Genomic DNA, 115,343 nt, shown 5'->3' with positions numbered 1-115,343 from the left:
CTCAAATTACATTAGAGAAAAGTGCTTTAGATTCACCTGATTTAATGAAAGAAGGGGAAGTGGTAACTATCATAATTAATTCTGAAGATGATATGCCTTTATCTGTAGATATGCCTGCAAGTGTAATTTTAGAAGTTACACATACAGAACCAGGTGTAAAGGGAAACACAGCAACAAATGCTACAAAACCTGCAACGATGGAGTCTGGAGCAATTGTAAATGTGCCATTGTTTATTAACGAAGGAGATAAAATTAAGGTAGAAACTACCAAAGGAACTTATCAGGAAAGAGTTAAAGAATAAAACAATTCCCGCTTTTGCGGGAATTTCTTTTTATAATGAAATTTAAACAAACACAAACCTTAGCACAAATAGCAACCTTATTAAAGGTTGAGTTTGTAGGTGATAAAAATTTTCCTGTAAAAGGAATTAATGAAATTCATGTAGTAGAACATGGTGATATTGTTTTTGTAGATCATCCAAAATATTATGATAAAGCATTAAACTCGGCTGCAACCACTATTTTAATCAACAAAGAAGTAGCTTGCCCTGAAGGAAAATCTTTATTAATATCTGATGATCCTTTTCGTGATTTTAATAAAATCACCAAACATTTTAATCCGTTTATAGCATCAAAAGAAAGTATTTCTGATAGTGCAATTATAGGTGAAGGAACAATTATTCAGCCAAATGTTTTTATTGGAGATGCCGTTTCTATAGGTAATGACTGTGTAATTCATCCTAATGTTACTATTTATAGCAATACAGTTATAGGTAATAATGTAACAATTCATGCAAATACTGTTTTAGGAGCTGATGCTTTTTATTATAAAAACAGACCAGAAGGATTTGATAAATTAATTTCAGGAGGAAGAGTTGTTTTAGAGGATAATGTAGATTTAGGAGCTTCTTGCACGATAGATAAAGGTGTAACAGGTGATACTACAATTGGTGCAGGAACAAAAATTGATAATCAAGTACATGTTGGTCATGACACGGTTATCGGTAAAAAATGTTTAATCGCATCTCAAACAGGTATTGCGGGTTGTGTTATTATTGAAGATGAAGTTACTATTTGGGGGCAAGTAGGAACCAATAGCGGAATTACCATTGGTAAAGGCGCTGTTATTCTAGGTCAAACAGGGGTTACGAAATCTGTAGCAGGAGGAAAATCGTATTTTGGTACACCAATTTCAGAATCAAGAGAAAAGTTAAAAGAGTTAGCAGGAATTAAACATCTGCTTAGAGAACAAAAAAAGAAATAAAAGCTTTACAAATCGATTACAAAAAACTATTTTTGTGAAGCTTAAAATTAAATAAAAATATACCAATGAGTGTTTTAGTAAATAAAGATTCAAAAATTATAGTTCAAGGATTTACAGGTAGTGAAGGTACTTTTCACGCTGGTCAAATGATCGATTACGGTACAAATGTCGTAGGAGGTGTAACACCAGGTAAAGGAGGTCAAGAGCATATCGGTAAACCAGTTTTTAATACAGTTGATGAAGCAGTGCAAAAAGTAGGAGCAGATACTTCTATTATTTTTGTACCACCAGCATTTGCTGCTGATGCTATTATGGAGTCTGCTGAAGCAGGAATTAAAGTAATTATTTGTATTACTGAAGGAATTCCTACTGCTGATATGGTAAAAGTTAAAGCTTATATCGATCAGTTAGACTGTACTTTAGTTGGACCTAACTGTCCAGGAGTTATTACTCCAGATGAAGCTAAAGTTGGTATTATGCCAGGTTTTATCTTCAAAAAAGGTAAAGTAGGTATCGTTTCTAAATCAGGAACTTTAACATATGAAGCTGCTGACCAAGTTGTAAAACAAGGATTTGGTATTACTACAGCAATTGGTATTGGTGGAGATCCAATTATTGGAACTACAACGAAAGAAGCTGTTGAGTTATTAATGAACGATGATGAAACTGAAGCAATTGTTATGATTGGTGAAATCGGTGGAAACTTAGAAGCAGAAGCTGCTCGTTGGATTAAAGCTGATGGTAACCGTAAGCCAGTTATTGGATTTATCGCAGGGCAAACTGCACCAGCTGGTAGAACAATGGGGCATGCAGGTGCAATTGTAGGTGGTGATGATGATACTGCTCAAGCAAAAATGAAAATTTTAGCAGAAAACGGAGTTCATGTTGTTGAATCTCCAGCTAAGATTGGTGAAATGGTAGCAAAAGTGTTATCAAAATAATTTATCAGTAAAAAAACTGTTAAAGTTTTAAAATATATTTCTTAAGAATCCGTTGAATTTGTAAATTCAACGGATTTTTACATTTAATCAAACTTTAAAAAATATGAAAACAATTAAATTGCTATTTATTAGCATGTTACTTACTACTGCAATAGCATGTAAGGAAACTAAACCTTCAGAAAAAGAAGTTAAAACCGAGCAACAAGCCGATGCAAGCGGTTACAATTACGAAACGGTAACAAACGATCCAACAGGCTTACGTTTATATACTTTAAACAATGGTTTAAAAGTATATTTAAGTAAAAATACGGATGAACCAAAAATTCAAACCTATATTGCTGTTCGTGCAGGTTCTAATTACGATCCTAAAGAATCAACAGGATTAGCACATTATTTGGAGCACATGGTTTTTAAAGGAACTCATAAAATAGGTACTGCAGAATGGGAGAAAGAAAAAGATTATTTAGATACTATTTCTAACTTATATGAAAAGCATAGAGCAGAAAAAGATGCTGATAAAAAATTAGCATTGTATAAAGAGATAGATAAAATATCTTTAGAGGCATCTAATTATTCAATTGCTAACGAATATGATAAAATGGTATCATCTTTAGGAGCTACAGGTACAAATGCACATACTTGGTTTGAAGAAACGGTATATAAAAATAAAATACCTGCAAACGAATTAAACAAGTGGTTAAACTTAGAATCTGAGCGTTTTAGCACGTTAGTATTACGTTTATTTCATACAGAATTAGAAGCTGTTTTTGAAGAGTTTAATAGAGGACAGGATAACGACGGAAGAAAGCGTTATGCTGCCATGTTAAAAGATTTGTTTCCAAAGCATCCTTACGGACAGCAGTCTACTATTGGTACAGCGGCTCACTTGAAGAACCCTTCAATGGTTGATATTCATAACTATTTTAATAAATACTATGTGCCAAATAATATGGCAATTGTTTTAGTAGGTGATTTAGATTTTGATACTACCATAAAACAAATCGATGCTACTTTTGGTAAATTCGAAAAGAAAGAATTAACACATCCAACATTACCAAAAGAAGAAGCGATTACAACTCCTATTATGAGCGAAGTTTTCGGACCAACATCAGAAAGTATTTCTATAGCATACCGTTCTGGAGGTGTAAATACAGAAGATGAGAAGTTTGTAACACTTTGTGATATGATTATGGCAAACGGTAATGCTGGTTTAATCGATTTAAATTTAAATCAAAAGCAAGCTGTGCAATATGCTGGTTGTTCTCCAACTTTTTTAAATGATTACGGATATCATTCTTTTTCAGGTGCACCTAAATCGGGTCAAACTTTAGATGAAGTTAAAGACTTATTATTAGCACAAATTGAAAAATTAAAGAAGGGAGAATTTGATGAATGGATGATTGATGCTGTTGTAAATGATTTAAAATTAAGTCAAACACGTCAGTATGAAAACAACACTGCTTTAGCTTCTGCTTATTTTAATGCTTTTATTCACCACGAAAATTGGGATGATAAAGTAAAATTTTTAGATGATTTAAAAAAGATAACCAAACAAGAGTTAGTTGATTTTGCAAATAAATTTTATCAAAATAATTACGTGGTAACTTATAAACGTAAAGGTGAAGATAAGAATATAGTAAAAGTTTCTAATCCTGGTATTACACCAGTAAATTTAAATAGAGGTAAAAGTTCTGAATTTATTACCGAATTTAATAAAACGAAATCTGCGCCATTACAACCTAAATTTGTAGATTATAAAACAGCTATTAAAGAAACTAAAACTGAAAACGGAATTAAAGTTTCTTATGTAGAAAATAAAAATAATGATTTATTTGATATGAATATTATTTTTGATATGGGTAGCGATAATGATAAAAAATTATCTTTAGCTGCAGGATATTTAGAATATGTTGGTACAGATAAATACACGAATGAAGAAATTAAAAAAGAGTTTTATAAATTAGGTATTTCTTATTATGTAAGTGCAGGTAACGATAAAACATATGTAGGTTTAAATGGATTAAAAGAAAACTTATCTAAAGGATTAGAGTTATTAGAACATTTATGGGACAATGCAAAAGCAGATCCTGAAGCGTATGATAAATATGTAGCTCAAATTCAGAAAGGTCGTGAAGATGGAAAAACTCAAAAAGGAAATATTTTATTTACAGGTTTAATGAACTATGGTAAGTATGGTGAAAACTCAAGATTAAGAGATATCATGCAAATAGATGAGTTAAAAGCTGTAAATCCTGAAGAGTTAGTTGCAATAGTTAAAGACATGAAAAACTATAAGCAACGTATTTTTTATTACGGTAAAGATGTAAATGCTGCGGTAACTTCTTTAAATGAAAACCATAAATTATATGGTGAATTAAAAGAGTACCCAGTAGCAAAAGAATACAAAGAAACTGAAACTGGTGGTAATGTTTTCTTTACAGATTATGATATGGTACAAACTGAATTAATGTTTTTAGCAAAAGGAGAACCTTTTAAAGCAGAAAACTTAGCAGCTTCAACATTGTTTAATACCTATTTTGGAAGCGGATTATCATCAATCGTTTTTCAAGAAATTAGAGAATCTAAATCATTAGCATACTCTGCATTCGCATCATATAGTAATGCATCTAAAAAAGGGGATTCTAATTATGTTATGGCATATGTTGGTACGCAAGCTAATAAATTAGAGCAAGCTGTAGATGCTATGATGGATTTAATGAACAATATGCCAGAGGCTGAAAAGCAATTTAATGCAGCAAAAGAATCAACTTTAAAAAAGCTAGCGGCACAACGTATTACGAAATCAAACATTTTTTGGACTTACGAAGGTTTAAAGAAAAGAGGTATCGAAAACGATCATAGAGAAGCAATGTACAATACCATTAAGAACATGAAAATAGAAGATTTAAAAGCATTTTTTGATAAAAATGTAAAAGGTGAATCTTACAATGTTATGGTAATTGGTAATAAAAAAGACTTAAATGTAGAGTCTTTACAAAAGTTAGGTAAGATAAAAGAGTTAGATGTAGACTACTTATTTAATTATGTAAATGAAAAAAAGATTAAATCTTAATTATTTAAATACTGAATAAATATAAAATCCTGTTAAAGAGTATTCTTTAGCAGGATTTTTCTTTTTATATTTGACTTATTAAAAACAACTAATAAATGAAACTTTTAGAAAATAAAACAGCAATAATTACTGGAGCAACAAGAGGAATCGGAAGAGGAATTGCTTTAGAATTTGCAAATAAAGGGTGTAACATTGCATTTACTTATAGTTCATCTGTTGAAGCAGCAAATGCTTTAGAAAATGAATTAACAAGTTTAGGTGTAAAAGCAAAAGGATACCAATCGAATGCTGCAGATTTTGATGCGGCGCAAGAATTAGCAAAAAATGTTTTAGAAGAATTTAAAACGATTGATGTATTAGTAAATAACGCTGGTATTACTAAAGATAATTTGTTGATGCGTATTTCTGAAACAGATTTTGATAAAGTAATTGAAGTAAATTTAAAATCGGTTTTTAATTTAACTAAAGCAGTTATTCGTCCGATGATGAAACAACGTTCAGGTTCTATTATAAACATGAGTTCTGTAGTTGGATTAAAAGGTAATGCAGGTCAGGCAAATTATGCAGCATCAAAAGCTGGTATTTTAGGGTTTTCTAAATCTGTAGCATTAGAGTTAGGTTCAAGAAATATTAGAAGTAACGTAGTTGCTCCTGGATTTATTGAAACTGAAATGACGGCTAAATTAGATGAAAAAGTAGTTGAAGGATGGCGTAATGAAATCCCTTTAAAAAGAGGTGGATCGCCAAAAGATATTGCAAACGCCTGCGTATTTTTAGCTTCTGATATGAGTTCTTATATTACAGGACAAACTTTATCTGTAGATGGAGGAATGTTAACATAGTAATATAGATTATTATAATATTGAAAAAAGCAGCAATTTTAAATTGCTGCTTTTTTTTATTGGTTAAACTCTTCAAAACTTCCGTCAGTATATAAAAGAACAACTTTTCGTAGTTTTTTAGTGCTTGCTGAGAATTGCGTATTTGAATTAATTACAGGTTCTTCTTCGGATACCGCTTTTTTAGAAAATAGAGAAGGTGCTTCTTTTTCGTCTTTAATATGTACTGTTGATTTTTCAATAGCGATTTCTTTTTCTTTCTTAGGAAAAGATCCTTCATTATATAACAACCAGTACAAATCTACTTCTGGAAATTTATCAACCATTTTCATAACAAAATCTAAACTAGGTTTGTTTCTGCCCGACAAAAGGTGAGATATGCTAGAGCGTGGCACTTCTATAGTATCCGCAAAAGTTGACGATGTTAAATCGTAATGAGCAATTATTTCTTTTAATCGAGTAAGTAAATCCATAAATAGGTTACAATTGTAAATTACATGTATGAATTGTAAAGATACACAAATGTAAATTGATGTAAAAATTTAATAGAACAAGTTAATACACTCTATTATGCTTCATTAAAACTCTAGGTAAAACACGTTAAATTACTAAAAAACAACTACTTAATCTTGTTGCATAGAAGTTTTCAATAGTTTCCGTGGATTAGGTAGCTGTTACTGAAGAATCCATTAAGCACATTTGTAAACACCTAACTTTACATAAGTACTTGTTTACATATGTAAATAATTAAATTATTCATGTAAAAGATAGATATGTAATAACCTATAAATAGAATTATAGCTCTTATAGATCAATAAGTGTGCAGATTTTAAGGGGTATAAAGAAGAGTTATGCTATATATACAAGTGTTATACGTCAATTAAGAGATAAACCACCGCATTTAAGATATATATACCTAAAATAGCATGATAATAAGGTTGTCTCTCTTAATTACAATTGTAAACATCACTAATGTATTTTAGTTTATAAATAAATACAAATTGGATTATCTAAAATTAAATATCAATAAATAGTTAGTTTACAATTGTAAATTACTTGTTATTTAAAAAAGTTAATTTAAAACAAGTCTCATTTGTATGTGATACAAACCGAATTGTTCCGTTATGAGCTTCCATAATACTTTTACTTAAAGTTAACCCAATTCCAGAACCGTCTTTTCGGGTTGTAAAATATGGAATAAAGATGTTGTCTTTAATATCATTAGAAATACCAATACCGTTATCTATAACAGATAAGTTTATTCGGTTATTTTCTTGATGTAATTTAATTGTGATTTTTGGATTTTCAATAGCCACTAAAGCATACAAACAATTAGATAGTAAATTTATAAGTACTTGTTCTATTTGTTGCTTATCAGCATTTATAATTATCTTTTTAGAAACATCGAACTCTATATGTATTTTTTGAGATAAAAATTCTTGTTGAAAAAGCGCTAAAGTATTTTTAATAATTTTAGTAAGATCTACTTCTGCTTTTTGCGGCAAAGGCAATTCAGCTAACTTTCTATAAGTATCTACAAAAGATGTTAAATGGTATGAACGACGTTTAATTATTTGCAATCCTTGCGATAACTCTTGTATTGTTTCTTCATCAGTTTGATCTTCTTGTAAAAGTGAATCTAAATTTTCGGCTAAACTACTAATAGGAGTAATGGTATTAATTATTTCGTGAGACATTACATTCATTAATTTATACCAAGCTTCTTTTTCTTTTTTATCAATTAATTGCTGAATAGTTTCTAATGAAATAATTAAATACTCATATTGATTGGTTTGTGTAACCGAGGTTTTTAAGAAAAAACTTTCTTTTATATCGTTTACATCAATACTAATAGTATGTTTAACTTCTTCCCATTTAGCTATAAAGTTAACGAGGTTTCCAATTTTATTTTTTAATAAATTCCAATTATAAAACTTAGGTATTTTTAAAAATTCGGTAAACGCTTTATTAATTTGAAATACTTCAATTTGTAGATTCGTGTCTTTTCTTAAAATAAGAACACCTGTACTTAAACTTTCTATAATATTGGTAAGAATTAACGCTTCAGAAGTTTTTAAAAGACTTTTCTTTCGGTTTTTTTCTAATAATAAAGCAGTTTTGTTATGTAACGGATTTTCTCTTTTTTTAGATGAAAAAGTATTCGAATAATCATCATGTAATAAACAGTCTATCGATTTTTCGATATCAGCAAACAGTTGTTTTAAATAATCAAAAAATAAAAATAGTTGAAAAATAAACAAAAAAGAAAACCCAATAGCGTTAATTGAGTATCCGTTTAAATAGGTGAAAAAAACTAGAATTCCGTTTGCTATCAATAGTAAAACTCTAATAAGAATTTGAATAAATTGAGGTTTTCCCATTTTATAATTGATGTTTTTCTAGGCGTCTATACAATGCAGCACGGGTTAAACCTAAATCTTTTGCTGCACGAGAAATATTACCTTGGTGTTTTTGTAAAGCTTGTTCTATTAACAACTTTTCAGTTTCTTCTAAGTTTAAACTATTAGCCAATGTAGCTTCTAGTTTTTTAGTTGAAAAATGTAAATCTTCTAATTGAATTTCAGTGTTATCTGTTATAATTACTGCACGTTCTACAATATGTTCTATTTCTCTAATATTTCCAGGCCAATGGTATTTTTTTAATCCACCGATGGCTTGTGTAGTAAATCCGTTTATTTTTTTTCGGTATTTCTGGTTTAGTTTCTTCAAAAAATGATTCGCAAGTAACTCAACATCACCAACACGATCTCGAAGTGGCGGTAAGTTTAATTCGATGGTATTTATTCTAAACAACAAATCTTGACGAAACAGTTGCTCTTCTACCATTTTATGAACATTAGCATTTGTAGCACAAATAATGCGTACATCAATGGCGCGTTCTTTACCTTCGCCTAAACGTGTTATCTTTCTGTTCTGAACAACCGTTAATAATTTAGATTGTAAGTGGAGTGGAAGGTTGCCTATTTCATCTAAAAAAATAGTACCTCCTTTTGCTAATTCAAATCTACCAATAGTATCTTTATGAGCGTCCGTAAAAGCTCCTTTTGTATAACCAAATAGTTCACTTTCAAATAAATTTTCATTTAAAGAACCTAAATCGACATGAATAAAGGGATGGTTTTTTCTTTCGGATTTTAAATGTATTTCTTTTGCAAATACGTATTTACCAGTTCCGTTTTCCCCTAAAATTAAAATAGTAGCATCTGTAGGAGCTACTTTTTGCGCCAAGCCAACAGCCGATTTCATTGCTGGCGAAGTACCAATAATGTGTTCAGTTTGTTGATGAAAATCTTTATCGTTTAATTTTTGTACGGTTTCTAATTGTGTTGTTTTTCGTTTAGAACGTGATAATTCTATTCCCGAATTTACAATTCCGTATAACTTTTCGGTGTTCCAAGGTTTTAATATAAAATCGGTAGCTCCTTTTTTAATCGCATCAACAGCTAAATTAACACTACCAAAAGCTGTCATTAAAAGCACCGTAGTTTCCGGGCTAACTTCTTTTATATGCTTTAACCAATACAAACCCTCTTTACCATCTTCATAACCAATACGGTAATTCATATCTAACAAAACAACATCTATATGGGTTGAAAAAGTTAAATGATTACTTATTTTCTTCGGATTATTAGCTGTTATAATTTCGGTAAAATATTTCTTTAAACTTATTCTGGCAGAAAATAAAATGTCATCATCATCATCTACTATCAATATGGTTGCTTCTTTTTTTCTCATATTACATAGTTAGTCAATTGTTTGAATATGAACAAAAAAATGTTCGATTTTGAACACCTGTAAAATCAATAAAAAACATAAATACCTAGCAATGAGTGTTTTATTTGTATGTTCTCTAATGGCATATTTATGGAATTAACTATGCCAAACGAAGACAAATTATAATGGATAAGCAGATACAAACTAAAAACAAAACAACTAAAAAGATGCTAATATGGGGAATTCCAATCGTCTTATTAATGAGTGTTATTTTAATGAATTTAACACGTAAAAAACAAGTTAACATTAAAAAAGATAGTTTAAGTATTAGAGAAGTTACTCGAGGAGATTTTGAAGATGTTATTTTATTTAATAGTACGGTTAAACCAAAAACTTCTGTTTTAGTGAATGTTATTCAGGGTGGTTCTGTTTCTGAAATTTTTGTAGAAAGCGGACAAATGATTAAAAAAGGAACGCCTTTATTAAAAGTCTACAATCCGAATGCTGAATTAAATTATTTAACGCAAGAAACAGCAATGATCGAGCAGATTAATAATTTAAGAAATTTACGAGTAAGTATTAAAAATCAACAATTAAGTTTAGATCAACAATTATTGAGTATTAATAATGATTTTAGAAATGCAAAACGTCAATACGATTTAGATAAAAAATTATTCGAGAAAGGCGTTGTAGCAAAAAATGATTATGAAAAATCTGCTCAAGAACACTCGTATCAAAAAGATAGGAATGGCGTAATTAAGAAAAGCGTTTCAGAAGAAAAAAGAAGCAGAGATTTACAATTAATAAGTATAAATTCATCGTTAGATAATATGGAGAAAAGCTTAGAATTATTACGTAAAAACAAGGAGAATTTTACTGTAAAAGCGCCGGTAGATGGTTTGTTATCTTCTTTTAATCCAATATTAGGCGAAAACTACAATCAAGGACAAGCAATCGGAAAGATGGATGTTTTAAACGGTTATAAATTAGTAGCAAATGTTGATGAATACTATATTTCTAAACTTAAAAGAGGAATTAAAGGAAGTGTTTCTGTAAATGCTGAAAACTATCAAATAGAGCTATCAAAAATTTACCCAGAAGTAAAAAATGGACAATTTAAAGTAGAATTATTATTTGAGAAGGATACTTTATCAAACAATATAAAAAGAGGTATGTCTTTAAAAAGTAAAGTGTTTTTATCGGGCAGAACAAAAGCTTTATTAATACCTAAAGGATTGTTTTATCAAAGTACAAATGGTAAATGGATTTTTGTTTTAGATTCTGATAATAAAGCAGTAAAAAGAAACATTAAGATTGGTAGAGAAAATCCTTTTTATTATGAAGTTATAGAAGGTTTAAAGGCAGGGGATAAAGTAATTACTTCTAGTTATGATGATTTTAAAAAGATGGAAGAGGTAAACATACTTTAGGGTTTAAAAGTTGTAAAGCAATAAAGTTAATGTCAGTTCGAGTGCAGTCGAGAACTATTAAATAAAAATTTAAAAACATATTAAAATGATAAAAATAACAGATTTAGTAAAGGTTTATAGAACAGAAGAAGTAGAAACAACAGCTTTAAATAAGTTGAGTTTAGAAGTGAAAAAAGGGGAATTTGTTTCAATTATGGGAGCATCGGGTTGTGGTAAATCAACTTTATTAAACATTATTGGTTTGTTAGATGCGCCAAACGAAGGAAGTTATTTATTTGATGAAACAGAAGTGGCTAACTTTAATGAAAAAGAAAGATCAAGCTTGCGTAAAGCTAATATTGGTTTTGTTTTTCAGAATTTTAATCTAATTGATGAGTTAACGGTATACGAAAATGTAGAACTTCCTTTAATTTATAATAAGGTAAAAGCATCCGAAAGAAAAATTAGAGTTACAGAAATTTTAGAACGAATTGGTATTGCACATAGAGCAAAACACTTTCCATTACAATTGTCTGGAGGTCAGCAGCAAAGAGTAGCAGTATCTAGAGCATTAGTTACGAATCCTAAATTAATTTTAGCCGATGAACCAACGGGTAATTTGGATAGTAAAAGTGGTAATGATGTGATGGAATTATTAACAGAACTACATGCTTCGGGAGCTACAATTGTTATGGTTACACACTCATCTTACGATGCACAATTTTCATCTAGAGTAATTACGTTAAAAGATGGAGAGGTAGTTTCTGTGAAAAAGAATGAGCATAAAGTAGATGTTTTAATAAACTAATAAAAAAAGAAAATTTATGTATCAAATATGGTTAAAAATATTCTTTAGGAATAGTAAAAAGAATTGGTTAAACACAATTATTAATATTAGTGGTTTAACATTAGGGTTGGCTGGTTTATTAACTGTTTTATTGTACTTAAACGAAGAGAAAAGTTATAATCAGTGGAATCCTAATAAGGATGATGTTTACAGAGTAAATTTAAAACAAGCTAAAAATGATGAAGTTTGGTATACTGTAAATGCAGGAATGTATTTAACATTTCCAAAAGAATTACCAGAAGTAACAGCATCTGTAATGGTAAAACCATTTTACAGAAGTAAAGTGATTCAGTACAAAGATGGGTTTGAATTTAATGATAAAACAATATTTACAGAACCTCAGTTTTTTGACTTTTTCCCTTTTGAAATTATTGCAGGATCTTCTCAGAAATTTACTGAAACAAGAAAGAATATAGCATTATCAAAAGCATATGCGGAAAGAATTTTTAAAGGAGATAAAGCGGTAGGTAATACGGTAAAAATTGATGGAGAAAATTATGTTGTAAGTTGTGTATATGTAATTCCAAAGAATTCACATCACGAACCGGAAGTTTTAATTCAGTTTGATGAAGCGTTTGAAGTTAATTGGGGAAATCATAATAATGAAGTTTTTTGTAGAATTACTAAAGGAACAGATTTAGAAGATTTACAAAAAAAAATGAATCAAGTTATTATTGAAAAAGCCTATAGGCCTGAGGTTGAAAGTCATGGAATGACAATACCAGAGTTTGATAAAAAATACGGAATTCCAACAGTGCTTTTAGACAAATTAGATACGTTATATTTGCATAATACCGCAAAAAGAGCAGGACCAAGTGGAACAGGGAATTATCAACTATTGATGGTTTTATTAGGTTTATCTATTCTTTTAATTGTTATTTCTTGTGTAAATTTCATCAATTTATCTGTAGCTACAGCTAGTCAAAGAGCTAAAGAAGTAGGAGTAAAGAAAACACTTGGTTTATCTAAAAAGCATTTGCTTTTTCAATATATATTAGAAATTGTTTTACAAGGATTTATATCGTTCCTTTTTGCTTTGGTAATAGTAGAGTTATCATTACCATTTTTTAATGAATTTATTGAAACTGAAATTTCAATTTTACATTCAAATTCATTAATAACGTTATTTTTTACAGCAATATTTGTATCTCTTTTTGTGGGTAGTATTCCTGCAATATACCTTTCTAATTTTAAGGCTGTTGAAGTTTTAAAAGGAAGTATTTCTAAAAGTAAAAAAGGAAACTTAGCAAGAAATATGATGCTAGGTTTACAGTTTTTAATTTCTGGTTTTTTTATTATTAGCATGTTAATCGTAGGTAATCAAATTAACTATATGATGGAGAAAGAGTTAGGTTTTGATAAAGAACAAGTACTTTCTGTAGATGTTTATAGTATGCCTAATAAATATAAAAAATATAAATTGGCAAAAGAAGTTTTATCTAAAAAAGAAAACATTATTGCTGTAACAGCAAGTATGTTCGTTCCTGGAGAAGGCTATGTAAACGGTACGGGATTGAGCCATAAAATAAACGACAAAAGTTTAAATACAGCATCAAACGTTGTAGATTATAATTACATAGATTTTGCTAAAATTAAATTGGTAAAAGGTAGAAACTTTTCTGATGAGAAAGCGACAGATAAAACCAACAAAATTATAATAAATGAAACAGCAGCTAAGGCATTAGATATTTATAACAATCCTTTAGGAGAGAAATTAGCTTTAGGTTGGCTTGAAGATGATGATAAATCAAATTCCTTTGAAGTAATAGGTATGATTAAGGATTATCATTTTGATGGTTTTGATTCTAAAATAGCACCTATGTTTTTAGTTCCTTGGCACGGTTTAGAGTTTACGCATAGCTGGATTCCTGCAATTCAATTTAAAATTAAACCTAATAATATTGATGAATCTATTAGCGAAATAGAAACATATTGGAAACAAAATATAGATGCAAAGTATCCTTTTTCATATGAGTTTTTAGATAAGAAATTCGCGAAAACATATAAAAAATATCAGAAACAACAAACACTCTTTTTAGTACTTTCTTTATTCGTAATTTTAATTTCTTTGTTAGGATTATTTGCTTTGGCAACCTTAACAATTCAGCAACGATTAAAAGAAGTGGCGATTCGTAAAACATTAGGCGCATCAGTACATGAAATTATGATTCAGTTATTACAAAATTTTTTAAAAATTGTAATAACCTCTTCAGTAATACTAGTTCCTATTGCTTATTACTTTATGCAAAACTGGTTACAGAATTTTGTTTATAGAATAGATATGCCAATACTACCATACATAATAACGCCAATTATTTTGATTGTATTAGTGTTCTCTGTCGTAGGTTTTAAGGCTTATAAAGCAACGAAAATTGATTTAATTAAATATTTAAAATTCGAATAATATGATGTTTGTAAATTATAAACTTAAAATATTACTTCTATTAATCACTTCATTAATAGTAAGTATAACTTTTGGACAAGATAAATTTATACCGTTAAATGACAACTTTAATAAAATAATTGTTAGTCCTCATATAGAAACTGTTTTTATAAAAGGTGATGTTCCTAGTATTACTATTAAAAATATTAACGTACCTATAGAGAAATTTCAATATGAAATTAACTCAAAAACACTTCAAGTGTATTTAAAAGGAGCTAAAACTGTTACTAAAAACAAAAAAGTTAAGTACAAAAATTATAAGATAAAGAAACCTATTTATAAAAACACAGTAGTTAAAATAGTTATAATCTATGAAGATGTTGAAATATTTTCATTAAGAGGAGAAGAAAAAATAAATTTTAAAAACTCTTTGAGTCAATCAAAATGTAATTTAAGAATATATGGTAAATCAGAAGTTACAGTTGATAAGATTAAAGTAGATGATTTAAAAATTACTATTTACGGAGAAAGTTACCTTAACATTAAAAAAGGTATTATTGATAAACAGAAAATAACAGCTTATGGATCTAGTAAAATCATAGCAAGTAATATAAAATCTAAAGAAATTAAACTAACAGCTTATGGTGAGGGGAGTTATCAGCTTAATGTGTCTGATAGAATTAAAGTAAGTTCTTATGGTGAATCAATTATAACATATAGAGGAAAAGCTGACTTAAAAAAAGGAATTATTATAGGAAATACGCAAATAATAACTGCAGATTAAATAAAGAAGACACATTAAAAAATGTGTCTTCTACCTTTTACATAAAAACTATTAATCTAACCCTTCAAAATTTGACTAATAACAAGTACAATATACAATTTATCAAACAAGTTCTTTGTAACATATGTTACAAAGAACTTGTTTGATATAAAAAAAAGGCGAAATTTTATTTCGCCTTTTGCCCCTAATTTTTTAATATACTTTCCCCAAAATATATTAAACTTGTATGTATTACGAATTTATATAGATAATGAAAAAAACAACTGTAAATAATCGTAAGTTTTTAAATAAAACACTTTTTTTTAGTGATATTTTTAAAATAAAAGTTAATATACTTTAGGTTTTATCAAAATATATCAGTTTTTATATTAGAAATAAAATATTATTTAATTTTTTTAGAGTAAGCTTTAATTAAAGGATATTCTTTTTTAAAATACTCCTTAGGTGATTCTGACATGAATAATTTAAAGTCTTTTATAAAGTGTGAATGATCGTAGTAATTATACATATATATGAGATCATTAATATCAATTTCTTTACTTTCATATTTACGCATTAATTTTAAAAATCGAATTAAGCGCATATATTTACCAGGTGTTAAGCCTATAATTTTTTTAAATTTAGTTTCTAATGATTTTTGAGATAATGAAATTTTTTTTTAACAAATCAATAACTTGAAGCATTCCCTCTTTTTCTAAAATATAATTAACAGCCGTGTCTATTAATTCAACATCTTTATCAATAAAAATATCTAAACTCTCTATGAAATTAGATATTTCAATTATAAAAGTTTGAATATCATTTTTATTTTTAATAAAAATAATATCTAATTTTTCTGTTAATTCTTTATTTATATCCTTAAGATGAAGATGTTTATTTTTTAATAAAGAAATATCACTACCTAAAATTTTATAAAGTGTAGATGGATGTAGGTTTACACCAATATTATAACCTTCAACGTTTACGAGATAACTATATGAAGAATCAAATTGACCTGAAACAATTAATTTATCAAACTTAAACTCTTTGTCTTTATGAATCAAAGTTTGTTGTTCTTCACTAAATATATACGTTATAGATGGCGCCCCTGTAGGAACAATTAAAGAATTAAAAGGGAGGGATGAAATTGATATGGTAAAAACACTATTAATTAGGTTTCTAGTATCACTAATTTCATGAAAATCATATACCATTCTATATTTTTTTTCAAAAATAATAGAATTTTCTCATAACTTAAAACATCAATACCTAAATCTTTCAAAGTTAAATTTAATTTTACTTTGAAAACTGTAAATAATCGTAATTCTTTAAATTTAATATAATTCCCTCTTTTTAATAAAATTAAAAAGAGGGAATTATATTAAAAAACACCAAGTTTATTTAGAATTTAAAATCCAATTCCTCGCATTAACAAAAGCTTCTAACCAAGGTGAAACTTCATCTTTTCTGTCTTCTGGATAGTTAGCCCAGTTCCACTGAAAAGTAGAGCGTTCAATATGAGGCATTGTTACTAAATGTCTTCCTGATTTATCAGATAACATAGCTGTGTTAAAATCAGAACCATTAGGGTTGTTAGGATAGCCTTCATAACCGTATTTGGCAACAATATTGTAATTTTCTTCAGGTTCTGGTAAGTTAAATTTTCCTTCTCCATGAGAAATCCAAACACCTAATTCTGTTCCTGTTAAAGATGATAGCATTACCGAATTATTTTCTTGAATTTTAACAGATGTAAAAGAACTTTCGTGTTTTTTAGAATCGTTATGCACTAATTTACCGTGTACTTTATGATCTGGATTTATTAAATCTAATTCCATCCATAATTGTGCTCCATTACAAATTCCAACAGATAAAGTATCTTCACGTTTAAAGAAATTCTTTAAAGCAGTATTTGCTTTCTCGTTGTACTTAAAAGCACCGGCCCAACCTTTAGCAGAACCTAAAACATCTGAATTAGAAAAACCACCAACGGCTCCAATAAACTGAATATCTTCTAAGGTTTCACGACCTGAAATTAAATCGGTCATATGTACATCTTTTACATCAAAACCAGCTAAATACATAGCATTTGCCATTTCGCGCTCAGAATTAGATCCTTTTTCACGGATGATGGCTGCTTTTGGTTTCGCAATTTCGCTCGAAGTGACAGGTAGTTTACCTGTAAAATGAGTAGGGAAGGTGTATTGTAAAGGTTGCTTTTTGTAGTTGTCAAAACGGTTTTTCGCTAAACCATTTGCAGTTTGTCTTTTATCTAATAAATAAGAAGTCTTATACCAAACATCTCTCATTTCAGTAACATCAAAAGAGAAATTGTCTTCGTTGTTTTTAATAGTTACTTTTCCTGAGTCATTAGCTGTTCCGATTGTAAAAAACTCAATATTATTTTCTGATAAAATAGGTTCTACTGAAGCATCAGCTTGAAAAACGATTCCGCTATTTTCAGAGAATAATACTTTAATAGAATCTTCTTCATTTAAAGCAGAAATATCAAAATCGGCACCTAAATTAACATCCGCAAAACACATTTCTAATAAAGTTGTAATCAATCCACCAGAAGCAACATCGTGTCCTGCTGAAATTTTATCAGCTTTAATTAAATTTTGAATCGTATTAAACGTATTTTTTACAAAAGCTGAATTTTTTACATCCGGAGCTTCATTACCAATGGTATTTAATACTTGGTTAAAAGAACTTCCTCCTAATTTAAATTCATCTTGAGAAATATTGATATAATAAACATTTCCGCCATCAACTTTTAAAAGAGGCTCAACAACTTTAGTTATTTCACTACAGTTACCGGCAGCAGAAATAATAACAGTTCCGGGAGAAATTACTTCTCCGTCTTTATACTTCTGTTTCATTGATAAAGAATCTTTTCCTGTCGGAACATTGATTCCTAAATCAATAGAAAACTCTGAAATTGCTTTAACCGCTTTATATAAACGTGCATCTTCACCTTCATTTTTACAAGGCCACATCCAATTTGCAGATAAAGAAACCGAAGCTAAATTATTTTTTAAAGGTGCCCAAATAAGGTTGGTTAAAGATTCGGTAATAGAATTTCTACTTCCTGCTTCTGGGTGAATTAATCCCGAAATAGGCGAGTGGCCAATAGAAGTAGCAACGCCTTCTTTCCCTTTATAATCTAGGGCCATAACACCTACATTATTTAACGGAATTTGCAACGGACCAACACATTGTTGTTTGGCAACTTTACCACCAACACAACGATCTACTTTGTTGGTTAACCAATCTTTACAAGCTACAGCCTCAAGTTGTAAAACTTGTTCTAAATAGATTTGTAAGTTTTTAGTTTTATATCTTGAATTCTTGTAATTTCTTACAATTGTTTTATCGGTTAGAATTGTTTTTGGAGAAGAACCAAACATATCTTCTAAAGCTAAATCCATTGGTTTTTCGCCAGTAGTTTCAGATTCAAAAGTAAAACGATCGTTTCCTGTAACTTCTCCAACAGTATATATTGGAGAACGCTCACGTTCTGCAATTTTCTGTAAAGTATCTATATGTTTTTCGGCAATTACTAATCCCATACGTTCTTGAGATTCGTTTCCGATAATTTCTTTTGCTGATAAAGTAGGATCTCCAACAGGTAATTTATCTAGATTGATTTTACCACCAGTATCTTCTACTAATTCTGATAAACAATTTAAATGTCCACCAGCACCATGATCATGAATAGAAACAATAAAATTCTCTTCACTTTCTACCATTCCTCGAACAGCATTTGCTGCACGTTTTTGCATTTCTGGATTAGAACGCTGTACTGCGTTTAATTCGATTCCACTAGCAAACTCTCCTGTATCTGCAGATGAAACTGCAGCGCCTCCCATACCAATTCGATAATTTTCACCACCAAGAATAACTATTTGATCACCTTCATTTGGTGTGTCTTTTAATGCTTGCTCAGCTTTTCCATAACCAATTCCACCAGCTTGCATAATCACTTTATCAAAACCTAGTTTTCTAGGTTTAGCATCGCTAGAAGCAGCATTTTCTTCATGCTCGAAAGTTAAAACAGAACCCGTAATTAATGGTTGTCCGAATTTATTTCCAAAATCAGATGCTCCATTAGAAGCTTTTATTAAAATATCCATCGGAGTTTGGTACAACCAATCTCTAGCTTCAAATTTATTTTCCCAATATCTATTTTCTTCTAATCTAGAGTAAGAAGTCATATAAACTGCAGTACCAGCTAAAGGTAAAGAACCTTTTCCTCCTGCCAATCTATCTCTAATTTCTCCTCCAGAACCTGTTGCAGCGCCATTAAAAGGCTCAACCGTTGTAGGAAAATTGTGTGTTTCTGCTTTTATTGAAATTACAGAATCAAATTCTTTTGTTTCGTAAAAATCTGGTTTGTCTGCTGTTTTTGGTGCAAATTGCTCAACTTTAGGACCTTTTACAAAAGCAACATTATCTTTATATGCCGAAACAATATCGTTAGGAAATTTTTTTGATGTTTCTTTTATTAATTTGAATAGGGAAGTAGGCATTTCTTCACCATCTATAACAAAAGTTCCGTTAAATATTTTATGACGACAGTGTTCTGAATTTACTTGAGAGAATCCAAAAACTTCAGAATCGGTTAATTTTCTTCCTATTTTAGTAGCAACACTTTCTAAATATTCAACCTCTTCAGTGCTTAAAGCTAAGCCTTCTTGTTTATTATAAGTAGCAATGTCTTCAATATTTAAAATAGGTTCTGGTTGAATATCAATCGTAAAAATATCTTGATTTAAACCGTTATATTTTTGAGAAATCATTGGGTCGAAATCAGAAAAATCTTCTAAAACCACTTCAAATTCTTCTATTCTGATGATATCAGAAATACCCATGTTTTGTGTTATTTCTACAGCATTGGTGCTCCAAGGTGTAATCATAGCGGCACGTGGACCAACAAAAAAGACGTCGAGAGACGTCGTATTTATTTTAGATTGGTTGCCAAATAACCAGGTAAGTTTTGAAATAGTTTCTGTAGATAATTCTTTTGTTGTTTGAACAGCAAATATTTTGCTGCTAACGTTTCCAAAGAAATGAATCATTGTGTTGTCGTATTTGTGTGTGTTGTTAAGCTGTAAATTTACTTATTTTGATTGAAATAAAAGCATAAAAAAAGCAGCAATTTCTTGCTGCTTTTTTTTTATTAATTCCTGTTTTCAGGTATTCTATCTATTTCTATTTTACCTTTCTTTTGTGTTTTGTAGTTTTCATAGCAGTTTAACACAGCTTCAATCATTTGAAGATCACTTGCTTTTTTTATAAAATATTCTGAATAATCACAATCTGTAAGTAATTTATTTAATTCTTGTCTATCCATTTCTAGATATTCCATCATTACTTCTCTATCAAACTTACCAGCAAGCATTTTACGTAAATCGTCTTCTTTTTTTAACTTTTTAAGCTTTTTAAGTTGCTTTGGTTTTTTTCCGAAGAGGTTATAAACCAAATCAACAGGATTTAACAATTTAGCTATCGGAGATGATATTTTTTGTGGTTTTCCTATTTCATAAGTTTGTGGCAATCCATTTATGTGAATTCTAGAAAAACGATCTTTAGGAACCTGTTTAACATCCACTTCTAAAACCCCTATAAGTTCTGTCGATTTAATTACAACCTCTTTAACTTCTTCAGGTTTCTCTCTTAATGAAATAATGACTTCGTTACCTTTTAAAAGGTCATTTGTTACTTTTAATTTTATAGAAGAAAACCCAATAAACGAAACTAAAACAGTGTCGTTTGCTTTTGATGTTAATTCGAAAATTCCTTTTTCGTTTGTAATTGTACCAGTAACGGTGTTTAAATTTAAAATATGTGCTGCACTTAATGGTTTTTGAGTATCAGCGTCAATAACCTGACCTTTTAGTTTTTGACTTTGTGAGTAACCAATACTTGATATAAGTATTAGTACTATAAGAGATAAGTATTTTTTTTGCATGTGGTAAAAATAAGAATAATTGAACTTAAACTAGTTAATAAATTGTGAAATGAACATCACAAACATCAGCTAAAAATAAAAACTATAAATATTTTTTAAAATATTTATAGTTTTATGTGTGCACGTAACAAGAGTCGAACTTGCACGTTCTTACGAACACAAGCCCCTCAAGCCTGCGCGTCTACCAATTCCGCCATACGTGCGTAAACTAAAAAAGTTAAGCAGATGCTTAACTTTTTTGTGACCGGGCTGGGGCTCGAACCCAGGACCCTCTCCTTAAAAGGGAGATGCTCTACCAACTGAGCTACCAGGTCATTGCTTCCTTCCGAAAGCGGTTGCAAATATACAACTGTTCTTTAAATCTAAAAAACTTTTTTATGATATTTTTTACGGATATTTGTAACAGCTTAATTATTAGTTTATGAAAATAGTATTAGTAGGGTATATGACGAGTGGTAAATCTACAATTGGTAGATTATTGGCAGAAAAAAAGAACTTTTCTTTTATTGATTTAGACAATTATATAGAAGAAAAGGAGGAAATGTCTGTTTCAGAAATTTTTGAAACAAAAGGTGAAATCTATTTCAGAAAACAAGAGCATCTATATTTAAAAGAGATTCTAACCTTAAAAAATGATATTATTTTAGCATTAGGTGGTGGTACGCCTTGTTATGCAAGTAATATGGATGTTATAAAAGACTCTATAAATACTGTTGCGGTTTATTTAAAAGCTAGTATCACTACAATTGCAACAAGGTTAACAACTGAGAAAAGTAAAAGACCTTTAGTTGCTAGACTAAAAAACGATGAGTTAGCAGAATTTGTAGCAAAACACTTATTTGAAAGAAGTTATTTTTATAATCAATCAAATTATAAAATAACTGTAGATGATAAAAAAACAGATATAATTGTTACAGAATTAAATGCTTTATTACGTTAAATAAACAAGCGTTTTGTTTTTATTAAATTCTACCACTACATGCTCTTTAATAGAGGTAGAGAGTGAAATACCTTTAAAATCTGATTTTACAGGATATTTTTTATGATTTCTATTTACCAACACAGCTGTTTTAAAGCGCTTTAAAGGAACCTCTAAAAAATGTTTTACAGCATATATTAATGTGGTGCCTGAGTTTAAAACATCGTCAACCAAAACCAAAGACTTGTTTTTATACTCATCTTTAGTTAAAGAAGTTGTTATTGCCTTAATAGGATTTTTCTTATCAATAAAAACCTTACACAACTGAATTTTTAAAGGTGAAATTTCTGATAAAATTGTATATATTTTTTCAGCAAATAAATAGCCGTTATCAACGATTCCAGCAATTATAATTTCTTTTTCGTTACTATTGCTTTCATAAATTTGAAAAGCAATACGACGAATTTTTTGTTCAACTTCTAAATTATCTAGTATAATATTATCAGATACTGTCATGCTATTTATTTTAAAGGTTAAATATATTACAAATTAATATCATTTTCTTCAGAATCTGTACTATAATCATCGATATCTCTACGATCTTTTTTAGTAGGTCTTCCAGCTCCTTTTTTACGATAATAATCTTTAGAATATTTTAACAAGGCTGTTTTTTCAAATTCTTCCTTTGGAGTTAAATCTTTTCTATATAAATCAACCAATTTTGCACCAACTCGACTTGTCGGTATATCTAAAACCTTTATTTTGTAATTAATTTGATTTTTACGAATGGTTATTTCTTCATTTCCGAATATCTCTTTAGACGGTTTTAAGTTGGTTCCATTAATTTTAATATGTCCTTTTTTACAAGTATCTGTAGCGATACTACGTGTTTTAAAAAAGCGAATACACCATAAATATTTATCTATTCTCATATAAAAAGTTAAATTTTATCTTTTTGTTTTTTACAAAGGTATAAAAATGGTAAATTGCAAGTTAAAATTTCAGAATTAAATGATAAAATTTAAGCACTTATTTTACACTGTAGCTGTTGCCGCAGTTTTATATTCTTGTGGAAGCGATAATAACAACTCTTTTGTTGATAATTTTGACCACGAAGCACAAGCTATTATTGATAATGATTCATTGGTTAAGTTTTTAAAAAACAATTATTATGATAGTGATTTAGATTTAGTTAAGGTTATAGATGATAACCAAGTTTCTTTATTTGACGATACTAAACTAGAAACTAAAGAGGTTACAGAAAGCGATGTTGATTATACACTTTATTATTATATAAAAAATGTAGGAGAACCAAATATTGATAAAGGTTTCCCGACAGTAATGGATTCTGTGTACGCAAAGTATAGCGGTCAAAGAATTTTAAATGCAAATAGTATAAGCTCTAATTTCGATGCAAATACTACATGGTTATCTTTAAGTCAGGTAATAAGAGGTTGGACATATAGTTTTGTTCATTTTAAAGGTGGTAATAATATCACTCAAGATGGAGAGCAGATAAACTTTGATAAAGGAGGTAGAGGTATATTATTTATACCTTCAGGTTTAGGATATAGAAATGTAACAAGACCTAGTATTTCAGCTAACTCAAATTTAATGTTTACTATTGAATTGTGGGATTTTGTAGAAGGTACAGATGATGATCAAGACAATGTTTCTTCTATAAATGAAGATATTGATGGTGATGGAGACCCTAGAAATGATGATACGGATGGTAACGGAAGACCAAACTACTTAGATGAAGATGATGATGGAGATGGTAAATTAACAAAAGATGAAGATGCTAACGGTGATGGAGACCCTAGAAATGATTTTAGTGACCCGAATAAACCAACTGTTCCAGATTATTTAAATAGAGATATTAGATAATAATTTTAATTATATAGTATAAAAAAACCGAAGCTTAGAAGCTTCGGTTTTTTTATACTTATTCTACATTTTAAAATCTGTAAGAAAGACCTACAATTATTTGATTTACACGAGTATCAAAATTTACATCTCCAACACTAGAATCAACAAAATTAGCTTCAGTATCAGATAGAGATCTTTCCCAACGAACGTCTAAACCTAATTTACCTAATTCAATACCAGCACCAAACTGAACACCAACAGAAAAACCATCAGAATCTACCTGCTTTAAATCAGCAATATCAAAATCAGAATCTAAAATATATTGAAAAGAAGGTCCTGCAAATACATGTGCTACTTTTAAAAACTTCATTCCAACTAAAACAGGTATGTCTATTTTTTGAAATTCATAGGTAGTAGTTCTATTCTGAATACTTCCTGTATTTTGTTTATAAATTACCTTGTTGCTTAATTGAGTATATACAATTTCTGGTCTTAAATATAAACCTGTTAGCGGTAGATTAAAACGCAACCATGCACCTGCATGAAAACCTGTTTTACTCTCTGCACCTTCAAAAACATCATCTTTTACGTCAGAGAAAGAATCTGAATTGTAATTAATACCTCCTTTGACACCTCCTTGTATTTGAGCTTGAGTTAATTGTGTTCCTATTAAAAGGAATACTACTAGAATTACTTTTTTCATATTTATTGATTTTTAGTATAGTATATAAAACTTATTAATTTTAAAATTATTGAGTTTGGCAAAAGAAAAAAGCATCATTTTTATAAATGATGCTTTAGTGTTATTGAATAATAAAAATTATTTTCTAGAAATAACCTTTTTTACAGCTTCAATTATGGCTTTATCATTTAAACCATACTTCTCCATTAATTGATCTGGAGTTGCAGATTCACCAAAACTATCGTTTACAGCTACAAATTCTTGTGGAGTAGGAGTATTGGTAGCTAAACAACGTGCTACACTTTCACCTAAACCTCCATATTTATTATGCTCTTCTGCGGTTACAATACAACCTGTTTTTGCGATAGATTTTAATATAATATCTTCATCTAAAGGTTTAATTGTATGAATATTTATTACTTCCGCAGAAATACCTTTCTCTTCTAATTGCTCAGCTGCTTGTAAAGCTTCCCAAACTAAATGACCTGTAGCAATGATTGTTACATCACTACCTTCAGTTAATTTTATACCTTTTCCTATTTCAAAAGGCTCATCAGTCATAAAAACGGGTACTTTTGGTCTTCCAAAACGTAAATACACAGGCCCTTCATAATCAGCAATAGCAAGTGTTGCAGCTTTAGTTTGACTATAATCACAAGTGTTTATAACAGTCATACCTGGCAGCATTTTCATCAAACCAATATCTTCTAATATTTGATGTGTTGCACCATCTTCACCTAATGTTAATCCTGCATGTGATGCACAAATTTTTACATTTTTATCTGAATAAGCTACAGATTGACGAATTTGATCGTAAACACGACCTGTAGAGAAGTTTGCAAAAGTTCCTGTAAACGGAATTTTACCTCCTATAGTTAAGCCTGCAGCAATACCAATCATATTAGCTTCAGCAATTCCTATCTGAAAGAAACGTTCTGGGTGATTATCTTTAAAGTCTCCCATTTTTAAAGACCCTGTTAAATCTGCACATAGTGCAACTACATTAGGGTTTGTTTTTCCTAATTCAGTTAAACCATCACCAAATCCAGATCGGGTATCTTTTTTCTCGGTATATGTATATTTTTTCATTAGTGTATATTGTGTGTTGTATATGTCAAAAATAATCTTTTAAAAAAAAATAATCTTACAAATTTGATAATTCTTTATAAAGTTTATGAACAGGAAACCCCATTACATTAAAATAACTTCCTTCGATTTTAGTAATTGCTATTTTACCAATCCATTCTTGAATTCCATATGCTCCTGCCTTGTCAAATGGTTTATAAGTATTAATATAGTAAGCTATTTCATCATCCGTCAGGTGCTTAAAGGTAACCGTTGTAGTATCGTTTATTACTTTTTTAAACTTTTTATTGGTAATACATATAGAAGTAATAACTTTATGTGTGTTGTTAGATAATTCTTTTAGCATTTTAAAAGCATCTGCGTAATCTTTAGGTTTGCCAAGTGCTTTGTCGTTAGACCACACAATAGTATCAGAAGTTATTAAAAGATCTTTTTCAGATAACTCACTTTTAAAAGGTGTCGATTTTAAGTCAGAAAGAAAATCTGTAATCTCGTGTTCTTTTAAATGAGCAGGATAAACTTCTTCAATCTCCTTTGTTTTTATTGTAAAAGGAACATCTAAGTCTTTTATTAACTCTTGTCTTCTGGGTGAATTTGAAGCCAAAATTATATTGTAATTTGATATTTTTTTAGATAACATATTTAAAATAATAAGCAATTGAAACTATACCTAACAAACCAAAAAAGTGCAAATACCTCATTTTTTTTAATAAAAGCTTATAGTCTTTATTTGTTGATGATTTTATTAAAGAATAGATTAAGTATACTCTAGGAAGCCAATTAAATAAAATCACAGCAAAGAATAAGAATTTTATTTTTATAAAATATAAAGCTAAATAAGTTATTAAAAGAGCAGAAGTAAACATCATGGCTAATGCAATCCGTTTAGCTCTTTTTCTGCCTAAAAGGATCGGTAATGTTTTAAGTTTTTTTAAGTTATCCTTATTTATATTTTTTATGCCTTTTATAATTTCTTCTGTTAAAGTATTTAAAAAAGATAGTAGTATATAAACAACAATTATCAGTTGAAGTTTAAAAAATAAATTCCATTGTGTGTTATTAAGATTAACAGGTTCATCTAACCACAAAACAAAAATAATAGTTATGGGAATGGCAAAAGATTTTACTAAATAACGAGTAAAAGAGTTTTCTTTTGAGTATTTAGAATACGTAAATACCAACAATGAAATTATAAAAAAAACAATAGAAAAATATAAATTATCGATTTTAAATGAAAAATAAACACCTAATATTATAGCTGTAAAAACAAACAAAAATGAGGTTAATTCTATTTTTTTAAAATCTTTTCTTTTAGTTTTGTTATTGTAATAAAAAGATAATAAATAGGTTGAGGCATATAAAAGTGTACATGAAACTGTAAAAAGAAGTAGATCAAAAAATGACAAAATAGTTTCAAAACCGAAACCAAATAAAAAACAAAATTTAGCTAAAAAAATAATAAAAGAAAAGTATAATAATCTTTTCCATTGTATAATATTTAATATGGTGTTAAGAATAGTCATTAATTAAAATCTTTTTTAATTCTAGCTAAATCTCTTTTACTATCTCTATCTTTCATTGTTTGGCGCTTGTCATGCGTCTTTTTACCTCTAGCCAAAGCAATATCTAATTTAGCCCAGCCTTTATCATTTATAAAAAGTTTTAAAGGCACAATCGTGTTTCCTTTAGCTTCAACTTCTCTTTCTAACTTTTTTAACTCGTTTTTGTTTAATAACAAACGACGTTCACTCGTTGTTTTGTGATTGAAATGATTACCAAAAGAATATTCTTCAATATACATGTTGATAATAAAAAGTTCTCCTTGCTCATTAAATTCACAAAAACTTTCAGTTATTCGAGCTTTACTATGTCGTATCGATTTTATCTCTGTACCTGTAAGTTGAATTCCGGCAGTATATTTATCTATGATCTCGTATTCAAAACGAGCTTTTTTATTTTGTATGTTTATCTTTTTCTGCATCAGCTGTTATTCATGTATTTTAATAACAAATATAAAGTATTAGTTTGTTTTTTACCGACTAATCAACCGTTATCTTCTTGATAGATGTAGTTTTGTTTCTGAATGATTTTTTTAATGAAATTATAAATAAACTAGCATTATCATTGTCGTCCATCGATTCGTAAACTTCTGATTTTATAATCTTATTTGCAAACTGCGGAGTAGTATTACTATGACCAACAATTAAAACTGTTTTTCCTGTCGTTTCTTTTTCAAAATCTTTAGAAAACATATTGCTAGGATCGTAATTTATAATATCTAGTTTCTTGCTATCTGCTGTAGGTTTTGCAGTTTGCATGGTTCTGTTGTAATTTGTAGAATAGACTGCATTTAAATTGATATCTTTAAAGTATTCGCTCCATTTTTTAGCACGTTCTTTTCCTTTTTTATTTAAATTAGGATTCTTATTCGACTTATCTGTTCTGTCTTTTTCTGCGTGACGAATTAAGTAATAAGTTGTATTGGTTTCTTCTAGTGCGCAAGATGATAATAAACCAAGAGTAGCAGTAAAAATTAAAAGATATTTTTTCATGATAAGTTATTTATGATGCGAATATAATTAAAAATAAAAAGCGGTGTTTTTTCAAACACCGCTTTCAATCAACTATAAAAAACCAACTTCTAATTTTCTATCAAATCAGATTGATTTCTAAAAACTAGTTTATTATCAAAAGCATCTAATAAAATAATGCTATCTGTAGTTACATTTCCTGCTAAAATCTCTTTAGATAATTGATTTAACACTTCTTTTTGAATTACACGTTTTACAGGTCTTGCTCCGAATTCGGGCTGATATCCTTTAACAGCTAAATAAGCAATAGCTTCGTTTGTTGCATCAAAAGTGATGTTTTGTAACGCTATCATTTTTTTAACATTGTTTAATTGTATTTCTACAATTTGTATAATATCTTCTTTTGATAACGGTGTAAACAAGGTTATATCATCAATTCTATTAATAAATTCAGGACGCACAGTTTGTTTTAGTAAACCTAAAACTTCTGTTTTTGCTAAATCCATTGTGGTGTGAATATCACCTTTAAAATTCTCAAATTTTTCTTGAATAATTTCACTTCCCATATTAGACGTCATGATAATAATGGTGTTTTTAAAATCCGCAACTCGTCCTTTATTATCTGTTAATCTACCTTCATCTAAAACTTGTAACAAAGTATTAAACGTATCAGGGTGTGCTTTTTCAATTTCATCTAACAGTACAACAGAATACGGTTTTCTACGAACAGCTTCAGTTAACTGACCACCTTCGTCATAACCAACATAACCAGGAGGAGCACCAACTAAACGGCTTACAGAATGACGCTCTTGATATTCGCTCATATCTATCCTTGTCATAGCGTTTTCATCATCAAATAAATATGTTGCTAATGCTTTTGCAAGTTCAGTTTTACCAACTCCGGTAGTTCCTAAAAACAAGAAACTTCCTAAAGGTTTATTCGGGTTCTGCAATCCTGTTCTAGAGCGACGAACGGCATCTGCAACAGCTTCAATAGCTTCTTCTTGTCCAACAACTCGTTTGTGTAGCTCATCTTCTAATTTTAATAATTTTTCACGCTCAGATTGTAACATTTTAGTAACCGGAACACCTGTCCACTTTGCTACAACCTCTGCAATATCAGCATAAGTAACTTCTTCTTTAATTAAAGCATTTTCACTTTGGTTTTCTAATATTTCTTGCTGTGTTTCAAGCAACACTTGTGCTTCTTTAATTTTACCATAACGTAATTCTGCAACCTTACCATAATCTCCATTGCGCTCTGCTTTATCAGCCTCTAATTTGTAATTTTCAATATCAGTTTTTAATTGCTGAACAGCATCTACAACAGCTTTTTCTGATTGCCATTTAGCATTAATTTCGTTGCGTTCTTCTTTAAAATTAGCTATATCTGCATTTAAAGATTTTAATTTAACTTCATCATTTTCACGTTTAATAGCTTCTATTTCAATTTCTAACTGCATTATTTTACGATCTAAAACATCTAAATTTTCTGGTTTAGAGTTTATTTCCATTCGTAATTTCGCAGCCGCTTCATCCATCAAGTCAATAGCTTTGTCTGGTAAGAATCGATTAGTGATATAACGTTGCGATAATTCTACCGCACCAATAATAGCATCATCTTTAATACGTACTTTATGGTGTGTTTCGTATTTATCTTTAATTCCTCTCAAAATAGAAATAGCGCTTTCTGTATCTGGTTCATCAACCATAACTTTTTGAAAACGACGTTCTAATGCTTTATCTTTTTCAAAATACTTTTGATATTCATCTAGGGTAGTGGCACCAATTGCACGTAATTCACCACGAGCCAAAGCAGGTTTTAAAATATTGGCAGCATCCATAGCGCCTTGTCCACCACCAGCACCAACTAAGGTGTGAATTTCATCTATAAAAAGAACAATATCTCCTTCGGATGTTGTTACTTCCTTTACAACAGATTTTAAGCGCTCTTCAAACTCTCCTTTAAATTTTGCTCCGGCAATTAAAGCCCCCATATCTAAAGAGTAAATAATTTTATTCTTTAAATTTTCAGGAACATCACCACGAATAATTCGATGTGCTAAACCTTCGGCAATTGCTGTTTTACCAGTTCCCGGTTCACCTACTAAAATGGGATTATTTTTTGTTCTACGTGATAATATCTGTAATAAACGGCGAATTTCTTCGTCACGACCAATTACAGGATCTAATTTACCGTCTTGTGCTAATTTATTTAAATTGTTAGCATATTTATTTAAAGAATTATAGGTTTCTTCTGCGCTTTGAGAAGTAACTCTTTCTCCGTTTCTTAATTCATCAATAGCTGCTTTTAAACTTTTTTCGGTAACTCCCTGATCTTTTAAGACTTGAGAAATTTGACTTTTAGATTTAAAAATAGCTAAAATTAAATGTTCTATAGAAACATACTCATCTTCCATTCTTTGTGCAATGATAGCTGCTTCATTTAGTGTTTTATTTGCTTCACGAGAAAGCATTAAATCACCTCCCGAAACTTTAGAAAAACTCTCTAACTGTTTCTCTAAAATTTGTAACACAACATTAATATTAATATTGAGTTTCTTTAGTATAAATGGTAACACGTTTTCATCAACCGTAAATAAGGCTTTAAAAATATGCTCATTTTCTATTTGCTGATTACCATTACTTTGCGCTAATTGTTGTGCTTTTTGTATGGTTTCTTGTGATTTTATTGTATAATTGTTTATATTCATATCATTTATTTTTTCATTTGTAAATCAAAAGTAATACCATTTGATTTCGGTTAGAAAAGAAAGACAAAAAGTCACTTAAGTTCTTTTTTTTACTGACTTTTTGGCAACTTGAAAGTTTTAATATAAGATATCGACTACGTTAAAAAAATAATTATGGGAATATTAAATTCAATTTTTGGAAATAAAGAAGAAAAAGAACAAAAGCAAGAATCTTTTATAAAATGGGTTCCTTTAACATCAATAGAACAACTTAAAGAAATTAAGGCTCAATCTAAAAAAGAAGCCGTTGCTATTTTTAAACATTCAACAAGATGTGGTATAAGTAGTATGGTAATTAAAAGGTTTGTAAGTAGTTTTGATGAGAGTTTAAAAGATTTTAAAATCTATTATTTAGATTTGTTATCGTACCGAGAAATATCTAGCGAAATAGGGTATGAGTTTCAAGTTTTACATGAATCTCCTCAGCTGTTAGTTATTAAAAACGAAGAGGTAGTTGCACATGCTTCTCACTACGAAATTGCCCAAATCGATTTAAGAAAGTTCTAAAATAGTTCCTGTTTTTAACAAAACTTCTTTAAATACGTCGTATTTTTGCTTTTTACAAAAAAGCACAAAATTGAGCAACGATATTACAACTACACAAGAAACCAAAGGAAAAAATTTATACGATTATCAAAAAGAAGCATTGTTTAAAATTTTTAAAAGTTTTGAAAATGCCCCTGAAAATTATCACCTATTATATCAATTACCAACAGGAGGAGGTAAGACTGTAATTTTCTCAGAAATTACCCGTCAGTTTATAAAGCATTACAATAAAAAGGTGTTAATAATGACACACCGTATTGAATTATGCAAGCAAACGGCAAAAATGCTTGGAGAGTTTGGTGTTGATAACAAAATTATTGATAGTAAGGCAGATTTAGATGATCAAGATAATTATGGTTGTTTTGTAGCAATGGTTGAAACATTAAACAATCGTTTAAATGACGATATGTTGGATATTTCGGATGTTGGTTTGGTTATTATTGATGAAGCGCATTATAACTCATTCACCAAGTTATTTAAGTTTTTTGACAAGTCATTCGTGCTAGGTGTTACAGCAACGCCTTTAAGTTCGAATATTAAGCTACCAATGAAAGACAATTATGATGATTTAATTGCTGGTGAAAGTATTGGTACTTTAATACAAAACGAATATTTAGCAAGAGCGAATGTATTTTCTTACAATGTAGGTTTAACATCTTTAGAGATAGGAGCAAATGGAGATTATACTGTAAAGTCTTCTGAAGATTTATACACCAATACAGATATGTTATCGAAGCTTTTACAAGCTTACGAAGAACGTGCAAAAGGTACTAAAACGTTAATCTTTAATAACGGAATTAACACATCGCTTCACGTATATGATACGTTTAAAAAAGCAGGATATCCTATTGCACATTTAGATAACACGAACACTAAAAAGGAGCGTGATTTTATATTAAAATGGTTTCATAAAACTCCAAATGCAATAATCACGTCTGTAAGTATTTTAACTACAGGTTTTGATGAGCCTACTGTAAAATCTATTATTTTAAACAGAGCTACTAAATCATTAACACTTTATTACCAGATGATTGGTAGGGGTTCTCGTATCTTAAAAGGTAAAAATGATTTTAATGTTATTGATTTAGGTAACAATTTTCATCGTTTTGGACCTTGGGGAGCAGATTTAGATTGGCATAAAATGTTTAGGGCTCCAAATTTTTATCTAGATAATTTATTGTCTGATGAAGATATAGAAAGTGAGTTTAGATATGAATTACCTGCTGATGTTAGGGAAGAGTTTTCTAAATCAGAAGATATATATTTTGATGTGAAAAAAGTATATATCGATACTATTCAAGCAGGTCAATCATCTAAGAAAGTATTAGAAAAATCGATTGAACACCATGGTAAAATTTGTGTAGAAAATAGTGAAGATGTTTTTGATGCTTTAATTTTAGCAAAAAAACTAGGTGGAGAGATAGATGATAGAATTCACAGATACTCTAAATGTATATGTAAAAGCACTCACAATTTTATTGACTGGTTACAAGATGATTATAGAAAGAAATTAAACTCTCATTTACGTTCTAATTTCGATGAAATATATGAAGATATTTTTGGGCATCCACCACCGGAAGAAGAATAAAAAACAGATATAAAAAAAGCCATTTCAAACGAAATGGCTTTTTTATACTTAATATTTATGTCTTATTTATTATTCGATTGCAGGTAAAATTTTACCAGTACATTCACCAAAACCGATACGAACATCATCATTTTGAGAATAACCTCTCATAATAACTGTATCATGATCGTTTATGAATTTACGTTCAGAACCATCATTCATTTTTATTGGATTTTGACCTCTCCAAGTTAATTCTAACATAGAACCAAAACTGTCTTTTGTCGGTCCAGAAATTGTACCTGAACCCATCATATCACCAGCATTTACCGGACATCCGTTTACGGTATGGTGTGCTAATTGCTGCGCCATTGTCCAGTACATATATTTAAAGTTTGAATTACAAACTACTGTTTCTTCTTTACCTTCTGGCTTAATAGCCATTTGTAAATTAATATCTAAACTATCTTTACCTTCTTTCTTTAAATACGGTAAAGGTTCGTGTACTTGTTTCGGGTTATCAACTCTAAAAGGCTCTAAAGCATCTAAAGTAACAATCCAAGGAGAAATCGTTGACGCAAAACTCTTACCTAAGAATGGCCCTAAAGGCACATATTCCCAAGCCTGAATATCACGAGCAGACCAGTCATTAAATAAAACCAATCCAAAAATATATTCATCAGCATCTTCAATAGGAATTCTATCTCCTAAATCGTTGGCTACAGTTGTAATAAACGCCATTTCTAATTCAAAATCTAATAATTTTGAAGGTCCAAAATTTGGAGTATCGCTTCCTTCACTAGGACGTTGTTGTCCGATAGGACGACGTACAGGTGTTCCAGAAGGAATAATAGAAGAACTTCTACCGTGGTAACCAATAGGTATATGAAGCCAGTTAGGTAATAATGCATTTTCAGGATCACGGAATAAAGAACCAACATTGGTAGCATGTTCTTTACTTGCATAAAAATCGGTATAATCACCAACAGCTACAGGAAGTTGCATTTCAACTTCTTCTATTCTAAAAATTATCTTGTCTTTATGATCTGCCTTGTCACGTAATTTGCCGTTAGTAACATCAAAAATATCAGCAATTCTATTACGAACTAAACGCCATGTTTTACGTCCGTCAGCAATAAAGTCATTTAATGTGTCTTGTAAAAAAATATCATCTGTTAAAGGAATCCCTTCAAAATATCCCAATTGATGCAAAGCTCCTAAATCAATAGCAAAATCACCAATTCTTGTACCAATTGTTATAATATCATCTTTCGTAATAAATACTCCGAAAGGAATATTTTGAATAGGAAAATCAGAGTTTTTTTCAACATTTAACCAAGATTTTCTATTAGGATTATTTGCAGTTATTTTCATCGAAGTAGTTGTGTTTAATTTTAGAATCAAACCTACATATTTTTTTCAATTAAAACCAATATCAGCATAAGAATTTATAAATTTTATAGAAATAATTAAGAAGTTAATTTCTGTTTAAAATAAGATAAGAATTGCATAAAAATTAATTAATAAAATTAGTACTTTTGGTTACTTATTTAACAACACACAAGATGCAAAAAGATCATCAAATATTCGATTTAATTCAAGAAGAGAAAGAACGTCAGCTAAATGGTTTAGAGTTGATTGCTTCTGAAAACTTTGTGAGCGAACAAGTAATGCAAGCGCAAGGTTCTATTTTAACTAATAAATATGCCGAAGGATATCCTGGTAAACGTTATTACGGTGGATGTGAAGTGGTAGATATTGTAGAGCAAATTGCAATTGATAGAGCTAAAGAATTATTTGGCGCTGAATATGTAAATGTGCAACCACATTCTGGTTCACAAGCAAATACAGCTGTTTTTGCTGCATGTTTAAATCCTGGAGATACTATTTTAGGTTTCGATTTATCGCATGGAGGACATTTAACTCACGGTTCTCCTGTAAATTTTTCAGGTAAATTATACAATCCTGTTTTTTATGGTGTAGATAAAGCTACAGGAAAAATTGATTATAATCATTTAGAGCAGCAAGCAAAAGAACATAAACCAAAATTAATCATTGCAGGGGCTTCGGCATATTCTCGTGATATGGATTTTGAAAAATTTAGGGAAATTGCTGATAGTGTTGGTGCTATTTTAATGGCAGACATCTCTCATCCGGCAGGTTTAATCGCTAAAGGTATTTTATCTGATCCTTTACCACATTGTCATATTGTTACAACAACAACGCACAAAACGTTACGTGGGCCGCGTGGTGGAATGATTATGATTGGTAAAGATTTTGAAAATCCGTTTGGATTAAAATTGAAATCAGGAAAATTAAAGAAAATGTCTACATTGATAAACTCTGCAGTTTTTCCAGGAAATCAAGGTGGACCATTAGAGCATGTTATCGCAGCAAAAGCAATTGCTTTTGGTGAAGCATTAACTGACGAGTTTTTAGAATATCAATTACAAGTAAAAGAAAATGCTAGTGCAATGGCGAAAGCTTTTGTTGCTAAAGGATACGACATTATTTCTGGAGGAACAGACAACCATTGTATGTTAATTGATTTACGTAATAAGAACCTTACAGGTAAAGAAGGTGAAGATACATTAGGTAAAGCAGATATTACAGTAAATAAAAACATGGTTCCTTTCGATACTCAAAGTCCGTTTGTAACTTCTGGTATTCGTGTTGGTACAGCAGCTATAACTACGCGTGGTTTGGTTGAAGAAGACATGCAAACTGTTGTAGATTTAATCGACGAGGCGTTAACAAATGTAGGAAACGAAGACGTTTTAAAGCAAGTAGGAGAGAAGGTATACGATTTAATGCACGATAAAAGGTTATTCGTAATGTAAACCACTAAGTGGTGTTAAGCATAAAAAAAAGTCCATCTAAATTTAGATGGACTTTTTTTACGAATTATTTTTTCAAAACAATTATGAGTAATTTTTTATTCGTTTTCCTGAGCTCTTGCAATAATTTTTTCGGGTAATGCTTTTTTAGCTTTTGCACCCATTTTTTTCAATTTTTCGACACTAGTTATAAGATTACCACGACCATCTACCAACTTGTTCATAGCAGCGTTGTAATCATCTTTAGAGGCATCTATTTTTTTTCCTATTCCGATTAAATCCTGTAATAATCCATGAAATTTATCATATAAACCGCCTGCTTGTCTGGCTATTTCTAGTGCATTTCGCTGTTGTTTTTCGTTGTTCCACATGGTATCAATAGTACGTAAAGTAGCTAATAACGTAGTTGGCGTAACAATAACAATATTTTTTTCAAATGCTTTATTATACAATGAATTGTCCTGATTTAAGGCAATAGCAAATGCCGGTTCGATAGGTATAAAAAGTAATACAAAATCTGGAGATTCAATTTTATAAATATCTTCATATTTTTTTTCGGATAACTGTGTTACATGTCTTTTTAAAGAATTAATATGTGCTGTTAAAAAACGTTCTTTCTCTAAATCATCATCTGTATTTACATATTGTTCGTAAGCAGTTAATGAAACTTTAGAGTCGACAATCATTTTTTTATTATCAGGTAAATGAATCACAACATCGGGTAAAACACGTTTGCCTTCATCATTTGTAAAAGACTGTTGTACAAAATATTCTCTGTCTTTTTCTAAACCAGATTTTTCTAAAACACGCTCTAAAACTAATTCTCCCCAGTTTCCTTGAATTTTATTACCCCCTTTTAAAGCTTTTGTTAAATTGATAGTTTCTTTACTCATTTGTAAATTCATCTCTTTTAAACCAACAATTTGCTGACGTAAAGCTGAATGATAGTCTATACTTTCCTTATGTGTTTTATCAACTTTATCTTCAAAAGTTTTTATTTTTTCTTGAAGCGGATGTAAGATGTTTTTAATATTTTCTTTATTTTGCTCTGTGAATTTAGTTGACTTCTCATCTAAAATTTTATTAGCTAAGTTTTCAAACTCTTTGGTAAATTTATCTTGTAGTTTTTCTACTTCAATTTTGTTTTCGTTAAGCTTTATTTGAAGGTTTTTTAATTCCTCATTTTTTCTAGCTAATTCAATATTTAAGAATTCTTTTTCTCTACGGATTTCTTCAGTTTCTTTTTCTTTATCAGTGAAACGACCTTGAATCTCAGTTTTTTGAATTTCTAAATTAGAAGAATTTATTTGTTGAGTTGTTATTTTTTTTTCTAAATCTGCTAACTGTTGTTTAACTTTTAATTTTGATAAAAGATAACCGATAACAAAACCAAAAATTAAGGTACACAAGGCAACAATGCCAATTAAAAGAGAAGTATCCATTAGAATTTCGTAAGTTTATATGCTAACAAATATAACGTAAGATTGGTTAATTTTGTTTGAATTTCATACAGAAAAGCGTAATTTTGAACTTTATAATTAATAGATGATATCTAAATTTATATTTACAAAAATTTTAGGATGGAAGTTTAACGGAGAGTTTCCGAAAGAACTTAAAAAATACGTACTAATAGGAGCACCACATACTAGTTGGGAAGACTTTTATGTAGGTTTATTCTCTAGAAACATCACAAAAACCAAACTTAATTTTGTAGGCAAAAAATCATTATTCAAACCTCCTTTTGGCTTTTTCTTTAGAGCTTTAGGTGGAGCACCGATAGACAGAACTAAAAGCTCAAACGTTGTAGATGCAATTATTGACGTTTTTAACTCAAAAGAAGAATTCAGACTCGCAATTTCTCCTGAAGGTACAAGGCAATATGTAGATAAATGGAAAACAGGATTTTATTACATCGCTAAAGGTGCTAATATACCAATTGTAATGCTTGGTTTCGATTTTGAAAACAAACAAGTAAAGTTATCTAAACCGTTTTATGTAACGGATGATATAAAAGCTGATTTTGCTCATTTTTATGCCTTTTATAAAGACATTAAAGGTGCAAAACCAGAACTTTTTAATAATAAAAACCTGCTTTAAAAGCAGGTTTTTATTTTTAGAAATAAGACTATTTATAAGTAGTTACCTGAAAAAAAGGAATAAGAATATTAATTGATAGTATTTCTTATAAGTGTGATTATCTTTGCATAAAAAATATTTTATGCCAAAACAGTTTTCAGATTTAGGAATTAATGCAGAATTACAACAAAGTTTAGCCCAATTACAAATTTCTGTACCAACAGATGTACAGGAAAAGGCGATTCCTGTGATACTAAATCAAAAAGAAGATGTAGTTGTATTGGCAAAAACCGGAACAGGTAAAACTGCTGCTTTTGGTTTACCTTTATTACAATTAATAGATGTAACTTCATCTAAAGTACAAGCAATTGTGCTTGCTCCTACGAGAGAATTAGGGCAACAGATATATAATAATCTTACCTCATTTTCTGCTAATAGTCCAAAAATATCAATCGCAGCAGTTTGTGGAGGAATACCTATCAAACCACAAATAGAACGTTTACAATCTGATACACATATTGTTGTAGCAACACCTGGTCGTTTGGCTGATTTAATAAAAAGAAATGCGATAGATGTTAAGCACATTACGCATTTTATTTTAGATGAAGCAGATGAAATGGTAAGTGCTTTAAAAGAAGGATTGGATAGTATTATTAAGGAAATTCCGAAATCGAGAAGAACATTATTGTTTACCGCAACAATGCCTGGTACAATAAAACAATTGGTGCAAAATTATATGTCAAAACATGTAATTAAAGTCGAAGCAGACATGACAACAGTTGGTCACCAAGGTATCGATCATCAATATGTTGTAGTAGAACCTATAGAAAAATTGGAAGTACTACTTCACTTTTTAAATTCAAAAATTGGTCAGCGAGGTATTATTTTCTGTAAAACTAAAGCAGCAGTTAATAAATTAGCTAAGAATTTAGCTATAAATAAATTTTCTTCAGGAGCCATTCACGGTAGTTTAACCCAAGGAATTCGTGATCGAATTATGGGGCAATTTAGAGAAGGACATATAGATATATTAGTTGCTACCGATTTAGCAGCTCGTGGTATTGATGTAAAAGAAGTTTCGTATGTAGTAAACTACCATCTACCAGACACTTATGATGCCTATGTACATAGAAGTGGTAGAACAGCTAGGGCAGGAGCAACCGGACTTTCTTTAACTATATTACAACAAGAAGAAGTAAAAGATATTGCTGATTTTGAAAAGGAACTAGGCATTAGTTTTAAACCATTTAAAAAGGCGGATGCTAAAAGTATTGAAGAAAATAATGGCTTAATATGGGCTAATAAAATATTTAAAACCAAGCCTAACCGTAACGTTTCAGAAGATTTTAAAGCCAAAATAAAAACTATCTTTCATCATTTAACTAAAGAAGAGTTAGTTGATAAAATATTAGCTAATTATTTATCACAATCTAATACTACAAAAGTGGAAAAAGATAAAAAAAGAAAGTGATTTTAGAAAAGTAATTACTGGTTTAAAATACAATATTTATTTTTTTAAAAAAATAAATCAAATAATATCTATTTTATCAAAAATATGGTACCATCTTTGCAGACAGATAAGTATTATAAATTTAATTACATTACAATGAGTAAAGGAATAGTAAAATTTTTCAATGACACTAAAGGATTTGGTTTCATCACTGAAGAAGGAGTAACAAAAGATCATTTCGTACACGTTTCAGGTTTAATCGATGAAATTCGCGAAGGAGACGAAGTAGAATTTGATTTAGAAGAAGGAAACAAAGGACCAAATGCGGTTAACGTAAAAGTTATCTAAAAAATATACTTTAAGTTTTAAAAGTCCATCATTCTTTGATGGACTTTTTCTTTTCTTATAAAGTGATTTGATATATTAAAATTTCTCTTAAATTAAGGTATAAAAGAAAATTTAATTAAAAAAATCAAAAAATTCAAAAAAAATACGTAATTTAGGGTTATATTGGGGCGATTATGATAACACCCTAAAAAGTACTTATCAATACTCCAAATCACAAATAGTAATAAAATTATATATTAATTAATCTTATGGCAAAATCTCAGCAATCATTTAATAAGAATGAAAAAGAGAAAAAGCGTTTAAAAAAACGTGAAGATAAAAGAAAAAAAATGGAAGCTCGTAAAGCTGACATAAGGGAAAATGGACCAACTGGAATTGAATTTGCATATACAGATGCTTATGGGAATTTAAGCGCTACGCCTCCTGATCCTGATCAGGTAATAGAAGAAATCAGTTTAGAGGACATTCAAGTAAGTGTTCCTAAAACTTTAGAAGGCGATAGAGAAGCTTTTGATCCCGTTAGAAAAGGAACAGTTTCTTTTTTCGATTCATCTAAAGGGTTTGGATTTATTATCGATTCTGCAGATCAAGAAAAATATTTTACACACGTAAGTGGTATTATTGATGAAATTTCTGAAAACGATAAAGTAAGCTTCGAACTTGAAAAAGGTATGAAAGGTATGAATGCAGTCAAAGTAACATTGGTTAAATAATCAATACTTAGTTTTATACCATACTTTAATGATAATAGCTTTTCTTAAGAGTTATTATAAATATAAAATGAGATTTACCTATATGGTAAATCTCATTTTTTGCTTTTAGTATTATTAAATGATTGTTTAGAAGTGTTTTTATTCTCTAATAGATAAAAAAAATTCATTTAAAAGAGGTAATTTCGCGCCCTGAGATAAATATATAGCAAAGATTTTAATTTTTAATCTGTAACTATAAGAGATAAAAGAATTATTCTGAAGCTGTTTCAGAATAATTTTATAGTAAAAGGAACCAAAACTTCTAAAATAAAAATAAATAATTCGTTTATGAGTGAAGAAAAACCGAATATAGACATCGCTTCTTGTATTTCGACTTTACAGCAATTATTGGAAGATACAAACCAACTTTTTGAATTACCAGAAGAGCAAAGAGTAGCATTATTTAAAGCTGCCGGTGAATTATCTAGGCCAAATCGTGCCGAATTTGAACGCCGAAGAAAAGATGCTAAAAAGGCAGCGAAACGTAAAATGATTGCGAAAGATACACACGCTAGAAAAACTACAGGGATTCGTTCTGCTCGTGAAGCAGCATTATTTGTTGCGCCTAAATTATTAGGAGCTGCAGCTATAAATGAAGATACTTTAGAGCTAGAATCTCCTAGGAACTGTTACGTTTGTAAAACTATGTATACAAAACTGCATCATTTTTACGATACAATGTGTAAAGATTGTGGTGATTTAAATTATGCCAAACGTTTTCAAACTACAAACTTAAAAGACCAGGTAGCTGTAATTACAGGTTCGCGTTTAAAAATCGGTTATCATATTACTTTAATGTTATTGCGTTCGGGCGCAACAGTTGTAGCTACTACACGTTTTCCGGCAGATTCTGCTATCCGATTTTCTAAAGAAGAAGATTATAAGGATTGGAGTGATCGTTTGCATATTCATGGTCTTGATTTAAGACATATTCCAAGTGTAGAAATTTTTTGTAATTATATAGAACAGAAATATGATCGATTAGATATTTTAATAAACAATGCAGCTCAAACAGTAAGGAGACCGTCAGGTTTTTATTTCCATTTAATGGAAAATGAAAAATTACCAGTAGATAAGCTTCCGAAGTTAGCACAAAGGTTATTAAAAGATCATGAAAGCTGCTTAGAAGAATTATCGAGTTTAAGTATTGGTCCTTCTAAGACTGATAAAAATAATGTTTTACCTGTTACTTGGCACGGACCAGAGCCTGGAATAGGACTCCGCAATTCTGCTGAATTATCTCAAATACCGTATAGTTTTGATAATTCTTTGCAAACATCAGAAGTTTTTCCTGAAGGTGAATTAGATGCCGATTTACAACAAGTAGATTTAAGAAAAACTAATAGTTGGCGTTTAAAGTTGGGTGAAATTGAAACAACCGAAATGGTAGAGGTACAGCTGGTAAATGCTGTTGCACCATTTGTTTTATGCAATCGTTTGTCTAACTTAATGATGAAAGAAAATACAGGTAAAAAGCATATAATAAATGTTTCTGCTATGGAGGGTAAATTTCATCGCTTTAAAAAGGAAGAAAGGCACCCACATACCAATATGGCAAAAGCCGCTTTAAATATGCTAACACATACTTCGGCATCTACGTTTGCAAAATCAGGTATTTATATGAATGCCGTAGATACAGGTTGGGTTACAGATGAAGATCCGGCTGAATTATCTAAAAAGAAAGTTGAAGTTCATGATTTTCAACCACCATTAGATATTGTTGATGGTGCCGCAAGAGTTATGGATCCGTTAATTGACGGAATTAATACAGGTAAACATTGGTCTGGAAAATTCTTAAAAGATTATTTCCCTATTGATTGGTAAAAAAAATATTTTCATAAAAAAAGGCTGTCATTTTAATGACAGCCTTTTTTTATACACTTAATTTAAATTATTTTAAGCTTTGTAATAATTTTTCTGCAACCAATTCGGAAGATGCCGGGTTTTGCCCTGTAATTAAATTACCATCTTGAATTACATAAGCAGCCCAATCATCTTTTTTAGAGTATATTCCTCCGTTTTCACTTAACATGTCTTCTACTAAGAAAGGAACAACATCTGTTAATCCAACAGCAGCTTCTTCAGTATTTGTAAAACCTGTTACTTTTTTACCATTTACTAAAAAAGTACCATCTGCATTTTTAACATTTTTTAAAGCAGCAGGAGCGTGACATACAAATGCTACTGGCTTATCTTGACTATTAAACTTTTCTATTAAAGCAATTGAAGTTGCATCAGTAGCTAAATCCCATAATGGTCCGTGTCCACCTGGATAAAATACAGCATCAAAATCGTCTGCATTAATGTCAGATAACTTGTTTGTATTTGCAATTCTAGCTTTAGCCTCATCATCTTTGTTAAAACGATCTGTAGCTTCTGTAGCTGCATCAGGTGAATCACTACTTGGATCTATTGGAGCAGCTCCTCCTTTTGGAGTTGCTATAGTAATTTCTGCACCTTTATCTAATAATGAGTAATATGGGCTTGCAAATTCTTCAACCCAAAATCCTGTTTTTTTCCCTGTTTCTCCTAATTTATCGTGAGATGTTAATACAAATAATACTTTCATTTTTTTATCTTTTTTTAGTGACGTTATTTCTTTTGATACTTCTTTAGAAGTCGTATCTTTTTTAGCTTCTTTACAACTCGACGCTGTAATAATAGTAAGCGTTAACGCTAGTGTTTGTAATATTTTCATTTTATAATAATTAATAAGCCATTTTAACTATTTTTTCAGCATCTTCTGGTAGTAAGGCTTGTCTTTCTCCTAATTTCCATCCACGCTCTGCAAAACGTTTCGCAACTTCTTCTGCAGTACCTTCATAATCTTTCGTGTAATCAGTTAATTTTGTATCAATACCTAATTCATGGAAAAAAGCAGTTGTTTTTTCTATAGCAGCATACGCTTTATCATCTGTAGTTCCTTCAGTGATATTCCAAATTCGCTCACCATATTGCGCTAATTTTTCTTTTTTAGCTTCAAAATTATACTTGTAATGACTTGGTGTAATTATAGCTAAAGTACGAGCGTGATCAATACCAAATAAAGCAGTTAATTCATGGCCCATCATATGTATTGCCCAATCTCCAGGAACTCCTTTTTGTATTAATCCGTTTAATGCCATTGTACAGCTCCACATAAAATTAGATGCTGCTTGGTAATTTGTAGGATCTTTTAAAACTGTTGGTGCTACTTCTACTAATGTTTGTAAAATACTTTCAGCAAAACGATCTTGTAATAAAGCGCCAATAGGATATGTCATATATTGCTCTAAAACGTGTGTAAAGGCATCTGTTAATCCGTTTGCTAATTGACGTTCTGGAATTGAAGTGATAACCTGTGGATCTAATATTGAAAACACTGGAAATAAACCAGGTCCGCCCATTGCTAACTTCTCTTTAGTTTCTGCTCTTGTAATAACGGCTCCAGAATTCATTTCTGATCCTGTTGCTGGTAAGGTTAAAACGGTACCAAATGGCATTCCGTTTTCTGTTCTAATATTTTTAGTTAAAATATCCCAAGGAGTTTCGCCTTCATATACTGCTGCTGCAGATAAAAATTTAGTTCCATCAATAACAGAACCACCACCAACAGCTAATAAATAGGTGATTTTTTCTTCTTTAATAACCTTTAAAGCATCCATTAATGTTGCATACTCTGGATTTGCAGGTATACCTCCAAACTCAGTAACATCTACATTTGCTAAAGCAGTTTTTACTTGGTCGTAAATTCCGTTTTTCTTAATACTACCACCTCCATAAAGCAATAATACTTTTGCGTTACTTGGTATTTCTTGTGCGATTTCTTTTATAGTGTCCCTTCCAAAAATAATTTTGGTAGGATTTTTAAATTCAAAATTGTTCATTTTTTTCTTTTTTTTAATTAATAATTCATTTAGAGTAGTAATAACTATTATTCTATTACAGTAACTAAATCTGTCATAGGTTTTCTAACTTTTACTAAGTTAACCAACCAATCTTCATTTTCTTTTCTATATCCTAATGGTAATAAAACAGCACTACGTAAACCTTTTTCACGTAAACCTAAAATTTTATCTACGGCATCTGGCTCAAAACCTTCTAAAGGTGTTGCATCTACACCTTCATAAGCTGCAGCTATAATAGCATGAGAAAAGGCAATATATGCTTGTTTAGCAGCGTGATTAAAGTTTTCTTCTTCATCTTTTTGTGGATACATACCTAATAACATTTGACGGTAGTTTTCCCAACCTTCATTCTTAAAACCACGAATTTCATTTGTTAAGTCGAACATATAATTAATTCTATCTACGGTATAAGTATCCCAAGCAGCAAAAACTAGTAAATGAGAACAGTCTGTAATTACAGATTGATTCCATGCAATTGGTTTTATTTGTTCTTTGATTTCTTGATTTTTAACTACAAAAATTTCAAAAGGCTGTAATCCGCTTGATGTTGCAGCCAAACGAGCAGCTTCTAAAATGCGTTCTATTTTATCTTCTGCTACTTTTTCGCCATTCATTGCTTTAGCAGCATATCTCCAATTTAATTTGTCTAATAATTCCATATTTTATTTTTTTGAAAGTTTTATTATTTGGTTTGAAGTAATAATTACTTCGGTATGATTTTTATTATTTGCTAACTGTACCATTGCTTGGGCAATATTATCAGCATCAATTATTTTATAATTCTTTAATTTACCTACAAATAATGGTTGTATAATTTTAAAAACACTTAAGCCTATTTGCTCTAATATTCTGCGTTCTTTTCGTTCGCCACCAATTAAAGAAGGTCTTAAAATGATAGTTTTTTCGATATTTTGAAGTAAAACATCATTTTCCATTTCTCCTTTTGTCTTATTATAAAACACACTACTTTTTTTATTTGCTCCCATTGCCGAAACAACTAAAAAGGTGGTAATTTTATTTTCTTTTGCCAATTTAGCAGCAGCTACAGGAATACCATGGTCTATCTTTTTATATAAATTTTTATCAGGTGTTTTTTTTGCAGTTGTACCAATACAACAAAACACTTCATCCGCAGTAAAATCTGCTTTAAAATCTTCTAGTTTTAAAAGATCACCTATATACTGAGTTACTTTTGTTGGTAATCCATCAATTTTAGATCTTGAAAACAATTTGATGTTCTCATAACGATTATCGTTGATTAATTTCGTCAATAAATTAGAACCAGTTAACCCAGTTGCACCTAATATAATGGCTGTTTTTTTCATATTACTTACATACTTTTATACTATTCCAAGCCGATTGATAAGCTTCTTCAATATGTGTTTTATCTAGTGTAAATACACCTCGTTTCTGAGAAATCACTAAAAATGATAAAGGGTTTATGGCATATGCATATAATATATAATCTGACATTGGTTTTATAATACCTTCACTTTTTCCGCGATTCCATAAGTCGAGTAGGGGTTGTAGGTGTTTTATACCTTCTTGTCTACTTGGTTCATCAATCATTGGTGTATTATCACATTGTGCTAAAAACATTGAGTTTTCAGGATCTTTTAATTTAAAATCAGCAATACGTTTCCAAATAACTTCAAATCCAAGTTCTACAGATGTATTTTCATCATAAGTTTCAAAAGCATAATCTGTATATTTAGCTTTAACCTCTATATATGTTTGATTTACTAAATCTTGTTTGTTTTCGAAATATAAATAGATTGTTGCCGGAGAAACTTTAGCCATTTTAGCTATTTTGCTCATTGGTGTAGCATGAAATCCATTGTTATTTACCAATTCAATTGTGGCTTTAACAAGTGCGTTTCTTTTATCTATACTTTTTTGGAGTTTAGCCATTGTTGTTTGTTTTTCTAAATTTATAAGCTAGTGCTATCAAAACAAATTGCATTGGTAATCTTATTACAGCTGCTTCATGACTACCAATTGCAGGAGTATCTGTAATAACATCCCAAATATGTATTGGTAAAAAAAGCAACATTAAAATTAATATTCCGCTTGCTGCAACACGTGTATATTTAGGAATTAATAACAGTACACCAAGAACGATTTCTATAATACCTGATACGTATATAATTGTTGATTTGTATATTAAAAAATCAGGCACAAATGCGTTAAAAAAATCAGGTTTAATAAAATGTTGTATACCAGCATACACTATAAATATAGCTAATAATATGCGTAAAAAATTCCAGATATGTTTCATTGTTTTATTTTGATGGTACAAAGATATAAAAAAAGAATGAACATTCATTTTTTACATATAGTATTTATTTATACTACTATAAACAAGATCTAATCATTCATAAATAATACTAAACTTAAAAGAAGTTTGATTATTAAAATATGCATCTTTGCAGTATGTATCAATCTATTCTAAAACACATTCAAGATCATATAACTCCTACAAAATTAGATTTAGAGAGGTTTAATGAAGCTTTAAATAAAGTATCAATATCTAAAGGTCAATTCTTATTAAAACCAGGTACAACTGTTAAACATGAGTATTTTGTTATTAAAGGTTGTTTAAAAGCTTATTATTTAGATGATAAAGGGAGTAGCCATATAATTCAGTTTGCTATAGAAAACTGGTGGGTTGGCGATTTTGATGCTTTTTATAATAAAATATCTTCAAAATTATATATAGAAGCTATTGAAGATTCTGAATTGTTGGCTATTAATTATGATAGTCTTCAAAATATTTATGATAAAGCTCCTATTTTTGAGCGTTATTTCAGAATCTTAACAACCCAAGCTTTTATATCTCAACGCAAACGAATATTATCAACTTTAGAAAAGAACACGCAAGAGCGATATCTTGAATTCTGTACTTCGTACCCCAAAATAGAAGATAGGGTACCTAATTATGATATTGCCAATTATTTAGGTGTTTCTCCAGAAAATTTAAGTCGTGTAAGGCAACAAATAAAAAGTTAATTATATCTCAATTGATCTATGTCAATGAGATTAGTAATTATGTGCCGTAGCTTTGTTTTTTATTATTAAAACAAGCAAAATACATGAACAAACAACACCTATTAACGGCATATAATAAAAATATTAACCTAGCAAACCGAGTTGTCATGGCACCCATGACGCGTAGTAGAGCAGACAATAGTGGTAATATACCAACGGATGATTTACATGGTTTATATTATGAGCAACGTGCTTCTGCTGGATTAATTATTACAGAAGGTTCTCAAGTATCTACCAAAGCGGTGGGATATATTCATACAGCAGGAATCCATTCTGATGAACAAGTTGAAGGTTGGAAGAAAGTAACTAAACGTGTACATGATAAAGGAGGAAAAATATTCATTCAATTATGGCATGTTGGTAGAATGTCGCATCCTGATTTTCATAATGATAAATTACCTTTATCAGCATCAGCAATAAACCCTAACTCAAAATCATATACTCCAGAAGGTTTTAAAGATACTGTTACGCCTAAGGAAATGACTGTTGAAGATATTAAAGAAACAATTCAAGATTTTAAAAATGCAGCGGCTAATGCTGTTAAAGCTGGTTTTGATGGTGTAGAAATACACTCATCTAACGGTTATTTATTTCATCAATTTTTTAACGGAACCTCTAATAAAAGAACAGATAATTATGGTGGAACTATAGAGAATAGAGCTCGTTTCTTTTTTGAAGTACTTGATGCTGTAAAAGAAGTGATTCCCCAAGAAAAAATAGGAGCACGCTTTAATCCTTCATTAAATGGTTTATTCGGAATGACTATGGATGAAGATACAATTCCAACTTTTGAATATATTATTAAGAAATTAAATGATTACAACTTAGCATACATTCATCTTTCAGAACCTTTTACAGATGTATCTGAAGTTAAACATGCTGTTACTGAAATAGCAAAACACTTTAGACCTTTGTATAACGGTACCTTAATGATTAATTCAGCTTTTGATCAAGAAAAAGGAAATAAAATCATTGAGGAAGGTCTTGCGGATTTAGTAGCTTACGGAAAACCATTTATCTCTAATCCTGATTTAGTAGAACGTTTTGAAAACAATCTGGAATTAGCAACATGGAATGAAGATACATTTTATACTACCGGAGCAAAAGGGTATACAGATTATCCTAAAGCTTCAAAATAAATAATTTAACCTAAAACACATATATTATGAAATTTACAAGAAAAGCAAACGCAGAATGGAAAGGAAGTGGAAAAGAGGGGAAAGGAAGTATTACAACAGCAAGTAATGTTTTAGATAAAACACAATATTCATTTCAAACTCGTTTTGAAAATGGAGAAAAAGGAACAAACCCTGAAGAATTGATAGGAGCAGCCCACGCTGGTTGTTTTGCTATGCAATTGAGTTTTTTATTAAACGAAGCTAACTTTACAGCAACAAGTTTAAATGTTGATGCTACCGTTAGTTTTGAAGATGGAGCAATCACGAAAATCACTTTAAACTTAGAAGGAGATGTACCAAATATAGATGCAGAACAGTTTCAGCAAATAGCGCATAAAGCAAAAGAAGTGTGTCCTATTTCTAAATTATTAAATACAAACATCGAATTAAAAATCACTTTAAAAAACGCACAATAATGGCAACAACAATAGTAAAAGCATATGGTGCAACAGCACCAACAGAAGATTTAAAACCTTTAGATATAAATAGGCGAGCAGTAGGAGTAGGAGATGTGAAGATAGACATTACCTATTGTGGTGTTTGCCATAGTGATATACATACTGCAAGAAATGATTGGAAAGGATCTAACTATCCTGTAGTACCTGGCCATGAAATTATTGGTCGTGTAACAGAAATTGGTGGCGATGTAAGTAATTATAAAGTAGGTGATTTAGTAGGTGTAGGTTGTTTGGTAGATTCTTGTCAAACATGTGCGTCTTGTGAGCAAGATTTAGAGCAGTTTTGTGAAAAAGGAAGTACTTGGACATATAACAGTCCTGATAAACATATAGAAGGTGCTCAAACATATGGAGGTTATTCAACATCTGTAGTTGTAGATGAGAAATTTGTACTTCGTATACCAGAAAACTTAGATGAAGCAGCGACAGCGCCTTTATTGTGTGCAGGAGTTACTACGTGGTCGCCATTAGCGCATTGGAAAGTGAAAGAAGGCGATAAAGTAGGTGTAATCGGTTTAGGTGGCTTAGGCCATATGGGAGTTAAGTTTGCGAATGCATTAGAAGCTCACGTTGTTATGATTACCACATCGCCAGAAAAAGGTAAAGATGCTAAAAGGCTAGGAGCTCATGAAGTTTTAGTATCTAAAGATGCAGATGACATGAAAAAACATCAGGGAAGTTTTGATTTTATATTAAACACCATTCCTGTTGGTCATGAAATGGACCCTTATTTAGGTTTACTTAAAATTGATGCAACAATGGTGTTAGTTGGTGCAGTAGAACCTTTAAAACCATTTAATGGAGGAAGTATTATTATGGGGCGTAAACGTATTGCAGGCTCTTTAATTGGTGGTATAAAAGAAACACAAGAAATGTTAGATTTTTGTGGTAAACATAATATTACTAGTGATATTGAACTTATAAACATGCAAGAAATCAATACAGCTTATGATCGTGTTACTAAAAACGACGTTAAATATAGGTTTGTAATTGATATGAAATCACTTAAATAAAACTGTGATATATAAAAACAACATTTAAAATTATTTTAAATGTTGTTTTTTCTTAAAGAAAAGGTACAAACAGCTGTTTTGTACCTTTTTTTATGCGTTTAGCATTAGATAACAACAAGATATATTTAACTACTATTTTATTAGTTATCTTGATGATATACATATTATAAGAAAACGAAAACAGTGCCAATTAAACTCTAAAACATAGAGTAAATTAACACTGTTTAAAAAAAGGGGACTTGCGGGGATTATTAATTTATGCTATTTTTTCTTAGCGAAAGGATCTATTGAGATACCTACGTTAAAATAACCTGTAGCATCTTGTGTATTCTTATAAATATAGTCTTTAGAAGATGCTCCTTTTTCAGTTAATTGATTGCTTATAAAGTTTTGTAAACCTCCTTGAAAAGTACCTATAAGAAAATTATTAAATCGGTGTTCGTACATAACTCCAGATTTTATTTCTAACTGGCTGTATTCAAAAGTTTCAGTATAAGCAGGGTTATTTTCTATATTTACATAAAAACCATTACCACCAAAGGTACTACCTACAGAAAATCGACCATTTTCACCTACAAACCTTCTAAATAATAAACGTTGAGGCAATATAAAATCTAACTCCCATTTAGAGTTTTTAAATTTATGATTGTACGAAAAAGTAGGGAAAAATGGTATTTGAGATGTTGGATCAACAAAAACAATTGCACCCAAAGTCATCGTTGTGCGTTGTGTTCTCTTTAGTATAAAAGACAAACCCACTAAACCTTTAATACGTTCTAAACCTTTATCATTCCCATCAACAATTAATGAGGCATTATAAATTACTGGTTTTTTGAATAATGAAGAGAAATAAGTAGAACTTATTGCCGTAGAGAAATTATGGAAATTTACAGTTCCGTTTTGCTCGAATATAGGTTCGTTAGCTTCATTGATATCCTCAAACTCAAAAGAATTTAATTGATAATTTAAAGAACCTGTAACCGCCCATTTTCTATTTTTTGATCTATGTAAAGGAATGTTAGCAGAGGCTTTAAATGTTTGTTGTGATTTTATTTTTGCATCATTAAAATCTACACCTAACAACTCCGAATTAAAGTCACGAGATAACGATTGACCATATTCAAAATTAAATAATCGAGCACTCGGAAATTTTTCTTTTACACTAATAGCTGTTTCTTTCTGAAATGATTCGTTTTTTTCTTGAGCGTTAACAATCGACGTTATAAAAAAAAGAGTTATAACTATTTTAAATTTATTCATTATTAAGGGTTCTTATATTTCTATTAAATTTATTTATCTGTTGATCTTTAAATACCATTGTAGTATGCGGAAAAGGAATTTGAACACCTTCATTATCAAAACGTTTTTTTATACTTTCGTATAAATCACATTTCATTCTAAAAGCATCATCAAAACTTGCAGCCCAAGCCCAAGCTCTTATAGTTATAGCAGAATCTCCTAAATTAATAACACGCACAACAACCTTTTTTTCATTGTTATACTTATCTAACTCACTACGATGATCTAATATATTAGGATGACTTTCGCATTCTTCTCTAATAATATGTTTTGCTAAATCAATATCACTATCGTATGAAATACCTATTTCTATCCATTGGCAACACATTCGTTCACCTAAATCGTAGTTAACCAACTTCTCTTTGTTAATTAAAGAATTAGGAATAACAATCATTTTGTTTTCATAATTCCTAATAATTGTATGACGTAAAGTAATGTCTGTAACTTTACCTACCATAGTTTCATCTAGTTTTATAATATCGCCAATTTTAAAAGGTTTAAAAGTGATTATAAAAACTCCTCCAACCAAATTAGCTAAAGCTTCTTGAGATGCCACACCAGCAATCACAGCAATTACACCAGCACCACCTACAGCAGTTTGGGCAATACCACGTAAGGAAGGAAAAACAAGTATTGCCAATACAATTCCTATAAAATAGATACTAAAAAAAGAGATGTAACTTAAAAATTTATAACTCGTAGCATCTTCATTAGTCTTAATTTTTATAGCAATAGAACGTTTAAACCATGTTTGCGTTAATGAAGCTGTGGTTATAGTAGCTACAGCTACGATTCCTATATAAAATACTATGTAAAATTTTTGAGCAAATACTTTATAATTTTCTTTATCGATAAAAATAAAGACTAATGCCATAATACCTAAAACTAACCAAAGAGAATTTAATATTTTTCGAGTTAATTGAATTGTTTCAGGGGTTTCGTTTGGATGTTTTTTTCTTGATCTTTTTTCTAAGATGTTATGAAATAACTTCGTGAAAAAACGCAAAATTAAAACTACGCAAATCACTATTAACACATATATAATTACTCTTTTATTGGCTGTCCAAAATTCTATCATTTATACTTATTTATTTTTTTTAGTTTTATTTATTTCATTTGTTCAGTATTAAAAGAACCAATTTTATCAAAAAAAACTATTCGTTTTTCCAATTTTCAATCAATTTAATACTTTCTTTTTGATAATACTCAATAAATTGGGTAAAGTCTTTCAATTGTGAGTTAAATTCAGGTGTCTTGCTAGTTCTATTACTAAGAATCTGAAGGACAACATCATTATAACTTGTAAGTGCATTAATACTATCTTTAAAAGAGTTTTTCCATTGCCCTAATTTGGTGTGAAAGTATCTTTTTCTATCTCCTGGTTTTGTTTTATAACCAATACGCTTTAACATTAATAAATTATTAATAGCATTACTAGTTGCACTTTTACTTAATTCTAAATTTTCTCTAACTTCATCAAAAGTTAACTCATGAGTGTCGGCCACAATAAGTAATGCATCAACACGAGCAGATGCAGGTGAAAGTCCCATACCTTCCTGAACGACACCAAAACTTTCTATAAGTTCTTTCTGCTTTTCTGTTAATTTATTTTTCATGTAGAGAGGTAAAATTAAATTTTTTAATAGTTGTTTCTGTTACTTTAATATACTTAAAACTAAAGATTTTTATATCGAAACTGTCTTAGCATATTGCATAAAATAAGATTCTAAACGCTTTAGAATAGGAGGCATTTTTTCTGAATAAATTACAAACTGACATTTATTTACACTCTGAGTAATTGACATAAGAGTTGTGTAAGAAGCGTTATTAACTAAAAAATCAGCATCATGTATGTTAAATATTTTTAATTGCGAAGTGCTTAACCCCTCTAATAAAAGTAATTTATTTACAATTTTAGGAGTAGCAATTAGCACATCAATCCCTTCAAATATTTCTGATTTTAATACATCAATATGTAACTTCTCGTCACCTAAATACACTCGAAATTCATGATATCTAGTGTATTTTAAAAAAGCGTTGTATACTTCAGTTGCCTTTTCGTTATTTTCTACTAAAACTATTGCTCTTGGTGCAGTACCAATGGCTTCAAATTTTAACTTATGTAATGTTGTTAATATCAGTGTTGTTGTTTTTCCGCTACCTTCTGGAGCAGTACAATAAGTATTTGCACCACTTTTTATTACAGGAATACTCGCTTTTTGAAAAGGAGTAGGAGTTGTTATTTCAAGAGATTCTAATTTCTCTTTTATATCAGATTGTAATTTTTTAAAAGGCATAGGAAATAAAAAGGATAACTAGTTTGGTTAGTGTTTTTAATAACCGCAAATATACAATTAAATAAATGTGAATATATTTTCAAAGAAATATAATTTAAGGGTTAAAAACTGTACAATAGTAGTAAATCAATTAAGAAATATCATTATAGCACTTTTTATATTAATTTCATTTTATTAAGTTTATTTTAAATATATCTTTTACTCATAATATTCTTATTTTTACTTGAAAATTATCAATACTTACAAGTTATTTAATTAAAATACCAAGAATTTCTTTTCGAAATTCGCTATAATGCTTTTTCTTATCAATTAAATGAGGCAATTTGACACTTTTCCATTTTCTTCCAATCAATTCCATTGCAATAATTTTTATGCAAAAAGATATTTTATCATTAATTTTAATCTTTGATCTTTTTTCAAACAACTCTCTTCTGTCCATTTCTGTAATAATTATTATTGCAAAGTTATTCTACATTAATTTAGTTATCAACCATATATAATATTGATAATAAGTGATTTTAAAAACAGTTTTACATCAAATTTGTTATATTTATAGCGTCCATAATTTTGATAAAACTATATCATATTCAGATTTGTTTTTAGGGTACATCTCATAATTAAAGTATACTAAAACTGCAGTATCATATTCACCCGAAGAAATAAAGAACTAATACTTAAGTACACTTTAGTACTTAATAATATGAGTATATCTTTATATTAAAAAGAGCTTTATTAATTCTAATTTAGGATATATTTAAAACTTATAACTATTCAAAAAAAAAGTAAAAATACTTTGGTAGAATAGAAGTAAATCAAGTTCTTGCAACATTAAAATTGACAATTCATGGACAATATAATTACGTTTTCAATTACCGTATTTACGGCCTTTTTTGCGATGACAAATCCAATATCTAATATGACCGTTTTTTTGTCTTTAACGCAAGGAGCGGACAAGAAAACAAAATTAGATATTAATAAAAGGGCTAATATAACGGCATTTATTATTGTAACGGTATTTATTCTTTTAGGTAAATATATTTTTGAATTATTTAATATTAGTATTCCTGCATTTAAAATAACGGGAGGTATTTTAATATTTTTTATTGGTTTTGATATGCTACAATCAAAGCAATCTAATGTAAAAACCATTGACAATATTGATATAGATGAAAACATAGCTGTTTCACCACTTGCAATACCCATTTTAGCAGGACCAGGAACTATTGTAACGGCAATGAATTTTGTATCTAAAGCAGAATCTTTACAATTATTTCTAGTAATTGCTATTTTTGGATTTATGAGCTTATTAACTTATTTTACTTTTAAATTAAGTGACTTAATCGTTAAAGTAGTGGGTAATAATGTTATTTCTGTAATAGGTAAAATAATGGGATTAATAATAGCTATTATTGGAACCGGAATGATTATACAAGGAATAAAATTATCTTTTGATTTAATTTCAAAATAGATTACAACAAATAGATTACTTTGTAACTTTATAAAATCGTTTTAAAAACAAAAAAGTTATACTAATTTTGTACTTTATTTATCTTTTATAAAAATTGAAATTTGTTAAAGAAAAACCAACAATTATCCCAAGAAAAATTTACAGAAGGAGATTATTTTGTATACTGTTTGGAAGGTGTTGACAATATAGAAACCAAAAAAATTACGGAAGCTCAAAAAAATATAGAGCAATTGACTTTACAATACGGAATAGCTAGTATTTATAAAACATGCGATACCATTGAAAGTTTAGAAGCTAGCTTAAATACATTAGTTTTAGATGATCATAATTTTAAAGATTATGAAGTAATTTACCTGGTAATGAAAGGAGAAGAAAATAGTATTTGTTTAAATAACTATTATTATAGCCTACAAGAAATTGCAGAAATTTTTGAAGGAAGATTAAAAGGAAAAATTCTACATTTTTCAAATGCTAAGGTTTTAAACTTAGATGAAGAAGAAGCTCAATATTTTTTAGATATCACAGGCGCAAGAGGTATTTCTGGTTATGGCAATGAGTTTAATGGTGTTTCTAGTTCAAACTTAGATAAAGTTTTTTTTAACTTATTTCAAGAAGATGATAATATGTTAGATGTTGTAGAAGAATTACATCAAAAACATTACAGAGCATGTAAATTACTTGATTTTAGGTTATATTATTAAAATAAATATTATGTGATTTACATTTATCAGATTACATAAAACTTGTACTGTAATATTTTGTTTCTTCTCTAATATTTCTCTATTCAATTAATGCAACACTCTTTTCTGAAACGGAATAGGAGGTGTGTGGAATGTAAATTTAAGCCAGTAACTTATTCAATTCTGGTAGAACCAAAAAAATCACTTATAATTATATTATCATTCATGTCAAATATCAATTAAAAAATAATAGTATAATACATTAAAGGTTAGTATTCCTAAACGTGTTAGGGGTCATGTGTTTTATCATTTTAAATTGTCTGTTAAAGTTAGAAATGTTATTAAATCCAGATTTAAAAGCAATGTCGTTAATCGATAAATCCTTGTTAGTACTTAATAATTTACAAGCATTTTCAATCCGTAGTTCAATTAAAAAACGAACAAACGTTTTATTTGTTCGTTTTTTAAAATATTTGCAAAATGCATTTTTTGTCATATTCGCAACGCTTGCAATATCATCTAAAGTTATATTTTGACACGCGTTTTCTAATGTAAAATCAAATACATTTCGCATCCTTTTCCCTTCAATATCAGAATATTTTTTATCGTATACAAACATTGAAAGAGGAGCTGATTTTGCATTAGAAAAAATTTTCAGCACCTCTAAAAACAAGATAAAACGTTCTAATTTAGAAGCATCTTTTAGTTTTATAAAGTTTTTTATAATTTCATTTTTATGTGTTTTAATTACTAAACCTTGTAAAGTTTTAGATAAAAATTTTTTTATCTCTGCTAGTTCATTTAATTCAAAAAAAGAATCACCAAATGAAGATGTTGTAAAAAAAATACTCAACATTTTAGAGGTGTCTTCAGTATTCTTATCACTTTTAAATGCATGTGGTAAATTACTTCCAATAATAAAAATATCATTTTCAGAATAGCTAGAAACTTTATCACCAACTAATAAAGTACCTTTTCCTCTTTCAATAAAACTAATCTGAATTTCATCATGTTGATGTAATTTATCATAAAAAACAACCTCTATATCTTCTTGATAAATTAAGAAACTATTTTCTGGTTTTGGAATTTTAAATGGTAAAACTTTCATTTTAAATATTTTATTTTAATTTAAAATTACTCAATAATACAAAAATATGTACTATTAAGGATAATATAGTATCTAAAGTGGGTAATTTAATCTTATTTTAGTATTTGTTAACTCTTTAATTTTACAACATTAAAAATGGAATTATGAGTATACAATGGAACGGCGTAATGCCTGCTGTGTTTACATGGTTGAAAGAATCAAAATCTGGTTCTCTTGAAATTGACCTTGATGCAACGCAAAAACAGGCGGCAGGTATTTTAAAAACTCAAGGAAAGGGCGGAAGTAGAATGAGCGGACTTGTCGGTTCTGGAACACTAGGTGAGAATAGTTACCTTAGCACGAAGCAGCGTCTTTGCTTACTTAAATCTCTTTCTGAGGTTGCTAAAGAATATCATGTCCCGTTGATTAGTGGAGCAGCAGCAGAAACTAAGGAAGAACTTGCTAAAATTGTTGAAGGACTTTCAACAGTTGGAGTTGATACAGTTATGGTTATGCCACCAAAAACTAAGGCGGTTCCTTCTGAAAAAGAAATGTATGAGTACTATGCACTTTCTGAAGCAACTGCAAAAGATGTAGGCGTAACAATTATGCCTTATAACAATCCTGATGCAGCTGGTTATCATGCGCTCTCAACAGAACTTCTTAAAAAAATTTCTGTTCTTCCTAAGGTAACTGCTCTTAAAATATCTACTATAGATGTTTCCATTATTGAAACCCTAATGTTAGAGAACAAAGATTTAAAAATTTTAGCTGGAGTAGACACAGTAACTGTATATGCAGGTCTTGCTGGAGCAAGTGGTGGCATTACAGGTGTAGGTACTATATTCCCAAAAGCAAGTGTAACAATGCAGGAGTATGTTTTAAATGGAGAATGGACTGAGGCATACAAAATTTCTCAGGCTTTAAATCCATTATCGTATCTAGATGCTCAGCCACTGCTTATGGAGTATCTTAAGCTTGCTATGGGAATTCATCATAATGATATTGCTGGAGGGCTTCGTACTTTTGGTAAGAAATTAACGCAACAGCAAATTGATGATGTCCGTGTAAGATATATTCTGGCAAAAGAAAGACTTGAAGTTCTGGATTTAGTAGGTTAAGATTTTTAAGTATTCAAAAAAGAGAAAACTTTGTTTTTAAAGAAGCTAGAATATAGATATTTTAAAACGTTTACATATTCAGAGATGATTATGACAAAAATTTTCATCTAAAGCTATTATTGATAAAATACCTAGAATCAAAAAAGTAGTTTATAAATCAATAAAAATGAAAAAATATTTAAAAAATAAGTAAAAATGATATCAGGAAAAAACTTTATTGGCAATCAATTATCTGCCAACGGAACCAAAACATACAAAACCTTTAATCCGGAGTTAAATATAGAGAATGCTACTGTTTTTGCAGAAGCAACAGCTCAAGAAATTGATGACGCCGTAAATTTAGCAGCAAAAGCTTTTAAAGAACTTAGAACTGTTTCTGGAATTAAAAAAGCCGAATTTTTAAACGCAATTGCAGAGGAAATTTTAGCCTTAGACGATGTCTTAATAAAAACGTATTGCTTAGAATCAGGTTTGCCAGAAGGAAGAGCAAAAGGAGAAAGAGGAAGAACAATTGGACAATTACGAAGTTTTGCAAATTTAGTAGCAGAAGGATCTTGGGTTGAAGCAACCATAGATACCGCACTACCTAATAGAAAGCCAATACCAAAACCCGATATTAGAAAAATGTTAATTCCTTTAGGTCCTGTTGTCGTTTTTGGCGCAAGTAATTTTCCTTTAGCCTATTCTACAGCAGGAGGAGACACAGCAGCAGCTTTAGCCTCAGGTTGCCCAGTAATTGTAAAATCGCATCCAATGCATGCTGGCACAGGAGAGTTGGTAGCTTCTGCTATTGTTAAAGCAGCTAAAAAAACAGGAATGCCAAATGGTGTTTTTTCTAACTTAAATTCTAGTGGAATAGAAGTTGGACAACAATTAGTGGCACACCCAAAAGTAAAAGCTGTTGGTTTTACAGGAAGCATTAACGGAGGTAGAGCCTTACTAGATTTAGCTTCAAAAAGAACAGAACCAATTCCTGTTTTTGCAGAAATGGGAAGTATCAATCCTGTTATAATTTTACCAGAAGCACTAAAAAACAGACAAGCAGACATTGCTAAAACATATGCTAGTTCTATTACCTTAGGAACAGGTCAATTTTGTACAAATCCTGGATTATTATTAGGTATTAAAAGCGATGATTTAACAGGCTTTATAAATAATGTCTCGGAAGAGATTACTAAAATAAATCCATCGTGTATGTTGCATCCAAATATTAAAAAAGGATACATAAGTAATAAAGAAAAAGTAGTGTCGCAAGATAACGTTACCGTAACAGCAAACTATACATCAGAGGTTCAAAATAATTATGCAGCACAAACTATTGTTACTGTCGATGGAAAAACATTTTTAGAAAACTCAGCATTACATTTAGAAGTTTTCGGACCTTTTTCTATGATTGTTCAATGTAAAAACGTAGAAGAATTAGAAGTGATTATTACTAGTTTAGAAGGGCAATTAACAGGAACTGTAATTTCCGATGAAAATGAAGTTGCTAACTATCCAGCAGTAATTGCTGCGCTACAAAATAGAGTAGGACGTATTATTTTTAATAGCGTTCCAACAGGAGTAGAGGTTTGCGAATCTATGGTTCATGGAGGTCCTTATCCTGCATCTACAGATAGTAGATTTACAGCAGTGGGTGTTGGTTCTATAAAACGTTGGGTACGTCCGTTTAGTTATCAAGATTGGCCAAATGATTTATTGCCAAATGAATTAAAAAACGATAATCCTTCTAATATTTTTAGAGTTATAGATGGATTAAGAGCAAAAAAATAAGAAATGAGTAAGCACACATTTGTTTGTATAGATGCTCATACTTGCGGAAACCCTGTTAGGGTTATAAAAAGTGGAGGCCCAAAATTAATTGGAAATACCATAAGCGAAAAACGACTTTATTTTTTAAAAGAATTCGATTGGATAAGAAAGGGACTAATGTTTGAGCCTCGAGGACATGATATGATGAGTGGTAGCATCCTGTATCCACCAGATAGTTCAGACAATGACTTTGCTATTTTATTTATTGAAACGTCAGGCTGCTTACCAATGTGTGGACATGGTACAATTGGTACTATTACAGTTGCAATTGAAGAGGGTTTAATACAACCTAAAATTCCAGGAAAAATTAAAATGGAAGCACCTGCAGGTTTAGTAGAAATTGAATACAAGCAAGTAAACAATAAGGTTGAATGGGTAAAACTTACTAATGTAAAAAGTTATTTAGCTGCTCAAGAGCTAACAATAAATTGTCCAGAGTTAGGAAATATTACGTTTGATGTTGCTTATGGCGGGAATTATTATGCCATAGTAGATCCTCAGGAAAACTTCTCTGGTGTTCATGATTTTACAGCGTCAAAGATTATTCAATATTCTCAAATAGTACGTGATAGAATTAACGAAAAATATCCTAATCAATTTGTGCATCCAGAAAATAAAACTATAAAAAATGTAACACATATGCTGTGGACGGGTAACCCTATAGACCCAACATCATCAGGAAGAAATGCTGTTTTTTATGGAGATAAAGCTATAGATAGAAGCCCTTGTGGAACTGGTACTTCTGCAAGGTTAGCACAATTGTATGCCAAAGGAAAATTAAGACTAGGAGAAGCATTTATACACGAAAGCTTTATTGGCAGTAAATTTATAGGCCGTGTTGATAAAGAAACCATTTTAGATAATAAATTAGCCATAATACCAAGCATTCAAGGCTGGGCAAAAGTTTTTGGGCACAATACAATTACCATCGACGATCAAGATGATCCTTATGCACATGGTTTCCAAGTAATTTAATATGAAAAAAAACGTCATAATAATTGGTGGAGGAATAATAGGTTTAAGTACAGCTTATTATCTTTTAGAAGAAGGCCATCAAGTAACTATAATTGATAAATCTAATTTCTCTAGCGGTGCATCCTATGTTAATGCTGGTTATATAACGCCTAGCCATTTTATTCCGTTAGCAGCTCCAGGAATGATTAATAAAGGAATTAAGTGGATGCTTAATCCAACGAGTCCTTTTTATATAAAGCCTCGTTTAAATGTAAATTTTTTTAAATGGACTTGGGCGTTTAAAAAATCTGCTACTGCGTCTAAAGTAAAAAAAGCAATTCCCGTAATTAAAGCTATTAATATTTTAAGTAGAGATTTATACGAAGACATTAAAGCATCTAACACATTTAATTTTCACTATGAACGTAAAGGTTTATTAATGTGCTATCAATCAGATAAAGTTGGTGAAGCAGAATGGGAGATTGGTAAACGCGGAATTGAAGAAGGTTTAGGTGTTAAAAATTTAACAAAAAAAGAAGTTGATGTTCTAGAGCCAAATGCAAACCTAAATATTAAAGGCGCTATTTATTTTGATTCGGATGCACATATGACTCCGACAGATTTTATGCCTGAAATGATAAAGTATTTAAAGATAAAAGGAGTTATATTTTATGCTGATGAACACGTAAAAGATATTGAAGTAATAAACGGAAAAGTTTCAAAAATAATAACAAACAAACAAGAATTAAAAGCTGATGAAGTTGTTTTAGCAGCAGGAAGTTGGAGCCCTTTATTGACTAAAAAACTGGGATTACAAATTCCAATACAAGCTGGAAAAGGATACAGAATTAATGTAAACAGAGAAACAGGAATTACAATTCCCGCAATACTATGCGAAGCAAAAGTAGCAGTTACACCAATGCAAGGATTTACACGTTTTGCTGGCACAATGGAAATCGCAGGAATCAATCATAATATTAATCCAATTAGGGTGCAAACTATTGCCAATGCTGCTAAGAATTATTATAACAATTTGAATATTTCTGAAGAAGAAAAAGAGTCTGCAACTTGTGGATTAAGGCCATGCTCTCCAGATGGTTTACCTTATATTGGTAAATCTTCTAAATGTAATAATTTAACAATTGCAACAGGACATGCGATGATGGGTTGGAGTTTGGGGCCAGCAACAGGGAAGTTAGTTTCCGAAATAATTTCAGAAAAAAAGACTACTTTAGATTTAAGTCCATTTAATCCTGATAGAAAATTTTAATATGAGTATTGACTTAAAAATGTTTATTTGGTTTAAAAATTCTTTAAAAGCAATCGAGCGTTTGCGAGCGGCAATTTTACATAATGTCTAATTATAGCTACAAATGTATAGTTCGAATGTTTATTAGAATAACGTATTTAAAAAATGTTGAACAGTTGTACAAAATACTCAAATTAAACGAAAAGCTAAAAACAGATGTTTAATGCCCCAAGTACTACAGTTTATTGTCTGTACAGAACTTTTTGGGATATTTTACATAATATAGAATTATAGCTATCAAATGGATAAACCACTCTTATTTAACTAAACATTACATTTGTACTATAATGTTCTGCGTTATGTAACTTGAGCTTTGGTAAAAAGCGAAAGTACAATACATTATTTCCTTTATTTTTTTCTTTTATAAATTTTCTCTGCGAGGATAATGAAACACTCTTTTTACGAAGCGACGATAGGAGCGTAGTGGAATGTGTGTGGAATGGGATTATTAATATATCTTTGTTATTTAGATTTTGATAATTTATTAGCTATTGCCAAGAACTATAATAGAAAATATCGTCATTAAACAATATAAAAATCAAACATTCTTCGATTTTTGTAAATACACGACCATTCGATTTTTTGAAATTGTTTACATTGAAAAAGGAAATGGTACTATAAAGATTAATGGTAAAACAGTTAATTATTCAGCAAATAATATTTTCGTTTTCATTCCTGATGATATTTATATACTACAACCTGAAAAAGCTACATCGGTTATAGCTATTAAATTTTTAAAGATCTTTTTTAGAAATACGTCTTCACAAAATGCAATACTTCCAGTAAATGATTGGTTTCGTAAAATAGAAGAAATTCTTAATAGTGAAAGTCACGAGCTTCGTGAAATGCAATTTGAAACTGATTCAGATAGATCGCACTTGGTGTCTCTAATTAATATGGTGGCAACCGAATATTTAAACAAACAATCGTTTGATATTTTCATCATTCAAAATTCATTATCTGTAATTCTTCATTTAATTGCTAGAAATATTCAATATATAAATGAAGAAAATATAAAAGAGATAAAATCTTCTAAAATTCAGCAAATCATAAACTACATTCATTCTAATATCTATAATTCAGAATTATTATCTACTAAAAGTCTGGCAGACGAATTTCATATGGCAGATAATTACATCAGCGAATATTTTAAAAAACATACCGATGTGTCTTTAAAAAAATACATCATCAATTATAAATTAAAATTAGTAGAAACAAGGTTGAAATATACCGATTTGCAATATTCTGAAATTGCTGCAGAACTCGGTTTTACAGATTCTAGTCATTTAAACAAAACCTTTCAAGCCTATAAAGGCACAAGTTTAAGTGCTTTTAAAGCGAGTTTAGCCTAGTTTTTAGCTTAATTTTTTACAAGAAACCTCTTTTTTTACTAATACCACTTTGTTTTCTACCAAATAAAACCTTGGTGTCTATTTTAAATTTGCAGTGTAATTAATACACACATACAAAAAAACAATTTAAAACATGACATCATGAACTACAAGAACTTTCAAACATTTACCGCAACACAAAAAGGAGCAATATTAACCGTTGACATTAATTTCGGCCCCGTAAACGTACAGGGACAAGAAATGCTAGCAGATTTAAGCAGTCTTTGCTTACGATTAGAACGCGATAGAGGTGTAAAAGTTGTAGTTTTTGAATCATCTAATCCGGGATATTGGGTTTGCCATTATGATACCGATTTATTAAAAGATTTATCTACAGAAGCTGTTCCAAGAAATGAAATTCAGCTATTAGATTTACAAGCTGTTTTAGAAAGATTAAGCAATGTACCACAAGCAACTATAGCAAAAATTGAAGGTTTTACTCGTGGTGGTGGACACGAAATGGCGTTGGCTTTAGATATGCGTTTTGCAGCCAGAGGAAAAGCCAAATTCATGCAAATGGAAGTAGGTATGGGCATTTTACCTTGTGGTGGTGGCGCATCACGTATGGCTAGACAAGCAGGTTTAGGAAAAGCATTGGAAATTATTTTAGGTGCTAGAGATTGGGATGCAGACGAAGCTGAAAAATTCGGAACCATAAACAAAGCTTTAAATGCAGATGAAATTGGTCTTTATGTGGAGGCTTTGGCAGAGCGTATTTCAAAATTTCCAGCAGATTCTATTACAGCATCAAAGCGAGCTGTATATGCATCTATAGATTTACCAATAAAAGAAGCTTTAAAAGAAGAGGCATATCAATTATTTCAGGCAACCAGTAAAACACCAGCAGTAAAACGTTTTCAGTATGCAGATGATAATGGTGCTCAATTTGACCATAACAATCAAAAAAATTGGGAGCAAATGGTAATGGATATTCAAGCAGTAAATTAATAAAAAAAACAATAATTATAAATTAAAAAAGAAGATAGAAATGAAAGCAATGTTAATTAAAGAATACGGAGAAAACGGAAATTTCGAAGTTTCAGAAATAGCAAAACCAGAAGTAAAAGCTAATCATGTATTGGTAAAAATAGCTGCATCTAGTGTTAATACTATTGATACTATGATTAAAAATATGGGATCAGATTTACCATTATCACCAGTTGCTCCAGCATTATTAGGTATGGATTTTTAAGGAACTATAGAAGCCGTTGGAGAAGGTGTAACAGGTTATGCAGTAGGTGACGAAGTTTATGGTTGTGCAGGTGGACTAGCAGACTTACCAGGAACTTTAACCGAATATATTGTTGCAGATAGTAATTTAATGGCCCACAAACCAAAAAAATTAACCATGCGACAAACTGCAGCTTTACCACTAGTAGCAATTACTGCTTACGAAGGTTTAACAAGAGCAGGAGTTAAAGCGGGACAAAAAGTGCTTGTACATGGTGGTTCTGGAGGCGTTGGACACTTAGCTGTACAATTGGCTAAATATTTTGGTGCTGAAGTTTTTGCTACAGGAACAGGCGATAATCAAAAAGCTATTGTAGAAAAATTTGGAGCAACCTTTATCGATTTTAAAACGGAAAAAGTAGCAGATTATACCGCAAAATATACCAATGCTGGTTTTGATGTGGTTTTTGATACGGTTGGTGGTGCAAATCTTACCAATTCTATGGAAGCAGTTGCTTTAAATGGACATATTTCTACTACAGTTTCATTATGTGAGTTAGACTTAACGCCATTACATTTTAAAGGTGCATCCTTACACGTAGTATTTATGTTAATCCCAATGTTGCATAATTTTAATAGAGATAAACACGGAAACATTTTGGAAACATTAGCTGAAATTTCAAACGAAGGACATTTAACGCCAATTGTAGATGAAAATCAATTTTCATTAGAACAAGTTGGAGATGCTTATGCACATTTAGCAAGCGGAAAAGCTATTGGGAAAATAGTGTTAGAGCATTAAAAATAAATGATTTTTTATAAATCCTTTTAAGTTGATTAGTAGTTAAAATGCCTCTTTTTTAGGGGCATTTTTCATTTAGATACTGCAAACCTTGTTTTTTACTAAAACTACCATTTTTACTACCGAACACCATCTATCGTTTAGCCTTAATTTTGTTTAAAACAAATACAATAACAGTAGTTATTATTTAAAATATATAAATCATGAAAACAATAACAAATACAAATGCACTAGAACAAGCGCGTGCACTTACACAACCATCTCGCGAAGCTTCATTAAAGCGTGAAGCCTCTGTCTCTCAATTTTGGAATAGTAACCGAGAGTTACTTGAAGACGCGTGGAAAGCATGGGAAATTGAAAACAAAGACAACATATTAATTCCTGATGAAACGCTACTTGATCCACGTTTGCGAAAAGCTATTAACGAGGCATGGGAAAACCCAGAAAAAGAAAATGAAGTTGCAGATTTATGGGAAGAAATTATTCCAGGTGTTTATGCTGCACAGTTTTTTGATCTCGAACGTTTAGCAGATTTTCGTAAGTATTTAGAAGCAACAGTTAATTCGCAAATTCCTAAACGTGCACCTTATGGTATCCAACTAAATCGTTATGGAATGATGCTTGATTCACGTTCAGAAGGACATCTTGCTGCGCCAAATTTTCAAGCATTTTATAACGATATCATGAATCGTTACATGCGTCCAATTGCTCGTTTATTACTTGGTACTTATGGTTACGACAATCAAACATTTGGATTTTCTATTCAGTACAATCCAGATAAAGATAAGGATTTGCATGCGCACACAGATGCTTCTGCGGCTACCTTAAATATAAATATTAACTTGCCAGAGGAAGAATTTACAGGTTCACAAGTTGATTTTCAAGACAAAACCACAGGAAAAGTTGTTCAAACAATTTTTGAACCAGGTAAAGCAATAATTCATACCGGAAACGTACCACATGCAACGCATCCCATTACCAGTGGACAGCGTAGTAACTTGGTTGTATGGTTATACGGAGACCGTATGAAGATTCCAAGAGGTGGTGCAAACAGTTATGGTAATAATTTATCATTTAATGTTGTTATAACAGAAAATGCAACAGCTCGCGAACGTTGGAGTATTCCAGTAAGTCCTAAAGATAGCTTTGCACCGTTTTAAAAAGATTCGAAATTCTTTAGTTAAAATTTAAACCATTTAATTAGGTTTTATATCTAAATTATTTAACCGATTATTTAGATAAATTACGAAATATTAGCATCAATAATTCAAACAATTGTCCTTTGGAGCACAGTCGTGAAATAAAATAATTTTTCAACTGTGCTCAAAATGACTATCATAACGAATAAAACATCATGAGTAAAACAATTATAATTACAGGAAGTACAGATGGCATAGGAAAATTAACCGCTTTAAAATTAGCAAAAGAAGGGCATACAGTTTACGTTCACGGAAGAAGCGAAACTAAAGTAAAGGCAGTTGTTACTGAAATTAAAGACGCTTCAAATAATAACAACGTAAAAGGCCTTGTAGCAGATTTTTCAGATTTAAAAGCAGTTAAAAAACTAGCCGAACAAATAAAAAATGACATTCCTACGATTGATATATTAATCAATAACGCAGGAATATTGAAAAGTCCTGTTAAAAAAACAAAAAAAGATTTAGATATTAGAATGACTGTAAACTACTTGGCATCTTATATTTTGACAAATGCTATTATTTCAAATTTTAAAAATTCAGAAGCACCAAGAATTATCAATTTAAGCTCTGCAGCACAATCTACAGTTAGAAAAGGTGTATTAACAGGAGATGCCACAGTAAATGAAAATGAAGCATATGCGCAAAGTAAATTAGCGTTAACGATGTGGAGTTTTGATTTAGCTAAAAAAGAATCTAATATTATTGTAATGGCTGTAAATCCAGGTTCTTTATTAAACACGAAAATGGCTAACGAAGCTTATGGGCAACATTGGTCGCCTGCAGAAAAAGGAGTTGATGTTCTTTACGATTTATCACTTTCAAAAGATTACGAAAATGATTCTGGAAAGTACTTTGATAATGATAAAGGTAATCCAAAAGGCCGTTTTTCGAAAGCTCATCCAGATGCTTATAGTTATGAAAAAATAAATAATTTATTAACTATGACTGATAGTTTAATTGAATCTCAATTTTAACTAGACCTCATAAAATTTTGGTTAAAACAATAGGTGAGAGGAGCGTCCATATTTTAGGGGTTTATTAATGTAGTTTCTTAATATTTCCAATTATACGATAACTTCAAACGAATCTTAATAAGTTTCAGTGTTTCCTAAAATATAGCGTAACGAGCCGTAATTGTTTCCAAAATTATATGCAGTCATGATTTTTTTGTTTCTTTTTTTATCAAGAAAAAAAGATAAGAAAATATTAAAAATGTATTTTGTAATCTATGAATACTGTCAATGAAAACGCATTAGATTTTATGAAATCAGAGCTTAATAAAGCTCAAATAGAAGTTTCCCAAAAGGAAAGTGGGAGAGAAGCAGTAGACTTTTATATCAAGGTTAATAATGGTAATTCTTATCAAGTATTCTTTAAATCTATTGATGCTGTTGCAGAAAAATCTATTAAAATTTCAAAACAAGATTTAGGAGAATTAAAAGAAAATCTATTAATTAGTTTAGTTCTTTTAATTGAGAGCGAAGCGAAAGTTTTATATCTAATTCCATCAACAGTATTTTTAAATCCCAATTCTATATTTAAAAGCAATGACGTAATGTTAGCGCATTTATCTAATTGGGAAATAAGTGTATTTACAAATGCAATTCCAGAGTTAAGTAAATACGCTTTAGAGAATATGATTGACAATCTTTAAATCATATTTATAAACATTATGTAAAATAGAATTTTAGAAAAGTTTAATTGGAATCCTAAATAGAACAAGTGCTAAGAATTTTATTTTTCTTAAAATTTTAGCTCTTGTGGAAAGCTTACGAGAATCCTGTAAAAAAAATTACAACGAACATTTCCTCGAAAACGAGAATTTCAATAATAGTTAAAAGCTAGCTTTTTTTTGGCGCTGGCAATGCGGTTGGAAATTGTGTTTAAAATAAATTGCCAGAGCAATTTGATTTTATAAAGCAATCGAGCGCAATTGCAGTGGCAATTTTACATAGCGACTAATTATAGTACAAAAATGTAGTTCAAATGTTTCTTGATAAATCGCGTATTTGAAAAAACTTGAACCATTGTACAGAATATTCAATTTAAACGAGAATTAAAACACTAATGTTTAATGACCCAAGTACAAACGTTTATTATGAAAACAATACATTTTGGGATATTTTACATAATATAGAATTATAGCTACACATCTAAATTATTTTAACGAAGCCACAATTAGCTTTACATAATTACTCGATATAAGTCTAAAGACGTTATATCATTAATTATGTAAAATATCGCAAAAAGCGCTATTTCGCTAATTGTTATAAATGTACTATAATTAATATTATGTTAAATAGATTATTTTATAATAAAGAGTTATTAAATAATCCTACTCAAAATAAACATCCTATTTTTGCCGAATGCAAAAACATAAAAAATCTAGATTAGAGTTTATTGGTTTAATGGCAGCCTTAATGTCGTTAGTAGCATTATCTATTGATGCATTATTACCTGCTTTAGAACAAATAGGAATCAGTATTAATATACCACAAAATTCAGACGATAATCAGTTACTAGTAACTATGATTTTTTTAGGATTGGGTTTTGGCCAGTTAATTTCGGGACCTATATCAGATAGTTTAGGAAGAAAACCTGTAATATATTTTGGTTTCATCGTTTTTATTATTGCCAGTTTTATATGTATCAGCGCTACAAGTATAGAAATGATGGTTTTTGGTAGAATATTACAAGGTATTGGTTTATCTGCTCCGAGAACAATTAGTATTGCTATGGTAAGAGATAGTTTTGAAGGTAATTATATGGCCAAAATAATGTCTTTTATAGTGGTTATTTTCATCCTAGTTCCTGTTGTAGCGCCTGCTATTGGTAAGTTGATGTTAGATGCTTACGGTTGGAAATTTATATTTTATAGTCAATTAATATATGGCTTTATTGTTATGATTTGGTTATGGAAGCGCCAGCCAGAAACATTAAAAAAAGAAAACAGAACAACCTTGTCTTTTAGTCTTTTTATTGAAGGAACAAAGGAATTTTTAAAACATAAACAAGCCGTTGTATTTACCTTAATATCTGGGTTTATAACAGGTTCTTTTATGGTGTATTTAAGTGCTTCACAACGTATTTTTCAAGTACAATATGATTTAGCAAATGAATTTCCATACATATTTGCAGGTTTAGCAATATCGGTAGGATTTGCAACTTTTTTAAACGGAACTTTTGTAATGAAGTTCGGAATGTTAAAATTAATTTCTACTTTTTTAATTGTTTTTACTTTAATTCCAATTATTTATATCGTCTTATTTTATGGAAAAGAAAATCCTAGTATTACTGTATTGATACCTTTTTTTGCCATACAGTTTTTCTCTATCGGTTTTCTCTTCGGAAATTTAAGAGCTTTAGCAATGCAACCTGTTGGTCATATTGCAGGTGTTGGAGCTGCAATAAACGGATTCGTATCTACAATTATGGCAGTTCCTATTGCTACCCTTATTGGAAAATATGTCGAAACCACTACCCTGCCTTTGTTTGTAGGTTTTTTAATTTGCGGAATTTTATCGTTATTATTATTGAACTTTACGAAGTTAAAAATTACAAATAATTAAACTTTATGAGCCTTACTATTCTTTTTGAAGACGATTATGTACTTTGTGTTGCCAAACCTAATAATGTAGTTGTACATCATGCGCATCATTCTAGAAATGTTTCTGATGAAGATTCTTTATTGCAATTATTATTTAATCAATTCGGTCATAAATTTTATCCGATACATCGATTAGATAGAAAAACTTCAGGAATCATTTTATTAGCTAAAGAAACCAAACATGTTTCTAAATTTCAAGAGTTATTTACAAATAATGAGATTCAAAAAACATATTACGGAATTGTAAGAGGACATTCTCCAGAAAGTAAAGTGATTAATTCTCCTGTAAAAGGAAGGGATTCTGATGTTTATAAAGAGGCAGAAACACATTTAAAAACGGTTACTAATGTTATTGTTGATATTCCTGTAAAACCTTACGATAGTTCTCGATATAGCTTAGTAGAGATGAAACCTACCACAGGAAGATTACATCAATTGCGTATTCATATGAATAAAATTAGCCATCCACTTATTGGTGATCCGAAATATGGTGACAAGAATCATAATGTAATGTTTATTGATAATTTTAACTGTGAAAACTTATTCTTACATGCCTATTCCTTAGAGTTTATACACCCTTTTTCTAACAAAAAACAACTAATAAAGGCTGATTTACCAAATGATTGGAATATCGTTTTTAAACGTTTTAATTGGAGTGTTTAAGGAAATAATATTAAAAATAATAGTGGAAAAATCATACCTAATAGCGCTAGCTTCCACCCTCTTTTAGAAAATCCGTTTTTACCTGCAGGGATTAAAATACCAGTAATAGCGATTAATAACATTGCTGCACCAAAAATATCAGAATACCATATCCAAAAATTATTTGTCGATTTATGTAAATACATAGCATGACCAATTATTGGCACTTTTCGTTTAAATTCTAAACTACCAATACCAGATTTCATATCAACATCTAAAATGGTATTATTCTTATAATATACTCTAAGTTTATTATCTCTTACTCTATGACCATCATATTTTAAATTAAAATCTTTAGTAGCATCTATAAGAAACTCTTTGGTTATATTTTTAGAATCTTTTGGCAAAGTAATAGCTACTTCTTTGTTTTCGTATGTATAATCCATCGGGTACCAATCTCCTCTATGGTTTAATATAATTCCCGAAAAAGAAAAAGCGATAATTAAACCTACATAAAAATAGGCAAAGTCTCTATGTAAACTACGATTTGTTACTTTCATTAAATTGATTTTAAAAAAACAAATATATCAGAATTAACTTTAAATAATATTTATAAACAAAAAAAGGTTGACAATTATGTCAACCTTTTTAATTTAATATGTAATTTTTTAAATTTCCTGAAAAATAGCGTGCATTAAACGTTTTTTGTCATTAATGCTTTCTTCTAAAGAAATCATAGTTTCTGTTCGGTTTACTCCACTAATATCATCTATTTTATAAATAATGTCTTTTGCATCATTAGTGCTTTTAGCTCTTACTTTACAAAAAATATTGTATTTACCAGCAGTAACATAAGCAACAGTTACGTTTGGTATTAAACGCAAACTATCTAAAACATGCTGAGTCATAGATGTTTTTTCTAAATATACACCTACATGAGCTATAAAAGTATATCCCATTTTATCGTAGTTCAAAGTTAGTGTTGAACCTTGAATAATACCTTCATCTTCCATCTTTTTAACACGCACGTGAATAGTACCAGCTGATACTAATAACTTTTTTGCAATGTCGGTAAAAGGAGTACGCGCATTTTCAATTAAAATATCTAAAATTTGATGATCAATCTCATCTAATACAAACTTTTTCATTTTTCTGTTTTATTCAAGTAATATTGCTAAAATATGATTTTTTTCTATTTAAAAAAGACTTTTACTGAGAAATATTTAGATTTATATCTTTTTCTTTGAATTCTTTATGCCCCAAATATGAAGATAAATCGCCTTCTTTTTCTTTAATTAAATCCAGTGCAAATTTACTATTTTCTAATTTCTCTACATACTGATATGCTACATCTTTTTGATTATTTTTTGACCTATAAATAACATCATAGAAGTTCTTGATATTGTTTGGAATAGATAAATAATCTACGTGATTTTCGAAGTTTTTAGCAACTGAAATATGATATATTCCTTGTAAAATAGCAAAGAAATTATATTTTCTTACGATTTCTCGTTCGTAATCATTCGGATAATGACCTCCTTCTATCAAAATAGTGTTATGTCCTAATTTCTGAAAATTATCTCCAGTTGCCGTCGGATAAAACTCATCAGTATAACGACCTATATAATTTGGAATTATTTTTTGAAGTAAGCCATTCATAGAGACTATAACATTCATAGTTTCTTTACGACCTTTTGTAATTTTGCGACTTTCTTCTTCTGAAGGAGCTAAAAATGAAATAGTAGCCGGGTTTTTGGTTCTCTCTACCCCAAAAATAGTTCTCTGATCATGAAGGTTAAAACAAAAATCTGGTTTAAACCTATCTAATATGCTACGTAATAACTTACTTTCTTTAGCTTGCAAAGCAACAGCATCTCTGTTTAAATCGATTCCATTCGCATTAACACGCGTATATACCTCTGCTCCATCAGGATTTAACATCGGTATAATTTTTATAGTACAGTTCTCTAAAACTGCTGTGACTATTTTATTTTTTGAGTGTAGTTTTATGAAATTTAAAAAATCGAACACTGCTTTAGTACCTGTACTTTCATTACCATGCATTTGGCTCCATACAAGTATTTTTCTTTTACCGGATCCTAATTTTAATTGATAAATATCCTTACCTACTTCAGATTTACCTATAATTTTATGTTCGATATTTTTATCTAAGCCATCAAAAAGAGGCTTAATATCATTAAGTGTTATATGTCTTCCTGATATTCTTTCTTCTTTAATTTCAGAATAATGTTCTTCTAAAAATGTAGCGTCTAAAAGATTCATATTATAAAGTAAACCAATCTGCAATTAATTCTTTTTCTATAGGCTCGGTTGTAGCATGGATATAATCATTTTTAACCATATCATACATATAATCTTTAGACCATTCTTCTATATTTTCAGTTAAGGTTTTTAATGAATTACAAATAAATTGTATTTCGGTATCTGTAATTGTAGGGTGTACAGACAAACGTACCCAACCTGGTTTATCAGTATTACAACCTTCTAATATTTGATCTTTTATTTTGTTTGATTTATCTAAATCTACATTTAATAAAAAGTGACCATAAGTACCGGCACAAGAACAACCTCCTCTTGTTTGAATTCCGAAACGATCGTTTAATAATTTAACTACTAAATTGAAATGGTATTTTTCATAGTAAAAAGAAAAAATACTCAATCGATCTTTAGTATTAGGCGCTAAAATTTTTACACCCTCTAAGTTTTCTAAACAATTAAAAATAATAGGGTTTATTTCATCTTCACGTTGTTTCATCTTATCAGTTCCCATCTGATTTTTTAACTGAATAGACAATGCTATTTTAATCGTTTGTAAAAAAGCTGGAGTTCCACCATCTTCTCGTGTTTCAACATCATCAAAATAATCATGTCCTCCCCAAGGATTGGTGTAGCTAACAGTTCCACCACCTGGATTATCAGGAATCATGTTTTTATATAATTTTTTATTAAAAATCAATACTCCAGAACTTCCTGGTCCTCCTAAAAATTTATGAGGAGAAAAGAAAACAGCATCTAAATACTCATCTTCATTTTCTGGATGCATATTTATATCAACATAAGGCGCCGAACAAGCAAAATCAACAAAACATAAACCTCCATATTTATGAATTAATGAAGCTACTTTATGATAATCTGTTTTAATACCTGTTACATTAGAACCTGCAATAATCGATGCAATTTTTATAGGCCTATCTATATACTCTTTTATGATTTCCTCAAACATTTCTAAGCATATAAGGCCTTCTTTGTTACAAGGTACAACAGCTACATCAGCTATTGTTTCTATCCATGATGTTTGGTTAGAGTGGTGCTCCATATGACTTACAAAAACAATCGGACGTTTTTCTTCAGGTATTTCTGTATGCTCTTTTAAGTTTTCAGAAACCTTTAAACCTAAAATACGTTGAAATTTATTTACAACACCCGTCATTCCTGATCCTTCAGTAATTAATACATCATCTTTTGAAGCATTTACATGACGCTTAATTATATTTCTAGCTTCATGATACGCTAATGTCATAGAGGCTCCTGAAGTAGATGTTTCTGTATGTGTATTTGCTACAAATGGGCCAAATTCATTTAATAACTTTTCTTCTATAGGTCTATATAATCTACCACTAGCAGTCCAATCAGTATATAACATTTTTTGTTCTCCATAAGGAGATGTATATGTTTGATTGATGCCAACAATGTTTTTTTTAAACTTAGCAAAATATTGTTCTAAATTCATAATCTTAATATTGTTTTTATGGTCTAAAATTAGATTTCTACTAAGAGTTAGCCTAAACGGTTTATAATATTAACTAATTTGTAACTTTTGTTTATTTAAAGTCTAAACTTACCTCCTATTAAAATAGTGTTTTCAAAGAAATAAAAACTTTAATATTATATTTTAAAACCACACTATATAGGTGATTTTTATTTTATTATTTGTTCTATTTCTGTTATAAATCGCTCTGCAAGTGTGTCTGCATTTTCTTGACTTGTACTTTCTGTATAAATTCTAACAATAGGTTCGGTATTCGATTTACGTAAGTGCACCCATTCTGTATCAAAATCAATTTTCACTCCATCAATTGTATTCACATCTTCGTCTTTATATTTAGAAGCCATTGTTTCTAAAATTTTATCAACATCGATTTGAGGTGTTAATTGTATTTTATTTTTACTCATAAAGTAACCAGGATAAGAATCTCTTAATTCTTTACAAGACATTTTTTTATGTGCTAAGTGCGATAAAAATAACGCAACACCAACTAATGAATCACGACCATAATGAGAAGCTGGGTAAATGATACCTCCATTTCCCTCGCCACCAATAACAGTATCGGTATCCTTCATCATTTGTACTACATTTACTTCTCCTACTGCAGAAGCAGTGTACGTGCCGCCATGTTTTTCGGTAACATCACGCAATGCTCTTGATGATGATAAGTTAGAAACCGTATTTCCGCCTCCTAATCTTCCTAATACATAATCTGCACAAGCTACTAAAGTATATTCTTCACCAAACATAGAACCGTCTTCAGATATTAATGCTAAACGATCAACATCAGGATCAACAACAATACCTAAGTCAGCTTTTTTCTTAACTACTAATTTAGAAATATCAGTTAAGTTCTCTTTTAAAGGTTCAGGGTTATGAGGAAACTGTCCGTTTGGCTCACAGTATAACTCTATACACTTAACGCCTAACTCTTTTAACAAAGCGGGAATAAAAATTCCTCCGGTAGAATTAACTCCGTCAACAACAACTTTAAACTTAGCTTTTTTAATAGCTTTTACATCAACTAAATCTAACTTTAAAACTTCTTTGATATGTTTTTTTAAGTATTTTTTATTTTTCTTGTAGGTACCTAAATCATCAACTTCAGCAAAAGTAAAATCTTCACTATCTGCTAATCGCAAGATTTCTTCTCCATCAGCACCATTTAAAAACTCTCCTTTCTCATTTAATAACTTTAAAGCATTCCATTGCTTCGGATTATGAGAAGCGGTTAAAATAATTCCTCCTTCTGCTTTTTCTAACGGAACAGCAACTTCAACGGTTGGTGTTGTAGATAATCCTAAATCAATTACATTAATACCTAAACCTACTAAAGTATTTGCTACTAAATTACTAATCATTTTACCAGAAATACGAGCATCTCTTCCTATAACAACTTTAATCTCCTTTGCACTCGGATTTCTTTTTTGAATAAATGCTCCGTATGCAGCAGCAAATTTTACAGCATCAACCGGAGTAAGGTTTTCACCAGTGTTTCCTCCTATTGTTCCTCTAATTCCTGATATAGATTTTATAAGTGTCATCTTTCTTTTTATTTTAATCACAAATATACTAGTATTTAAGAAAATACTAACACTTCAAAAGAGGTTTAACTGTAACATAAGTTACACATAGTACTAATTATGTTTTAATATTAAATTTGTGAAATAGTATATAAAACAAATAAAAACTCCTTAAACTAAATTTAAGAAGTTTTTATTTTAAATATGATGAGAATTTTATTAATCTACCACACTAGATGTTGTAGTAATAGTGTTATTTTCATCTATAGAAATTTTATATGTTCTACAAAATGCCATGGTAACTGTTTCTACTACTTCTGTTTTATCTTTTAGAACAATTGTATACTCAATTACACCTGCTGCATAGCTTACAGAGTTAGATGACATACCTGGTTCTATATTATTAATATTTTCAGTATTTCCTCCTGAAGTTTTAATTTGTACGCTCACATCATCTATTCCATTATTTATAACTCTTGCTGAAGGGTTTTGATTATCACAACCAGAACAACTATTTAAAGTTATAGCAAAAATAAATACTAATAAAGCACTTGTAACTTTTTTTAATAATTTCATAATATTCTTAATGTTTTATTTTAAGCAATATAGGCATAAAGTAATTTACCTATTATTATTATTATCTGTAAAGTTGGAAATAAAAAAAAACCACTACTTGCGTAGCGGTTTTAAAATTTATGATTTCAGGAGATTATTTTCCTTCCATTTTTCTTTTTAATTCAGCTAATCCACCAATATCTCCTAAAGTAGTTTTTTCTACGTCAGCAGCTTTTTTAGCAGCAGCCTTGATGTTTTTCTTTTCTTCTTCTTTGAAAAGAGAAGTATGAGAAACAACAATTCTACGGTATTCTTTACTAAATTCAGTAACGATGAACTTTACAGCATCACCTTTTTCTAATTTAGAACCGTCTTCTTTTTCTAAGAAACGAGTTGGAGCGAATGCTTCGATACCATCTGCAAATACTACAGTTGCACCTTTATCATTCTTCTCTTTAATAGAACCTTCGTGAGTAGATCCGATTGTATACGTAGCTTCATGAGCATCCCAAGGATTATCTTGAGTTTGCTTGTGACCTAAGTTTAACTTACGGTTTTCTACATCTAATTCTAATACTTGAACTTCTAATTTATCACCAACAGTTACAAAATCTGATGGGTGCTTAATTTTCTTAGTCCAAGATAAATCAGAGATATACACTAATCCGTCAATTCCCTCTTCTAATTCAACGAATACACCAAAGTTAGTGTAGTTACGCACAGTACCAGTATGAGTTGAGTTTACAGGATATTTAGTTGTAATATCTGTCCATGGATCTGGGTGTAATTGCTTCATACCTAAAGACATCTTACGATCTTCACGATCTAATGTTAAGATTTGAGCTTCTACTTCATCACCAACTTTTACGAAATCTTGCGCAGAACGTAAGTGTGTAGACCAAGACATTTCAGAAACGTGAATTAATCCTTCAACACCTTCTTCAACCTCTACGAATGCACCGTAATCAGCTAAAACAACAACTTTACCTTTTACTTTATCACCTACTGCTAATTCAGTATTTAAAGCTTCCCAAGGATGAGCAGATAATTGTTTTAATCCTAATTGGATTCTAGATTTGTTATCGTCAAAGTCTAAAATTACAACATTTAATTTCTGATCTAATTCAACAACCTCATTCGGGTGGTTGATACGAGACCAAGATAAATCAGTAATATGTACTAATCCGTCAACACCACCTAAATCAACAAAGACACCATAAGAAGTAATGTTTTTAACAACACCTTCTAATACTTGTCCTTTTTCTAATTGACCGATGATTTCTTTTTTCTGATCTTCTAAATCTGCTTCGATTAACGCTTTATGAGATACTACTACGTTCTTAAATTCGTGGTTGATTTTCACAACTTTGAATTCCATAGTTTTCTCTACATACTGATCGTAATCTCTAATAGGCTTCACGTCAATTTGAGAACCTGGTAAGAATGCTTCAATACCAAATACATCAACGATCATACCTCCACGAGTTCTACACTTAACAAAACCGTTAACGATTTCACCAGTTTCATGTGCATTATTAACACGTTCCCATGCTTTAATTACACGTGCTTTTTTGTGAGATAACACTAATTGACCAGAAGCATCTTCTCTTTTGTCAACTAATACCTCTACAGAATCACCAACAGCTAAACCTGGATTGTAACGGAATTCGTTTAAAGAAATTACTCCCTCTGACTTAGAGTTAATATCGATAATTGCATCTCTATCAGTAATTCTTGTAACTTTACCTTCAATTACATCACGTTCGTTTACAAAACCTACTGTACCTTCTAAGGCTTTTTCGAATTCTTGTAATTTAGATTCATCAACTTCATCAATACCTTCTTCGTATTTATGCCAGTTAAATGTTGCTAAAAATTCTGCTGGATTTACTGTAACTGCTTCTGCAGTTGTTTTTGTTTCTTCAGACATTCTGAATAATACTTTGTATCTTTTTGTTAGCCAGATTCTTAACAACACTAACGCCAAGAGAAATTTATATAAATTTTATTTTCTCGTTCCTTTTATAAATCTGTTATTGTAAAAAGGAGTGCAAATTTACGAAGTTTTATTTAAATAACCTATAAAGGTTTTGGTTTTAAGTAAGTTGACTAAAAATATTTCTACTCGTTTATAAAATTAAATACAGGTGCTAAACTTTCTGTAGGACTTTCTTCCATAGGAGTATGCCCAACTTCTTTTAAGATTATTAAACTATTATTAGGTAAGTCTTTTTGAAATTGATACGCATTTTTTAAAGGAATTAAAAAATCTTCTGCTCCCCAAAGTATCAATGTTGGTTGCTTGATTGTTTTAATTTTAGCATACGAACTTGCAGGTGATTTCATATTAAAACGATCTACAAAAGCCTGACGATTCCCTTCTCTTAAGGTAAGGTCAAAATAGCGATCTACTAAAGAATCGGTTACTTTAGATGTATCATAATACACATTCTCTACACTCGATTTCACTACAAAACGAGGCGTTATATACGTAAGTAGCTTGCTAAGAACAGGTGTTTGAGCTATTTTAAAAGCAAGAGGAACACTTTTAGATTCCATAGGATAACCAGCAGCATCAATTAAAATTAACTTTGATACCATCGATGGTTCTTTTACCGCAAAATTCCAAGCTATTTGTCCGCCTAAAGAATTACCTGCTATGATACATTTTTCGATAGCTAACTTTTTTAAAAACCTAGCTACAAAATTGGTGTAATTGGTCATCGAATAATTACGATCAGGAAATGGCCCTGTTAATCCGTATGCAGGAAGATCCATTCTTAAAACTCTTTTTGTTTTCTTTAAAGTATCCGTCCAAGCATCAAAAGTGTGTAAACTTGATCCTGTACCGTGAATAAGTAAAATTGGAATTGAATCATTTTTATTTCCTTCATCACGGTAATGGATATCCATTCCGTTTACAGAAATAAACGAAGATGCTTCGTTTACATATTTTTCTTTCAATTCATTTAAAGGTATATCTCTATGCCCATATAAAAAGATTATTCCTATAACAATCAATAAAATAAAAGTTAAAGCAATTTTAATAATTTTGATAAAGTATTTCATTAAGTAAATTTGGATGTTAGCCCGGTTTTTTAATTAAAATTTATTTTTTCGGAATTTGATCCATGGCATGCTCAGCGATTGCTGTAATTGACAATGATGGATTCACCCCCGGATTTGCAGAAATCATAGATCCATCAATAATATAAAGATCATTATAACCAAAAACTTGATTATTTTTATTGATAACACCTTCTGACGAATTTTCGCTCATTACCGCACCACCCAAAACATGTGCTGTTGACGGAATTCCTGCCAAGGTTTCTAAGGCAAACGAAGTGCTTACGCCATTTACGGCCTTGCTATATTCTTCTACCAACTTGCGAGACTCTTTAATAAACGGAGTTGGTTTTTTACCTGTACTTACTGTTGAAGTCATCAATCCAAAAATATTTCTTTTAAATCGAAGCGTACTATCTAAAGTTTGCATAAAAAGCAGTACCACCGTTTTCTTTGCCCAGCTATTAGCAAAATAAATTTTAAAATATTTAATAGGCGATTTTACTAAAGACACAAATATCATAGCGATACGAGCAAAAACATTTGTGTTTGTAACATATGGTAAATGCAAAAACTTCCATGCATTAGAACCTTCTGCATATCTAACAATTTCTAGGTGAGAATTCTCATCAGTATCTAAAATACTACCGATTGCTACTCCTTTTGAATAATTCTTGTCTTTTTCGAGACTAGAAACACTTACCAAAGTTTCGTTATTTGTTCTTATATCTTGACCTAACCTGTCTGAAATATTAGGTAATGAATTCATTTTTAATTTTAGTAAAAGTTTAACTGTCCCCATCACTCCGCCTGAAAAAATTACACCTTTACTTTTAATTTTTCTTTTTTTAGTAAATAATTTTGTGCTGGTTTTTATAGCTACTTCATAACCTGTATTTCCATCACTTAAAGTTGCAGGAATAACATCATAAACTTCGTTTTCTGCTATGATTTCTGTACCCAATTTTTGAGATAGGTACAAGTAGTTTTTATCTAAAGTATTTTTAGAATTATTCCTACATCCTGTCATACAAGCACCACAGAAATTACATCCTGTTCTTTCTGGACCTTTACCATTAAAATAAGGATCTTCTTTAGTTACATTTTCTTCGCCAAAATACACAGCAACATCCGGAGCGTCAAACTTACTCTCCATCCCTAATTTTTCGGCTACTTTTTTAAGACCTATATCTCCATCAAACAATTGCGGATTTTTACTTGCTCCAAGCATTCGCAATGCTTCTTTATAATAAGGTGCTAATTCGGTTTCCCAATCTTTTAAGTTACTCCAACTACCGGTTCTAAAAAAAGTTGATTTAGGAACAGGTAGTGTATTGGCATAGACCAAAGAACCACCACCAACACCAGAACCCGATAATATTGCTACGTGTTTAAAAATGGTTAATTTCATGATACCGAAGAAACGTAACCTTGGCATCCAAAGCCATTTCTTAAAATTCCAGTTTGTTTTAGGGAAATCTTTAGCTTTAAACCATTTTCCTTTCTCAACAACTAAAACCTTGTATCCTTTTTCTGATAATCGTAAAGCACTTACAGAACCACCAAAACCGCTACCAATTATTATATAATCGTATTCTTTCTCTAAACTCACTAATTTATATTTAAATATCTCTTATTTTACTTCAGATATTGTTAGAATACCAAGTTATAAGATTTTATGATAAGAATCAAACTGTATTTTATTCAGTTATACATTTTATAAATAGGTAATGTAAAGTAAGTCTATTCTTTAGCTCCATGACTTTTTGCTATTTCTATCCAATGTTCAGAAATCCCTTTAGTGTCAGCTCCTAAACCTCTAGATAAATGCAATGCTACTGCAATTAGTAGAACGGATGCTTTATGAAGTTCTTCTAATGTTTGTATTGCTCCGAATTCTTCTTGTGCTTTTTGAAGTAATAAATCGTTGTGTTTTTGTGTAAAAATAATAGGATCTTCAGCATCAATAGTTATATCAGGTATCATCAAACAATCTAACCACTCCTCACCTATTCTATTTGCTGATAATTCATGTGTTTCGATTCCTGTTTCTCTCCATAAAGCTAGTGTTTTAGTGTCTCCAGACACAGCTAAACCAGTATCTAAAAGTAATTCGAAGCCAATATCAGCAATATTTTGCATCACTATTAAATATTCATCTAAAGCTTTTTCAAATTTATCAGCTTTTTGGCCTTTAAGATAATCACCAACACTCAATTTTGGTAAATCTAAAACTTCAGCACAATCTGTTAAGCAAGGGAATTGTTTTCCTTCATAAATATATGCTGCTTTATCAAATTGCACCTGGCGACCTAGCGGATATAAACGACAAGCCAAGGGACGACCTTCGTGAACGCTACATCCAGCATTATCTAAATATAAACTACACGCATGTTGCCCTTTTTTATCTTGTTTGCCATTAAAAAGCAGTTGAATTCCGCCAAATTTAGTATGTAAATCTCTAAACTCTTTCGGAGTTGTTTTTTTTTCTTTACTAAAACGAAACAATTCCCAAGGATTAAGCATTACATCTTTACCAAAACAACAAGTTCCCGATCGAGAACACGTAAGCGGTAATACACTGTTAGTAGTAAGTTTGGTTATTTGCATTTTAAATTATGATGATTTATATGTAACTACAATTCTTTAATTGTAACCTTAAAAAGGTTGTCAAAAATATCGAATATCATTTGTGCCTCTTTTTTACGAACAGAAATAGTGTATTGGCAATCCATTTCTAATTTTTGAGCTATAATATTTAGATTTCGTTCTTTAACCACGCGTTGTACCTTATTCATCATATCGTAATCAAAAGTTAATTGATACTGAATATCTATGGTTTTTTCTTTGATATTGGAAATCTCTAAAGCTAACTGAGCTGAAGTTCTATAAGCATTTATCAAACCTCCTACTCCTAATTTTGTACCACCGAAATAACGTACAGAAACAATTAAAATATTGGTAACATCAAAAGCTTGTATTTGTCCGTAAATGGGCATTCCGGCAGAATTACTAGGTTCACCATCATCATTGGCTCTAAAACGAATTGTTTCTGTGCCAAATTGCCAAGCATAACAAAAATGGCGTGCCGAATGGTGTTTCTTTTTTAAACTTTCTATAGCTTCTTTAACATCGTCTTCTGTAAAAACAGGAAAAGCATAGCCAAAAAACTTACTATTTCTGTCTTTAAATAATGTTTCTTCAGAAGCAACATCAATCGTTTTGTAGGTGTCTTTTATCTCAATCATTACGCCGAAGCTACTAATAAAATACTAATTACAGCCAATCCTATTCCTATCCAATTTTTTTTGATCAATTTTTCTTTAAAAAAAGCCAATGCAAAAACGGTAGTTAAAATAACAATAGATACGTTGTTTATAGTGAATAAAGTTGAGCTCTCTAATCCTTCGGTTTGTAGTGCTTTTAATAAAAATTCCATCGAATAATAATTCGGAATTCCTAAAGCAATTCCTCCTAAAATATTTTTAGATTGAAACTTAAAACTTCCTTTTAGAATTTGTGTAATCATAAAAAGACAGCCCAATAAAAATGCACAACCAAAAATAGTTGCTAAAAACATTGGCACTGCTCCTTCTGATACATAAGTAGTTTCAGTATATTTTAAACCAGCATCAATAGTTCCCGAGCCTATAAATAATAATAAGGGGTATATTAAATTTTTAAATTTTACTGGAGAAATATCACTTTTAGCAGAAGATAAATAAACAGCAACTAACGCCATTAAAATCCCTGAAATTTTTACAAAGCCAACACTTTCTTTATATATAAAAACTCCCGCTACAACAGGTATAACTACCGACATTTTACCAGCTACAGAAGCAACTGATAATCCGTTTTTTTGAGCCGTTATCCCCATCACATTAAATATTGTGATAAACAAAAAACCTAAACAAAAAGCACCTAAAAACCAAGGTTCTTCTGGTATTTGTGCAATTGATAAAGAAACCTTTGAGGTAAACAAACCAAAAGACAAAGCGATAATATAATTTACAACAATGGCTTGTGAGGTGTTTATTTTAAAAACATCAAAAAGTTTAAAAATTACAAATATTAAACTTGACACTAAAACACTTAAAACTAAATAAATCAAACTAAAAATTCTTTTCTTTTTAATAAATCAACCACATCTTCTTTTCCCGGAATTAAATTCCAAACTTGCATTCCTAACTCTTTGGCTGCTTCCGTATTTTCTTTTAAGTCATCTACAAAAATAGTTTCTGATGCTTTTAAGTTATTTTCACTCAATACAAATTCATAAATATTTGCGTTTGGTTTCCTGAAGTTTATTTCATGCGATAAATAAAACTGCTCAAAGCAGCTTTTAAATTCATTATACAATTCAGTTCCCCAATTATTCTGAATCCAAGATATATGTAAATCGTTTGTATTACTTAATAAAAATAACCTGTATTTATTAGACCCTGCTAATTCTTTTAAAAAAACTAATCTGCGTTTCGGAAAATCTAATAAAATAGCATTCCAAGCATTCACTAAACTTTCACGACTTAACTGCGGAAATTTAGTTTTATAAAAATTCACAAACTCATCTGTAGAAATTAAACCCATTTCATATTTATGATAAGTTACAATCATGTCTTCAGAAATATTGGTTACGCCCAGTTTTGCTAATTCTTTATAAGTTGCTTCTTTATCTAAATTGATAAAGATATCACCAAAATCGAAAATTATGTTTTTAATCATTTATATATGTCTTTAATACATCGCCTTCGATGTTTTCTTCTTTCTTTAATTCTCCTTTTAAAACCGGAGCTACTACTCCACTTTTAAAGGTTGTCTTTCCTATAAATACTTTTGCTTCATCCCAAAGATGCGCATTAATAAAAGTTTGCAGTGTTTGTGTACCTCCTTCAATAATTACAGATTGAATATTATGTTTTTGTAAAACATCACATATTTGTTCCGCTACGCTGGATGAAAAATCTAAGTGTTCGTATGAGATTGCTTCACCCTGTTCGTAATGACAAATATTTTCTTGTTTATCAAAAAGAACAATCGTTTTTACTTTCTCATCGAATACTGTGGCATTTTTAGGGATTCGTAAGTTTTTATCTATTACAATTCGAATCGGATTATTTCCCGACCAACTGCGTACTGTTAATGACGGATTGTCTGCAATTACAGTATTTGTACCAACTAAAATAGCATGTTCTTCACTTCGCCATTTATGAACTAGCTGTTTTGAGTATTCGTTAGAAATCCAAACTGGTTTAGCGTCATTGTGAAGCAAGTTTTTTTGCTGAGGCAATCTCTTTATCGATTTAGAGGTTACTTCGCTTTGCTCGTAATGACGAAACGGCGCCACAAAACCATCCGAAGTTTCGGCCCATTTTAATATTATATAAGGTCGTTTTTTATTCTGAACAGTAAAAAAACGTTTATGATGTTGTTTGCATTCTGCTTCTAAAACACCAACAATTACATTGATTCCTGCTTTTTTTAAACGCTCAATTCCTTTACCGGCAACCAAACTATTCGTGTCAACACAACCAATTACAACGTTAGATATTTTATGTTTTACGATTAAATCGGCACAAGGCGGTGTTTTACCAAAATGCGCACAAGGCTCTAAGGTTACGTAAATAGTTGCTTCTTTTAATAACTCTTTATTTACAACCGAATTTATGGCATTTACTTCTGCATGATTACCACCATAAATACTTGTATATCCTTCACCTATAATTTTATCATTACAAACAATAACGGCTCCAACTGACGGATTTGGACGTGCAGTACCAATACCATTTTTGGCTAATTGTAAACAACGTTGTATGTAATTTTCGTGCTTCAAAAAAACTAGAATTTTATTTTAATATCTTCTATTTTATCAATCGGATATACATCTGAAAAACCAAATATGGTATAACGTAAGTCTCCCTTAAACTGCACTTTTACACTTTTATTTAAAATTGAATTAATCAAACCTCCTAAAATTCCGTTTTTAGTATCTCCAAATATCTTTTTAGCAGGAATTACAACTTGCAACGGAATATTAAATTCGTTACGCGCAGGAACTTCAAACTCATCAGATGAAACCTGAGCCACTTCTTCGCCATTTACGATTACTTTAATTTCGTCTGTTGCTATTTTTCCACCAATATCATTGGGGTTTTTAAAGAAAGCTTTCGCTTGTAATCGAATTGTATCTGAAGAAATAGATAAAATTTTAATATTATCTATTTTTATAAATATTGGTTTCTCTTTTATAGAACAACTCACTATAAATAAAACAACTATAAAAAACCCCAATTTCTTCATCTCGATTCTTATTTTTTTAGGTAATTTGCAAAGCAAAAGTAAGGTATTCCTATGACTCCTTCTGATTTTATTATCCGAGAAATTAAACCTAGTGACAATCAACAAATAGCGAGCGTTATTAGAACTGTTTTAACTGAATTTGGCGCACCTAAAGTTGGTACCGCTTATGAAGATAAAGCAACTGATGAGATGTTTGAAACGTATCAAAAAGAAAAAACAGCTTATTTTGTAATAGAACATCAAAATAAAATAGTTGGCGGTGTTGGTTTTGCTGGTTTACCTGATTTTGAAGAGACTATTTGTGAACTACAAAAAATGTATTTTTTGCCAATAGCAAGAGGAAAAGGTTTAGGAAGCAAGCTAATTAATTATTGTTTATCTAAAGCAAAAGAAGAAAAATATAAGCAATGTTATTTAGAAACCATGCCGTATATGGATGCCGCGAGAGCTTTGTATGCCAAAAACGGATTTGTTAATTTAGAGGCTCCTATGGGAAATACAGGTCATTTTTCTTGTAATGTTTGGATGTTAAAAGATTTAATTAAGGCTTAAAAATGATTTTAAAAGAATTCAAAACATATTTTACAGAAGAATTATCAGCAATATATCCGGAAACAGAAATAACTTCTTTTTTCTTTTTATTGATTGAAGAAAAATTGGGGTTTCAACGCATTGATTCCGTTTTAAAAGCTGATTTTAATATTCCTTCGGATGTTTTAGCATTTTTTAATAAAGCGATAAAAAGATTACAAAAAGAAGAACCTATTCAGTATATACTAGGAAATACCGAATTTTACGGATTGCCTTTTTTAGTGAATAAAAACACTTTAATTCCAAGACCAGAAACCGAAGAATTGGTAGAATGGATTATCAATGAAGTTACAAAGTTGGAAAGCAAAAATGTTGCAAAATCTTTGAATGTCACTTCGAGCGCAGTCGAGAAATCTTTAACCCTGTTAGATATTGGAACCGGAACTGGTTGTATTCCTATTTCATTAAAACAGCAGTTACCAAATGCAATAATTTCAGCGATTGATGTATCTAAAAAAGCTTTAATTACTGCCAAAGAAAATGCGAAACTAAATTCAGTTGAAATTGATTTTTTTGAAGTTGATATTTTAAAGACTGAAAACTTAAATGTTATTGCGAATAAAATGAAGCAATCTTTTACTAAGAATGAGATTACTTCGTCGCACACTTCTCAGATTGACGTAAAATTAGATATTATTATTTCCAATCCACCTTACGTACGAGAACTTGAAAAAGCAGAAATTAAAAATAATGTTTTAGAAAACGAACCACATTTAGCTTTATTTGTTGATGACAATAATCCGTTAATATTCTATGATAAAATAGCCGATTTAGCAAAGCTTCATTTATCAGAAAACGGATTCTTATTTTTTGAAATCAATCAATATTTAGGAAAAGAAACTGTAAAAATGTTAGAAGATAAAGGTTTTAAAAACATTGAACTAAAAAAGGATTTTTCTGGTAACGACCGAATGATAAAAGCTAGTTTTTAAGCGCTAACATTGTTGTTTTTAATTTAGCAATTAATTCGTAAATCTCTTCTTCATTATAACTTGCAAAACCAATTCTAATCGCATTGTGATTTGTATTTACAGCTTCATAGCGAGAATAATCGCCAATTTCTAATTGGTGTTTTAAAGCCTCTTTTGTAACTTGTTTCCACGAATATTTTTGATTTAAAATTGCCCAAACAGCCATCCCTCCTTTTGGTTTCTCAAACTTAAAAAAGCCACCTAATTCTTTGTATAACAAGCAACAAAACAAGTCTCTTCGCTGCTTATAAACTTTCATTACTTTTCTAATATGTCTATCTAAATCACCCGATTTTATAAAATCTGCAAATGTTAATTCTAACAGCTCATCTCCTTGCCTATCCACTATTTTTCTGCGATTTGCAGCTTCATCTACAAACTCCTTAGACGCTATTAAATATCCAACTCTAAAAACAGGCGCCACCGTTTTACAAACCGAACCAATATAAATTACATTTTTATTTACATCATGACTCTTTAAAGGTAAAATTGGTGCATGATTGTAGTTAAAATCATAGTCGTAATCATCTTCTATAATAGCAAAATTGTATTGTTTAGAGAGATTTAATAAATGAATTCGTCTTTCAGCTGATAAGGTTACCGTGGTTGGATGATGATGATGAGAAGTTACATATACTGCTTTAATTTGTTGCTTTTTACAAATAATTTCAATTTCATCGGTTATAATTCCGTTTTCATCCACTAAAACAGTTTTTAACATTGCCTTTTGGTCTGAAAAAGTAGCATTTGCCGAAGCATAATTTGTTTCTCCAACTACAATAATATCTTGCTCTTTTAATAATAATTGAGATGATAACCAAATTCCCATCTGACTTCCGCGAGTTATTAAAACATTTTCTTTGGCTATTTGTAATCCTCTTGTTTCATTTAAATAAGTAACTAAAACTTCTCTTAATTTATCACTTCCGTAAACTGAGTTATACCCCAAATGTTTGTACACATTTTTTTTAGCTGCAATTCTTCTGTAAGTTCTTACAATTTCATCTATTGGTGTTAATCTCCCGTCAGAAACACCGTCATTAAGAGATAGCATAGCTTCATCTTTCTTTTTAGAAAAATTTTGAAACGCATTATTTTTGTAGAAAGAAAAACTAGTTTGTGTTTCTTCAGCATTAAAACCTAATTTAGAAAACGCTGTTTGTTGCAATAAAGGTAAATTACTATGCACAAAAGTTCCTTTTTTAGCAATACTTTCTACCCAACCTTGTAACATTAACTCCTCATAACAAGCAACAACCGTTTTTCTATGCACGTTTAACAACTCTGCTAAACTTCTACTTCCTGGAAGTTTGGTTTTAGGTTTTAATTTTTGTTCTTTTATCAATTGAATAAACTGATTAGACAATTGTAAGTACAAAGATTGAGAACCTTTTCTATCTATCTTAAAACTGGTTTTATACGGAAACATCTGGACTACTTATTATATCTTTTCTGGATGATTATAACAATCCATAAATATATTATTTTTGAACAATAAAACATTAAAAAAATGACAAAACAAAACATACAATCGAATGAACATGATGCGTATTACAAAAGATATTTAGATAAAGTAGCAGATTCGATAGATTTAATGACAGGTTTTGAAGAAGACAAGAAAATGGTAATCGATTTTTTTTCATCTGTACCTAAAGATAAATTAGAATACCGCTATCAACCTGAAAAATGGACAATCAAAGAGCTATTACAACATATTATTGATACCGAACGCATTTTTATGTATCGTTTTTTACGAATAGCAAGAAAAGACACTACGGCTATGGCTGGCTTCGATCAAGATATTTATATAGATCCATCAGGAGCAAACGATAAATCTATGGATGAATTATTGGAAGAGTTTACTGTTTCACGTATGTATTCTATGAATTTAATTAATAGTATTTCTGATGATAATTTAATCAATTTAGGAACCGCTAGTAACTCACCTGTATCTGCAAGAGCGTGTGCTTTTATTTTATTAGGGCACAGTGTTTGGCATATTGATATTATTAAAGAACGCTATTTATAATGTTAGAAATAAGACCTAGTTGCGAGCACTGCAACAAATATTTACCTAGCAATTCTAGTGAAGCCATGATTTGCTCTTTCGAGTGTACTTATTGCAAAACATGCGCTATAGAGATATTCAAAAATGTGTGCCCTAGTTGTGCTGGTAATTTTGTAGAGCGTCCTATAAGAACATCAGAAATGATAGCAAAGTATCCTATTTCAACAAAAAGAATATATGATCCAAAAGATTTAGAAAAAGCGAAATTTAATGCTGATAAATTTAGAGAGATAAAACCTGAAAATAGATAATTGATGATTACGTTTAAATTAGCAACAACTTCAGATACTGAAGTTATAGCCTTATTAGGTAGAATTACTTATACAGAGTCTCATGGTCACTTTATAGACGATAAAAATGATTTATTAGCTTATTGTGCGAATGCTTTTTCTATCAAAAAAATAATAGAAGAATTAGAAGACAAAAATAATCTGTTTCATATCGCTTATGTAGATGATTTACCTGTCGGTTTTTCTAAAGTGGTATTAAATTATCCGTTTGAAGACAAAACAGCTAATAGTAGCGTAAGATTAGAAAGATTATATATTTTAAATCAGTTTTTACCCTTAAAAATTGGGCAACCTTTTTTAGATTTTATTATTGATAAAATCAAAGAAAAAAATGCCACTGCAATATGGCTTTCTGTATATATTAAAAACGAAAGAGGTATTCGTTTTTACCATAGAAATGAGTTTAAAAACATTGGTGAGTTAAATTTTATTGTTAATGGGAAAGAATACGAAAACTACGTTTTATCAAAAGAAATTTAACATGGAATACGAACAATCAAAATTAAATAGAGTAAAGCGAGGAGCAAACAGAGCAACCTATGATGTAGATAAAATTAATGCTATTTTAGATGCAGGTTTTTTATGTTATGTTGGCTATATTTATGATGGTAATCCTATTACAATTCCGATGGCATATACCAGAAGAGATGATAAGATTTATATTCATGGTTCAACTGCGAACAGAATGTTATTATCGATATTAGAAAGCGGAAAAACATCAATAACAGTTATGCATTTAGACGGATTAGTTTTAGCGCGTTCTGGCTTACATCATTCTGTAAATTATCGTTCGGCAACCCTTTTCGGAAGCTTAAATAAAATTGAAAAAGATATTAAAAAAACGGAGATTTTAAAGTGGATTGTAGATCAAATGGTTCCTAACCAATGGGGTTCTTTAAGGCCTATGCATCAAAAAGAATTAGATAGAACTTTAGTGTTAGAATTTACTATCGAAACCGCCTCAGCAAAAGTTAGAGATACTGGTGTAGTTGATGAACCTGAAGATTACGACTTACCAATTTGGGCGGGTATTGTACCTATAAAACAAGTTGCTGAATTTCCTATTTCTGACGATAAATTAAAAGAAGGTGTTGAAACTCCTAAACATGTGTTAGATTATTATCAACAAAATAAACAGTAAGTTTGCTCTTTAATTTTCTAAAACCTTAATCCCCCAAAACATATATTCAAAAAAATACTTTTTAATTTTATTTTCTTCCCTAATATTTATTTCATGTAGCGAAAGTTCTATAAACGATATTGATAGTACCGAGAACAACACAATTACTCAAGAAGTTCATAAATTAATAAATGAACACAGAAGTAGCATTGGTAAAAACACACTTATTTTTAATGATCAAATAGCAGACATAGCCATAGAGCATACGCAATATATGATTGATAAAAACAAGATAAGTCACGATAACTTTGACACAAGGTTCATTGAAGTAAGAAATCTTGTGAATGCTGTTAGTTTTGGCGAAAATGTTGCTTCGCGTCAAAGAAATGCTCAAGAAGTTGTTACAGTTTGGTTAAACAGTCCTGGTCATAGAGAAAATATTGAAGGAAATTATACTCATACAGGTATCGGAATTAAAAAAGATTCTAAGAATAATTATTATTTCACACAATTATTTTATGCAAAATAAGGTAATATATTATACTTTTTTACAAAGTCAATAATATAATAACATCATAAATTATTGTAAATTTCCTACATGAAAATTTATGATGTTATAATTCTTACAGAAGGTAGGTATTTAAATCCGACAAAAGTTGATACTTACAGTAAAAATGTATTAAAAGAGGACAACTACGTAAAAGTTGCTTTAGAAAAAATAGGCTTAAAAGTTGGTCGTCTTTCTTGGGATGACGCTACTTTTAATTGGTCTACAACTAAATATATTTTATTTAGAACTACCTGGGATTATTTTGATCGATATGATGAGTTTTCTAAATGGTTAAACAACGTTTCTAAACAAACCATTTTACTAAATTCAGAAGCTATAATTCGCTGGAATATCAATAAACACTATTTACAAGATTTACAAAAAAAAGAAGTTCATATTTGTGAATCTTATTTTATAGAAACTACGGAAAAAAGTAGTTTACAAGAATTAGCAACAAAACATCAGCTTAATGAGTTTGTACTAAAACCTTGTGTTTCTGGTGGTGGAAGACATACTTATCGAATAAATCCTCAAAACATTCCTGACCATGAAGCTATTTTTAAGAAATTAATAGCTACAGAAGCATTAATACTACAGCCTTTTCAGCATAACATCGTTAAAAAAGGTGAAATTTCATTAATCGTTATAGACGGTAAATTTACACACGCTGTTTTAAAAATTGCTAAAAAAGGAGATTTTAGAGTTCAAGATGATTTTGGAGGTTCTGTACACAACTACACTCCTACGCAACCAGAAATTAACTTTGCTGAAAAAGCCATAAAAGCATGTGATGAGCTTCCTATTTACGCCAGGGTTGATGTTTTTACAGACAACAATAACAACTTAGCACTTGCAGAATTAGAGCTGATAGAACCCGAATTATGGTTTAGAAACAATCCGAAAGCTGCCGATGAATTAGCGAAAGAAATTCATAAGTTAATCAATCAAAAAGCAGTGTAATTATAGTATCAAAAGATTATCTTAGAAAAAATAAATTCTTAAAATTATAATTTACCAATTTTAAGGAGAAATTATATTCATAAATGTAAAACTGATTTGTTTTTAAGAAAATGAACGGATTAACTACTAATTAACAAGATTGAATTACAAAAAAAAGAAACCTTCTTAGTTACATAGCGTTCAGTAGAAAAAAAAGGGAGTTTAAAAATAGAAACAAATAGTTATTATAAGCAAAAAAGAGTGACTTTTCAGTCACTCTTTTTTTTAAAGAAATACATTTTCTTATTTTCTTTTTCCGAAAATATAAGTGATACCAATGTTTAATCCCCAAGAAGAATATGGCGCATTTTCTGCCAATTGCTTTCTTGCTAAAGGATTTGTTTGAGCATCTGCATACTCCGCTAAAGTTAACGAATCTTCGTAAGAAATTTTATCATTAATTAATGGAAGAAGAGTTCCAAAACTTTGTAATAAAGCAGGGTTTCCTCCTACTGTTTGTAATAACTGTGCTCTTGTAGCAGGTTGTCCTGCTATAGTAGCAGTAAAATCTCCAATCTCAGAAACATCTCTAGTTACACTAATACCTAAGTATTCAACTTCTCCAAACAACTCTAAATTTTTTGTTATTGCATGCTTATAACCTATAGCTCCAATAAACCCGATAGGAAATTTACCTTTAAAATCTCTAGTAAAATCCATATTTAAAGGTACAGTTGCTCCTGCAGGGGCAGCCGGGTTTAAGATAGCAGCAGGCAATTCTGCTCTAACTTTTCCAACTAGTTCTGTTTTACCACCAACCTTTGTTAAAATACCAGCTCTACCATAAAAGTTTTCAGTGATATTGTAAACAGTAGAAACAGATAATCCAAAAGCTCTACCTCTAGCTTTTACATCTACAAACGGCTGATTAGGAACATCAACAAGTAACATAGATTGGTCTGCTCCATTCAAATAACCTCCAGCAATTTCAATACCCCAGCTCTTATTAAAAAAATAACCTGTTCTTAATTGAAAATGTGAACCTTCACCATAACTACCATAAGTATTCTCTACACCACTAGTAGTTGTTTTAGTTCCAAATTGTACTCCTGCAGCCTCAAAAGAGTAACCATTACTTGCAGATACATAAAACTGTGCATTAACAGCAAGTGACGTTAAAAAAACGATCACAGATAAAATAATTCTATTCATATTTATTTCTATTTTAGATTATAAAAGTAAAAATAAAAATGGATACTAGGCTGTATTTACCTTATAAAATCGATAAAAATATCATAATTTTGTTATTCAAAAAACAAAGCTATTGAATACCAATATTTTAGATAAAAAGGTCCAAGAATTTATTAATATAAACTTGAATTCTGATATCACAAAGCTGATTTTGAAAGGAAGTCCGTTTGAGAATATATCAATACAAGAATTATCAAATCAAATTATTGGTAAACAAAAATCTAAGAACAAATTACCACATTGGTTTGCTACAAAGAACATCTATTATCCAGTAAAAATTAGTATTGAACAAACATCTTCTGAAGTAAGTGCTAAATATAAAGCGAGCTTAGTTTCTGGTAAAAACTTAATTGACATAACAGGAGGTTTTGGAGTTGATGCTTTTTATTTTTCTAAAATATTTGATAAAGTTACACACGCAGAAATCAATGAAGAATTATCAGAAATTGTAACTTATAACTACAATCAATTATCGATTAAAAACGTTCAAACAGTTGCTGATAACGGATTAGATTTCCTAAAAAAAACAACCGAAAAATTCGATTGTATTTATATTGATCCTTCTCGTAGAAGCGACATAAAAGGAAAGGTGTTTTTATTAAAAGATTGCTTACCTAATGTACCTGAAAATATTGATTTTCTATTTACAAAATCAGATACAATCTTAATTAAAAACTCACCAATGTTAGATATAACAGCTACATTAAACGAGTTAAAATTTGTAAAAGAAATTCATGTTGTTGCAGTAAATAACGAAGTAAAAGAATTGCTTTTTTTACTTAAAAAAAAACTTAAAGCTGAAGTAGAGATTAAAACAACTAACATATTAAAAGACAGTATTCAAAGTTTTAATTTTAAACCTGGAGTTAAGAATGAAAAAGCATACTCATTACCAACTAATTACTTATATGAACCTAATGCTGCAATTTTAAAGTCAGGCGGATTTAATGAAGTAACAAATCAGTATGATGTTAAAAAACTACACCAACATTCACATTTATATACATCCGAAGAATTAATACTTAATTTCCCTGGAAGGACATTTAAAATAGAAGAGGTTTATCCTTACAATAAAAAGAAATTGAAAAAACAATTAACTATTTCAAAAGCAAATATCACCACACGAAACTTCCCTAAAACCGTGGCACAAATAAGAGTCGAAACAAAGCTTAAAGATGGTGGAGATTCTTATCTGTTTTTCACAACAAATAGTAGCAATGAGTTAATTGTAGTCAATTGCACTAAAACTTCGTAAAACAAAGCCTTTCGCCTTAAACATTTGTTTTTTATTACCAGCCTTTTACCTTGTAGTACTGAAGGATACCTTTAAAATTTTTGTTATTCACTAAGGCTTTTCAGTTCATTTACTTTTAAGTACTTTTGTTTATAACATGAAACAAGCAAGCACATATCAATCTATAAAATTATCAGAAAACTCCTCTTTAAAGGTGGATGATAATTTGGTGATTGAAGCACCACTTCAGATCAACATAAACAATGAGTCTTATACTGTAGTTATGAGAACTCCGGGAGACGATAACGAGCTTATAAGAGGACTTTTGTACGCAGAAGACATTTATAAAAGCAATGATGAATTAAAGATAGATATTATTGAAATAAATAATGATTTTTCGGCCATCTTAAATGTTAGTATTCCAAAGGGAAAATTAAGAAAAGGCTACCTTAATAAGCGAACTCTTTTATCAGTTTCATCCTGTGGAATTTGCGGAAAAAAAGAGTTAAAAGATCTAAAAACAAGTGATGAGCCTCTTAGTAACAAGCATAATGAATCAATTGATGTAACATTTGATATGTTTTTAAAAATGAACGAGTTACAGTTTTTATTTAAAAAAACAGGAGGAAGTCATGCTTGTGCGTTATTCGATAAAAAAAAGGAGCTCTTAACTATCAAAGAAGATATTGGTCGTCATAACGCAGTTGATAAATGTATTGGTGATTTAATCAATAAAAATAAAATAAAAGAAGTAAGCTATATGCTAGTAAGCGGTCGCGTTTCGTACGAGATTGTTTCGAAGGCTTTTTTTGCTAAAATCCCTATTATTATAGCAGTTTCTGCCTGCTCTTCTTTAGCCGTTGATTTTGCCAAAGAATTTGGCATTTGCCTAATAGGTTTTAGTAGAAATAATAAAATGACAGTTTACGCTAATCCTCAATATATAAATTATGAGCGATAAAAAAATACAAGAACAACCTCCTGAGAAATTAACCGGTATTGAACTTATAGATATTCCTAAAAAGGCAGTAGGTACAAAAGCAATACAATCGGCTTTAAGTCATGTTTTTTCAGAAACAGGTGTAGTAAAAGGAATTAGCCTTCTTAAAAACATCAATCAAATTAATGGTTTTGATTGTCCGGGTTGTGCCTGGCCAGATCCAGATCAGAAAAGAGCTTTTTTAGCGGAATATTGCGAAAACGGTGCAAAAGCAGTTGCTGAAGAAGCTACAACGAATAGAGTATCTCCGTTATTTTTCGCAACACATTCTGTGCAAGAAATGTCTGAATGGTCTGATTATGAAATTGGTAAAAGTGGACGAATCACTCATCCAATGATTTTGAAAGAAGGAGCTGATAATTATGAAGAAATTTCTTGGCAAGCGGCTTTTAATCTTATTGGGAGTGAGTTAAACAACTTAAATTCTCCTGATGAAGCCATCTTTTACACTTCAGGAAGAACAAGTAATGAAGCTGCTTTTTTATATCAGCTATTTGTACGTCAGTTTGGTACCAATAACTTACCAGATTGCTCTAATATGTGTCACGAAAGTAGCGGTAGCGGACTTTCAGAAACACTAGGAATTGGTAAAGGCTCTGTTACTTTAGATGACTTTAATCATGCTGATTTAGTGATTGTTATAGGTCAGAATCCAGGAACAAATCACCCTAGAATGCTTACTGCATTAAAGGACACTAAAAAGAATGGCGGAAAAATAATGACTATAAATCCGTTGCCTGAAGTTGGATTAATGAATTATGTAGATCCGCAAAATCCTTTAAAATGGTTTGGAGCTGGTGATAAGTTAACTGACTTGTTTTTACAAGTAAAAATTAACGGAGATGTTGCCTTGTTAAAAATCATCTTAAAGATGATGAAAATTGAGGAGGAAAAATCGGGAGATGTTTTTAACCATCAATTTATAAAAGAAAAAACACACGGCTTAGAGCAATTTCTAGTCGATTTAGATAAATATTCAATAGAAGAATTATTACCCCAAACAGGCCTACCTTTAGAAGTAATTAAAGAGGCTACAGATATGATTATCAGTAATGATAAAATTATTATTTGTTGGGCAATGGGATTAACACAACATAAAAATGCAGTAGATAATATCCGTGAAGTTGTTAATTTATTATTATTAAAAGGAAGTATCGGTAAAAAAGGTGCTGGTACTTGCCCAGTAAGAGGGCACTCTAACGTGCAAGGAGATCGAACAATGGGAATATGGGAAAAGCCTAAAAATGGTTTTTTAGACAATTTAGAAAAGGAATTTCAATTCAATGCCCCACGTAAACATGGTTATGACGTTGTCGCAGCTATTGAGGCTATGCATCAGAAAAAAGCTAGTGTTTTTATAGGAATGGGAGGTAATTTTATCTCTGCAACTCCAGATACAGTATATACTGCTGAAGCTTTAAAAAACTGTGATTTAACAGTACAAATATCAACAAAATTAAATCGTAGTCACTTAATTCATGGTAAACAAGCATTAATTCTTCCTTGTTTAGGTCGTTCCGAAAAGGATAATCAAAAAAGCGGAGAACAGTTTATTACTGTAGAAAATTCGATGGGTATTGTACATCAATCAAACGGACATTTAACGCCTGCTTCTAAACATTTATTAAGTGAGCCCGCTATTGTTGCAGGCATTGCTACCGCTACATTGAAGAATAATAAGGTTCAATGGAGTAAATTAATTACCAATTACGATTTAATTCGCACTAAAATAGAAGCCACCATAGACGGTTTTGATAGCTACAATGAAAGAGTTCGTGTAAAAGGAGGTTTTTACTTACCCAATAATGCACGCGAAAACAACTTCTCTCCTACTTTAACTGGAAAAGCAAATTTTTCTACAAATTCACCTTCGGATATTGCTCTAGATGAAAATCAATTTATGATGATGACCATTCGTACACACGATCAATACAATACTACTATTTATGGTTTGAATGATCGTTACCGCGGAATTTTAAATGAACGAAGAGTTATTTTTATGAATCCTGACGATATGAAAAATCATGGTCTAAAAAAATTAGACAAAGTAGATTTAACTAGTCATTTTAAAGGAGAAGAAAGAAAGGCAAACGGATTTTTAGTAATTCCGTACAGCATACCTAAACAATGTACTGCAACTTATTTTCCTGAAGCAAACGTATTAGTTCCTCTAAAAAGTAAAGCGAGAATTAGCCATACACCTGCATCAAAAACTGTGATTATAACCGTTAAAAAACAAGACTAAAAAAAGATTTGTACTTTAGTAAAATATTTTAACAAAAATCAACCTACAATTATGCCTTTTATAGAAGAAGATAAGTTTCAATTAATGCAAGAAGACTTAGATAATGCTAAGCTTAAAAGAGAAGAAGCAGAAAGCGAATTAGAAGAAACAAAAGAAGCACTTACTTCCGCTAAAAAAGGATCTATGATATTGCCTATTATATTAGGTCTAATGCTTGGAGCTGCCTTAGGAGCTACTTATTATTTTTACACCAATAATGGCGGAGTTTCTTATACTTCATCTGAAGATGAAACTGCTATAAGAAAAAGTGAAAATATAAGAGTGTTAGACAGTATTGTTAGAGCAAATGCTAGAGCCGCGAGAAACAACAGTTCTACTACTGATGAAAATAATTTAAATGAAACTATCGATTCTGTTATAGATAATACAAGCGACAAAACAATTTATTCTGTTCAAATTGGTGTTTTCTCTAAAAAGAAGCACGCTTTAATTTCTACTTCAACAATACCTTCAACCGTTACTATAAATGATGGATACTTTAAATATTCTATAGGTTTATTTGATTCTTTAAGCGAAGCTAAATCGTTAAGAAAAGAATTAATAAAAATAGGCTTCAAAGATGCTTTTGTTGCTTCATATATTAATGGAGAACGCCAAAAAATACACCCTTAAAAACAATATATAAATGCTATTTAAAATTAGTGAAAAAGCACTCATGGTATGTTTTACCTTGAGTGTTTACTTTTTATACGCTCAAACTGAAATTCCTCAGCAAGAAACTCAAATTGGCTTCGGGCAACTAGATTTTTTATCTATTAAAATGCCCGATAACGAGAAAAATATGGATTTCACAGGAGTTCATTATAATTTAAAACCCAATAAGTGGAGTTATGTTGGTGTAGGTATTTATGGTGCTGTTGGCGGAATTCGTGGTGGTTTTTTTACTTTAGGAATCAATGCTGGTATTCAACATAAAATAACCGATAAATTATTTATAGATGCCGGATTTCATTTTGGCGGCGGTGGCGGAGCTGCAGCTCCTGACGGTGGTGGTGCTTTTATTTTACCTCATTTTAACTTAGGATATGATTTTAAACATTTCTCTACAACTGCAGGTTATAGTTATGTCGATTTTTTTGATGGAGGAACCATTAATAGCAGTCAATTTAATGTAGCTATTCAAATTCCTTTATCTTTTAAAACAACAAGTTTTAAAGAGCGTGAAAATTCTTTTTCTTTTGATGCGCTAAATAATAGTTCTTGGAATACTCCTGCTAATAAAATTTCTTTACTAGTACATCTAAATAATTTATCTGTAACAAAAGGTTCTTATAAAGGTAAAACAATACGTTTAGCTGGTTTTGAATTAAACTCATATCTTAATAAAAACATCTTCTTTTTTGTAAAAGCTGACGGTGCCTACCACGGAATTAGAGCTGGATATATGGATGTTCTTTTAGGAGGTGGATATCATTTATCAATGAATAAAAACCGTACAAATATCTTAGCTAAGTTTGGTGTTGGTGCTGGCGGTGGCGGTGGTGTTGATACCAAAGGTGGATTTTTAATTTATCCTGATATTTCTATCGAACAAAAATTATTTGATAATATTTATGCTTCAATTAACAAAGGATATTTAATGTCGCCTGATTCACACTTTAAAGCATCTACTTTAGGCTTTGGTTTAAAATATTATATAGATAAAGATGGTGTTTCTGGAAATGACAAATATAAAAGTGGAAAATTTAAAGGTTTAGAAACAATTATAAAACAAGATTTGTATTTAAGTGCTGCAAGAGATAATAATGGTGGATTTACTCAGAACATGCATCAAATTTCTTTGCAAATAAACTTTTTCTTTAATAAGTATATTTATGGAGCCGGACAAACATCATTCGCTAATTTTGGTGATGCTGGTGCTTATGCTGAAGGTATTGTTGGTTTAGGAGTACAATCAAATACTTTTTTTAACAATACAACTTCAATCTTTGGCCAACTTTTAGGTGGAGCTGCCGGTGGTGGTGGAATTAGTACAGGACAGGGTTTAATTGTAAAACCAAGTATGGGACTAAATTACAAACTAACAAATAAATTAAATGTACGTGGTGGATTAGGATATGTTAAAGCACGAGGTGGTAAATTAAGTAGTACTTATTTAAACTTTGGTATTAGTTATAACTTTTCTTTTTTAAGCGTTAAATAATTACACCAAAACCTAACTATTACTTTTACCTATTTTGCAAACATATTTTCAATATTTTTCGACTTCTATAACCGAAATAAAGCTTCCTAAAAAGTTTACTTTTCCGTTTTATTACGAACCTCATTCGTTGTGCAAGTTAGCTTCAAAAGAAGTGCAAAATTATTTGAGTGTGCAAACAGATTTCGAACATAATTTCGGGTTAGATAACTCCAAAAAAGGAGTTATTTCAGGAAAAATGTTTGGAGTTTTAGTCGTACAAAATCAACAAAATGAAATCGGCTACATAACTGCTGTTTCTGGTAAGTTGGGCGAAAAAAACAAGCACAAAAAGTTCGTTCCACCTGTTTACGATATGCTTACTAAAGATTCGTTTTTCTTAAAAGAAAAAGAAACTTTAAGGAATATAAGTATTGAATTAGATCGTTTAGAGAATACTGCTGAGTATTTAAAATTACGTACTCTTTACGAACAAGAAACTAATAAGGCGGCTGCTGATATTACAGAAAAAAAAGAAGCTTTAAAAAAAGCTAAAATTGCTCGTAAATTAAAAAGAGAAAAAGCATTTACCGAGTTATCAACAGAAGATTATGAAACTTTAAAAAATATTTTAAGTAAAGAGAGTTTAGATGCCAAACATTACCTAAATAATGTAACTCGCTTTTGGGAACATACTTTGAAACCTATTAAAGAAAAACTATTGATTTTTACCAATCAAATAACGTTACTAAAAGAAAAACGTAAAACTAAATCCACAGCTTTACAGATTTATATATCAAAACAATATCAATTTTTAAATTCAAAAAAAGAGGTTAAAAATTTAGGGGAGTTATTTACGAATGTTTCTATACAAAATATTCCAGCAGGAACTGGTGAATGCGCTGCTCCTAAATTATTACAATATGCTTTTTCACATGATTTAACACCTATTACGATGGCAGAGTTTTGGTGGGGGAAATCGCCAAATAAAGAAGTCCGAAAACACCAACAATTCTATCCGGCTTGCCAAGGAAAATGCAAACCTATTTTAACACATATGTTAGCAGGAATTAAGATGGATACGAATCCGTTATTAGAAAACCCTGCTGTTGGTAAAGAACTAGAAACTATTTTTGAGGACAACGATTTAATCGTAATTTACAAACCTAATGACTTTTTATCGGTTCCAGGAATTCATATACAAGATTCGGTTTATTCTCGAATTAAACAACAAATTAAAAATATTTCGGGACCAATTATTGTACATCGCTTAGACATGGCTACTTCTGGTTTATTAGTTTTGGCTAAAAACAAAAAAGCTCATAAAATTATACAAAGTCAGTTTATTAATAAAACGGTTAAAAAAAGATACACGGCTTTATTAGATGGAATTATTACCGAAAATAAAGGGATAATTAATTTACCACTTCGTGTAGATTTAGATGACAGACCAAGACAATTGGTATGTTATGAACACGGAAAACCTGCAGAAACTAAATGGGAGGTTATTGAAAGGAAAAACAGAAAAACAAAGGTACACTTCTACCCTATTTCTGGTCGAACACATCAATTACGAATGCATGCTTCTCATAGTTTAGGACTAAACACACCAATTATAGGTGATGACTTGTATGGAAAAAAATCTGACCGTTTGTATTTACATTCAGATACTTTAGAGTTTGCACATCCTATTACTAAGGAGAAAATGAAATTTCATAAAAAAGCGGATTTTTAAGCTTTCACTAAAACTTTATAAAATAGTTTAGCCCAGATTGTAGCATTTGTTTGAGCTCCTCGCAGAGAGCGAGTGCGGAAAGCTGGAATTAGCTTCTGACAGAATTAAGAATAAAAAAAGCCTCTCGATTTACTGAGAGGCTTTTGAATTTACACTAATTTCTTAGCGTCTTTTACTTTTTGCTTGGTAAGCGCAATATCGATTACCTCGCTCATTTCGTTTACGTAATGGAATGTTAATCCCTTTAAGTAACTTTCTTTTATTTCTTCGATGTCTCTTTTATTCTCGACACACAAAATAAGCTCTTTAATATTGGCGCGTTTTGCTGCTAATATTTTTTCTTTAATTCCACCTACTGGCAATACTTTTCCACGAAGTGTAATTTCACCTGTCATGGCTAGTTTATTTTTCACTTTACGCTGTGTATATACCGACATTAATGAAGTTAACATAGTAATACCTGCACTTGGCCCATCTTTTGGCGTTGCACCTTCTGGCACGTGAATATGTACGTCGTATTTTTCTAAAATTTCTTGTTTAATTCCGAATTTTTCAGCGTTTGCTTTGATGTATTTCATCGCAATTGTAGCTGATTCCTTCATCACTTTACCTAAATTACCTGTAATAGAAAGGTTTCCTTTACCTTTTGATAAAATAGATTCTATAAATAAAATATCTCCACCAACACTCGTCCACGCTAAACCAGTAACTACACCTGCAACATCATTATTTTCGTACTTACCTCTTTCTAGACGAGCAGGACCTAAAATAGTTTCGATATCTAAGTCTGATAAAGCAATGCTATACTCCTCTTCCATCGCTATTGATTTCGCCGCAAAACGAACTATTTTTGCTACTTGTTTTTCTAAACCACGCACTCCTGATTCTCGCGTATAACCTGCAACAATTTTTTCTAGTTGTTTTTTACCTACAGTTAAATGCGCTGTCGTTAAACCATGCTCTTTTAACTGCTTTGGTACTAAATATTTCTTAGCAATTTCAATTTTTTCTTCAATGGTATAACCTGTAACATTAATAATCTCCATACGATCACGTAATGCCCAAGGAATTTGACCTAAGTTATTTGCCGTTGCAATAAATAACACTTTAGAAAGGTCGTAACCAACCTCTAAATAATTATCATAAAACTCAGTATTTTGCTCAGGATCTAACACTTCTAACATTGCTGAAGAAGGATCTCCTTGATTACTTTGACTTAATTTATCTATTTCATCTAAAACAAATACAGGGTTTGATGTTCCAGATTTTTTAATATTCTGAATTAAACGTCCTGGCATCGCCCCTATATATGTTTTACGATGACCTCTAATTTCAGATTCATCACGTAAACCACCCAACGACATTCTTGTATATTTACGACCTAATGCTTCTGCAACCGATTTTCCTAATGATGTTTTACCTACACCTGGAGGACCGTATAAACAAAGAATTGGCGACTTCATATCTCCACGTAATTTTAAAACAGCTAAATGTTCTATTATACGTTCTTTCACTTTTTCTAATCCGAAGTGATCTCTGTCTAATATTTTCTGAGCACGTTTTAAGTCGAATTTATCTTTAGAATATTCATTCCAAGGCAATTCTAACATTAACTCTAAATAGTTACGTTGCACACCATATTCTGCCATTTGAGGATTCATTCGCTTTAAGCGATTCAATTCCTTTTCAAATGTCTCAGCAACCTCTTTATTCCATTTTTTTGTTTTAGCCTTTATTCTCATTTGATCTAATTCCTGATCATGAGAAACACCACCTAATTCATCTTGAATGGTTTTTAACTGCTGATGTAAATAATATTCACGCTGTTGCTGATCTAAATCAGAACGTGTTTTAGACTGAATATCATTACGCAATTGTAATTTCTGAAGTTCTTTGTCTAAATTTTTTAACGTTAATAAAGCGCGTTCTTTTAAGTTATCTTTTTCAAGTAATACTTGTTTCTTAGCAACACTTAAATCCATGTTTGATGAAATAAAGTTCACCAAAAACGAGTTAGATTTTATGTTTTTAATAGCAAAAGAAGCTTCAGAAGGTAACATTGGGTTTTCTTTAATAACCTCTAATGCTAATTCTTTTATAGATTCTATAATTGCCTCAAACTCTTTTTCGTCATCAACCTCTTTATCATCTATTGCTTCCTTAACTCTTGCTTTTAAGTATGGTTCATCTTGCGTAATTTCATCAATCTCAAAACGTTTTTTTCCTTGAATGATAACTGTTGTGTTACCATCAGGCATTTTAAGAACACGTAAAATCTGTGCTACAACTCCGGTTTTATGAATATCATTTAAACCAGGGTTTTCTACATCGCCATCTTTCTGAGCAACAACACCAATTACTTTATCTCCTTTGTTTGCATCTTTTATTAACTGAATAGATTTATCTCTACCCGCTGTAATAGGAATTACAACACCAGGAAATAACACCGTATTTCTTAACGGTAAAATTGGCAGTTCTTCAGGTACTTTTTCTTTATTTATTATTTCTTCATCTTCAGGAGTTAATAAAGGAATCAATTCTGAATCTTCATTAAAAGCTTCTTGAAGCGACAAATTGTCTAAATGTATAATTTTTGATTTACTCATATCTTGTATATATGTCATAGTGACATTTATATATTGTTAGCAACAATACCAAACGCACTTTTTAACTTTTAATTATTTGATAAACAGCACACTATAAACATATGCACTATTTCGCTCGATTATATAAGTCAATTGTTATGCCAAGTAAAACTTATATTACTTGTAACTAATTACAAGCTGAGTCGTCATATTAATATATTTTTACAAAAACTAGCCAAAAAATGAAAACTAAACTAATTTTTATTGCTTTTATTTTACTAATAACAAGCTGTACAACGAATAAAAACTCAGATAAATTTATTAAAAATGCTACGGGCCGTTACTTCTTTAATGCTGATGAAATTATAGAGGTTAAATTTAAAGAGGGCGAATTACTTTTAACATGGCGTAATCAGCAATTGGTTCCTTTAAAAATTAACGATAGTACTTTTTATGCAAGCGAATTAAATGAAAAATTAATTTTTCATACAGATAAAGATAATATTGAATTAGCGAAAAAACGAGAACATAATGATAATGTATATGTTTTTAACAAATTAAATGATGGTGAAAAAACACCTAAAGAACATTTTGCACAAGGAGATTATAACGCTGCGCTAGTTGGTTATGAAAAAATTAAAGAAAAAGACAGTTTAAATCCTATAATTAGAGAACATACTTTTAATAGTTTGGGTTATCAATATTTAAGAGAAGATAAATATGAGCAAGCGATTGAAATTTTTAAAATTAACATTGCTTTATACCCTACTAGTTCTAATACTTACGACAGTACAGGTGATGCTTATTTAAAAAAATCAGATACTATTAAAGCAATTGAGTTTTATAAAAAAGCGTTGGATATAAACCCTGAAAATGGCAATGCAAAAAGGGCGTATAAAAAACTTACTAAAACTAACTAATTTGGAAAGACTAAAATATCCGATCGGAAAACCTGATATTCCTACCGTAATTTCTTCAGAAAAAATTAACGAATGGATTATTATTTTAGAAGAGTTTCCTGCTAAATTAGAGCTTCTTGTTAAAAATTTATCCGAAGAACAATTAAATACTTTATACAGAGATGGTGGTTGGTCTGTTAGGCAAGTTATTCATCATTGTGCAGACAGTCATCATAATTCATACACTCGTTTTAAATGGGCGTTAACAGAAGAAGAACCTGTTATTAAAACGTATTATGAAGCGCGTTGGGCAGAATTATTCGATTCTAAAACTGCCCCTATTCAGTTATCTTTAAATTCATTAAAAGCTTTACACGCTAAATGGGTGTATCTTTTAAAAGGATTAACTGATGATGATTTAAATAAGTGTTTCATTCATCCTGATGGAAATGAAAAAGTAAGTTTAAAAGAAAATATAGGTATTTATGCATGGCATTGCAACCATCATTACCAACACATAAATCAGTTATTACTTATAAAAAAGTGGTTGTAAAACAAATTATGTATTTTTACACAAAATAATAAAGTGCTATTTATTATTTAAGTTCAGATAAAATATTAAAAAATATGATACGAAGCTACAGAAATGAAAGGTGGAAAGAAATAGTATTTGATGATAAAATCTCTGAAAAAGAAAAATTTAAAATCTCTAATTACGGTAGAATTATCAACTGTAAAAAAGAAGAAGAGTTCCTTGTAAACGAATATTTTATAAACGGTTACCAGAACTTACCATTAAAACAACGAGTAAATGGAAAAAATACCAGTAGGTATGTTCATAAACTCGTAGCAGAATGTTTTTTACCTCGTAAAGAGGATGAATTGTATGTGATTCATTTAAATTATGATAAAAAAGACAATAGGATTGAAAATCTTAAATGGGCTACAAAAAGGGAGAAAGAAGTACACCAATATACCAATCCCGAATATGTAAATAAAGTTCATAAACCCAGAACTGCAAAACTTACTGAAACTAGAGTTAAATTACTTAAGCGTAAGCTAAACGACCCAAACAGAAAGACTCGTTTAAAAATGATTGCGAAACAATTTGGCGTTTCAGAAATGCAATTACATAGAATTAAAACGGGTGAAAATTGGGGATACGTTACCGAAGATTAATTTACAGTAAAATTAAGATAGCAATAGCTATAAAAACTACAATTTGCGCCCATTTTAGGAACACTCCTATTTGGGCGTTCTTTTTTATTGATGTTGATATTGTTCCTGCCAAAATAGCAATTGTAGAAAATATTACAAAAGAAGTAAGTATAAATAAGCCGCCTAAAACATAAAACTGAATTACCGTAGAAATCGTTTTTGAAAACAAAAACTGAGGGAAAAATGCCAAAAAGAAAATAGTAACTTTCGGGTTTAAAACATTCATCCAAAAACCTTTTTTAAACAATTCGAAAGTAGATTTCTTAACTACATTATCTGTTGAAAACGCAATTTTAGCATCACTTTTATAAACTTGGTATGCAATATACAGCAAATACAAGGCTCCGAATAATTTGATAATAAAAAATAAATTCGGATTTTGCTTTATAACTTCCGAAACCCCAAAAGCAACCAAAGTTGTATGAATAATACAACCCGTCATTAAACCAACAACTGTTGCTAAACCATATTTTTTACCATGCACAATACTTTGTGTTAGTACAAAAATATTATCTGGCCCTGGTGAAAAAGCTAAAGTAGCCGTAGCTAAAACAAACGAAATAAGAGTTTCAATCATTAATTAAATAATTATAAAAAACTACTGAAATTAATTCAGTAAAAAGTTAATTTAAGATTGATCTAAAATAGCTTTATTGATTCGCTTTACCAAACTCGGCCCTTCATAGATAAACCCAGTATAAATTTGTACCAAATCGGCACCAGCATTTATTTTATCTAAAGCATCTTTTTCAGAATGAATACCTCCTACCCCGATTATAGGAAATGCTTTGTTAGATTTATCTGCTAGGTATTTAATTACTTTCGTACTTCTTTCTTTAACCGGTTGACCGCTAACACCACCATTACCAATTTCTAATAATCGTTCTTTAGAAACTTTTAAATTATCTCTATTTACTGATGTGTTTGAGGCAATAACTCCATCTATTTTAGTTTTAGCTACCAATTCAATTATTTCATCTAATTGTTGGTTATTTAAATCTGGAGCTATTTTTAAAAGAATAGGTCTCGACTTCGCTCGACCTGACACTGAAAGCTCCTTATTTAATTTCTGAACCTCAGTAATTAACTCATATAAGTATTCAACATCATCTAGTTTTGCATGACTCCCAACATTAGGGCAACTTACATTCAACACAAAATAATCTACATACGGATGCAGTCCTTTAAAACACTCTAAGTAATCTGACGTATAGTTTTCTGGAGCTGTATCGGTATTTTTACCGATGTTACCTCCAATGATAATTTTACCTTTATTCTTTTTTAATTGTTCGATCGCAATGGTTAATCCTTCATTATTAAATCCCATTCGGTTGATGATTCCTTGATCATCTTTTAAACGGAATAATCTTTTCTTCGGATTTCCAGCTTGCCCTTTTGGTGTTACGGTTCCTATTTCTACAAAACCAAATCCGAAGTTTGCTAATTCATTATACAAAACCGCATTTTTATCAAATCCAGCAGCTAAACCAACAGGATTTTTAAAAGTTAATCCGAATAAATTACGTTCTAATTTTTTATCATTTACCTGATATAAACCTCTGAATATTGAAGTTACAAAAGGAATTTTAGACATAAACTTTACCAATGAAAAAGTAAAATAATGAATCTTTTCTGGATCAAATAGAAAGAAAATCGGACGGATGATTAATTTGTACATACTTCTTATCAGGTCGAGCGCAGTCGAGACCTTAATTATAGTTTAAAAAATAACCTCTCGACTGCGCTCGAGGAGACATTTAAATTAAAAAAAAGCCCCAATAAAAATTGGAGCTTTTGAATTATCTTAATACAGCTTCTAAATTCTTTTCGAATGTTAGCTGTAATTTTTGCATTATTTTATCAATCTGTTTATCTGCCAATGTTTTGTTTTCATCTTGTAAAACAAAACTAACAGCGTATGATTTTTTACCTTCAGGTAATTTATCACCTTCATAAACATCAAATAAATCTACCTCTTTTAATAATTTCTTTTCTGATTGAAAAGCAAGGTTGTAAATTTCTTTAAACTCTATTTTATCATCTAATAACAACGCTAAATCACGCTTTACTGATGGAAACTTAGCTAAATCAGATACTTTAATTTTCTTATTACCAGCTAAGCTTAAAATGTTTTCCCAATTAAAATCAGCAAATAAAACTTCTTGTTTAATAGAAAATTCTTTTAAAACAGCTCTTTTTATAACTCCGAATTCAACTAGCTTAGTTTTTCCTAAACTTAATACTACACCTTCAGAAAACACATCTGTTTTAATAGGTGATGTTTTTAAATTATCAAGCCCTAATCTACTTAATAAGTTCGTTACAATTCCTTTTAAATAAAAGAAATCAGAAGCTTCTGTTGCTATTTTCCAACTATCTTTCGTTCTGTTACCGGTAACAAACAACGTTAAATGTTTGTCTTCCTGATAACCACTTTCGTATTTATGATATGTTTTACCAAACTCATAAAATTTTAATGCGTTATTTTTTCTGTTGATATTATAAGAAACAGATTCTAAACCGCTAAACAATAATGATTGTCGCATTACCTTTAAGTCGTTACTTAACGGATTTAACATTTCTACATTATGTTCTTCCTTTAAATTCTCAGACAAAGCAATATAATCTGCTTTTGTTAAAGAATTTGCCATCGTTTCGTTAAATCCTAATGAACTTAATTGGTTTGCAACAATGTTTTCTACCTTAACTTCTTTATCGTTATCAAATGAAATAGAAGTATTTAATTTATGAGAAAACTCGATGTTATTGTAACCGTAAACTCTTAAAATTTCTTCAATAATATCGGCTTCACGCTGCACATCTACTCGGTAAGAAGGTATTGTTAAACCTAAACCTCCTTCAGTTACACTGTTTATTTTAATTTCTAAAGAAGCTAAAATATTTTTAATCGTTTCTTTAGGAATTTCTTGACCTATTAATTTATACGTGTTTTCGAAAGATAAAAACACTTCGAAATCTTCTATTTTCTCTGGATAAAAATCTAAAACATCCGAAGACATTTTTCCACCAGCATATTCTTCAATTAATAGAGCAGCACGCTTTAAAGCGTATTTTGTTGAATTGATATCGATTCCTCTTTCGAAACGGAAAGAAGCATCTGTATTTAATGCGTGACGTTTTGCTGTTTTACGAACAGAAACCGGATTAAAATAAGCGCTTTCTAAGAAAATTGCTGTAGTATGTTCTGTTACTCCAGATTTTAAACCACCGAAAACACCACCTAAACATAATGGATTATCATCTGCATCACAAATCATAATATCATCAGCATCTAACGTTCTTTCTACTTCATCTAACGTCTTAAACTTCGTTCCTGCCGCTAAGGTTTTAACAATAACTTTATTCCCTCTAATTTTATTAGCATCAAAAGCATGTAAAGGTTGCCCTAACTCATGTAAAACATAATTTGTAATATCTACAATATTGTTTTTAGGTACAATACCAATAGCTTTTAATCTATTCTGAATCCATTCTGGAGATTCTTTAACCTCAATATCGGTAATTGTAATTCCGCAATAACGAGGTACTAAATTTTTATCTTCAATTTCGATATCAATCTTGTGTGTACGTTCGTCTACACGAAAATCTGATACAGAAGGAGAAATTAGCTCTAAATTTGTTCCTTGATGCATTAAACCTGCACGTAAATCACGAGCAACACCAAAGTGGCTCATTGCGTCTGCACGGTTTGGCGTTAAGCCTATTTCGAAAACATAATCTGTTTCGATATTAAAAACTTCTGAACAAGGTGTTCCTGAAATTAATTTTTCGTCTAAAACCATAATACCATCATGACTACTACCTAAACCTAACTCGTCTTCGGCGCAAATCATTCCGTGGCTTTCTTCTCCTCTTATTTTACCTTTTTTTATTTTAAAGCCTTCGCCTTTTTCATCATACAAGGTTGTTCCTACCGCAGCAACAGGCACTTTCTGACCAGCAGCTACATTTGGAGCACCACAAACTATTTGTACTGGATTACCGTCACCTAAATCTACCGTAGTAATTTTTAGTTTATCTGCGTTGGGATGCTTAACACATGTTTTTACTTCACCAACAACGATGCCCTTTAAGCTACCTTTAATACTCTCTACTTTTTCTATTCCTTCTACCTCTAGACCTAAATCTGTTAATAGTTCTCCTGTTTTTTCAGCTTTCCAGTCGGTTTGTAAAAATTGTCTTAACCAATTGTATGATATCTTCATAATCAATCTCTAATTTGAGCAGGCAAATTTAAGGAAAATAAAAGGAAAAATAACAGTCCTTCTTAACACTATTTATACCGCTGATTGTTAACTATTTGATAACATTTATTTCTCAGAATAATTGTTTTTTTGCACTCCCCCATAACTTAACACAACTCAATTTACATGAAAAAATTACTACCCTTCTTTTTACTGATTGTATCTCTTTCAGTATTTTCTCAAGTACCTAGTTATTATAACGATGTTAACTTGAACCAAAGTAGCACAGCTTTAAAAGATGCTTTAGCTACAAAAATTATTAGCACACATGCTGTTAATTTATCCTATTCACCAGGTGTTTGGGACGCTTTAAAACAATCTGATTTAGACGCTGCAAACAACAGTAATGTTGTTTTAATTTATGGTTATAATGACTCTGACGGAAACTATGTCACTGACAGAACTCGTAGCAAAGATGCTAACGGTGGTTCTGCTGGAACGCAATGGAACAGAGAGCACGTATATCCGAAATCATTAGGGAATCCTAATTTAGGAACTTCAGGGGCTGGAGCAGATGTACACCATTTAAGACCTGCGGATATCTCTTTTAACTCACAAAGAAGTAGTAAAAAATTTGCAGCAGGATCTGGTAATGCTGGTAACTCTAACGGTGGATGGTATCCTGGTGACGAATGGAAAGGAGATGTTGCTCGTATGATGATGTACATGTATGTACGTTATGGAAACCAATGTTTGCCTAGTAATGTAGCTATCGGTTCTGCAAGTTCTTCTGACAATAATATGATTCAATTATTATTACAATGGAATGCTGAAGACCCTGTATCTAGTTTTGAAACACAAAGAAACCCTATATTACAAGGAATACAAGGAAATAGAAATCCGTTTATCGATAATCCTGCTTTTGCAACTCAAATTTGGGGAGGTCCACAAGCAGAAGATAAATTTGGTAACGGTGGCGGTTCTTCTGACACACAAGCACCAACAACTCCTACTAACTTAACTGCTTCAAATATTACGGAAACATCAACAGATTTATCTTGGTCTATTGCTACCGACAATGTTGCTGTTACTGGTTATGACATTTATAAAGGAACTACTAAAATAGCTACAAGCACTGCTAATTCGTACAATGTAACAGGTTTAAATGCTACTACTAACTATAGTTTTTCTGTAAAAGCAAGAGATGCAGCTAGTAATGTTTCAGCATCTAGTTCTACTGTAAATATTACTACAAGTGCTGGGAACACTTCTGGAGGCTCTGCTTCTGATTTATTAATTTCTGAATACGTTGAAGGTTCTTCTAACAACAAAGCCTTAGAAATTGCGAATTTCACCGGTACAACTATTAATTTAGCTGGCTATTCTCTAAAGAAAGCTTCTAACGGTGGTGGATGGACAAACACTGTAACCTTAAGCGGACAATTAGAAAACGGAAATGTATATGTAATTGCAAACAACAATGCTTCTACAACTATTAAAAACAAAGCACAATTAACAGAAACTAGTGTTAGTTCTTTTAACGGAAACGATGCTATTGGTTTATTTAAAGGAAGCTCACTTATCGATTTAATAGGAAACCCTAATAGCTCATCAACATTTGCACAAGACAAAACATTACAGAGAAAATCAACAGTTTCTTCTCCTAATGCAAGCTATACTACATCTGAGTGGAATATCCTTTCGAAAGATACTTTTAATGGCTTAGGAAATCATACAATTGATGGAGGAACTCCACCTGTTGACACTGCTGCTCCTTCTACTCCAAGTAACTTAACGGCTAGTAACATAACAGAAACCTTTGTAAACTTAAATTGGAATGCTGCTACAGACAATACTGCTGTGACAGGTTATGATGTTTATAAAGGCTCAGCTAAAATAGCTACAGTAACAACTACAAATTATTCAGTTAGTGGTTTAACAGCTGCTACGAATTACACTTTTTATGTAAAAGCTAAAGATGCTGCTGGTAATATTTCTACATCAAGTAATACTATTGGTGTAACCACTAAAAGTGTTGTGGTTAATTACTGCGCTTCTAAAGGTAATAATTCAAGCTATGAATATATTGATAATGTTGCTATAGGCGGAATTTCAAACGCTTCTTCTTCTAATAATGGTTATGGTGATTTTACATCTCAAACAGGTAATTTACCTTACGGAAACAATACTATAATTATTAGTGCAGGTTTTTCAGGCTCTTCTTATACTGAGTTTTGGAAAGTATGGATTGATTTTAATAAAAACGGTGTATTTGAAAGCAATGAAGAGGTAGTTAGTGGATCATCTTCTAGCTCAGCTAATTTATCAGCAAGTTTTACAGTACCTACTTCTGCTTTAACAGGAAAAACAAGAATGCGTGTTGCCATGAAATGGGATGCTGCTCCTACTGCTTGTGAAACTTTTGGTTATGGAGAAGTTGAAGACTACTCTGTAAATATTGGAGTAAGTGCAAAAGGTGGATACAATACGAATGTAATTGCTGAAGCAAAATTAGGTAATGAAACTGCTGTTTTTAATGCTATTCTTTCTCCAAACCCAACTACTAATTATTTAAAAATTGGAATGGCAGATAATAGAGATGCTAATTATACAATTGTTAATGTTATTGGTCAAAAAGTTTTAAACGGAAAAGTAAATCATTCAACTATTAATGTTTCTAATTTAGAAAACGGAATGTATATTCTTGAAATTAATGACGGACAAAGAGCTTTTACTAAAAAGTTTATTAAAAAATAACGATATCAAATTATAAGAAAAAGGGAAGCTAAATGCTTCCCTTTTTTATGCTTAAAAAATACAGGTTCTAAATATCGATTGTACTTTTAGATTTATCAGAAGCAAATACATATGTAAACAACCACATAAGTGTAAAAGTTGGTATCACATCTAAACCAGGCATTGCTTCTTCTACCAGAGTAACACCTGCTGCAATTTTACCTTTACCTCCTTTATACATTTTAGTCATTAAATACGCAGCAATCGGCGCCCATACTACATCTAGTAATTCACCTACACCAGGTATTATATATGATACAAGTCCTATTGCATCAAACAATAAACTTAACCCTAAGTTTTTATATTTATTTTTTTTATCCATTTATAAAAAATTAATTCTGTTTGTAACAAATCAAAATTCAAGCCAAAATTTTTGATTTTTAACTCTGTAAATTAATATGTTTGCTCTAAAATACTAAAAACGAATGATTTTCTCTGATTTCATAAGTCAATTAGAAGAATTTAAGAACAAACCTTTAGGAGGCTTGGCTTCTCAACTTAAACTTGCTCCAAAGTTAAGAACACAATTTCCTCAAGAATTAATAGACAGTAAAAAGCCAAAAAGAGCTGCTGTTTTGGCATTATTTTATCCTGATAAAAATAATGAAACACGGTTTTTATTAACACAAAGAGCAAAATATAAAGGAAAACATTCAGCTCAAATAAGTTTTCCGGGTGGTAAAACAGATAAAGATGACATCAACTTTAAAGCAACTGCTTTAAGGGAAACATTCGAAGAAGTAGGTGTTATTTCTGATGATATAAAAATTGTAAAGCAACTTTCTGATTCTTACATACCTCCTAGTAATTTTCTAGTTGCTCCGTTTATTGGCATAACCAAAAAACAACCACTTTTTACACCTAACTACGAGGTTGAAGGTATTATTGAAGTTTTAATGAGCGATTTATTAGATGAAAATAATTTAAGCTCTATTGAAATGGAAACTTCATATATGAAAAACATAGACGTACCGTGCTTTAAACTAAATGGTTATATCGTTTGGGGAGCTACAGCAATGATGCTTTCAGAAATTAAAGATTTATTTAAACAGTAATGTTTTCTATTTCTTTTGTAATTTAGCTCTTACACTAAAAAAATAATTACAAATGCCTTTATTTAAAAGGAATCCATTCGGACATATTTTATTCATAAAACGCTTTCTAATACAAGTTTTA

General features: G+C 30.4%; 109 protein-coding genes, 2 tRNA genes and 1 pseudogene (2 of these 112 only partly in view). 58 read left to right on the top strand and 54 right to left on the bottom strand.

Going from position 1 to position 115,343, the window contains the following annotated elements:
• From efp to fabG, 5 genes are all read left to right on the top strand, one after another.
• Positions 1 to 302 carry the 3' portion of an elongation factor P gene (gene efp / locus H0I30_RS01585; RefSeq protein ID WP_218772564.1) on the top strand. Its footprint begins 265 nt before the window's first position, so only the last 302 of its 567 coding nucleotides appear in the window; the start codon falls outside the window, past its left edge; its stop codon occupies positions 300 to 302.
• Positions 303 to 337: 35 nt separating this feature from the next.
• Positions 338 to 1,264: a UDP-3-O-(3-hydroxymyristoyl)glucosamine N-acyltransferase gene (locus H0I30_RS01580; RefSeq protein WP_218772563.1), complete on the top strand. Its 927-nt coding sequence runs from the start codon at positions 338 to 340 to the stop codon at positions 1,262 to 1,264.
• Positions 1,265 to 1,329: 65 nt separating this feature from the next.
• Positions 1,330 to 2,205 carry a succinate--CoA ligase subunit alpha gene (gene sucD, locus H0I30_RS01575; RefSeq protein WP_218772562.1) on the top strand — a complete coding sequence of 292 codons (876 nt, stop codon included), beginning with the start codon at positions 1,330 to 1,332 and terminating at the stop codon, positions 2,203 to 2,205.
• Positions 2,206 to 2,308: 103 nt separating this feature from the next.
• Complete coding sequence (locus H0I30_RS01570) at positions 2,309 to 5,278, top strand: pitrilysin family protein (protein ID WP_218772561.1); 2,970 nt, start codon at positions 2,309 to 2,311, stop codon at positions 5,276 to 5,278.
• A gap of 95 nt (positions 5,279 to 5,373) precedes the next feature.
• Positions 5,374 to 6,120 carry a 3-oxoacyl-[acyl-carrier-protein] reductase gene (fabG, locus tag H0I30_RS01565; RefSeq protein ID WP_218772560.1) on the top strand — a complete coding sequence of 249 codons (747 nt, stop codon included), beginning with the start codon at positions 5,374 to 5,376 and terminating at the stop codon, positions 6,118 to 6,120.
• A 56-nt stretch (positions 6,121 to 6,176) separates the two neighbouring features.
• Here the strand turns inward: fabG and H0I30_RS01560 are convergent, their stop codons facing one another.
• From H0I30_RS01560 to H0I30_RS01550, 3 genes are all read right to left on the bottom strand, one after another.
• A complete protein-coding gene (locus H0I30_RS01560) occupies positions 6,177 to 6,590 on the bottom strand; it encodes a helix-turn-helix transcriptional regulator (protein ID WP_218772559.1) in 414 nt (137 codons plus the stop codon).
• A gap of 579 nt (positions 6,591 to 7,169) precedes the next feature.
• Positions 7,170 to 8,498 carry a PAS domain-containing sensor histidine kinase gene (locus H0I30_RS01555; protein WP_218772558.1) on the bottom strand — a complete coding sequence of 443 codons (1,329 nt, stop codon included), beginning with the start codon at positions 8,496 to 8,498 and terminating at the stop codon, positions 7,170 to 7,172.
• 1 nt (position 8,499) lies between these two features.
• The gene (locus H0I30_RS01550) at positions 8,500 to 9,873 is read right to left on the bottom strand and encodes a sigma-54 dependent transcriptional regulator (protein ID WP_218772557.1); all 1,374 of its coding nucleotides are present in this window, start codon (positions 9,871 to 9,873) and stop codon (positions 8,500 to 8,502) included.
• 164 nt (positions 9,874 to 10,037) lie between these two features.
• On the opposite strand from H0I30_RS01550, the gene H0I30_RS01545 reads away from it, so the two are divergent.
• From H0I30_RS01545 to H0I30_RS01530, 4 genes are all read left to right on the top strand, one after another.
• Positions 10,038 to 11,282, top strand: a complete 1,245-nt coding sequence (locus tag H0I30_RS01545; RefSeq protein WP_218772556.1) for an efflux RND transporter periplasmic adaptor subunit — start codon at positions 10,038 to 10,040, stop codon at positions 11,280 to 11,282.
• An 85-nt stretch (positions 11,283 to 11,367) separates the two neighbouring features.
• Positions 11,368 to 12,069 carry an ABC transporter ATP-binding protein gene (locus H0I30_RS01540; RefSeq protein WP_218772555.1) on the top strand — a complete coding sequence of 234 codons (702 nt, stop codon included), beginning with the start codon at positions 11,368 to 11,370 and terminating at the stop codon, positions 12,067 to 12,069.
• 16 nt (positions 12,070 to 12,085) lie between these two features.
• Positions 12,086 to 14,512, top strand: a complete 2,427-nt coding sequence (locus H0I30_RS01535; protein ID WP_218772554.1) for an ABC transporter permease — start codon at positions 12,086 to 12,088, stop codon at positions 14,510 to 14,512.
• A 1-nt stretch (position 14,513) separates the two neighbouring features.
• A complete protein-coding gene (locus H0I30_RS01530; RefSeq protein ID WP_218772553.1) occupies positions 14,514 to 15,275 on the top strand; it encodes a GIN domain-containing protein in 762 nt (253 codons plus the stop codon).
• Between the two features lie 382 nt (positions 15,276 to 15,657).
• On the opposite strand, the gene H0I30_RS01525 is transcribed toward H0I30_RS01530, so the two are convergent.
• The 6 genes from H0I30_RS01525 to H0I30_RS01500 form a co-directional block, all read right to left on the bottom strand.
• On the bottom strand, positions 15,658 to 15,882 hold the full coding sequence (locus H0I30_RS01525) for a helix-turn-helix domain-containing protein (RefSeq protein ID WP_255554391.1): 225 nt from the start codon (positions 15,880 to 15,882) through the stop codon (positions 15,658 to 15,660).
• Positions 15,883 to 15,895: 13 nt separating this feature from the next.
• Positions 15,896 to 16,468, bottom strand: a complete 573-nt coding sequence (locus H0I30_RS01520) for a DUF6597 domain-containing transcriptional factor (protein ID WP_218772552.1) — start codon at positions 16,466 to 16,468, stop codon at positions 15,896 to 15,898.
• A 183-nt stretch (positions 16,469 to 16,651) separates the two neighbouring features.
• Positions 16,652 to 20,335 carry a phosphoribosylformylglycinamidine synthase gene (gene purL, locus H0I30_RS01515; protein WP_218772551.1) on the bottom strand — a complete coding sequence of 1,228 codons (3,684 nt, stop codon included), beginning with the start codon at positions 20,333 to 20,335 and terminating at the stop codon, positions 16,652 to 16,654.
• Positions 20,336 to 20,436: 101 nt separating this feature from the next.
• Positions 20,437 to 21,228, bottom strand: coding sequence for a carboxypeptidase-like regulatory domain-containing protein (locus H0I30_RS01510; protein WP_218772550.1), 792 nt, complete (start codon positions 21,226 to 21,228; stop codon positions 20,437 to 20,439).
• Between the two features lie 119 nt (positions 21,229 to 21,347).
• Positions 21,348 to 21,431, bottom strand: a tRNA-Leu gene (locus tag H0I30_RS01505).
• 38 nt (positions 21,432 to 21,469) lie between these two features.
• Positions 21,470 to 21,542, bottom strand: a tRNA-Lys gene (locus H0I30_RS01500).
• 107 nt (positions 21,543 to 21,649) lie between these two features.
• Between H0I30_RS01500 and H0I30_RS01495 the strand changes: the two genes are divergently transcribed.
• A complete protein-coding gene (locus H0I30_RS01495; RefSeq protein ID WP_218772549.1) occupies positions 21,650 to 22,168 on the top strand; it encodes a shikimate kinase in 519 nt (172 codons plus the stop codon).
• On the opposite strand, the gene H0I30_RS01490 is transcribed toward H0I30_RS01495, so the two are convergent.
• On the bottom strand, positions 22,160 to 22,663 hold the full coding sequence (locus H0I30_RS01490; RefSeq protein ID WP_218772548.1) for a phosphoribosyltransferase domain-containing protein: 504 nt from the start codon (positions 22,661 to 22,663) through the stop codon (positions 22,160 to 22,162). The two genes, H0I30_RS01495 and H0I30_RS01490, sit on opposite strands and share 9 nt — an antisense overlap.
• A 26-nt stretch (positions 22,664 to 22,689) precedes the next feature.
• Positions 22,690 to 23,079: an RNA-binding S4 domain-containing protein gene (locus H0I30_RS01485; protein WP_218772547.1), complete on the bottom strand. Its 390-nt coding sequence runs from the start codon at positions 23,077 to 23,079 to the stop codon at positions 22,690 to 22,692.
• A 79-nt stretch (positions 23,080 to 23,158) separates the two neighbouring features.
• On the opposite strand from H0I30_RS01485, the gene H0I30_RS01480 reads away from it, so the two are divergent.
• Positions 23,159 to 24,034, top strand: coding sequence for an FKBP-type peptidyl-prolyl cis-trans isomerase (locus H0I30_RS01480; protein ID WP_218772546.1), 876 nt, complete (start codon positions 23,159 to 23,161; stop codon positions 24,032 to 24,034).
• 70 nt (positions 24,035 to 24,104) lie between these two features.
• Here the strand turns inward: H0I30_RS01480 and H0I30_RS01475 are convergent, their stop codons facing one another.
• The 7 genes from H0I30_RS01475 to clpB all read right to left on the bottom strand — a co-directional run bounded on the left by H0I30_RS01475 (position 24,105) and on the right by clpB (position 31,029).
• Positions 24,105 to 24,719 (bottom strand): porin family protein, encoded by a 615-nt coding sequence (locus tag H0I30_RS01475; protein WP_218772545.1) that lies wholly within the window; start codon positions 24,717 to 24,719, stop codon positions 24,105 to 24,107.
• A gap of 117 nt (positions 24,720 to 24,836) precedes the next feature.
• Entirely contained in the window at positions 24,837 to 25,787 is a 951-nt protein-coding gene (locus H0I30_RS01470; RefSeq protein WP_218772544.1) for a transketolase family protein, read from the bottom strand.
• A gap of 55 nt (positions 25,788 to 25,842) precedes the next feature.
• Positions 25,843 to 26,424 carry a Maf-like protein gene (locus H0I30_RS01465; protein WP_218772543.1) on the bottom strand — a complete coding sequence of 194 codons (582 nt, stop codon included), beginning with the start codon at positions 26,422 to 26,424 and terminating at the stop codon, positions 25,843 to 25,845.
• Positions 26,414 to 27,307, bottom strand: coding sequence for a UbiA family prenyltransferase (locus H0I30_RS01460; protein ID WP_218772542.1), 894 nt, complete (start codon positions 27,305 to 27,307; stop codon positions 26,414 to 26,416). The genes H0I30_RS01465 and H0I30_RS01460 overlap by 11 nt, the downstream gene beginning before the upstream one ends.
• Positions 27,307 to 27,765, bottom strand: coding sequence for an SsrA-binding protein SmpB (gene smpB, locus H0I30_RS01455; RefSeq protein WP_218772541.1), 459 nt, complete (start codon positions 27,763 to 27,765; stop codon positions 27,307 to 27,309). Before smpB ends, H0I30_RS01460 begins: the two co-directional genes overlap by 1 nt.
• 58 nt (positions 27,766 to 27,823) lie before the next feature.
• Positions 27,824 to 28,336, bottom strand: coding sequence for a histidine phosphatase family protein (locus H0I30_RS01450; protein ID WP_218772540.1), 513 nt, complete (start codon positions 28,334 to 28,336; stop codon positions 27,824 to 27,826).
• Between the two features lie 89 nt (positions 28,337 to 28,425).
• Complete coding sequence (clpB, locus tag H0I30_RS01445) at positions 28,426 to 31,029, bottom strand: ATP-dependent chaperone ClpB (RefSeq protein WP_218772539.1); 2,604 nt, start codon at positions 31,027 to 31,029, stop codon at positions 28,426 to 28,428.
• 153 nt (positions 31,030 to 31,182) lie between these two features.
• Here clpB and ytxJ point away from each other — a divergent pair, with 153 nt between their 5' ends.
• On the top strand, positions 31,183 to 31,575 hold the full coding sequence (ytxJ, locus tag H0I30_RS01440) for a bacillithiol system redox-active protein YtxJ (protein WP_218772538.1): 393 nt from the start codon (positions 31,183 to 31,185) through the stop codon (positions 31,573 to 31,575).
• 70 nt (positions 31,576 to 31,645) lie between these two features.
• Positions 31,646 to 33,202, top strand: a complete 1,557-nt coding sequence (locus H0I30_RS01435) for a DEAD/DEAH box helicase (RefSeq protein ID WP_218772537.1) — start codon at positions 31,646 to 31,648, stop codon at positions 33,200 to 33,202.
• Positions 33,203 to 33,271: 69 nt separating this feature from the next.
• Here H0I30_RS01435 and fahA read toward each other — a convergent pair whose 3' ends face one another.
• Positions 33,272 to 34,552 (bottom strand): fumarylacetoacetase, encoded by a 1,281-nt coding sequence (fahA, locus tag H0I30_RS01430; protein ID WP_218772536.1) that lies wholly within the window; start codon positions 34,550 to 34,552, stop codon positions 33,272 to 33,274.
• A gap of 191 nt (positions 34,553 to 34,743) precedes the next feature.
• Between fahA and glyA the strand changes: the two genes are divergently transcribed.
• On the top strand, positions 34,744 to 36,018 hold the full coding sequence (glyA, locus tag H0I30_RS01425) for a serine hydroxymethyltransferase (protein ID WP_218772535.1): 1,275 nt from the start codon (positions 34,744 to 34,746) through the stop codon (positions 36,016 to 36,018).
• Between the two features lie 95 nt (positions 36,019 to 36,113).
• Here the strand turns inward: glyA and rmuC are convergent, their stop codons facing one another.
• Positions 36,114 to 37,457, bottom strand: coding sequence for a DNA recombination protein RmuC (gene rmuC / locus H0I30_RS01420; protein ID WP_218772534.1), 1,344 nt, complete (start codon positions 37,455 to 37,457; stop codon positions 36,114 to 36,116).
• A 103-nt stretch (positions 37,458 to 37,560) separates the two neighbouring features.
• On the opposite strand from rmuC, the gene H0I30_RS01415 reads away from it, so the two are divergent.
• The 5 genes from H0I30_RS01415 to H0I30_RS01395 all read left to right on the top strand — a co-directional run bounded on the left by H0I30_RS01415 (position 37,561) and on the right by H0I30_RS01395 (position 42,465).
• Positions 37,561 to 38,112 carry a 1-acyl-sn-glycerol-3-phosphate acyltransferase gene (locus H0I30_RS01415; protein ID WP_218772533.1) on the top strand — a complete coding sequence of 184 codons (552 nt, stop codon included), beginning with the start codon at positions 37,561 to 37,563 and terminating at the stop codon, positions 38,110 to 38,112.
• A 121-nt stretch (positions 38,113 to 38,233) separates the two neighbouring features.
• On the top strand, positions 38,234 to 39,562 hold the full coding sequence (locus tag H0I30_RS01410; RefSeq protein ID WP_218772532.1) for a DEAD/DEAH box helicase: 1,329 nt from the start codon (positions 38,234 to 38,236) through the stop codon (positions 39,560 to 39,562).
• 135 nt (positions 39,563 to 39,697) lie between these two features.
• Positions 39,698 to 39,889, top strand: a complete 192-nt coding sequence (locus H0I30_RS01405) for a cold-shock protein (protein WP_218772531.1) — start codon at positions 39,698 to 39,700, stop codon at positions 39,887 to 39,889.
• Positions 39,890 to 40,137: 248 nt separating this feature from the next.
• Entirely contained in the window at positions 40,138 to 40,602 is a 465-nt protein-coding gene (locus H0I30_RS01400) for a cold-shock protein (protein WP_218772530.1), read from the top strand.
• A gap of 327 nt (positions 40,603 to 40,929) precedes the next feature.
• On the top strand, positions 40,930 to 42,465 hold the full coding sequence (locus tag H0I30_RS01395) for an SDR family NAD(P)-dependent oxidoreductase (protein ID WP_218772529.1): 1,536 nt from the start codon (positions 40,930 to 40,932) through the stop codon (positions 42,463 to 42,465).
• Between the two features lie 67 nt (positions 42,466 to 42,532).
• Here the strand turns inward: H0I30_RS01395 and H0I30_RS01390 are convergent, their stop codons facing one another.
• The 6 genes from H0I30_RS01390 to H0I30_RS01365 are packed head-to-tail and all read right to left on the bottom strand — an operon-like array spanning position 42,533 to position 46,806.
• Positions 42,533 to 43,339 carry a type 1 glutamine amidotransferase domain-containing protein gene (locus tag H0I30_RS01390; RefSeq protein ID WP_218772528.1) on the bottom strand — a complete coding sequence of 269 codons (807 nt, stop codon included), beginning with the start codon at positions 43,337 to 43,339 and terminating at the stop codon, positions 42,533 to 42,535.
• A 10-nt stretch (positions 43,340 to 43,349) separates the two neighbouring features.
• Positions 43,350 to 44,507, bottom strand: a complete 1,158-nt coding sequence (locus H0I30_RS01385) for an iron-containing alcohol dehydrogenase (protein ID WP_218772527.1) — start codon at positions 44,505 to 44,507, stop codon at positions 43,350 to 43,352.
• A 47-nt stretch (positions 44,508 to 44,554) separates the two neighbouring features.
• Positions 44,555 to 45,187: an NAD(P)H-dependent oxidoreductase gene (locus H0I30_RS01380; RefSeq protein WP_218772526.1), complete on the bottom strand. Its 633-nt coding sequence runs from the start codon at positions 45,185 to 45,187 to the stop codon at positions 44,555 to 44,557.
• 3 nt (positions 45,188 to 45,190) lie between these two features.
• Entirely contained in the window at positions 45,191 to 45,853 is a 663-nt protein-coding gene (locus H0I30_RS01375) for an NAD(P)H-binding protein (protein ID WP_218772525.1), read from the bottom strand.
• Position 45,854: 1 nt separating this feature from the next.
• Positions 45,855 to 46,439 (bottom strand): TetR/AcrR family transcriptional regulator, encoded by a 585-nt coding sequence (locus H0I30_RS01370; RefSeq protein ID WP_218772524.1) that lies wholly within the window; start codon positions 46,437 to 46,439, stop codon positions 45,855 to 45,857.
• Entirely contained in the window at positions 46,432 to 46,806 is a 375-nt protein-coding gene (locus H0I30_RS01365; RefSeq protein WP_218772523.1) for a MauE/DoxX family redox-associated membrane protein, read from the bottom strand. The genes H0I30_RS01370 and H0I30_RS01365 overlap by 8 nt, the downstream gene beginning before the upstream one ends.
• Before the next feature lie 155 nt (positions 46,807 to 46,961).
• Here H0I30_RS01365 and H0I30_RS01360 point away from each other — a divergent pair, with 155 nt between their 5' ends.
• The 4 genes from H0I30_RS01360 to H0I30_RS01345 all read left to right on the top strand — a co-directional run bounded on the left by H0I30_RS01360 (position 46,962) and on the right by H0I30_RS01345 (position 50,225).
• A complete protein-coding gene (locus H0I30_RS01360; RefSeq protein ID WP_218772522.1) occupies positions 46,962 to 47,537 on the top strand; it encodes a Crp/Fnr family transcriptional regulator in 576 nt (191 codons plus the stop codon).
• A gap of 83 nt (positions 47,538 to 47,620) precedes the next feature.
• Positions 47,621 to 48,715 (top strand): alkene reductase, encoded by a 1,095-nt coding sequence (locus H0I30_RS01355; protein WP_218772521.1) that lies wholly within the window; start codon positions 47,621 to 47,623, stop codon positions 48,713 to 48,715.
• A 26-nt stretch (positions 48,716 to 48,741) separates the two neighbouring features.
• A complete protein-coding gene (locus tag H0I30_RS01350; protein WP_218772520.1) occupies positions 48,742 to 49,170 on the top strand; it encodes an OsmC family protein in 429 nt (142 codons plus the stop codon).
• On the top strand, positions 49,170 to 50,225 hold the full coding sequence (locus tag H0I30_RS01345; protein WP_218772519.1) for an NAD(P)-dependent alcohol dehydrogenase: 1,056 nt from the start codon (positions 49,170 to 49,172) through the stop codon (positions 50,223 to 50,225). Before H0I30_RS01350 ends, H0I30_RS01345 begins: the two co-directional genes overlap by 1 nt.
• Positions 50,226 to 50,486: 261 nt before the next feature.
• Here H0I30_RS01345 and H0I30_RS01340 read toward each other — a convergent pair whose 3' ends face one another.
• The 5 genes from H0I30_RS01340 to H0I30_RS01320 form a co-directional block, all read right to left on the bottom strand.
• Positions 50,487 to 51,485, bottom strand: a complete 999-nt coding sequence (locus H0I30_RS01340; RefSeq protein WP_218772518.1) for a hypothetical protein — start codon at positions 51,483 to 51,485, stop codon at positions 50,487 to 50,489.
• Positions 51,478 to 52,602, bottom strand: a complete 1,125-nt coding sequence (locus H0I30_RS01335) for a mechanosensitive ion channel family protein (protein WP_218772517.1) — start codon at positions 52,600 to 52,602, stop codon at positions 51,478 to 51,480. Before H0I30_RS01335 ends, H0I30_RS01340 begins: the two co-directional genes overlap by 8 nt.
• Positions 52,603 to 52,678: 76 nt before the next feature.
• A complete protein-coding gene (locus H0I30_RS01330) occupies positions 52,679 to 53,140 on the bottom strand; it encodes a GbsR/MarR family transcriptional regulator (RefSeq protein ID WP_218772516.1) in 462 nt (153 codons plus the stop codon).
• A gap of 69 nt (positions 53,141 to 53,209) precedes the next feature.
• Positions 53,210 to 53,821: a DEAD/DEAH box helicase gene (locus tag H0I30_RS01325; RefSeq protein WP_218772515.1), complete on the bottom strand. Its 612-nt coding sequence runs from the start codon at positions 53,819 to 53,821 to the stop codon at positions 53,210 to 53,212.
• Positions 53,822 to 54,068: 247 nt separating this feature from the next.
• Complete coding sequence (locus H0I30_RS01320) at positions 54,069 to 54,260, bottom strand: hypothetical protein (protein WP_218772514.1); 192 nt, start codon at positions 54,258 to 54,260, stop codon at positions 54,069 to 54,071.
• 405 nt (positions 54,261 to 54,665) lie between these two features.
• Between H0I30_RS01320 and H0I30_RS01315 the strand changes: the two genes are divergently transcribed.
• Positions 54,666 to 55,289, top strand: a complete 624-nt coding sequence (locus H0I30_RS01315; protein WP_218772513.1) for a MarC family protein — start codon at positions 54,666 to 54,668, stop codon at positions 55,287 to 55,289.
• Positions 55,290 to 55,390: 101 nt separating this feature from the next.
• Complete coding sequence (locus tag H0I30_RS01310; protein ID WP_218772512.1) at positions 55,391 to 55,990, top strand: DUF6642 family protein; 600 nt, start codon at positions 55,391 to 55,393, stop codon at positions 55,988 to 55,990.
• A gap of 241 nt (positions 55,991 to 56,231) precedes the next feature.
• On the opposite strand, the gene H0I30_RS01305 is transcribed toward H0I30_RS01310, so the two are convergent.
• Entirely contained in the window at positions 56,232 to 57,077 is an 846-nt protein-coding gene (locus tag H0I30_RS01305) for an AraC family transcriptional regulator (RefSeq protein ID WP_218772511.1), read from the bottom strand.
• A gap of 143 nt (positions 57,078 to 57,220) precedes the next feature.
• Between H0I30_RS01305 and H0I30_RS01300 the strand changes: the two genes are divergently transcribed.
• The 13 genes from H0I30_RS01300 to H0I30_RS01245 all read left to right on the top strand — a co-directional run bounded on the left by H0I30_RS01300 (position 57,221) and on the right by H0I30_RS01245 (position 71,084).
• Positions 57,221 to 58,177, top strand: a complete 957-nt coding sequence (locus H0I30_RS01300; protein ID WP_218772510.1) for a dihydrodipicolinate synthase family protein — start codon at positions 57,221 to 57,223, stop codon at positions 58,175 to 58,177.
• 195 nt (positions 58,178 to 58,372) lie between these two features.
• Entirely contained in the window at positions 58,373 to 59,950 is a 1,578-nt protein-coding gene (locus tag H0I30_RS01295) for an aldehyde dehydrogenase (NADP(+)) (protein ID WP_218772509.1), read from the top strand.
• A 3-nt stretch (positions 59,951 to 59,953) separates the two neighbouring features.
• Positions 59,954 to 60,964 carry a 4-hydroxyproline epimerase gene (locus H0I30_RS01290; protein ID WP_218772508.1) on the top strand — a complete coding sequence of 337 codons (1,011 nt, stop codon included), beginning with the start codon at positions 59,954 to 59,956 and terminating at the stop codon, positions 60,962 to 60,964.
• 1 nt (position 60,965) lies between these two features.
• Positions 60,966 to 62,213, top strand: a complete 1,248-nt coding sequence (locus tag H0I30_RS01285; protein WP_218772507.1) for an FAD-binding oxidoreductase — start codon at positions 60,966 to 60,968, stop codon at positions 62,211 to 62,213.
• 530 nt (positions 62,214 to 62,743) lie between these two features.
• Positions 62,744 to 63,604, top strand: a complete 861-nt coding sequence (locus tag H0I30_RS01280) for an AraC family transcriptional regulator (RefSeq protein WP_218772506.1) — start codon at positions 62,744 to 62,746, stop codon at positions 63,602 to 63,604.
• A gap of 141 nt (positions 63,605 to 63,745) precedes the next feature.
• A complete protein-coding gene (locus H0I30_RS01275) occupies positions 63,746 to 64,591 on the top strand; it encodes an enoyl-CoA hydratase/isomerase family protein (RefSeq protein WP_218772505.1) in 846 nt (281 codons plus the stop codon).
• Between the two features lie 40 nt (positions 64,592 to 64,631).
• Positions 64,632 to 64,835 carry a hypothetical protein gene (locus H0I30_RS13025; protein WP_255554325.1) on the top strand — a complete coding sequence of 68 codons (204 nt, stop codon included), beginning with the start codon at positions 64,632 to 64,634 and terminating at the stop codon, positions 64,833 to 64,835.
• A 129-nt stretch (positions 64,836 to 64,964) separates the two neighbouring features.
• Positions 64,965 to 65,615, top strand: coding sequence for a zinc-binding dehydrogenase (locus H0I30_RS01270; protein WP_255555878.1), 651 nt, complete (start codon positions 64,965 to 64,967; stop codon positions 65,613 to 65,615).
• A 203-nt stretch (positions 65,616 to 65,818) separates the two neighbouring features.
• Positions 65,819 to 66,775 carry a 2OG-Fe(II) oxygenase gene (locus H0I30_RS01265; protein WP_218772504.1) on the top strand — a complete coding sequence of 319 codons (957 nt, stop codon included), beginning with the start codon at positions 65,819 to 65,821 and terminating at the stop codon, positions 66,773 to 66,775.
• A 194-nt stretch (positions 66,776 to 66,969) separates the two neighbouring features.
• Complete coding sequence (locus H0I30_RS01260; RefSeq protein WP_218772503.1) at positions 66,970 to 67,788, top strand: SDR family NAD(P)-dependent oxidoreductase; 819 nt, start codon at positions 66,970 to 66,972, stop codon at positions 67,786 to 67,788.
• Between the two features lie 287 nt (positions 67,789 to 68,075).
• Entirely contained in the window at positions 68,076 to 68,468 is a 393-nt protein-coding gene (locus H0I30_RS01255) for a hypothetical protein (RefSeq protein WP_218772502.1), read from the top strand.
• A 712-nt stretch (positions 68,469 to 69,180) separates the two neighbouring features.
• Positions 69,181 to 70,383, top strand: coding sequence for a multidrug effflux MFS transporter (locus tag H0I30_RS01250; protein ID WP_218772501.1), 1,203 nt, complete (start codon positions 69,181 to 69,183; stop codon positions 70,381 to 70,383).
• Positions 70,384 to 70,388: 5 nt separating this feature from the next.
• Positions 70,389 to 71,084: a pseudouridine synthase gene (locus H0I30_RS01245; RefSeq protein ID WP_218772500.1), complete on the top strand. Its 696-nt coding sequence runs from the start codon at positions 70,389 to 70,391 to the stop codon at positions 71,082 to 71,084.
• Here the strand turns inward: H0I30_RS01245 and H0I30_RS01240 are convergent.
• From H0I30_RS01240 to H0I30_RS01170, 15 genes are all read right to left on the bottom strand, one after another.
• Positions 71,081 to 71,623, bottom strand: coding sequence for a PepSY-associated TM helix domain-containing protein (locus H0I30_RS01240; RefSeq protein WP_218772499.1), 543 nt, complete (start codon positions 71,621 to 71,623; stop codon positions 71,081 to 71,083). The two genes, H0I30_RS01245 and H0I30_RS01240, sit on opposite strands and share 4 nt — an antisense overlap.
• Positions 71,624 to 71,731: 108 nt before the next feature.
• On the bottom strand, positions 71,732 to 72,211 hold the full coding sequence (locus H0I30_RS01235; RefSeq protein WP_218772498.1) for an Lrp/AsnC family transcriptional regulator: 480 nt from the start codon (positions 72,209 to 72,211) through the stop codon (positions 71,732 to 71,734).
• A 61-nt stretch (positions 72,212 to 72,272) separates the two neighbouring features.
• On the bottom strand, positions 72,273 to 73,346 hold the full coding sequence (locus tag H0I30_RS01230; RefSeq protein ID WP_218772497.1) for a M14 metallopeptidase family protein: 1,074 nt from the start codon (positions 73,344 to 73,346) through the stop codon (positions 72,273 to 72,275).
• A 1-nt stretch (position 73,347) separates the two neighbouring features.
• Positions 73,348 to 74,814, bottom strand: a complete 1,467-nt coding sequence (locus tag H0I30_RS01225) for an aminotransferase class V-fold PLP-dependent enzyme (protein WP_218772496.1) — start codon at positions 74,812 to 74,814, stop codon at positions 73,348 to 73,350.
• A gap of 188 nt (positions 74,815 to 75,002) precedes the next feature.
• Entirely contained in the window at positions 75,003 to 76,394 is a 1,392-nt protein-coding gene (gene glmM, locus H0I30_RS01220; protein WP_218772495.1) for a phosphoglucosamine mutase, read from the bottom strand.
• Between the two features lie 198 nt (positions 76,395 to 76,592).
• A complete protein-coding gene (locus H0I30_RS01215) occupies positions 76,593 to 76,949 on the bottom strand; it encodes a hypothetical protein (RefSeq protein ID WP_218772494.1) in 357 nt (118 codons plus the stop codon).
• Between the two features lie 133 nt (positions 76,950 to 77,082).
• On the bottom strand, positions 77,083 to 78,858 hold the full coding sequence (gene rpsA / locus H0I30_RS01210) for a 30S ribosomal protein S1 (protein WP_218772493.1): 1,776 nt from the start codon (positions 78,856 to 78,858) through the stop codon (positions 77,083 to 77,085).
• A 191-nt stretch (positions 78,859 to 79,049) separates the two neighbouring features.
• Positions 79,050 to 79,997, bottom strand: coding sequence for an alpha/beta fold hydrolase (locus H0I30_RS01205; RefSeq protein ID WP_218772492.1), 948 nt, complete (start codon positions 79,995 to 79,997; stop codon positions 79,050 to 79,052).
• Between the two features lie 40 nt (positions 79,998 to 80,037).
• Entirely contained in the window at positions 80,038 to 81,606 is a 1,569-nt protein-coding gene (locus H0I30_RS01200) for a GMC oxidoreductase (protein ID WP_218772491.1), read from the bottom strand.
• A gap of 131 nt (positions 81,607 to 81,737) precedes the next feature.
• Complete coding sequence (locus H0I30_RS01195; protein WP_218772490.1) at positions 81,738 to 82,604, bottom strand: YkgJ family cysteine cluster protein; 867 nt, start codon at positions 82,602 to 82,604, stop codon at positions 81,738 to 81,740.
• A gap of 26 nt (positions 82,605 to 82,630) precedes the next feature.
• A complete protein-coding gene (locus H0I30_RS01190) occupies positions 82,631 to 83,242 on the bottom strand; it encodes a YigZ family protein (protein WP_218772489.1) in 612 nt (203 codons plus the stop codon).
• Entirely contained in the window at positions 83,242 to 84,078 is an 837-nt protein-coding gene (locus tag H0I30_RS01185; protein ID WP_370624063.1) for an EamA/RhaT family transporter, read from the bottom strand. The genes H0I30_RS01190 and H0I30_RS01185 overlap by 1 nt, the downstream gene beginning before the upstream one ends.
• A 23-nt stretch (positions 84,079 to 84,101) precedes the next feature.
• On the bottom strand, positions 84,102 to 84,716 hold the full coding sequence (locus tag H0I30_RS01180) for an HAD-IA family hydrolase (protein ID WP_218772487.1): 615 nt from the start codon (positions 84,714 to 84,716) through the stop codon (positions 84,102 to 84,104).
• On the bottom strand, positions 84,709 to 85,824 hold the full coding sequence (gene ribD / locus H0I30_RS01175) for a bifunctional diaminohydroxyphosphoribosylaminopyrimidine deaminase/5-amino-6-(5-phosphoribosylamino)uracil reductase RibD (protein WP_218772486.1): 1,116 nt from the start codon (positions 85,822 to 85,824) through the stop codon (positions 84,709 to 84,711). Before ribD ends, H0I30_RS01180 begins: the two co-directional genes overlap by 8 nt.
• A gap of 5 nt (positions 85,825 to 85,829) precedes the next feature.
• A complete protein-coding gene (locus H0I30_RS01170; protein ID WP_218772485.1) occupies positions 85,830 to 86,291 on the bottom strand; it encodes an LEA type 2 family protein in 462 nt (153 codons plus the stop codon).
• Positions 86,292 to 86,342: 51 nt separating this feature from the next.
• Here H0I30_RS01170 and H0I30_RS01165 point away from each other — a divergent pair, with 51 nt between their 5' ends.
• Together H0I30_RS01165 and prmC are read left to right on the top strand one after the other, a co-directional pair.
• Complete coding sequence (locus tag H0I30_RS01165) at positions 86,343 to 86,843, top strand: GNAT family N-acetyltransferase (RefSeq protein ID WP_218772484.1); 501 nt, start codon at positions 86,343 to 86,345, stop codon at positions 86,841 to 86,843.
• A gap of 2 nt (positions 86,844 to 86,845) precedes the next feature.
• Positions 86,846 to 87,814 carry a peptide chain release factor N(5)-glutamine methyltransferase gene (gene prmC / locus H0I30_RS01160; protein WP_218772483.1) on the top strand — a complete coding sequence of 323 codons (969 nt, stop codon included), beginning with the start codon at positions 86,846 to 86,848 and terminating at the stop codon, positions 87,812 to 87,814.
• Here the strand turns inward: prmC and H0I30_RS01155 are convergent.
• Entirely contained in the window at positions 87,804 to 89,282 is a 1,479-nt protein-coding gene (locus tag H0I30_RS01155; protein ID WP_218772482.1) for a PLP-dependent aminotransferase family protein, read from the bottom strand. The two genes, prmC and H0I30_RS01155, sit on opposite strands and share 11 nt — an antisense overlap.
• An 81-nt stretch (positions 89,283 to 89,363) precedes the next feature.
• Here H0I30_RS01155 and H0I30_RS01150 point away from each other — a divergent pair, with 81 nt between their 5' ends.
• The 6 genes and pseudogenes from H0I30_RS01150 to H0I30_RS01125 all read left to right on the top strand — a co-directional run bounded on the left by H0I30_RS01150 (position 89,364) and on the right by H0I30_RS01125 (position 92,841).
• Complete coding sequence (locus tag H0I30_RS01150) at positions 89,364 to 89,882, top strand: DinB family protein (RefSeq protein ID WP_218772481.1); 519 nt, start codon at positions 89,364 to 89,366, stop codon at positions 89,880 to 89,882.
• Positions 89,882 to 90,040 (top strand): annotated as a pseudogene (locus H0I30_RS13020) (DUF1272 domain-containing protein); the annotation flags it as partial. The gene H0I30_RS01150 and the pseudogene H0I30_RS13020, both read left to right, overlap by 1 nt.
• A 135-nt stretch (positions 90,041 to 90,175) precedes the next feature.
• The gene (locus H0I30_RS01140; RefSeq protein ID WP_218772479.1) at positions 90,176 to 90,691 is read left to right on the top strand and encodes a GNAT family N-acetyltransferase; all 516 of its coding nucleotides are present in this window, start codon (positions 90,176 to 90,178) and stop codon (positions 90,689 to 90,691) included.
• Between the two features lies 1 nt (position 90,692).
• Positions 90,693 to 91,352: a pyridoxamine 5'-phosphate oxidase family protein gene (locus H0I30_RS01135; RefSeq protein ID WP_218772478.1), complete on the top strand. Its 660-nt coding sequence runs from the start codon at positions 90,693 to 90,695 to the stop codon at positions 91,350 to 91,352.
• A 28-nt stretch (positions 91,353 to 91,380) separates the two neighbouring features.
• On the top strand, positions 91,381 to 91,860 hold the full coding sequence (locus H0I30_RS01130) for a CAP domain-containing protein (RefSeq protein ID WP_218773450.1): 480 nt from the start codon (positions 91,381 to 91,383) through the stop codon (positions 91,858 to 91,860).
• 69 nt (positions 91,861 to 91,929) lie between these two features.
• Positions 91,930 to 92,841, top strand: a complete 912-nt coding sequence (locus H0I30_RS01125) for a RimK family alpha-L-glutamate ligase (RefSeq protein ID WP_218772477.1) — start codon at positions 91,930 to 91,932, stop codon at positions 92,839 to 92,841.
• Positions 92,842 to 93,123: 282 nt separating this feature from the next.
• Here the strand turns inward: H0I30_RS01125 and H0I30_RS01120 are convergent, their stop codons facing one another.
• Positions 93,124 to 94,032: an outer membrane beta-barrel protein gene (locus H0I30_RS01120; protein WP_218772476.1), complete on the bottom strand. Its 909-nt coding sequence runs from the start codon at positions 94,030 to 94,032 to the stop codon at positions 93,124 to 93,126.
• A gap of 112 nt (positions 94,033 to 94,144) precedes the next feature.
• Between H0I30_RS01120 and H0I30_RS01115 the strand changes: the two genes are divergently transcribed.
• The 6 genes from H0I30_RS01115 (at position 94,145) to H0I30_RS01090 (ending at position 102,464) form a co-directional block, all read left to right on the top strand.
• Entirely contained in the window at positions 94,145 to 95,326 is a 1,182-nt protein-coding gene (locus tag H0I30_RS01115) for an RsmD family RNA methyltransferase (protein WP_218772475.1), read from the top strand.
• A gap of 136 nt (positions 95,327 to 95,462) precedes the next feature.
• The gene (fdhD, locus tag H0I30_RS01110; RefSeq protein WP_218772474.1) at positions 95,463 to 96,266 is read left to right on the top strand and encodes a formate dehydrogenase accessory sulfurtransferase FdhD; all 804 of its coding nucleotides are present in this window, start codon (positions 95,463 to 95,465) and stop codon (positions 96,264 to 96,266) included.
• The gene (locus H0I30_RS01105; RefSeq protein ID WP_218772473.1) at positions 96,256 to 98,550 is read left to right on the top strand and encodes an FdhF/YdeP family oxidoreductase; all 2,295 of its coding nucleotides are present in this window, start codon (positions 96,256 to 96,258) and stop codon (positions 98,548 to 98,550) included. The genes fdhD and H0I30_RS01105 overlap by 11 nt, the downstream gene beginning before the upstream one ends.
• Before the next feature lie 51 nt (positions 98,551 to 98,601).
• A complete protein-coding gene (locus H0I30_RS01100) occupies positions 98,602 to 99,222 on the top strand; it encodes an SPOR domain-containing protein (RefSeq protein ID WP_218772472.1) in 621 nt (206 codons plus the stop codon).
• A gap of 13 nt (positions 99,223 to 99,235) precedes the next feature.
• Positions 99,236 to 100,753 carry a hypothetical protein gene (locus H0I30_RS01095; RefSeq protein WP_255554327.1) on the top strand — a complete coding sequence of 506 codons (1,518 nt, stop codon included), beginning with the start codon at positions 99,236 to 99,238 and terminating at the stop codon, positions 100,751 to 100,753.
• A 169-nt stretch (positions 100,754 to 100,922) separates the two neighbouring features.
• A complete protein-coding gene (locus H0I30_RS01090; protein ID WP_370624066.1) occupies positions 100,923 to 102,464 on the top strand; it encodes an RluA family pseudouridine synthase in 1,542 nt (513 codons plus the stop codon).
• Between the two features lie 149 nt (positions 102,465 to 102,613).
• Here the strand turns inward: H0I30_RS01090 and lon are convergent, their stop codons facing one another.
• Positions 102,614 to 105,088: an endopeptidase La gene (gene lon / locus H0I30_RS01085; protein WP_218772471.1), complete on the bottom strand. Its 2,475-nt coding sequence runs from the start codon at positions 105,086 to 105,088 to the stop codon at positions 102,614 to 102,616.
• 203 nt (positions 105,089 to 105,291) lie between these two features.
• Here lon and H0I30_RS01080 point away from each other — a divergent pair, with 203 nt between their 5' ends.
• From H0I30_RS01080 to H0I30_RS01070, 3 genes are all read left to right on the top strand, one after another.
• Positions 105,292 to 105,969, top strand: a complete 678-nt coding sequence (locus H0I30_RS01080) for a M48 family metallopeptidase (protein ID WP_218772470.1) — start codon at positions 105,292 to 105,294, stop codon at positions 105,967 to 105,969.
• Positions 105,929 to 106,501 (top strand): YfiT family bacillithiol transferase, encoded by a 573-nt coding sequence (locus H0I30_RS01075; RefSeq protein WP_218773447.1) that lies wholly within the window; start codon positions 105,929 to 105,931, stop codon positions 106,499 to 106,501. Before H0I30_RS01080 ends, H0I30_RS01075 begins: the two co-directional genes overlap by 41 nt.
• 74 nt (positions 106,502 to 106,575) lie before the next feature.
• On the top strand, positions 106,576 to 107,127 hold the full coding sequence (locus tag H0I30_RS01070; RefSeq protein ID WP_218772469.1) for an HNH endonuclease: 552 nt from the start codon (positions 106,576 to 106,578) through the stop codon (positions 107,125 to 107,127).
• 1 nt (position 107,128) lies between these two features.
• Here H0I30_RS01070 and H0I30_RS01065 read toward each other — a convergent pair whose 3' ends face one another.
• From H0I30_RS01065 to pheT, 3 genes are all read right to left on the bottom strand, one after another.
• Complete coding sequence (locus H0I30_RS01065; protein ID WP_218772468.1) at positions 107,129 to 107,743, bottom strand: LysE family translocator; 615 nt, start codon at positions 107,741 to 107,743, stop codon at positions 107,129 to 107,131.
• A 51-nt stretch (positions 107,744 to 107,794) separates the two neighbouring features.
• Entirely contained in the window at positions 107,795 to 108,844 is a 1,050-nt protein-coding gene (locus H0I30_RS01060) for a quinone-dependent dihydroorotate dehydrogenase (protein ID WP_218772467.1), read from the bottom strand.
• A 121-nt stretch (positions 108,845 to 108,965) separates the two neighbouring features.
• Entirely contained in the window at positions 108,966 to 111,392 is a 2,427-nt protein-coding gene (gene pheT, locus H0I30_RS01055) for a phenylalanine--tRNA ligase subunit beta (RefSeq protein WP_218772466.1), read from the bottom strand.
• Between the two features lie 165 nt (positions 111,393 to 111,557).
• Between pheT and H0I30_RS01050 the strand changes: the two genes are divergently transcribed.
• Positions 111,558 to 114,128 (top strand): endonuclease, encoded by a 2,571-nt coding sequence (locus tag H0I30_RS01050; protein ID WP_218772465.1) that lies wholly within the window; start codon positions 111,558 to 111,560, stop codon positions 114,126 to 114,128.
• A gap of 67 nt (positions 114,129 to 114,195) precedes the next feature.
• Here the strand turns inward: H0I30_RS01050 and H0I30_RS01045 are convergent, their stop codons facing one another.
• Positions 114,196 to 114,489 (bottom strand): hypothetical protein, encoded by a 294-nt coding sequence (locus tag H0I30_RS01045; protein ID WP_218772464.1) that lies wholly within the window; start codon positions 114,487 to 114,489, stop codon positions 114,196 to 114,198.
• Positions 114,490 to 114,592: 103 nt separating this feature from the next.
• On the opposite strand from H0I30_RS01045, the gene H0I30_RS01040 reads away from it, so the two are divergent.
• The gene (locus tag H0I30_RS01040; protein ID WP_218772463.1) at positions 114,593 to 115,222 is read left to right on the top strand and encodes a CoA pyrophosphatase; all 630 of its coding nucleotides are present in this window, start codon (positions 114,593 to 114,595) and stop codon (positions 115,220 to 115,222) included.
• Positions 115,223 to 115,274: 52 nt separating this feature from the next.
• Positions 115,275 to 115,343: the beginning of a 1-acyl-sn-glycerol-3-phosphate acyltransferase gene (locus H0I30_RS01035; RefSeq protein ID WP_218772462.1), read on the top strand. 762 nt of this gene lie beyond the right edge of the window; 69 of the gene's 831 nt are visible here — the first part of the coding sequence; the start codon lies at positions 115,275 to 115,277; the stop codon falls past the right edge of the window.

The sequence above is a fragment of the Tenacibaculum sp. AHE14PA genome, assembly GCF_019278465.1.
Classification (GTDB): Bacteria; Bacteroidota; Bacteroidia; order Flavobacteriales; family Flavobacteriaceae; genus Polaribacter; species Polaribacter bernardetii.
The sequence above is the reverse complement of the archived record's forward strand: the minus strand, read 5'-3'. Positions and strand labels throughout refer to the sequence as shown.

Coding starts and splice junctions, on each gene's coding strand:
- H0I30_RS01465 (WP_218772543.1), bottom strand. CDS start 26,424: ATGTTATCTAAAAAAATATCAAATTACAATATAATTTTGGCTTCAAAT.
- H0I30_RS01180 (WP_218772487.1), bottom strand. CDS start 84,716: ATGATTAAAAACATAATTTTCGATTTTGGTGATATCTTTATCAATTTA.
- H0I30_RS01255 (WP_218772502.1), top strand. CDS start 68,076: ATGAAATCAGAGCTTAATAAAGCTCAAATAGAAGTTTCCCAAAAGGAA.
- H0I30_RS01295 (WP_218772509.1), top strand. CDS start 58,373: ATGATATCAGGAAAAAACTTTATTGGCAATCAATTATCTGCCAACGGA.
- H0I30_RS01530 (WP_218772553.1), top strand. CDS start 14,514: ATGATGTTTGTAAATTATAAACTTAAAATATTACTTCTATTAATCACT.
- H0I30_RS01400 (WP_218772530.1), top strand. CDS start 40,138: ATGGCAAAATCTCAGCAATCATTTAATAAGAATGAAAAAGAGAAAAAG.
- H0I30_RS01140 (WP_218772479.1), top strand. CDS start 90,176: ATGATTACGTTTAAATTAGCAACAACTTCAGATACTGAAGTTATAGCC.
- H0I30_RS13025 (WP_255554325.1), top strand. CDS start 64,632: ATGAAAGCAATGTTAATTAAAGAATACGGAGAAAACGGAAATTTCGAA.
- H0I30_RS01120 (WP_218772476.1), bottom strand. CDS start 94,032: ATGAATAGAATTATTTTATCTGTGATCGTTTTTTTAACGTCACTTGCT.
- sucD (WP_218772562.1), top strand. CDS start 1,330: ATGAGTGTTTTAGTAAATAAAGATTCAAAAATTATAGTTCAAGGATTT.
- H0I30_RS01215 (WP_218772494.1), bottom strand. CDS start 76,949: ATGAAATTATTAAAAAAAGTTACAAGTGCTTTATTAGTATTTATTTTT.
- H0I30_RS01450 (WP_218772540.1), bottom strand. CDS start 28,336: ATGAAAAAATATCTTTTAATTTTTACTGCTACTCTTGGTTTATTATCA.
- smpB (WP_218772541.1), bottom strand. CDS start 27,765: ATGCAGAAAAAGATAAACATACAAAATAAAAAAGCTCGTTTTGAATAC.
- H0I30_RS01390 (WP_218772528.1), bottom strand. CDS start 43,339: ATGAAAATATTACAAACACTAGCGTTAACGCTTACTATTATTACAGCG.
- H0I30_RS01470 (WP_218772544.1), bottom strand. CDS start 25,787: ATGAAAAAATATACATATACCGAGAAAAAAGATACCCGATCTGGATTT.
- ytxJ (WP_218772538.1), top strand. CDS start 31,183: ATGGGAATATTAAATTCAATTTTTGGAAATAAAGAAGAAAAAGAACAA.
- H0I30_RS01225 (WP_218772496.1), bottom strand. CDS start 74,814: ATGAATTTAGAACAATATTTTGCTAAGTTTAAAAAAAACATTGTTGGC.
- H0I30_RS01555 (WP_218772558.1), bottom strand. CDS start 8,498: ATGGGAAAACCTCAATTTATTCAAATTCTTATTAGAGTTTTACTATTG.
- H0I30_RS01375 (WP_218772525.1), bottom strand. CDS start 45,853: ATGAAAAAAACAGCCATTATATTAGGTGCAACTGGGTTAACTGGTTCT.
- H0I30_RS01405 (WP_218772531.1), top strand. CDS start 39,698: ATGAGTAAAGGAATAGTAAAATTTTTCAATGACACTAAAGGATTTGGT.
- H0I30_RS01495 (WP_218772549.1), top strand. CDS start 21,650: ATGAAAATAGTATTAGTAGGGTATATGACGAGTGGTAAATCTACAATT.
- H0I30_RS01150 (WP_218772481.1), top strand. CDS start 89,364: ATGACAAAACAAAACATACAATCGAATGAACATGATGCGTATTACAAA.
- H0I30_RS01245 (WP_218772500.1), top strand. CDS start 70,389: ATGAGCCTTACTATTCTTTTTGAAGACGATTATGTACTTTGTGTTGCC.
- H0I30_RS01060 (WP_218772467.1), bottom strand. CDS start 108,844: ATGTACAAATTAATCATCCGTCCGATTTTCTTTCTATTTGATCCAGAA.
- H0I30_RS01345 (WP_218772519.1), top strand. CDS start 49,170: ATGGCAACAACAATAGTAAAAGCATATGGTGCAACAGCACCAACAGAA.
- H0I30_RS01365 (WP_218772523.1), bottom strand. CDS start 46,806: ATGAAACATATCTGGAATTTTTTACGCATATTATTAGCTATATTTATA.
- H0I30_RS01415 (WP_218772533.1), top strand. CDS start 37,561: ATGATATCTAAATTTATATTTACAAAAATTTTAGGATGGAAGTTTAAC.
- H0I30_RS01385 (WP_218772527.1), bottom strand. CDS start 44,507: ATGAACAATTTTGAATTTAAAAATCCTACCAAAATTATTTTTGGAAGG.
- H0I30_RS01380 (WP_218772526.1), bottom strand. CDS start 45,187: ATGGAATTATTAGACAAATTAAATTGGAGATATGCTGCTAAAGCAATG.
- H0I30_RS01070 (WP_218772469.1), top strand. CDS start 106,576: ATGATACGAAGCTACAGAAATGAAAGGTGGAAAGAAATAGTATTTGAT.
- H0I30_RS01155 (WP_218772482.1), bottom strand. CDS start 89,282: ATGTTTCCGTATAAAACCAGTTTTAAGATAGATAGAAAAGGTTCTCAA.
- fdhD (WP_218772474.1), top strand. CDS start 95,463: ATGAAACAAGCAAGCACATATCAATCTATAAAATTATCAGAAAACTCC.
- H0I30_RS01355 (WP_218772521.1), top strand. CDS start 47,621: ATGAACAAACAACACCTATTAACGGCATATAATAAAAATATTAACCTA.
- H0I30_RS01135 (WP_218772478.1), top strand. CDS start 90,693: ATGGAATACGAACAATCAAAATTAAATAGAGTAAAGCGAGGAGCAAAC.
- H0I30_RS01105 (WP_218772473.1), top strand. CDS start 96,256: ATGAGCGATAAAAAAATACAAGAACAACCTCCTGAGAAATTAACCGGT.
- H0I30_RS01265 (WP_218772504.1), top strand. CDS start 65,819: ATGAAAACAATAACAAATACAAATGCACTAGAACAAGCGCGTGCACTT.
- H0I30_RS01095 (WP_255554327.1), top strand. CDS start 99,236: ATGCTATTTAAAATTAGTGAAAAAGCACTCATGGTATGTTTTACCTTG.
- H0I30_RS01205 (WP_218772492.1), bottom strand. CDS start 79,997: ATGAAATACTTTATCAAAATTATTAAAATTGCTTTAACTTTTATTTTA.
- H0I30_RS01250 (WP_218772501.1), top strand. CDS start 69,181: ATGCAAAAACATAAAAAATCTAGATTAGAGTTTATTGGTTTAATGGCA.
- H0I30_RS01195 (WP_218772490.1), bottom strand. CDS start 82,604: ATGCAAATAACCAAACTTACTACTAACAGTGTATTACCGCTTACGTGT.
- H0I30_RS01235 (WP_218772498.1), bottom strand. CDS start 72,211: ATGAAAAAGTTTGTATTAGATGAGATTGATCATCAAATTTTAGATATT.
- H0I30_RS01170 (WP_218772485.1), bottom strand. CDS start 86,291: ATGAAGAAATTGGGGTTTTTTATAGTTGTTTTATTTATAGTGAGTTGT.
- H0I30_RS01460 (WP_218772542.1), bottom strand. CDS start 27,307: ATGACTATTCTTAACACCATATTAAATATTATACAATGGAAAAGATTA.
- H0I30_RS01075 (WP_218773447.1), top strand. CDS start 105,929: ATGCAAAAAGGGCGTATAAAAAACTTACTAAAACTAACTAATTTGGAA.
- H0I30_RS01320 (WP_218772514.1), bottom strand. CDS start 54,260: ATGGACAGAAGAGAGTTGTTTGAAAAAAGATCAAAGATTAAAATTAAT.
- glyA (WP_218772535.1), top strand. CDS start 34,744: ATGCAAAAAGATCATCAAATATTCGATTTAATTCAAGAAGAGAAAGAA.
- H0I30_RS01290 (WP_218772508.1), top strand. CDS start 59,954: ATGAGTAAGCACACATTTGTTTGTATAGATGCTCATACTTGCGGAAAC.
- fahA (WP_218772536.1), bottom strand. CDS start 34,552: ATGAAAATAACTGCAAATAATCCTAATAGAAAATCTTGGTTAAATGTT.
- H0I30_RS01350 (WP_218772520.1), top strand. CDS start 48,742: ATGAAATTTACAAGAAAAGCAAACGCAGAATGGAAAGGAAGTGGAAAA.
- H0I30_RS01360 (WP_218772522.1), top strand. CDS start 46,962: ATGTATCAATCTATTCTAAAACACATTCAAGATCATATAACTCCTACA.
- H0I30_RS01100 (WP_218772472.1), top strand. CDS start 98,602: ATGCCTTTTATAGAAGAAGATAAGTTTCAATTAATGCAAGAAGACTTA.
- H0I30_RS01535 (WP_218772554.1), top strand. CDS start 12,086: ATGTATCAAATATGGTTAAAAATATTCTTTAGGAATAGTAAAAAGAAT.
- H0I30_RS01370 (WP_218772524.1), bottom strand. CDS start 46,439: ATGGCTAAACTCCAAAAAAGTATAGATAAAAGAAACGCACTTGTTAAA.
- H0I30_RS01190 (WP_218772489.1), bottom strand. CDS start 83,242: ATGATTGAGATAAAAGACACCTACAAAACGATTGATGTTGCTTCTGAA.
- H0I30_RS01045 (WP_218772464.1), bottom strand. CDS start 114,489: ATGGATAAAAAAAATAAATATAAAAACTTAGGGTTAAGTTTATTGTTT.
- purL (WP_218772551.1), bottom strand. CDS start 20,335: ATGATTCATTTCTTTGGAAACGTTAGCAGCAAAATATTTGCTGTTCAA.
- H0I30_RS01305 (WP_218772511.1), bottom strand. CDS start 57,077: ATGAAAGTTTTACCATTTAAAATTCCAAAACCAGAAAATAGTTTCTTA.
- H0I30_RS01065 (WP_218772468.1), bottom strand. CDS start 107,743: ATGATTGAAACTCTTATTTCGTTTGTTTTAGCTACGGCTACTTTAGCT.
- H0I30_RS01325 (WP_218772515.1), bottom strand. CDS start 53,821: ATGCCTTTTAAAAAATTACAATCTGATATAAAAGAGAAATTAGAATCT.
- clpB (WP_218772539.1), bottom strand. CDS start 31,029: ATGAATATAAACAATTATACAATAAAATCACAAGAAACCATACAAAAA.
- H0I30_RS01475 (WP_218772545.1), bottom strand. CDS start 24,719: ATGAAAAAAGTAATTCTAGTAGTATTCCTTTTAATAGGAACACAATTA.
- H0I30_RS01330 (WP_218772516.1), bottom strand. CDS start 53,140: ATGAAAAATAAATTAACAGAAAAGCAGAAAGAACTTATAGAAAGTTTT.
- H0I30_RS01260 (WP_218772503.1), top strand. CDS start 66,970: ATGAGTAAAACAATTATAATTACAGGAAGTACAGATGGCATAGGAAAA.
- H0I30_RS01275 (WP_218772505.1), top strand. CDS start 63,746: ATGAACTACAAGAACTTTCAAACATTTACCGCAACACAAAAAGGAGCA.
- H0I30_RS01315 (WP_218772513.1), top strand. CDS start 54,666: ATGGACAATATAATTACGTTTTCAATTACCGTATTTACGGCCTTTTTT.
- lon (WP_218772471.1), bottom strand. CDS start 105,088: ATGACATATATACAAGATATGAGTAAATCAAAAATTATACATTTAGAC.
- H0I30_RS01540 (WP_218772555.1), top strand. CDS start 11,368: ATGATAAAAATAACAGATTTAGTAAAGGTTTATAGAACAGAAGAAGTA.
- pheT (WP_218772466.1), bottom strand. CDS start 111,392: ATGAAGATATCATACAATTGGTTAAGACAATTTTTACAAACCGACTGG.
- H0I30_RS01050 (WP_218772465.1), top strand. CDS start 111,558: ATGAAAAAATTACTACCCTTCTTTTTACTGATTGTATCTCTTTCAGTA.
- H0I30_RS01410 (WP_218772532.1), top strand. CDS start 38,234: ATGCCAAAACAGTTTTCAGATTTAGGAATTAATGCAGAATTACAACAA.
- H0I30_RS01395 (WP_218772529.1), top strand. CDS start 40,930: ATGAGTGAAGAAAAACCGAATATAGACATCGCTTCTTGTATTTCGACT.
- H0I30_RS01510 (WP_218772550.1), bottom strand. CDS start 21,228: ATGCAAAAAAAATACTTATCTCTTATAGTACTAATACTTATATCAAGT.
- fabG (WP_218772560.1), top strand. CDS start 5,374: ATGAAACTTTTAGAAAATAAAACAGCAATAATTACTGGAGCAACAAGA.
- H0I30_RS01270 (WP_255555878.1), top strand. CDS start 64,965: ATGGCCCACAAACCAAAAAAATTAACCATGCGACAAACTGCAGCTTTA.
- H0I30_RS01480 (WP_218772546.1), top strand. CDS start 23,159: ATGATAAAATTTAAGCACTTATTTTACACTGTAGCTGTTGCCGCAGTT.
- H0I30_RS01300 (WP_218772510.1), top strand. CDS start 57,221: ATGAGTATACAATGGAACGGCGTAATGCCTGCTGTGTTTACATGGTTG.
- H0I30_RS01040 (WP_218772463.1), top strand. CDS start 114,593: ATGATTTTCTCTGATTTCATAAGTCAATTAGAAGAATTTAAGAACAAA.
- rpsA (WP_218772493.1), bottom strand. CDS start 78,858: ATGTCTGAAGAAACAAAAACAACTGCAGAAGCAGTTACAGTAAATCCA.
- H0I30_RS01240 (WP_218772499.1), bottom strand. CDS start 71,623: ATGAAAGTAACAAATCGTAGTTTACATAGAGACTTTGCCTATTTTTAT.
- H0I30_RS01335 (WP_218772517.1), bottom strand. CDS start 52,602: ATGATAGAATTTTGGACAGCCAATAAAAGAGTAATTATATATGTGTTA.
- prmC (WP_218772483.1), top strand. CDS start 86,846: ATGATTTTAAAAGAATTCAAAACATATTTTACAGAAGAATTATCAGCA.
- H0I30_RS01230 (WP_218772497.1), bottom strand. CDS start 73,346: ATGAATCTTTTAGACGCTACATTTTTAGAAGAACATTATTCTGAAATT.
- H0I30_RS01560 (WP_218772559.1), bottom strand. CDS start 6,590: ATGGATTTACTTACTCGATTAAAAGAAATAATTGCTCATTACGATTTA.
- H0I30_RS01340 (WP_218772518.1), bottom strand. CDS start 51,485: ATGAATAAATTTAAAATAGTTATAACTCTTTTTTTTATAACGTCGATT.
- H0I30_RS01580 (WP_218772563.1), top strand. CDS start 338: ATGAAATTTAAACAAACACAAACCTTAGCACAAATAGCAACCTTATTA.
- H0I30_RS01520 (WP_218772552.1), bottom strand. CDS start 16,468: ATGGTATATGATTTTCATGAAATTAGTGATACTAGAAACCTAATTAAT.
- glmM (WP_218772495.1), bottom strand. CDS start 76,394: ATGACACTTATAAAATCTATATCAGGAATTAGAGGAACAATAGGAGGA.
- H0I30_RS01080 (WP_218772470.1), top strand. CDS start 105,292: ATGAAAACTAAACTAATTTTTATTGCTTTTATTTTACTAATAACAAGC.
- H0I30_RS01490 (WP_218772548.1), bottom strand. CDS start 22,663: ATGACAGTATCTGATAATATTATACTAGATAATTTAGAAGTTGAACAA.
- rmuC (WP_218772534.1), bottom strand. CDS start 37,457: ATGGATACTTCTCTTTTAATTGGCATTGTTGCCTTGTGTACCTTAATT.
- H0I30_RS01285 (WP_218772507.1), top strand. CDS start 60,966: ATGAAAAAAAACGTCATAATAATTGGTGGAGGAATAATAGGTTTAAGT.
- H0I30_RS01485 (WP_218772547.1), bottom strand. CDS start 23,079: ATGAGAATAGATAAATATTTATGGTGTATTCGCTTTTTTAAAACACGT.
- H0I30_RS01570 (WP_218772561.1), top strand. CDS start 2,309: ATGAAAACAATTAAATTGCTATTTATTAGCATGTTACTTACTACTGCA.
- H0I30_RS01550 (WP_218772557.1), bottom strand. CDS start 9,873: ATGAGAAAAAAAGAAGCAACCATATTGATAGTAGATGATGATGATGAC.
- H0I30_RS01165 (WP_218772484.1), top strand. CDS start 86,343: ATGACTCCTTCTGATTTTATTATCCGAGAAATTAAACCTAGTGACAAT.
- H0I30_RS01125 (WP_218772477.1), top strand. CDS start 91,930: ATGAAAATTTATGATGTTATAATTCTTACAGAAGGTAGGTATTTAAAT.
- H0I30_RS01545 (WP_218772556.1), top strand. CDS start 10,038: ATGGATAAGCAGATACAAACTAAAAACAAAACAACTAAAAAGATGCTA.